We start from the raw sequence: 111,048 nt of genomic DNA on the forward strand, positions 1-111,048 counted from the left end.
TGGCGCTGCTGACGGCAGGCTGGGCCAGCAGGGCTTTTTGCAGGCTGGCGGCGCAGCCACCGCAGGACATGCCGGAGACGGTGAGTTCGATGGTCATGGGATATCTCCTCTGTTGATAGGCAATCAGCGTAAAGCTGCCGCCCGCGGCAAGGTCAAGGGGCGATGAGGGGGTGAGGGCCAGCACGTTTGCTGCTGGCTAGCCCATCAGTCCCAGGTAGTTCATCAGGGCAGCGCCCAGGCTGGTGCTGACCAGAGAACCCAGCGTAGTGGTGGCGATGATGTTGGCTGCCAGCACGCTGTCGCCCCCCATGGCGCGGGTCATCACATAGCTGGCGGCGGCGGTGGGGGTGGAGCTGATGAGAAACAGGATGCCGAGCGCCTGCGGGCTGAAACCCAGCGCCCAGGCCCCCATCACCAGCAACACGGGGATGCAGAACAGCCGGTTGGCGGTGGCCCAGCCGGTCAGCAGGGCGCCCCCGCGCAGTGCCTTGAGGTTGAGGCTGGCGCCGGTGCAGAGCAGGGCCAGCGGCAGGGTCATGTTGGCGAAGTAGCTGCCGGTGGTGATCACCAGCTGGGGCAGCTCGATGCCGAGCAGGCCGAAGGGCAGGGCGGACAGAATGGCGATGATCAGCGGATTCTTGGCGATCCCCTTGAGGATCGGCTTGCTCCCCTTGCTGCCCCCCAGGCTGCGGGTGAGGGTGATCACCGCGAGCACGTTGTAGAGCACGGTGACCGAGCCCACCAGCAGGGCGGCGGCGCCGATCCCCTCGGCACCGTAGGCGTTCTGTACATAGGCCAACCCCATGATCCCCATGTTGCCGCGAAAGCTGCCCTGCACGAAGATGCCGCGCTGGCACCGCTCGGGGATGAAGCGGGCTGCCAGCAGCTCTAGCACCAGAAAGCCGGTGAGGGTGCCGAGCAGGCCGTAGAGGATGAGCCAAGGGCTCGGCATGGTGGAAAAGTCGGTGCGCACCATGCTGAGGAACAGCAGGGCGGGCAGAGTGACCTGGAACACCAGGCGGGAGGCGGACTCGACAAAGCTGTCGGGCAACAGACCCAGCTGCTTGAGCCAGATGCCGAGCAGCAGCACCACGCAGATGGGGCCCGTGATGGAGAGGGAGAAGTGCAGACTGGCTAGCAGAGTCATGATGGATCTCCTGTGCGATAGACGGGGCCCGTGACGGAGGGAGATTGAAGCAGACTGGCGAATAGACCCATGATGCGCGTCCTGTGCGATGGCGAATGGCACGGCGTTCGCCGGGGCCAAAGGGGCATTCTAACGCCATGGGCTTGTATTCACAGGGGTTAATCACAACAATGTGGGCAATTCCACCGCCGAGCCCCTGTGAGCCACTTCATGGACAAAAAACTGACCATCCTCGATATCGCCCGACTCAGTGGTGTCGGCAAGTCGACCGTCTCCCGGGTGCTCAATCAGGATCCCAAGGTGAAGCAGGCGACGCGCGAGCGGGTGGAGCAGATCATCGCCGAACACGGCTTCGTGCCGAGCAAGTCGGCGCGGGCCATGCGCAGCCAGAGCCAGCAGGTGGTGGGGATCATCGTCTCGCGGCTCGACTCCAGCTCGGAAAACCAGGCGGTGCGCGGCATGCTGGAGACTCTCTACCAGCGCGGTTACGACGCCGTGCTGATGGAGAGCAAGTTCTCCCCCGCCAAGGTGCAGGAGCATCTGGCGGTGCTGGAGCGGCGCGGGGTGGATGGCATCATCTTGTTCGCCTTCAACGATCTGGACTATGCCGCCATGGCGCCGCTCAGGGATAAGCTGGTGCTGGTGGCGCGCGAACATCCCGGCTTCTCCTCGGTCTGTTTCGACGATGCCGGTGCGGTGCACGCCATGCTGGACCAGCTTGCCGCCCGCGGCATTCGCGACATCGCCTACCTGGGGGTGGATACCAGCGACCTCACCACCGGCCAGCGCCGGCTCGACGCCTACCTCGGCTACTGTGCCGAGCAGGGGCTGGCGGCGCGCAGCGCCCTCGGCGATCTCAGCCTGCAGAGCGGCTACCGGCTGGCGGGGGAGCTGCTCACCCCGACCACCGGCGCCCTGGTCTGCGCCAGCGACACCCTCGCCATCGGCGCGGCGAAATACCTGCAGGAGCAGGGACGCAGCGAGGTGCTGGTGACCGGCCTTGGCAACAACCCCATGCTCAGCTTTCTCTTCCCCAACGCCCTCAGCCTGGATCTCGGCTACAAGGGGGCGGGCGAGCAGGCGGCTCGTCAGCTGCTCGGCCAGATCGAGCAGGATCTGCCCCCGCTGGCGACCATAGCCCCCAGCCACCCTCTGTGATTGCCATCACCTAGTCCTGCACAAAAACTGTGCTTTTTGTGAGCTCGGCCACGAAATGGGAACGTTCCCATTTTGATCTGGCCAGATTGTCGGCATGCTAAATGGGAACGATACCAAAAACGCTCGGGCCCACTGACTGGCCCAAAAGGGCGACGCAGACCAATATCAATGGAGTCACAGAGGGAAGACTCATGTCCAAGATCAACGCACAACACCTGGCCACGCTCATCGACAAGATCGGTGGCAAGGAGAACATCGCCACCGTCAGCCACTGCCTGACCCGGCTGCGCTTCGTCCTCAACGATCCGGCCAAGGCCGACAGCAAGGCCATCGAAACCATCCCGGCGGTGAAGGGCAGCTTCACCCAGGGCGGCCAGTTCCAGGTGGTCATCGGCAACGAGGTAGAGCAGTGGTACAAGGCGCTGACCGAAGAGATCGGCGTCAGCGGCGGCAGCAAGGAGGCCGCCAAGCAGGCGGCGCGCCAGAACATGAATCCGCTGGAGCGGGGCATCTCCCATCTGGCGGAGATCTTCGTGCCGCTGCTGCCTGCCATCATCACCGGTGGTTTGATCCTGGGCTTTCGCAACGTCATCGGTGACATCAAGATGTTCGACGATGGCACTCACACCCTCACCGAGATCAGCCAGTTCTGGGCTCAGGTGCATGCCTTCCTCTGGCTGCTGGGCGAGGCGATCTTCCACTTCCTGCCGGTCGGTGTTTGCTGGTCTGCGGTCAAGAAGATGGGCGGCTCCGAGATCCTCGGTATCGTGCTCGGTATCACGCTGGTGTCGCCGCAGTTGATGAACGCCTACGGCATCGGCCAGCAGACTCCCGAGGTGTGGGACTTCGGCCTGTTCGTGATCCAGAAGGTGGGTTATCAGGCGCAGGTCATTCCGGCGCTGCTGGCGGGCGTGTTCCTCGCCTGGGTAGAGACCAACCTCAAGCGCATCATTCCGGCCTATCTCTATCTGGTGATTGTGCCGTTCGTTTCGCTGCTGCTGGCGGTGATTGTGGCCCACGCCTTTATCGGCCCGTTCGGCCGCTGGATTGGTGAGGGCGTCGGCTTCGCTGCCAAGGCGGCCATGACAGGTTCGTTTGCCCCCATCGGTGCCGCCTTGTTCGGTTTCCTCTACGCGCCGCTGGTCATCACCGGCATCCACCACACCACCAACGCGGTGGATCTGCAGCTGATGCAGAGCATGGGTGGCACCCCGATCTGGCCGCTGATCGCCCTCTCCAACATCGCTCAGGCTTCTGCAGTCGTCGGCATCATTCTGATTAGCCGCAAGGAGAACGAACGAGAGATCTCGGTGCCTGCCGCCATCTCCGCCTATCTGGGGGTGACCGAGCCGGCGATGTACGGCATCAACCTCAAGTACAAGTTCCCCATGCTGTGCGCTATGGTGGGCTCGAGCCTTGCTGCCCTTATCTGCGGTTTCGCCGGGGTGATGGCCAACGGCATCGGGGTAGGCGGCCTGCCGGGCATCCTCTCCATCCAGCCGCAATACTGGGCCGTTTACTCCCTTGCCATGCTGGTGGCCATCGTGGTGCCTGTGGTGCTGACCCTGCTGGTTTACCAGCGCCAGCAGGCGGCCGGCAAGCTGGCCCAGGCCAGCGCCTGATTCCACGCATCAGGGCGACCTGCAGGGGTCGCCCTCTCCCTTTTTCATTCGAGACAAGAGCAAGACCCATGAGCCAAACACCCTGGTGGCAGAGCGCCGTGATTTACCAGATCTATCCCAAGAGCTTTCAGGATTCCGCTGCCCGTGGCACCGGCGATCTCAAGGGGATCATGGCCCGCCTCGACTATCTCAAGACCCTCGATGTCGATGCCCTCTGGCTGACCCCGGTCTACGTCTCGCCGCAAGTGGACAACGGCTACGACATCGCCGACTACCTTGCCATCGACCCCGCTTACGGCACCATGGCTGATTTCGAGGCGCTGCTGGCCGCCGCCCACGCGCGCGACATCCGCATCGTGATGGATATCGTGGTGAACCACACCTCCACCGAGCACGCCTGGTTCAAGTCGGCGCTGGGGGATAAAAACAGTCCCTACCGCGACTACTACATCTGGAAAGACCCGGTGGAGGGGGGCGTGCCCAACAACTGGCAATCCAAGTTTGGCGGCAGCGCCTGGGAGCTGGATGAGCTCACCGGTCAGTACTACCTGCACCTGTTTGCCCGCGAGCAGGCGGATCTCAACTGGGAAAACCCGGCGGTACGTGCCGAGGTGAAAAACATCATCCACTTCTGGGCCAAGAAGGGGGTGGACGGTTTCCGCCTCGACGTTATCAACCTCATCTCCAAGAATCAGGCGTTCCCGAATGACGAGATAGGCGATGGCCGCCGCTTCTATACCGACGGGCCGCGCATCCACGAATTTTTGCAGGATGTGAGCCGCGACGTGTTTGCTCCGGTGGGAGCCATGACGGTGGGGGAGATGTCCTCTACTTCTCTGGAGCACTGCCAGCGCTATGGCGCCCTCGATGGCTCCGAGCTCTCCATGGTGTTCAACTTCCACCATCTGAAGGTGGATTACCCCAACGGCGACAAGTGGACCAAGGCGCCGTTCGATTTCCTCGAACTTAAGCGCATCTTCAACCACTGGCAGAGCGGCATGCACGGCAAGGGGTGGTCGGCGCTGTTCTGGTGCAACCACGATCAGCCGCGCATCGTCTCCCGCTTCGGCGATGAGGGTGAGCATAGGGTAGTGGCCGCCAAGATGCTGGCCTGCACGCTGCACGGCCTGCAAGGCACCCCCTACATCTATCAGGGGGAGGAGATCGGCATGACCAACCCCGGCTATCAGCGCATCGATGACTATCAGGATGTGGAGAGCCGCAACATCTTCGCCATCAAGCAGGCCGAAGGGATGAGCGAGGCCGAGATCCTCGCCATTCTCGGTGCCAAGTCCCGCGACAACTCGCGCACCCCGATGCAGTGGAGTGCCGCCCCCAACGCCGGTTTCACCAGCGGGACGCCCTGGCTCAAGCCTGCCGCCAACTATTCCGAGATCAACGCCGAGGCGGCGCTGGCCGACCAGCACTCGGTGTTCTGGCACTATCGGGATCTCATCGCCCTTCGCAAGGCGCACCCCATCTTCACCCAGGGGGATTATCAGGAGCTGCTGACCGGGCACCCGCAGATCTGGGCCTATGCCCGCCGCGCCAACGGTCAGACCCTGCTGGTGGTGAGCAACTTCTACGGCGAGCCGGTGGAGTTTGCCTTGCCTGCCGAGCTGCAAAGCGGGAAGGGTCGGCTGCTGCTCGGCAACTACCCGGATAGCCCGGCCCAACCGCAATCGGGTATGCTGCGCCCTTATGAATCCCTGATCTGGCTGATGGAGTAGGTAATGGAGAAGGTGGTGCGCGGTGCCGAGTGGCAGAAGATGGTGGCGGGGGAACCTTATGATGCGGGCGATCCCGAGCTGAAAGCGGCGCGCGAGCGCTGCCGCAGGCTCTATCACACCTTCAACACCAGCTGGCAGGAGAAACCGGCGCGGGATGCTTTGCTGCACGAGCTGCTTGGTAGCCGCGGCCAGGAGTGTGCCATCAATCCGCCATTCTTCTGCGACTATGGCGCCAACATCTTCGTGGGGGAGAACTTCTACGCCAACGTGGGTTGCACCATCCTCGACGTCTGTGAGGTGCACATCGGCGACAACGTGCTGCTGGCGCCCGGGGTGCAGATCTACACCGCCGCTCACCCGGTTGCCGTCGCGCTGCGCATCAGGGGTGTCGAGTTCGGCAAGCCGGTGCGGATCGGTCACAACGTCTGGATTGGTGGCAGCACGGTTATCTGCCCCGGCGTCACCATCGGTGACAACAGTGTCATCGGCGCGGGTTCGGTGGTGACCAAGGATGTGCCAGCGGGCGTGGTGGCGGCCGGCACCCCCTGCAAGATACTGCGACCCATGACGGAGGAAGAGTTGGCTGGTGGCTAGTGGTACCGGCCAGCGCGCACTTTCCAACACCAAGGGCAGGTTATCCTGCCCTTTTTCTCGTCCGTCATTGGCTGAACCCAGGATGTACAGCCACTTCAGATTTTTTGAATATGTAGGCCAGTTTATCTCGCTAACAATGACGGACCTGGATGTTTAATATTCACTCAACGCTTAGGCAGGAACGCCAAGCGGCCAAATAACTGGTCGTTCAAGGCTGTGGCACTCTCAAACAGGGTGCCAGATGTCGGTGAAAGAACAACACACTATTTGAATAACCTCTTGCAAGGATGCATTGATTCGGGCCCGTCGGCCCAGGCAATGACATAAAAACCAAGAGAGTGAATGAACATGAAAAACGTAATCAAGATGCTGGCCGTTGCAGGCCTGATGACCGCAGGTTTCGCCCAGGCTTCCGTTCCGGCTGACTTCAACGCCGCCCCGGGCGTGCTGTTTGTGAACTGGCACGCGACCGCCGCCGTCGAAGGCAAGGCCAACCCCATGCTGGAAGTGCGTGACGAGTCTGGCGACGTGGTTGCCTCCGTCCATGCCAACCTGATGGGCACCCAGCAAGTGCAGATCCCGAGCCGCACTCAGGGCAACCTGACCGTGAGCCTGGGTGATCAGAGCAGCGACTACCGCATTCCGTTCGGTATCGGCAGCGGCAAGCAGCGCTAAGCCGACGACGCCCTGGCGCGATGGCCGCAGACCGCACCGGTACGACCGGTACCGTCCCCGGCCATGATCGCCACAGTGGCGTGCAGATGCAGAGTGCTCAGAGAGAAGGCCCCGCCATGCGGGGCCTTCTGCTTTTCGTCTTCGGCTGGCCGGGTTTCACAGCTTGAGCATGATGTGGCGCGGTACCGTGTAGTCCTCCAGCGCATAGAGGGAGAGATCCTTGCCGTAGCCGGACATCTTCATGCCGCCGTGGGGCATCTCGGAGGTGAGCATGAAGTGGGTGTTGATCCAGGTGCAGCCGTACTGCAGGTGGCTGGCCACCTTGCTGGCAAGGCTCAGATCCTTGGTCCAGACCGAGCTGGCGAGGCCGTAGTCCGAGTCGTTGGCCCACTGCACCACCTGTTCGGCGTCGCTGAAGCGGGTCACCGACACAACCGGGCCGAATACCTCCCGGCGCACAATTTCATCCTCCTGACGGGCATGGGCGATCAGGGTCGGTTCGAAGAAGAAGCCGTTGCCGGGGCGGATCTTGCCTCCCGCCGTCACCTCCACATGACCGCTGCTCTGGGCCCGCTCCACGAAGCTGGCCACCCGGTTGCGCTGCCGGTCCGAGATGAGCGGCCCCATCTCCACTCCCTCCTCGCGCGGACCGCCCACCTTGATGGAGGCGACCGCCTCGGTCATGGCGGCGACGAACTTGTCGTATATCTTGCCCTGGGCATAGATGCGGCAAGCGGCTGTGCAATCCTGGCCGGCGTTGTAGAAGCCGAAGGTGCGAATGCCCGCCACCACGGCCTCCAGATCCGCATCGTCAAAGATGATAACCGGTGCCTTGCCCCCCAGCTCCAGGTGGGTGCGCTTCATGGTGCGGGCGGCGCTCTGCAGGATCTTCTGGCCGGTGGCGATGTCACCGGTGAGCGACACCATGCGCACCAGCGGGTGCTCCACCAGCGGCGCCCCAACGCTCTCGCCCCGGCCGCAGACGATGTTGATGACGCCGCGCGGGAAGAGCTCGCTGGCCAGCTCCGCCAGGCGCAGGGCGGTGAGCGGGGTCTGCTCGGAGGGCTTGAGCACCACCGTATTGCCGGCGGCGAGCACCGGGGCCATCTTCCAAGCCGCCATCATCAGCGGATAGTTCCAGGGGGCGATACTGCCCACCACACCGATGGGGTCGCGGCGGATCATGCTGGTGTGCCCCTCGATGTACTCCCCCGCCAGCGGCCCCTGCAGGCAGCGGGCGGCGCCGGCGAAGAAGCGGAAGCAGTCCACTACCGCCGGCAGCTCGTCATTGAGCACCGCCAGATAGGGCTTGCCGCAGTTGAGGGATTCGAGGGCCGCAAACTCCTCGGCGTGGCGCTCGATGGCATCGGCCAGGCGCAGCAGCAGGGTACTGCGGCTCGCCGGGGTGGTGCGGCTCCACTGGGCGAAGGCGCGCTGGGCGCCGTTCACCGCCCGGTTCACCTGCTCGAACGAGGCTTCTGGCACGGAGGCTATGAGCTCCCCGGTGGCCGGGTTGAGGATGGGCTCGGCCTGGCCGTCACCGGTGACGAACTGACCGTCGATCAAAAGTTGGGTAGAGAGTTTCATGGTTGCATCCTTGCGCACGCGTTGAGTCGTTATTTGCCACTGCCGGCAACGTCCTGGCCGTCGCGGGTGAGATAGTAGGCAAGCAGAATGGGAATGGTGGTGAAGGCCACTATGATGAGCGCCACCACGTTAGTGACCGGCCTGTCCCGTGGCCGGATCAGCTCCTGATACATCCATATCGGCAGCGTGGTCTGCTGGCCAGCGGTGAAGGTGGTGACGATCACCTCGTCAAAGCTCAGGGCAAACGCCAGCATACCCCCCGCCAGCAGTGCCGTGGCCAGATTGGGCAGGATCACGTAGCGCAGGGTCTGGAAGCCGTCGGCACCGAGATCCATCGACGCCTCGATGAGGCTCTGGTTGGTGCGGCGAAAGCGCGCCAGGGCATTGTTGTAGACCACCACCACGCAGAAGGTGGCGTGACCGATGACGATGGTCCAGAAGCTGAAAGGGATCTCCATCACCCCGTAGGCGGAGCGCAGCGCGATGCCGGTGACGATGCCGGGCAGGGCGATGGGCAGCACCAGCAACAGCGATACCACCTCCTGGCCGAAGAAGCGGCTGCGGGCGATGGCCCCCGCCGCCAGAGTGCCAAGCACCATGGCGGCCAGCGTCGCCAGCCCCGCTACCTCCAGCGACAGCTGGATGGCGCGCCACACGTCGGGGCGGTTGAGGGTCACCTCGAACCACTTGAGGGTGAGCCCGGGGGGTGGGAACTGGTAGCTCTTGCTCTCGCTGGTGAAGGCGTAGAGGAAGATGAACAGGATCGGGAAGTGCAGGAACAAGAGGCCGCCGATGGCCGCGTACTTGAGCAGGCCCGAAGGGCGCTCTCCCTGACTGATCACTGAGCTAGCTGACATGACGGCCTCCTTGCTGCCGGTTCAAAGCGATTGATTCAAAGCGCATCAAAGGCCCCCAGGCGTTTTGCTATCGCCAGATAGATGGCGATGATGAGGATCGGCACCAGCGAGAAGGCGGCGGCGAAGGGCAGGTTGCCCGCCGTGCCCTGCTGCATGTAGACCACCTGACCTATGTACATGGTGGAGTTGCCTATGATGCCGGGGATGATGTAGTCCCCCAGCGTCAGGGAGAAGGTGAAGATGGAGCCCGCCACCACGCCGGGCAGAGCCAACGGCAGGATCAGGGTGCGAAAGGTCTGGGCCGGGGTGGCGCCGAGATCGCCGCTCGCTTCCAGCAAGGATCGCGGGATCCGCTCCACCGCTGCCTGGATGGGCAGGATCATGAAGGGCAGCCAGACGTAGACGAACACGATGAAGGTGCCGATGCGCGAGAACGAGAGCGACGGCCCGCCGATCACCGGCAGCGAGAGGATGGCGTCCAGCAGCCAGTCCAGTCCCAGGGTGTCTGCCAGCCAGCTGATGACCCCCTCCTTGGCCAGGATCAGCTTCCAGGCGTAGACCCGCACCAGATAGCTGGACCAGAGCGGCAGCATGATGCCGACGTAGAACAGGGCCCGGGTCTTGCCGCTGGTGTAGCGCGCCATGTAGTAGGCCACCGGAAAACCGAGCAGGGCGCAGGCCAGGGTCACCAGCAGCGACATGCCGACGGTGCGCAGGATCACGTCCAGGTTCTCCGCCCGCAGCAGGGCGACGAAGTTCTGCAGTCCCAGCTCGTGGCGGATCTGGCCGCTGAACTCGTCCAGTCCGAAGAAGGCGTTGGAGAGCAGCATCAGCAGGGAGCCGACATAGATGATGCCGAGCCAGAGCAGCGGTGGCCCCAGCAGGATGGCCAGCAGCAGGCCTGGCCGCCCGTAGAGCAGGGTGGAAAGGCGCCGCAGCGGCCGATAGGAGAGGGGGGCAGTGGGTTGGCTCATGGCAAGGCTCGCACTGTGGGGGGCGCTCATGGTTGAGCTCCCTGAGGGGCGGTGTGCAGGTGATGGATCGCCTGCTCCGGCCAGCTGAGGCTGACCCGGGCGCCACGGGGCAGGCGGGCCTGGCCCTCGTTGGGGTGGTTGACGATAAGCTCGAGCTGCTCGCCGAGATCAACCCGGTAGCGCACGAAGGGGCCGAGGTACTCAACCTCGCGCACTTCCCCGGACCAGCCCGGTGTGCCGGCCTCGGCGAGCCGGATCCGCTCCGGGCGCACCATCATCTGCTGAGCATCGCCGCACAGCCGGCGGGCCTGCTCCCCTTCGAACAGGTTGACGGTGCCGACGAAGCGAGCAACGAAGGGGGTGGCGGGGGCGTCGTAGATGGTATCCGGCGCGGCGATCTGCTCGATCTTGCCCTGATTGAAGATGCAGATCCGGTCGCTCATGGAGAGCGCCTCCTGCTGGTCGTGGGTGACGAAGATGAAGGTGATGCCGAGCTGGCGCTGCAAGGCTTTCAGTTCGAGCTGCATCTGCTCGCGCAGCTTGAGGTCGAGCGCCCCGAGCGGTTCGTCCAGCAGCAGGATGCGCGGCTGGTTGATCAGTGCCCGGGCGATGGCGATGCGTTGGCGCTGGCCGCCGGAGAGCTGGCCCGGCTTGCGGTTGCCGACGCCGGGCAAGCGTACCAGCTCCAGCATCTCGTCCACCTTGCGGTAACGCTCCGCCTTGGCGACGCCCTTGAGCATCAGGCCGTAGCCGATGTTGTCGCGCACATCCATGTTGGGAAACAGGGCGTAGTCCTGAAACACGGTATTGAGGTTACGATCGTAGGGGGGCACGGTGGAGCAGGGCTCGCCGAACAGCCGGATCTCCCCCTCGCTCGGGTATTCGAAGCCCGCAATCATTCGCAGGCAGGTGGTCTTGCCGGAACCGCTCGGCCCCAGCAGGGTGAAAAACTCGCCGGCCGGGATCTGGAAGGAGATGTCATCGACCGCCTTCACCTCGCCATAGTGGCGGCTGACCCGGTCAAATTGTACGGCATTCATGGGGCGTCCTTGTCTGTGTGGGAAGCGGGCCGGACTCCTGTCCGGCCCCATATCGGCATTTACTGAGGCACCTCAGCGACCACCCAGGATTGCGATATAGTCCGAGACCCAGCGGTAGTAAGGCACGCAGGTTCCCTGGCTCTTGCACTGGGTGACGGGGGTACGCCAGAAGCGCACCCGATCGAAGTTGTCGATGCCGTTGGTCTTGCACCCCTCTTTCCCGAGCAGGGCATTGCCCTCACAGGCGGCTGGCACCACAGGCACGGAGCCGAACCAGGAGGCGAGATCCCCCTGCAGCTTGTTGTTGAGGGAGTGCTCCAGCCACTTGTAGGCACAGGTGAGGTTCTTCGCCTCGCTGTGTACCATGCTGGTGTCGGCCCAGCCGGTGACGCCCTCCTTGGGCACCGTCGTGGCGATGGGCTGCTTGTCGGCGATCAGGGTATTGGCCTGGAACGGCCAGGAGCCGGAGGCCACCACCCCCTCGTTCTTGAAGTCGTCGATCTGGACGAAGGCGTCGTGCCAGTAGCGTCCCACCAGCTGACGCTGCTGGCGCAAGAGGTCGAGGGCGGCCTTGTACTGATCCTCGTTCAGCTCGTAAGGATCCTTGATGCCGAGCGCGGGCTGGTGGCTCATCAGATAGAGGGCGGCATCGGCGATGTGGATGGGGCCGTCAAACGCCTGCACCCGGCCCTTGTTGGACTTGCCGTCCGGCAGGGTCTGCTCCTCGAACACCACGCTCTAGGAGTCAGGTGCCTTGGGGAACACCTCGGTGTTGTACATCAAGATGTTGCCGCCCCACTGGTAGGGCACGCCGTAGTGCTTGCCGTCTACCGTGTGCCATGGGGCATTCTGCAGGCGGGGGTCTATCTTGCCGTAGCTCGGAATGAGCGCCAGGTTCAGTGCCTGCACCTTGCCGCCGGCGATGAGGCGCAGGCTGGCGTCGCCGGAGGCGGTCACCAGATCGAAGCCCCCCTCGTTCATCAGCGCCACCATCTCGTCCGAGGTGGCGGCCGTCTTGACGTTGACCTTGCAGCCGGTCTCTTGCTCGAAGCTGGTGACCCAGTCGTAGTTCTTGTCGGTCTCGCCGCGCTCCACGTAGCCGGCCCAGGCCACGATGTTGAGCTGGCCTTCACCCTTGCCGAGGGTGGTGGGGGCAGCCTGGACCTGGCCTGCCAGCAGGGCGGGGATCAGGGCCAGGGTGAGGGGGGTCAGTTTCATCTTGCTCTCCTTGCTGGGGCGGGCACGGTTGTGATGCTACGCTGACAATTAACATCCTGTTAACCAGCCATGAGCGTAGGAGAAGCCGTGAGCAATGAGAATTTCAATTTTTAACGCCAGAGGTATCTGCTAAATCGATATCGAGTGCAGATGAATCTGAATTTCTGCGGCAGATGCCACGACAGTGCCAGGGGCAGGCTCAGCGGGCGAGTGGCTGACGTGCTCGCAGCCGGCTCTGATCCCGCACTATGTCGATGAACTCGCGAGCGGTCCAATCCAGCCGCGAGCCACGCCGCCACACCAACCCTATGTCGATGGCGGGAATGGGCTCCTTGATGGTGCGGGCCTCGACCCGCTCCTGCTCCAGCGACCAGGGGCGGTAGGCAAAGTCCGGCAGCAGGGCGAGCCCGAGCTGGCTCGCCACCAGGCTGCGCACCGCTTCTACCGAGGCGGTACGCAGCACGATGCGTGGCGCTATGCCGTAGCGGCGCAGGCCGCCGCCGATGATCTGGTCCAGCTGGTCGGCGGTCAGCGAGATCATGGGCTCCTCGCCGAGCGCCTTGAGAGAGAGGGTCGACTCGGCGCAGAGCGGGTGGTTGGCGGCGAGCCAGACCCGCAGCGGCGAGCGGGTCAGCAGTTCGGTATCGAACGCCTCCTGGCGGATGGTGCGGTTGGTCATCAGGATCCCCACGTCCACCTCGCCGTTGACGATCTGGTGCTCGAGGTAGGGCTGCTCATCCTCCTTCACCTCGATCTGCACCGCCGGGAAGGCGCGGCGAAAGCGGCCGAGCGCTTCCGACAGATAGTAGCCGGCCACCAGCGTGGTCACGCCTATGGTGAGCCGCCCCTGATCCTGCTGGGCCACCGCCTTGAGGGACTGGCCGGCTTCGGTCATGGCGCCGAGGATGCGACGGGCGTGCAGCAGAAACTGGTGACCCTGGGTGGTGAGGCTGACGCCGCGTGGATTGCGCTCGAACAGGGCGGCGCCGAGCTCGGTCTCCAGCTCGCGGATGGCGCTGGTGACAGCCGACTGGGAGATGTGCAACTCGGCGGCGGCACGGCTCACCGAGAAGCTGTCGGCCACCGCTACGAAATAGCGGATCTGGCGAAAGGTGAAGTTCATCTGGGCGTCCTGCCGCATGTGATCAAAGTGACTGCCAGCTTAACCTCGAATCACGGCCAGACAAAAGGCGCCGTGCTGGCGCCTTTTGTCATGGTTTTTCCGGCGGTTAGCGGGAGCTGGCCGCCTCGATCACCGGGATCCGGTTCACCGCCTTGCCCATGTAGGCGAGGGTGATGGTCACCATGATGCAGGTGAAGCTGAGCCACATGTAGGGCAGGTAGTCGAGGGTCGCCACCCCCAGTACCCCGGCCATGAAGATGCCGTTGTCGCTCCAGGGCACCATGCCGCAGGTGAGGGTGCCGCCAAACTCGGCGTTGCGGGAGAGGTTCTTGCGTGCCAGTCCCAGCCGGTCGTAGTTCTTGGCCATGATCTTGGGGGTCAGGATCAGCGACACATACATGGCCGAGCCGAACACGTTGGCCAGGAAGGCGGTACCTATGGTGTGGGTGGTCAGGCTGCCGGCCCCCTTGATGCGCTTCTCGAAGGCGCTGGCGATCACTTCCAGGATGCCGACCTTCTCCAGCAGGCCACCGAAGCCCAAGCCGAAGATGATGACGGCCACTGAGCCCAGCATGGACTCCATGCCACCGCGGCCCAGGATGTTGTCGATGAAGTCGACGCCGGAGGTGATGGCAAACGGGCTGTAGGCGGAGTGCATCGCCTTGACCGGATCCATGTCCTGGAACAGGATGGCCCAGATCAGGCCCAGCAGGGCGCCGAAGCTGATCACCGGGAAGGCGGGTTTGCGATTGGCCAACAGGCCCAGCACCAGTACCACCGGGACTATGGCCAGCGGGGTGATGTTGAACTGCTTGTCGAGCGCTTCCATCACCAGGTTGACCTGCTCCAGGCTGACGTTGCCGGAGTACTGCATGCCGACCACGGTGAACAGGGCGGCGGTGATGACGTAGGAGAACAGGCTGATGGGTAGCATGCTCTTGATGTGTTCCATCACGTCGACGTTGGACATGGTCGAGGCCAGCACCACGGAGTCGGAAAGCGGGGAGAGCTTGTCACCGAAATAGACGCCGGAGAGCACGGCACCCGCTACCAGCGGCGCGGGCACGCCGAGGCTGTGGCCGATCCCCATCATGGCGATGCCGGCGGTGGCGGCCGAGCCCCAGGAGGTGCCGGTGGCCAGCGAGGTCAGCGAGCAGATAATCAGGGTCGCCAGCAGGAAGATGGACGGGTGAATCACCTTGAGGCCGAAGTAGATGATGCTGGGGACGATGCCGCCGGCAATCCAGGTGCCCACCAGAGCACCGACGGAGACCAGGATCAGGATGGCCCCCATCCCCTTGGCGACGCCGTCGACGGCCGCCTGCTCCAGGGATTTGTAATCATGGCCGAGTTTGATGCCAAGCCCCATGATGACGAACCAGGCGATGAACAGTGCCAACTGGATTGGCAGGTCGAGCACGCTGGTGAAGGAGAAGGCCAGGGCCAGGAAAATGGCCAGGCAGGCAAACACCTGTGACATGCCCGGCAATCGGATGTGGTTTTGTTGGTTTTGCATAGATACTTCCTAAACTCTTGCTCGCCAAGGTCAGTCCCTCTCGTCCTGTGGATACACGTATCCCGAGGGGCCCACCCAAAAAGAGGCCGCAATCTACCACAAACCTGGGGGGACAAATCCCAACTGATTTAGCAAAAATGCAGTTTTGATTGAAAAACTTACAAATTAGTTGATCTCATAACCCGTTTTTGAGTGCTCTGTTTGCCCCGATGGGACATTCGACTCCGATAGAAAAGTCCGATTGCATACTCCTAAAATACAAATGATAATTGTTATCAATTGTTGGAGGGGAGTGTGTCATGAGATGGATAGTGAGAGCCATGCTGCTGATCGGGCTGCTGGCGATCCTGATCTGGGGTCAGGACAAGGCGTATGGTATGTGGAGCCTGGGCTTCTTGCTGGCCGCCTGGGTCATGCTGGAACCCAGGCTGAGGCCTGCGCTGATCCTGCTGCCGGTGGCCGGTATGACGGGAGTCGCGGCCCTGATCTGGCAGCAGCCCTGGTTATGACGAGGTAGCCGGGGCGCTTTGCACCTTCTCTTGCGCCAGCTTGAGCGACTCGATGACGTTTTTCTCCATCTCGGTACGCTTGGCATCGGTCAGGAAGTAGATCATGTCGACGTCGTGACGAATGTAGTGGGAGGGCAGCTGGTTCAGGGTCAGACAGCAGAGATCGGCCATCTGGTTGGCGCTCAGCTTCTGGTTGAGCCCCTGTCTCTCAATCTCCTTGAGCACCAGATGCTCGTAGAAGTTGTGAATGTCGGTATCCAGTATCATATGCGTTCCTTGGCATGACGATGGGCGGTGAGTCGTCAAAAGCATAGTCATAACAAGGGGTAAAAACAAAAGGCCCATCACTTTCGTGATGGGCCTTTTGCATAATGAATGGTGCGAAGAGAGGGACTCGAACCCTCACATCCGTGGGACACTAACACCTGAAGCTAGCGCGTCTACCAATTCCGCCACCTTCGCACACTGATTTTCTCCAGCTGGTTTTTAAATGCGGTTGGAGCGCATTTTCTGCGTTTTACATGCCAGAAGCATGGTGCGAAGAGAGGGACTCGAACCCTCACACCCGGGGGGCACTAACACCTGAAGCTAGCGCGTCTACCAATTCCGCCACCTTCGCACATCGGGTTTCCAGTCTGGTTTTACATGCTGTCTGGATAAAGCATGGTGCGAAGAGAGGGACTCGAACCCTCACATCCGTGGGACACTAACACCTGAAGCTAGCGCGTCTACCAATTCCGCCACCTTCGCACATTGTGTTACCAGTTTTGATTTACATGCTGTCTGGAGAAGCATGGTGCGAAGAGAGGGACTCGAACCCTCACACCCGGGGGGCACTAACACCTGAAGCTAGCGCGTCTACCAATTCCGCCACCTTCGCACATTCGGGTTATCAGTCTGGATTGACATGCTGTCTGATAAAGCATGTTGCAGTATGGTGCGAAGAGAGGGACTCGAACCCTCACATCCGTGGGACACTAACACCTGAAGCTAGCGCGTCTACCAATTCCGCCACCTTCGCATCACTGCGGTGGGGGATTCTATAGAGTTTTGAAGGAGCGTCAACAGCCAAAGGGGACTTTTTTCGCTGTTGACGTTCAAAGCAGCATCAAGGGGACAAAACTTCAGCAATCAGCCTCAGTTGCGGGCCAGTGCGTCCTGATACATCTGCTCGTATTGAGTGACCGAATCCGGCCAGTTGAAGCGGGTGTTCATGGCATTGCGCTGCACCCGGGCAAACTGTTCTGGATCCTGCAGGTAGTAGAGCAGGCTGCGGCGCATGGCATCGAGCAAGATGTTGGCGGTTGGATCGTTGAAGCAGAAGCCGGTTGCGTTCTCCGGGTCGGCATCCCAGTCCACCACCGTATCTTTCAGGCCGCCGACGGCCCGCACCAGCGGCAGGGTGCCATAGGCCAGGCTGTACATCTGGTTGAGTCCACACGGTTCGAACAGGGAGGGCATCAGGAAGAAGTCGGCACCCGCTTCCACCAGATGAGCGAGCCGGTCGTCATAGGTGTTGATGAAGGCGAGCCGGTCCGGGAATTGTTGCGCCAGGGTCTGCAACTGGGCTGCGAGGGAGGGATCGCCCGAGCCGACGATCACCACCTGCACCTTGTGATGCAGAAATTTGTCCAGCACCGGCAGCAGCAGGTGAACGCCCTTCTGCTCGGTCAGCCGGCACACCATGCCATAGATAGGCAGGTCCACCACCGGCAGGCCGGTCTCCTGTTGCAGGCTCTGTTTGCAGATGCGCTTGCCGGCCAGGTTGTCGACGTCATAGGTGGCTGGCAGGAAGTCGTCGAACGCCGGATCCCAGTCCTGATAGTCACAGCCGTTGAGGATGCCGCGCAGATCCGCCGCCCGTTGCTGGAAGATGCTGGCCATGCCGTGGGCGCCCAGGTGGGTCAGCAATTCGCTGGCATAGTTGGGGCTGACTGCATTGATCTTGTCGGCATAGAGCACACCGCACTTGAGCAGGTTGACGTGGCCGTAGTCGTAGCTGATGCGCTGTTCGTAGTCGGCAATCTCGGGCACCGCCCAGAACTGCTGGCGCTCGAATACCCCCTGAAAGGCCGCGTTGTGAATGCTGATCACGCTGCGGGTGTGCTGGAAGAAGGGGTTGTGGGCGTGACGGGTTTTCAGCAGCAGCGGCAGCAGGCCGGTGTGCCAGTCGTTGCAGTGCACTATGTCGGGGGCAAAGGCGAGCTGTTCGCTGGCGTGCAGCGCAGCCGCGGCCAAAAAGGCAAAGCGCTCGCCGTTGTCCGGATAGGCCTGGTTGTTTTCGGCGTAGAGCTGGGGGCGATCGAAGTACTGCGGGCAGTCGAGCAGGTAGACGCAGACTCCCTCCAGATCCATCTGATAGATGCGATAGCCGATATCCGGCAGGCCCGGGTGGGTTGGCAGCCAGCGCGAAACTAGCAGTTTGGCCTCATCCCGTCGCTTTATCGTCTTGTAGAAGGGCAGCATGATCCTGACATCATGCCCCTTCTGGGCCAGGTACAGCGGCAGGGCTCTGGCCACGTCCGCCAGGCCCCCGGTCTTCACAAGCCCCTCAACTTCCGAGGCAACGAACAGGATTTTCAGTGGGTTAATAGCCAACTCTTGCTCCCTTAGGTACCACGACGATACCGCCTTCGGACACGGTAAATCGTTCTCTGTCATGGTCCAGATTTTCACCGATCACGGTGCCGGGCGCAATTTCAACGTTCTTGTCGATGATGGCGCGGCGAATGGAGCAGCCCTCGCCGATCTTCACGTCCCCGAGCAGGACCGACTCGCTGATGTGGCTGCAAGGCCCCACGTTGCAGCGAAAACCCAGGATGGAGCGCTGGATCTGGCTGCCCTGGATGAAGCAGCCGCCGGAGATCAGCGAGTTGGCAATCTTCACCTTGCAGTCGTCGGTGTCGACAAAGGTGGCGGGCGGCAGCGGCGGGTAGTGGGTATGCAGCGGCCACTTGCGGTTGTAGAGAGAGAAGGGGGCATCGTCGGCCACCAGGTCCATGTGCGCCTGCCAGTAGGAGTCCAGCGTCCCCACATCGCGCCAGTAGACGTTGGGTTTCTCGCCCGGAATGACGTTGGTGCTGTAGTCATAGACATAGACCGGAGCGCGCGGGAACAGGCTGGGGATGATGTCCTTGCCGAAGTCGTGGCTGGAGTTCTCCTCGGCGGCATCGCGCTTGAGTTCGCGATAGAGCGCCTCGGTCTCGAAGATGTAGTTGCCCATGGAGACCAGCGCCTGGGTGGGATCGCCGGGGATGTGCTTGGGTCGCTTGGGCTTCTCTTCAAAGCCAATCATCCGGCCCTCCTGATCCACCTCGATTACCCCGAAGGCGCTCGCCTCCTCGATGGGCATGCGCAGGGCGGCGACGGTCAGGGCGGCGGCCTTCTGCTTGTGGAAGGTCACCATCTGGCTCACGTCCATCTTGTAGATATGGTCGGAGCCGAAGATGCAGACGTGCTCGGGGTCGGAGATCTCGATGAAGCGCAGGTTCTGGTAGATGGCATCAGCGGTGCCGTCATACCAGCGTTTGCCCATCCGCATCTGGGCCGGAATCGGGTCGATGAAGCGATCCGTGATGCCGACGATGTTCCACCCCTTCTTCATATGCAGATAGAGGGACTGGGACTTGAATTGGGTCAATACGTAGATGCGCAGGAAGTCGGCGTTGACGAAGTTGTTGAGGACGAAGTCGATCAGTCGGTAGCTGCCGCCGAAGGGAACCGAGGGCTTGCTGCGGGTGGTGGTGAGTGGCTGGAGGCGAGTACCTTCGCCGCCGGCCAGGATCATGGTGAGTATGCCTGCCATCGTATTTCTCTCCCTGAATTCATACTATGAAAAGGTTTTCAATCTGATGCAAAAAAACACCCCTAAAGGGGTGGTTTGAGGTGTGACAATTACCTTATCAGATCCCGTATGGGGCTCTCTACCTGTTTCCGGTGACTGGTTACACTTATTTACACTTTGCTCAGATAGACCTTGAATTTGGCATCGCTGCTGATCACTTCAGTCCGTTTGAAGTGCGTCTCCAGTATAGGCTGATATCGCAGGAAGGCGTTGGCAACTATCGTCAGCGAGCCCTGGGACTGCAGATGATCCGGTGCCTTGGCCAGGAAGGTCTCGGTGGCCGCGTAGAAGGTCTTGAGGCCGGCGTGGAACGGCGGGTTGGAGACGATCCGGTCAAATTTTCCCTGGATGTCGGAATAGACGTCTGATGCCCGCACCTCGCCCTGCAGGCCGTTGATGGCCAGAGTGCGGCGGCTGGACTCCAGCGCCAGCGCGTTGATATCCACCATGGTGACCTTGAGTTCGGGATTGCGCTTGGCCAGCACCGAGCCAATGACACCGGCGCCGCAACCGAAATCGAGCAGCGCTCCCTGCATGGCCGGCAGGCTGGCCAGCAGCATCTGGCTGCCCAGATCCAGTTCGGATGCACTGAACACGCCGGGCAGGGCCAGCACGGTCAGTTCGGTCTCGCCGGCCTTGCATTGATAGCGACCAAACCAGCTATCCAGCTCGAACGGTTCGACCGGTTTGCTCAGCTCGCCGTGATAGAGGGAGCTGCGGCGGGCCGAGTCGCGCTTGACCGGCTTGTCGCCATAGGGGGCCAGCAGCTTGTCGGCCCCATTGATGCCGCCGCGGTTTTCACCGGCGAGGAACAGCTCGGCACCGGCTTCCAGCAGCGGAGTCACCATGGCCAGCAGATACTGGGCCTCGGCCTTGGCCTTGGGCATCAGCAGCAGCAGGGCATCGAAACGGGGGGCGCCGCCGAGCTGATGGTCGAACAGGATGGTATCCCCCAGCGCGGCCTGCTGGCTGCGGTAGTAGCAGTAATCTGTGGTAAAGACGGTAAGGGAGTGGGCCAGGGTAGCCAGCTGGCGGGGATAGTCATCCTCCAGCGCGCCGCACACCAGCAGCCGCTTGCCGACAAAGAGGGCTTGGTTTCGTTCCAGCATCTGGCTGACGGCACTGATCGGGCTGCTCATCGGGTCTCTCCACGCAATTTTGGGCGGCCATTATACATAGCCGCTTTCGCCTTGACATTTATGCCGTGTTCCCGAAATATGCCCAGACACCATTTTTTGAGCAGAGATGACGCAATGCGGTTCAACGGGTTGAAACGAAAGCATAAAAAAAGCCTGACATTCGGGCCTGCCGACGTTCGCGCGTAACCTCTCATCCCTGAGCAGATTCAAACCCCGGTTGCGCACATCGTACCGGGGTTTTTTATTGCCACATTCATGAGTCAACGGAGAAGGAAATTCCATGTTCAAAGGTTCAATCGTCGCCCTTATCACCCCCTTTCAACAGGGCAAGCTGGATGAAGAAGCGCTGGCGCGTCTGGTGGAGTGGCATATCGAGCAGGGTACCCACGGCATAGTGCCGGTGGGCACCACGGGCGAGAGCCCGACCCTGACCCATGACGAGCACTGCCGGGTGGTGGAGCTGGTGGTCAAGCTGGTGGCGGGGCGCATTCCGGTGATCGCCGGGGCCGGCTCCAACAACCCGGTCGAGGCGATCGAGTACACCCGTCACGCCGAGCAGGCGGGGGCCGATGCCACCCTGCATGTGGCCGGTTACTACAACCGCCCCAATCAGGAGGGACTCTACCACCACTTCAAGGCGGTGCACGACGCCACCAGCAAGCCGATCATCGTCTACAACATCCCGCCGCGCGCCATCGTCGACGTGCAGCCGGCCACCCTGGCCCGACTGGCCGAGCTGCCGCGCATTGCCGGGGTGAAAGACGCCACCGGCGATCTGGCCCGCCCCTGGACCGAACGCCAGCTGATCAAGAAGCCGTTTGCCTGGCTGTCCGGTGAAGATGCCACCGCCGTGGCCTACAACATCGGCGGCGGTCAGGGCTGCATCTCGGTGACCGCCAACGTGGCGCCCAAGCTGGTGGCTGAAGTGCAGAACCTCACGCTGGCCGGCCAGTGGCAAGCCGCGCGCGAACTGCAAGACAAGCTGATTCCGCTCCATCAGGCGATGTTTGCCGAGCCGAGCCCCGCCGGTGCCAAGTATGCGGTCTCCCTGCTGGGCTTTTGCAGCGAGGAGTGCCGCCTGCCGGTGATGCCGCTGTCCGAGGCGACGCGCACCCGCATTCGTGACGCGATGCAGGCGTTGAATCTGTTATAAGATGCAGGCGTTGAATCTGTTATAAAAAGTGGGCTCTGGATCGCGCTTTTGACTGGCTAGTCAATTAAAGTGCAAAGTTTGCCGATATACTCGCTTGGGTACAACCAAGGATGGCAGGCATGCAGGAATGGGATCCAGAGCACTTCACCAGTTTTGAACATCTCTGTGAAGTGACGCTGGCGGCAGTCAGGGAAAAAACCGAAGCGGAACAGATCTACTTGTGGCTGCGGGCACCCGAGTCCCAGCTATATAGCTTTCAGCTAGAACAGGGGCTGGTCAGCCTGACTGCCGACGCCCTTGTTACGCTCCAGCTGCCAATCGTTTTCATCGAACATGCCCTCGACAAGGGGCAGCTGGTGGTGGAGCAGCTAGCCCACCCTCACGATATCTGGGAGACGGTTGAGCCGCAGACAACACGGCTGCGCGCCTGTTTCCCGCTCAAGCGTCCCAAGGGGCTGGAGGCGGTGGTCTATTTGGAGACCCGCCGTCGCCTAGATCGCCTCTCCCGTCGCCAGCAACAGAGCATTCAGTTGTTGATGCACTATCTTGCCGCCGAGCTGGAGAGCCGGTTGCTCGCCAGCCAGATCGATCTGGAACGGGATCAACGACTCCATACCCAGGCCGACCTTATTCGCAGCCAGGCGCTGCAAGGCTCCTTCCTCAGCATGCTGCAGGCGTTGCATCAGGTGGGGGTTCAACTCTCCCGCTGCGACAGCGAGCATCAACTGTTGCGCGAGGCTGTGGTGCTGGCCCGCCAGGAGCTGCAGTTTGATCGCATCGCCATCTTCCTGGTCGACGCTGAATTCAAGACCATGCACGGCACCTGGGGTACCAACGAGGCGGGCGAGCTGATCGACGAGCACCACTTCATCAGTCCGATTCCGGATCACCCCACGGTGCAGGAGGCGCTGCGCCGCAAAGACTATGTGCTGGTGCTGGAAGATGCACCGCTCTACTACGAAAAGCAGGAGGTGGGTCGCGGCTGGAACGCCATGGTGTCGCTGTGGGACGGCGCAACCCCGATCGGCTGGATTGCGGCTGACAACCTGCTGTGGCGTCGACCGCTCAAGGCCTATCAGAGCGAGATCTTCAAGCAATATGCGGCCATGCTCTCCCAGTTGTTGATCCGCCAGCGCACCCAGGAAGCGCTTGAACGGTTCAATCGTGAACTGGAGCAGCGGGTCAGTGAGCGTACCATGCAGCTGGCGGAGACCAACCGGGCACTGGAGGAGGCCAACAAGCGCCTGTCGCTGTTGTCGCTGGAGGACCCGCTGACCGGCATTGCCAACCGCCGCCACTGGGATCTCACCATGCAGCGGGAGTGGGAGTGGGCGCGCCGTCATCAAAACCTGCTGGCGGTGCTGATGATCGATGTGGATGAGTTCAAGTCCTACAACGATCACTTTGGTCACGCCAAGGGGGACCAATGTCTGCAACAGGTGGCCCGTCTGCTGCAAGAGGCGGAGCGGCGGCGCACCAACCTGGTGGCACGCTACGGTGGCGAAGAGTTCGTGATCCTGTTGTGTGGTCCGCAACCCGGCGAAGCGGAGCGATTGGCGGAACAGATTCACCAGGGGCTCAGCGAATTAAAGATCCCGCATCCGGCCTCCCGAGTTGCTGATTTCATTACGGTTAGCATAGGCTTTAGCTATCTGGTTCCCTCGCTGGATGGAACATGGCAGAGCCTGACCGAACAGGCTGATCAGGCGCTCTATCATGCCAAATCGCAGGGGAGGGCGTGTACGCTAGCCTATCGGTGAGCCCATGTTGTTACGTCGCTATCCCATCTTCAACCGCCGCCTCGCCCTCGTCGCCTATGGCATCGACTACCAGCTTGCCGACCCGTCTGAATGGACGCTGCTGGCGGCCCAGTGCCGGCTGCTGGCACAGGGGCGGCAATACCTGCTGCCCTTCACCCACCAGCAGCTCGATGAACTGCGCCCCCTGCTGTTCGATCAGGACACCATACCGCTGGTCGAGGCTTCGGCCGATCGGTTGCCCGCCTCCTTCCCCGTGTTGGAGCAGTGGCGCGACTACCGGCGCCGGTTGGCTGTGCACGGTGCCCAGCGCGAGCCGCGCTGGTTCAACGCCTCCCGGCTGCTGGTGTTCTGGATGGGCGAAGAGGGGATCCGCCAGCCGACCGAGCACAAGCGGATGGCGCTCGACATCGAGACCTGGGGAGACTTCCTGCCGCTCAAGGAGGCGGGTGTCGACTTCTTCGCCGGCGGTTTTCTCGCCCGTCCCGAGCTGGTCAACCAGCGCGCCGCCCAGCCGGACATGAAGCTGGTGCAGGAGATACTCCAGCTGATCTGCCGGGAGGAGTTCTCCTTCGCCCGGGTGGCCACCCTGCTGGAGCAGGATGCCTGGCTGCCGGGGCAGCTGCTGAGCTATGTCAACGCTCCCGGTTTCGATCACGTCAGCCCCATCGTCTCGGTCACCCGGGCGCTCTCCTATCTGGGGGAGCAGGAGATCCGCAAGTTCGTGCTCATCTACGGGCTGGCCAGGGTCAGCCAACACATGCCGGAGGCCTGCACCCGCATGGCCATCGCCCGCGGCCGATTCTGCGAGCTGATCGCCCTGAATGCGCTCGGCAAGGCGGCTGCCAGCTGGGCCTTTCTGGTGGGGTTGGTCCTGGATGGTTCGCTGCTCTCCGAGCAGCTCAAGGCCCACCTGCCCAAGGACGTGAGACGGGCGTTGGAGTCTCGCGAGGGGCCGCTCTTTCATCTGTTCCAGCTGGTGAAGAGCTATGAACAGGGGGATTGGCCCTTGCTGGCCCAGCTGGCGCCCACTTATCAGCTGGAGCCCGCCAGACTGACACCCATCTATTTTCAGGCACAAATGTGGGGGCAAGCGTTTCTCGCCACCTAGGTCGTGGCGAGCAAAGATGGCTCTGGCTAGAATGGGGGCCCTTTGTTCAGAGACAGACTCCGCACATGACCCTATCCGGATTTCAAGGCCTGGTATTTGACCTCGACGGCACCCTGGTGGACTCCATGCCGCTGCACCTCGCCGCCTGGGCGCACACGGCCCGCGAATTTGGCTTTCACTTCGATGCCGACTGGTTCTATGAGCTGGGCGGCATGCCGAGCCGCAAAATCGCCCTGCTGGTGGCCGAGCAGCAGCAGATCGCCCTGGATCCGCTCATCGTGACCCGCTGCAAAACCGAACACTACGTGGCCAACCTGCACAAGGCGACCGTCTTCCCGGCCATGCTGGAACTGGTTGAGCGCTATCATGGCCGCATCCCGATGGGGATTGGCACCGGCTCGCCCCGCATCAATGCCGAAGCCGTACTGCGCAACACCGGGCTGGATCGCTACTTCCCCGTGGTGGTGACCGCCGACGATGTGGAGTTGCACAAACCCCATCCCGATACGTTTTTGCTGGTCGCACGTCGACTGGCTGTCGAGCCGGCAGGCTGTCTGGTATTCGAGGATACGGGGATCGGTGTGCAGGCCGGTCAGGCTGCGGGGATGCAGACCTGCATGGTCAGGGATGGCAGACCGGTCGACTTGCAGTATTGAAGGGAAGAGAGAGAAAACAGATGATCCACTCGGAGGAAGAGTGGAGTCCATTCTCATACGGGACAGACATGATACATGAGAATGGACTCGGTCACCCTTTGACGCAGCAATGGCGTAGGGGTGACTCAGGCAAGTGCATTACTGCTCGCTGCTACCGCCGCCCTGGTTGTCGTCATAACGACCGGGCGCGCCGTGGGGGCGCGGCGCCATGGAGACGCGGGGTTTGCGGGCACGCTGGATGCTGACCTGCGGCCGGCCGGAGTGCATGGCGATGGTGGAAATCTTGGCCTTGTAGACCAGCTGCTGGTTGCCGTGGGCATCGGTCAACAGCACGCTGTACTGGTCGAAACCGCTGATGGTCCCCTCCAGCTTGATACCGCTCACCAGGAAGATGGCGACCTGACTGCGATTCTTGCGCAACCAGTTGAGGGCAGAATCTTGCCCGTTCCCGAGGGAGAAGGCTTGCTCAATCGTGGAGTAGCTTGGGGATTCAGTTGTCATAAATTATTGTCCCGCGGAAAAAAAGTGGCGTTTGATTGTGCTAAATGGTCACTAGCTTGTCAAAGTCATTCTCACACCTGACCCGGATGGTGCAACGACAGGGCTGGTCGGCGCGGGCCGCTGCTGTAATAATTGGCGGCTCTGGCCCCGTGGCGGGCCTCATGCTGGGGTTTCATCTTGCATCCGGTTTCACACCAACACCAACCCACCTATACCCATGACGCCACCGCGTGCGAAGAGTGCGACCTGCTGGTGCCGGCCACCACGCTGGCCGTGGGGGAGGCGAGCAGTTGCCCGCGTTGCGGTCACACCCTGAGCCGCCATCTGCCGGAGCAGGAGCGCAGGCCCATCGCCTACGGCTTTGCGGCCATCATCATGTTCGTGCTCTCCAACTCCTTTACCTTCATGTCCTTCTCCGCCAAAGGGGTGGGGCAGGAGATGACCTTTCTGCAGTGCATCACCACCCTGGTGGATCAGGGCTATCTGTTCCTCGGGGCCGTGTTGAGCCTGACCCTGATCGGCTTGCCGCTGGTCTATATCGGTTCCATCATGCTGGTGCTGTGGCGGGTCGACAAGGATCTGCACAGCAACGCCCTGCGCTCCCTCGGCCGGCTGCTGTGCCGGATCAAGCCCTGGCTGATGGTGGATGTGTTCCTCATCGGGGTGCTCATCTCGCTGGTCAAGCTGATGGGAATGGCCGACATCAAGATGGGCCTGTCGTTCTGGGCCTTCGTCGGCTACACGGTACTACTGATCAAGATGATCTCGTCGCTGGACCGGATGTGGCTGTGGAAACGATTGTTCGGGCCGAGCGAGCTGCACGGACTGACGGTGGAGGATGACGAGGCCAGCGCCATGGCCTCCGGGCTGGTGGGCTGCCACATCTGCGGCGCCCTGAGCGAGGTCGGTGCCGACAGTTGCAAACGGTGCGGCGATCATCTGCACAGCCGCAAACCGGGTGGGCTGAACCGGACCTGGGCGCTGCTCTTCACCTCGGTGATCCTCTACATCCCGGCCAACCTCTATCCCATCATGGATACCGTCTTCCTCGGGGATGACAGTCCCTCCACCATTCTGGGCGGGGTGGTGCTGCTGTGGGCCATGGGCTCCTATCCGATTGCCGCGGTGATTTTTTTCGCCAGCGTGGTGGTGCCGCTGGTCAAGATCCTGGCGCTGCTGTGGCTCTGCTACATGGTGCAGCGCGGCCAGGGGACATCGCCCCTTGGCAAGCTCAAGCTTTATCGCATGACTGAATTTGTGGGACGCTGGTCGATGATCGACGTCTTCGTGGTGGCCATCCTGGCGGGCCTGATCCGGCTCGACAACCTGATGACCATCTATCCGGGCCCTGCGGCCGTCGCATTTGCGGGTGTGGTGCTGATCACCATGGTGGCAGCCATGAGCTTCGATTCCCGCCTGATCTGGGATTTACAACAAGGAGAACGCGAACGTGAGTGAGCGTAAGAAAAGGTGGAAACCCGGCTCTGATTTTCTGAGCTCGGCCGCCGCTATCTGGATGGTGCCGCTGCTGGCGCTGTTCATCGGGATCTGGATGCTGTTCCAGCACTGGTATTCACAAGGTCCCAGCTTCACCCTGACGGTGGCGACGGCCGAAGGCATAGTGGCGGGCAAGACAGTGATCCGCTCCCGCGAGGTGGAAGTGGGCCGCATCGAGGCGGTGGAGCTCAGCGAGGACTACAGCCATGCGGTGCTCAAGGCCCGTTTGACCAACGCCGCCGCCGGCATGCTCAAGAAGGACAGCCAGTTCTGGGTGGTCAAGCCCAGAGTCGGTCGGGAGGGGGTCTCCGGCCTCGGTACCCTGCTCTCCGGCGCCTACATCGAACTGGCACCCGGCAAGAAGGGCAAGGCGCGCGACGAGTACGCCATGCTGGACAAGCCGCCACTGGCCTCGCAGGACGCCAAGGGGCTGCGATTATCGCTGAGCAGCCGCGACACCCGGGCGCTCGGGGTCGGCTCGCCCATCAACTACCAGGGCTTCACCATAGGCCAGGTGGAAGAGGCGAAGTTCCTGCCCGAGAAGAGCGAGATGCAGTATCAGATCTTCATCAACGCCCCCTATGACGTGCTGGTGAGCAGCAACTCCCGCTTCTGGATGACCCCGGGTTTCGAAGTCTCCATGAGCAGCGAGGGGATGAAGGTGAAGATGGATTCGCTGGAGAGCCTGCTGGACGGCGGCATCACCATGGGGCTGCCGCCCGGCTGGGCGCCCGGCGAGCCGGTCAAGCAGATGGACGACTTCACCCTGTTTCAGGATCAGGCCAGCGTACTGGCCGGTAGCCTGGATCAGTTCATCGACTACGTGTTCCTGTTCGAGGACAGCGTCGGCGGCCTGCACCCGGGCGCTGCGGTGGAGTATCGTGGCATCCGGGTCGGCACTGTCATCTCGGCCCCCTATCTCATCGATGAGAAAGGGGTACAGATGTTCCAGAGCCGGCAGATCCCGGTACTGGCGCGGATCGAGGTGCAGCGCCTCTCCCACCGCTATGCCAATGCGGAGAAGGAGCAGTGGCGGGCGCTGTTCGGCCGGCAGTTCAAGGAGGGGTTGCGGGCGACGCTCAAGACTTCCAGCCTGCTGACCGGGGGCAAGGTGGTGGATCTCAACTTCTATCCGGATGCGCCCAAGTTCCAGCCCACCAAGCTGGCGGGCTATCAGGTGTTCCCGACCGTGCAGGCTGGGTTGGATCAGATTGAGCGCAAGGTAAACCAGATCCTCGACAAGTTCGTCGATATGGACACCGCCAAGACGCTGAACCAGGTCAACCACACCCTGGTGACCCTGGAGCAGACCCTGAAGAACGTCAGCGCGGTGAGCGCCAACCTGGACAAGTTCACCGGTCAGAGTGCGACCCAGCAGTTGCCGGCGTCCCTCAACGACAGCCTGAAGCAGTTGCAGAGCACACTGCAGGAGTATGACGCCAACTCCCAGACCAATCAGGATCTGCGGCAGTCGGTGCAGTCGCTCAACCAGCTGATGCGCGAGTTGCAGCCGCTGGTGCATTCGCTCAACGAGCAGCCGAGCTCGTTGATTTTCGATCGGGCTCGTCCCCGTGATCCCGAGCCCAAGCGAGGTCAATGATGAAGAAACAGATGATGGCGCTGGCCTTGCTGGGCCTGCTGGCGGGTTGCAGTTCTGCGCCAACGCAACTCCACTACTACTCCCTCGACGCCGAGGTGCAGCAACCGACTGCAGTGGTGGCTCAGCCGCAGCACCAGCTGGTGCTCAAGCCGGTGTCCCTGTCCGGCCAGCTGGATCGGATGAGCCTGGTCTATCAGCTGGAGGGCAAGGAGCTGCACTTCGCCGAGTACCATCGCTGGGCGGGGTCGCTGGATGCCCAGCTCGATCAGCTGACTCTGAACGGCCTCTCCAGCCGCTTGCCGGGCTGGGTGGTGCGGCAGGACGGTGCCCGCAAGGGGCCGGTGCTGACTATTTCGGTGGAGCGCTTCCAGGGCCGCCACGACGGTCGTGCCGTGCTGAGCGGCCGCTGGCGCCTGCTGACCGAAGAGGGCACGGTATTGCGTGACGTTCCCTTCCAGCAGGTGCGGGTGCTGCCGGCCGATGGTTACGGCACTCTGGTGAGCGAGCTGGGGGCTGGCTGGCAGCAACTGCTCGACCAGATTGCGGCAGAGGTGCGCAAGGGCGCCTGACGGTTTACCGATGCTGCGCCCCAAAATGAAACGGGAGGCCTTGGCCTCCCGTTTTTTCATTCGTGGCTGTCAGCCACGCTTGAGGATCACTGCTGAACTTCCGAGATCCCTTCGACCTTGACCTCAACCCGGCGATCCGGTGCCAGGCAGACGATCAGCTCTTTCTTGGACTTGCTGGTGCAGCTGTCGCCGGTGACCGGATTGCCCTTGCCGCGACCTTCCACGTTGACCTTGCCTGCCGGCAGGCCCTTGCCTACCAGATAGTCGGCGACGGTCCGGGCACGCTGCTCGGAGAGCTTCTGGTTGTAGGCATCGGAGCCGATGCGGTCGGTATAGCCGATCACGGTGGCGACGCCATCCTTGGGTCTGGCCTGCTCAATCTGGCTGTAGAGGTTATCCAGCGCCTGGCCGGCGGCCGGTTTGAGGGTAGCCTTGTTGAAGTCGAACAGTACGTCCGAGCTCAGGGTGAACTGTTTGTCGACCACCACCGGCTCGGGCGCCGGGGCCGGCACCGGCGCGGCTACCACGGGGGCTACCTGACCGAAGCGATAGACCACGCCGACCGCCAGCAGGCCGTTGTCGAGTTCGGCTCCGGTCTTGTCGAGCGCCTTGTCGCCGAGCGGGGTGGTGTACTGGTACTCGAGACGGGCAGCCCAGTCGCGGTTGAAGGCGTATTCGGCGCCCAGGGCACCGACGAAGGCGGCGCCGTTGTCATTGTCCAGCTGCTTGCTGTCGGTCCAGGCGTAGGCGCCACCGAGGCGGGTATAGAGATCCAGGCTCTCGCTGACCGGCAGGCCGATCTTCAGGGTGATCTGTGCCAGCTGGGCTTTGAGCTCGTCCCGGCTGATGTCGGTGGGGACCAGCTTGTCGGTCGCCGTGTACTTGTATTTGCCGAGCCAGTCATAACCGAGCTCGACGCCGAGGTTCTGGTTGATTTGATAGCCGAGGAAGGCGCCGGCGCCGACGTCATTCTTGTCCTCTTCGCTGATGGCGTAGTTGTCCTTGATGTCCTGGTTGTGATCGACGCCATAGAAGTTGGACCAACCCAGCTTGGCACCGCCATACCAGGTATTGTCTTGTCCGGCTGCCTGGGCGTTGGCCGCAAGCAAGCCTGAAACCAGCAAGGTAATCAGTGTTTTATTCATGTTGAGCCTCTGCAATTTCATATTGTGGGGGGAGGTGGACAGGGTCGCCTCTCCTTATGGGTCGGGGCTTATAGCACAGCCACAACAGATTAAGGGTAGTCGCTTTAAGCAGGTTCTCAACCAACTGATATAAAACATAATGTGATTATTATTGCTGCAATTTGCCGCAGTGATTTGCGCTCTGGCGAGGGAGCACGATAGTTAACCGAGGCGAGTTTGCTGCGAGGTGGGCATGAACATCAGATGGATATGGCTGTGCTGGGCATTGTGGCTGGCGCCGGGTTGGGCGTCCGAGACTCTGCAGGTGGTGACCGAGGACTATGCACCCTACAACTATCTGGAGGAGGCCGACGTCAAAGGGCTCGGCACCGAGGTGGTGGAAGCCATGCTGGAGCAGGCCGGCTTCGAATACACGCTGGACATCTACCCCTGGGCACGGGCCATCTCGCTGGCGCGCAGCCGCCCCAACGTGCTCATCTACAGCATCAGCCGCTTCCCCGAGCGCGAGGCGCAGTTCCAGTGGATCGGGGTGATAGCGCGCATCAATTTTCACGTCTTCGCCCTGGCCAAGCGGGACGACATCAAGCCGTTCAGCCAGCTGTCGCAGGCGCGGACCTGGTCCATCGGTACGGTGCGCAACGACGCGCTGGAGCAGTACCTGATCGGTCGCAAGTTCTCCAACCTGCAGCGCAACAACAACCACGAGGCCAACATGCTCAAACTGCTGATGGGGCGCATCGATCTCTGGCCGGTATCGCAGGAGACGGCCAACTACTACGCGCGCCAGGCTGGCTATGGGCCGGAGTCTCTCAAGATAGTGCACGACATCGAAGATTTTACCGGGGGCGATCTGTACGTGGCGGCGAGTCTGAAGACGTCGCCCGAGGTGATCAAGCGGCTGCAGGAGGCGCTGGCCACCATCAAGCAGAACGGCATCTACGATGGCATCATAAAGCGCTACCGCTGAGCGGTGGGCCTGCCGGAGCCGCACAACAAAAAGGGCCGACTGTCGTCGGCCCTTTTTCATCAGTGGGGGAGGAACTCGTATTGAGTCTCGATGAAGGAGCCGGCCTGCTCGCTCAGGGCGGCGTGCACGACGGTGGTGGGGTGCACCTGATCCCAGAACATCTTGCCTTCGCAGTCGAGGGTGCTGGCGCTGCGCCGCACCATGGGGCTGGCAACGGCCTGGGCCAGCAGCGGGTTGCCGGCGATGGCGAGCCGCTCCTGCGGGTTGAAGGCAGAGAGGCTGCTGTCACTGGCGACGCTGGCTGCACTGCGGGAGGCAAACGGCTTCCACACATAGCCGCCGCCGTAGCAGGCGTTCTCGGTGTCGCTCAGGCCGAAGTTCTGCGGCTCGCGCAGCATCTCGGCGAACTGCTTGTCGATCTCGAACAGCTTGACGATACCGGTGGGGGCCAGCTGGCGTGCCAGGTTCAGCAGCAGCTGGTTATGGTAGGCGGAGACATGGCTGGCCGCCTCGACCACTTTCTGGCTGCGGGCCGAGGGGTTCTGGCCCAGATCCGGCAGGTTGAACAACAGAATCTGCTTGGCGCCGTTCAATACCATGCGGTTGGCCGCATCGCTGATGGCGTCGCGCACCCGCTTGGCATCCTGCTCGGTGTTCCAGCCATAGGCCAGGTAATCGTTGGCACCGACCCAGAGGATCACCAGATCATCGGGCTTGAAGCTGTCCTTTTGCAGGAACTGGGTCACCTCGTAATCCAGGTTGTTGATGACCTGATACTTGGGATTCCAGGAGATCTTGTTGTAGGCCACCGCAGTGGCACCCCCTTCCGCCTCGTTGGCGATGGTGAGCCCCGGGAACTGCTTGGTCAACTGCTCCAGCCAGACCGGCCCGTTGGAGAAGCGGCCCTGATAGTAGGGAGGGCTGGAGGGGAGGTAACCGCGCATCTTGCTGTACATCTTGCCGGTATCGGAGAGGCTGTCGCCAAACATCACGATCCGGGAGAAGGCGGGGCGACTGTCGGCTGCCTGAACTGTCAGCGCGAAGAGTCCCAATAAACACACAAACCATTTCTTCATCTTGTTGTTCTCATTGGTTGGAAGCAGGTGGTGCCTGCAGGCTGTTCCTCGATAGGCAAAGGTGCTGGGAAGCTGTTTTGCCATATTGCAGGGTATCTAGCCGAATTTAATTTCGCAGTATGCGATATGGATTAAATCGATTACGGTCACACCGCTGTCCCCCAGATGGGGAGGCTTCACGTTTGTTTCACGCACCGGCCGGCACACTGCTCCCGTACCCAATGACAGGAGCATGAAATGAACAAGGCAAGCGTAATCGGTCTGTTGACCCTGATGTCCATCTCTTCTTTCGCCATGGCGGCCTATACCGGCCCGCAGGAGCAGAACAAGGTGTCCGTCGCGCAGTTGAAGGATCTGGCCGATGACAGCTGGGCCACCCTGGAAGGGAAGCTGGTCAAGCACCTGGGCGGCGAGAACTACCTGTTCCGCGACGCCAGTGGCGAGGTGGAAGTGGAGGTGGATCAGGATGTGTGGCGCGGCACCGAGGTGGGCCCGGACGATCTGATCCGCATCCGTGGCGAGGTGGACCACAGCTGGAACAAGACCGAAGTAGAGGTGGAGAGCCTGGAGAAGGTGGGCGCCGCCCCGCAGAGCAAGGGCGGGTTCATCGCCAAGTAAGGCCTGAACCCCTACGCCAGACGTAACAAGGGCGCCTCCATGGAGGCGCCCTTTTGCTGTTGGTCTGCTTAGCCGGTACGGGCCAGCGTACGCTTGAAGCCTTTCTCGGCCTGATTGACCTTGTAGAGATAGCGTCTGGCTTCCGCCTTGGGGTGCTGCTCGGTCAGGATCTGGTACACCGCCTCGGGCGAGAGCTGGTTGATCATGCCGGGAGCCGCCTTGCGGTCGCTGGAGAAGGTGTTGAGCACCCCGCCGGCGCCGCCGTTGTAGGCGGATATGACGGCGTAGCGGCGCGAGCGCGGATCCTGGATATCCACCAGATAGACGGTCTGTAGCAGGTGCAGGTAGGCGGTCCCGACGTCGATGTTGTAGGCCGGGTTGAACAGGTCCTCCCGGGTCGGCTGGCCACTCTTGCCCTTGACCCGCACGTAGACGTCCCGTCCGGCGGTGGCCGGGATAACCTGCATTAGGCCGTAGGCGTTGGCATGGCTGACCGCATAGGGGTTGAAGCTGCTCTCGGTCTTGATCACCGCGTAGATCAGACTCTCGGCCACCCCGTACTTACGGGAGGCTTCCCGGATCAGGCTGGCGTACTTGTAGCCCCGTCGATCCTCGTGGTTGGCCACCATGGGGATGTCGACGAAGAAGATGGTGCGAATGCCGAGGGTGCGCTTCTTCATCGCCGTGTTGAGCAGGTAGTCGGCATAGCGCTCGGCGCGCCAGTCGAAGCGGATCGGCTGGCCCTGGTTGTCCAGCACCTGGCCGTAGAGGAAGGGCTCGCCGCCGGGCAGGATCTCGGCGTCGGAGTAAAGATCCACTTCCGCCGGATCGTCCGGGGTAAGCAGGGTCTCGATGATGGCGCGGCGCAGATGGGAGCGCGGGTCGATGCCGGAGACGGTCTCGACCATGATGTGGCCGCTGGAGAAGTCGATGTGGGCCCGGCTCTTGTACTGATCCGTGTATTTGACGTAGTCAAACTTGCCCGCAAACAGCGCCTCACGCCCCCATATCTCGTTCACGTTGTGGGAGAGCGCGCTGATCATGTGTTCGAAACCGCGGATGTCCTTGCCGTTGACGAGATCATCATCCTCGTTGCCATTGGGCTTGGGGGAGGATGAGCAGGCAGAGAGAAACAGCAGGGTGCACAGCAGCCAGAAAATTCGGCCCATAGAGTCCTCAAACTGGGCGGCGGGCCGCCCGTCACTTCCGTCGTTGCCGTGAGTCGGCGGGGCCGGCCTGTGCCGGCCCCGTTCACGGATTATTTGCTGGGCGGGGTATAACCGTCGATGGCCACTTCACCCGCTTCGAACAGGTAGTTCACCATCTCTTTCTCCAGCAGCTGGCGATGCTCGAGGTTCATCATGTTCAACTTCTTCTCGTTGATCAGCATCACCTGCTTCTTCTGCCACTCGGTCCAGGCTTCCTTGCTGATGTTGTCAAAAATGCGCTTGCCGAGTTCACCGGGGTAGAGCTGGAAATCGAGACCCGGGCCCTCTTTTTTCAGGCGCTGGCAAAATACGGTACGGCTCATGTTGACCTCTATGGTTGTAAGTCCGGATAGGCGAGCAGACGGGCCGTGGCAGCCGCCAGACCCACCTCTGCAGGATGGCGTAAGTTATACCAGAGTCGGTTATCCGCTTCCATGAGCAGGGGGGCCGGCGGCGCGTCGGTTTCGACCAGCATGGGCCGGATATCGAGGTGAAAGTGGCTGAAAGTATGGCGAAAACCGGCCAGTTCACGGGGTTCGCTGCCGGTCAGGCCGAGCCGCTGCAACAGCCCCGCCACTTCGGTGTCCGACTCCACCTGGGGGAAGCAGTAGAGCCCGCCCCAGATCCCTTGCGGCGGCCGCTTCTCCAGCAGCAGCTGATCGCCGTGGCGGATGAGCAGCATGATGCCGGTACGGGCCGGGATGCTCTTTTTGGGCTTGCTGTTGGGGTAGGCTGTGGGGTTGCCCTGCGACAGCCCCTGGCAATCCTCCCGCACCGGGCAGCGCTCGCAAGCGGGCTTGCTGCGGGTGCAGACGGTAGCCCCCATGTCCATCATGGCCTGGTTGTAGTGGGCCACCCCGAGCTTGGGGGTGAGGCGAGTGGCCAGCTCCCACAGATCGTTCTCCACCTGCTTCTGTCCGGGCCAGCCGGGCAGGGCCAGCCAGCGGGTGAGTACCCGCTTCACGTTGCCATCCAGAATGGCGTGGGGCTGGCCAAGGGAGAGGGAGAGCACGGCGCCTGCGGTGGAGCGGCCGATCCCCGGCAGCGCCATCACCTCCTCCAGCCGCTCCGGGAAGAGGCCGCCATGGAGGTCGCGGATCTGCTGGGCCGCCTTGTGCAGGTTGCGGGCGCGGGCGTAATAGCCGAGCCCGGTCCAGTGGTGCAGCACTTCGTCGATGGGGGCGTCGGCCAGCGCCAGCACGTCGGGAAAGCGGGCCATAAAGCGCTGATAGTAGGGAATGACCGTAGCGACCTGGGTCTGCTGCAGCATGATTTCCGAGACCCAGACCCGGTAGGGGGTCTTCTCCTGTTGCCAGGGCAGGGTCTTGCGGCCGTGGAGCTGATACCAGTCCAGGATCCTGGTGGCGAAGGTCACGTTATCTGAGTTGTTCACATTATGCTCATATTATTGATTTAAAACTAAATTGACTAACGTGTAGCGGTCTTGGCGCTGATACCAGTGCAACGCCCGGTTGGCGAAGATGGTGTTGATCGGATTGCTCACGTTGTTCTCATGTTATTGATTAAAAAGGGGAGCTCTCAGGCTCCCTCTTGAAATGGTGGCCAGTCTCGGGCTGGCAGGGGCGCGCTTCAGCCGAGCCAGTCCTGCAGCGCCTTGAGGCTGACGTTCTGGCCGCCCACCTGCAGGATGATGTAATCCTGGGCGATGGTGAGCAGGGTGACGCCGGGGGCGACCTCGCTGCCTTCCCGGTAGGTGCGCCCGTTCAGGGTCACGGCCCGGTTGGCCGGGTTGGAGGAGAAGACGTGGGCACCGTAGGCCAGCGGCGGCACCTGCTGGCGGAGCGCCTGCGGCAGGGCGCTGAGCGGCGTGGCCTGCAGTTCGGCCGGCACCTGCGGTGGCGTGCTCTGCTGCAACGGGGTGTTGTTGAGGGCATTGAGGATGCGCTCGGCCAGCCCCTGGCTGCTGTCGGCGGGTGCCGGTGCGGGTTGGGCATCGGCCTTGGGGATGACCACGGGTTCGGGCGGCGGCGGTGGCAGCGGACGGGTGATCATCGGCCTGGGCTCGACGCGCACGAAGGGCGGCGTCACCACCTCCTTCACCTCCACCGTCTTCTCGATGGGGCGGTTGTTGAGCAGATGCCAGCCGTAGTTGGCGGCGGCCCCCATCACCAGTGCCAGCGGGGCCAGCAGCCACCAGATCCAGCGCCTGGGTTGTTCCTCTTCCTGGCTGACCGGCAGCCCCATCGCCGGGATGTGCGGGGTGAACTGGGGCTGGTCGGCCCGCCGCAGCGCCTTGAGCAGGGTGGACATCAGGAAGCCTCCTCCGACAGTGTGTTGATGGCATCGTCATCCTCTGCCGGATCCAGCTTGGCCGGCTTGCTGGCCCGCTGGGCTGGGTCTTCCAGCTTCGGCATGGGTTCGCCGGCCATCACGTTGAGGCGCAGCAGGGTGTTGCTGCCGGCGATGCCGTCCGGGTTCAGCCCCTGGGCGCGCTGGAACTGCTGCAGCTTGGTCTTGAGCTCGGCATCGAAGCGGCGGACCTTGCGATCCGGCTGCTGCATGGCCCGGCTGAGGGCGTTGTCGAGCCACTGCACCTGGCTGGGGCCAGCGTTGTTGCCGATCAGGGTGACACCCCCCTTGGGCATGCGCCACAGCAGGGTGTAGCTGCCGCCCCAGTAATCGCTCAGCCACTGTCTGTCCACCTGCCAGCTCTGGTTGCCGATGAGCAGGTTGGCCTTGTCGGGCCCGAGGTTGACCAAAGTGGCGTAATAGGTGCCGCCGGTCTCGTCGGTCAGGCTGACGAGGGCGGGATACTGCAGGGCCTGCAGATCGGCCAGAGAAGCCTCGCCCTCCTGGCAGCGTAGGCCGGCGCGCGGCGCGTTGTCGCAGGTCGCCTCTTCCAGCTCGGTCTGGTAGCCCCACACCTTGTAGAGATTCTGCATGGCGCTGTCCGGTTCCAGCGCCTGATTGATGGCGCGGGTCAGCTGCTCCTGCTGCTCCGGGGTGTCGTCCACCTTGACCGGCACCTCCACCGTGACTACCGGGCGGGTCGGGAAGAAACCGAAGAACTGCCAGCCCCACCAGCCGGTGGCAACCAGCAAGGCACCGACCAGCGCCACCATCAAGCCGGACTGCCAGGTGCCCTCGTCGCGGATGCCGCTCACCTCGAAGGCCGCCAGGCTGATGTCGCCGTGCACTATCTTGTGGCTGCCGCGGGCGAAGGCGGCGATCAGGGCGCGGTCGCAGATGAGGTTGATGAGGCGCGGGATACCGCCGGAGAGGCGGTGCAGGGTCTGGATAGCTTTGGGGGTGAAGATGGGTTGCACGCAGCCGGCCACCTGCAGACGAAAGCGGACATAAGCGTCCACGTCCTGGCAGGAGAGCGGCAGCAGGTGGTAGCGAGCGGTGATGCGCTGGGCCAGCTGACGCAGCAGGGGCTGGCGCAGCATCTGCTGCAGCTCGGGCTGGCCGATGAGCACCACCTGCAGCAGCTTCTTCTCGTCGGTCTCCAGGTTGGTGAGCAGGCGCAGCTGCTCCAGCACGCCGGGCAGCAGGTGCTGGGCTTCGTCCACCAGCACCACGCTGCGCTTGCCAGCTGCCAGATTGGCCAGCAGGTGATCGCGAATGAGGTCGAACAGCTGCTTGAGGCCGGCATCCTGGCCATAGGCCAGCTGGAACTCGTCGCAGATGGCCGCCAGCAGATCTCGTTCGGTCAGGGATGGATTGAGGATGTAGGCGATCTCGGTCTCGGCCGGCAACTGCTGCAACAGGCAGCGGGAGACGGTGGTCTTGCCGGTGCCCACTTCCCCGGTCAGCAGCACGAAGCCGCCCCCATCCTGCAACCCGTAGTTGAGGTGGGCGAGGGCTTCCCCGTGGCGTTCACTCATGTAGAGGTATTTGGGATTGGGCGAGATGGAGAACGGGTGCTCCGACAGACCGAAGAACTGTGTGTACATAAGGATCCATTCCGTTGTTATGGGCGGCAGGTTAAAGCCTCCCCAAAGGGATGTCAAAGACCCGGATGCCATAAGGGGGGCCAGCGCGCCCCCTGATTTGCCGGCGGGAGAAAGGGCGCTGCCGGGTTGGCTGGCGAGGGGCGTTTTGCCTCTCACTGGGCCGTCATGGGCTCGTCCCTCCGACGGGGAATGGGGGCCGCCATAGTCTCCACCGGCCAAACCGGTATAATCGGGACAGGTTTATCAAGGGAGACACAGCTTGCAGACTTATCTGGTTGGGGGCGCAGTGCGGGATCGCCTGCTGGGATTGCCGCAGGGCGACAGGGATCACCTGGTGGTCGGGGCGACCGTGGAACAGATGCTGGCGCTGGGCTTTACCCAGGTGGGCCGCGATTTTCCCGTGTTCCTGCACCCCAAGACCCAGCAGGAGTACGCGCTGGCCCGCACCGAGCGCAAGCAGGGGCGCGGTTATACCGGCTTCGTCTGCCACGCCTCGCCGGAGGTGACGCTGGAGCAGGATCTGCTGCGCCGGGATCTCACCGTCAACGCCATCGCCGAGGATGATACGGGGCAACTGCACGATCCCTATGGCGGCATCGAGGATCTGAAACAACGGCTGCTGCGCCACGTCTCCCCCGCCTTTGCCGAAGATCCGCTGCGCATTCTGCGGGTGGCCCGCTTCGCCGCCCGCTTCCACGCCCAGGGCTTCGTGGTGGCTCCCGAGACGCTGGCGCTGATGCGCGAGATGACCGAGGCCGGCGAGCTGGCTCACCTGACCCCGGAGCGAGTCTGGAAGGAGCTGGAGAAGGTATTGCTGGGACCGACCCCACAGGTATTCTTCGAGGTGCTGCGCGAGTGCGGCGCCCTAGCTGCGCTGTTTCCCGAGCTGGATGCCCTGTTCGGGGTGCCTGCCCCCGCCAAGTGGCACCCGGAGATCGATACCGGCATCCACACCATGATGGTACTGGCACAGGCCTGCCGGCTTTCCCCCGAGCTGACGGTGCGCTTCGCGGCGCTGTGCCACGACTTTGGCAAGGGGCTGACCCCCCCGGAGTTCTGGCCGAGCCACCACGGCCACGGCCAGAAGGGCTTGCCGCTCATCCGCGATTTCTGCGAGCGGTTCCGGGTACCGAACGAGTGCCGCGATCTGGCGCTGTTGGTGAGCGACCTGCACACCCATATCCACATCGCCTTCGAGCTCAAGCCCGCAACCCTGCTCAAGGTGTTCGACAAGGCCGATGCCTGGCGCAGGCCGGAGCGCTTTGCCCAGTTGCTGGACGCCTGCCGCGCCGACTTCCACGGCCGCACCGGCTTCGAGGAGCGGGTCTATGCCGAGCCCGACTATGTGGCGCAGGCGCTGGCGGCGGCCCAGGCCGTGCCGGTGCAGGAGATAGTGGCGGCCGGGTTCAAGGGGGAGGCTATTCGCGAGCAGCTGGCCAAGCGGCGGCTCGACGCAATCAGCCGGGTGCGCGACGAGTGGACCTTCCTCGAGGATTGACGAGGCAGGAGACGAAGCATGGACAATAAAGCCCGGGTCAATGACCCGGGCTTTTTCATTGCTGCGCCTGCACTGCGAGCGGCTATTCACCTGGGCCGAAGCGTTCCTGAACGGGGTCGTAGAAGTAGGCCTGATAGTTGAAGTCGATCCCCTTGATGTAGGGGTTTTCCAGCCGGAACAGCCGGCGGGTATGGAGGTGGGCGAAGCTCAGGGAGGGTTTGAAGGTCTTCAGCCAGAGCGCCTGCAGGGAGCCGTCGCGCCAGGCGGCCTTGAGCCCCTGCTGTACCCGGGCGATGGCCTGCCGGTTGCTGTTGTGGGTGAAGAAGACCCTGGGCAGCGGATAGTAGAGCGCCACGTTCTCATCCATCACCAGCCCGGGGACATCCCTATGATTCAGCTTCTCCTGGGGCAACTCGTTGATCCCGCGGCAGAAGAGTGCGAAACGGCCGCGCGCCACCATCTTGAACAGCTGCTCGTAGCCTTCCACCTCCTGCACCTTGAAACCGGCCCGCTGCAGGATCTGCACATCGAGCCAGCCCTTGCCCTGACCGATGTCGAAGCGCTTGAGCCCCTCCAGGCTGGTCACCCCGGCGACGGCGCTCTGCTGCTCGGGGCTGACGAAGCAGATGCGGTAGCTGACGATGCCGAGGTGGATGGGAAAGCGCACGTAGTCGATGCCGTTCATCTCCCGGTCGGAGCGGTAGCTGTCCATGGCGAACAGGTTGGGGTAGTCATTGAAGCGCAGGCTGACCCACATCCGGGCCAGGGTCATGGGGGGCGCGGCCTGCATCCGGTAGTCGCCATGGCTGGCGCGGGTCTTCTCCAGCGCCAGGCGCAGCAGCTCGCGATCATAGGTGCTTCTGGGATCGTGCTCGCTCTCCGGACTCATGTAGGTGAACAGGGTCGGGCTGGCCAGCACGGGCAGTGCCAGCAGCAGGGCGAGCAGCGGGGTCCAGTGCATCGTGAGCTCCTGTGAAAGGGTGAGACTCCTCTGAGTGTAGTGGCTCTCCCGGCTGCGGGCGGGAGCCGCCGGAGTCACTGCTTGCCGCTGGACGGCTCGCCGGGCCCGAAGCGCTGGGTGAGGGGATCGTAAAGATAGGGTTGGTAATCGAAGTCGAGCCCCCGTAGCAAGGGGTTGTCCAGCCTGAACAGCAGCCGCTGGTCCAGCCTGGCAAAATCCAGCGCCGGCTTGAAGGTCTTGAGCCAGAGCGCCTGCAGTGAACCGTCCCGCCAAGCCAGTTGCAGACCGGCCTGGACCCGGCGAAGGGCGTGCTGGTTGTCCTTGTGGCTGTAGAAGAGGTGGATGAAGGGGTAGTAGAGCGCCAGATGCTGGTCGACCGTCAATTTTTCCAGATCCCGGTGCGTATCCAGCTCGGTCAGTAGCTCATTGGCTCCCCGGCAGAACAGATCCACCCGGCCGCGCACCACCAGCTTGAACAGCCGCTCGTATCCCTCCACCTCCTGTACCTTGAAACCGGCCCTGCGCAGTATGTCGGCATCCTGCCAGCCGCGGCCCTGCCCATGGCTGAACTGCTGCAAGTCGCGCAAAGCTCGTACCTGGGCCACGGCTTGCTGCTGCTTGGGGCTGACGAAGCAGATGCGATAGCCGAGGATGCCGAGATCCACCGGAAAGCGGACATAGTCGAGGTCGTGGCTGCCCTCCGGGCGCGGGAAGCTGTCAATCGCCAGCAGGTTGGGGTAGAGGTTGTACTGCAACACCTGACGCAGCCGGGTCCGGCTCATGGGCGGGGCGGGACGCAACTCGTAGTCGCCGAAGCTGTCGCGGGTCTTTTCCAGCGCCAGCTGCAGCAGCTGCTGGCCATAGAGGGTGCGCATGTCCCGCTCACTCTCCGGGCTGACGTGGGTCACTATGTCCAGGGCCGAGAGAAGGGGGGAGAAGAACAGGCTGCCGGCCAGCAGCCCGAGGATCATCACTCTGTGGTTCATCATACCGCTCACTGCTGTCACATTGAGTTGAGTGTAGCGGCTGTGGCGTCAAGGCTGGGGTCCTGGGACCGGGAAACGCGGCTTTTACCGACGCACTGGTTACCAGAACAGTTGGCCGAGCAGGGGGGCCAGCAGCACAGTCACCATGCCGGCGATCATCATTACCATGCTGGAGACCACCCCCTCCTCGTTGCCCATCTGATAAGCCTTGGCAGTGCCGGCGCCGTGGGCCGAGGCACCAAACCCCGCCCCTTTGCCGAGCCGGCTGCGGATGGCCAGCACGGTGAGCACACTCTCGCCGACGGCCATGCCGATGACGCCGGTCAGCACCACGAACAGGGCGGTGAGATCGGTTTGGCCGCCGATGGCGCGGGTCGCTTCCACCGCAAAGGGAGTGGTGATGGAGCGCATCGCCAGACTGCGCTGCAGCATGTCGGAGAGATCGAGCCAGCGGGCCAGCAGCACGGTACTGCCCACGGCCATCACCACCGAGGCGACGACCCCTACCGACAGCGACAGCCAGTGGCGGCGAATGAGCTGGCGGTTCTCGTAGACCGGCACCGCGAAGGCGACGGTGGCCGGACCCAGCAGCCACAGCAGCCAGTGAGATTCGGCCATGTAGTCCTGATAGGGGATGTGGAACAGCATCACCACCGCCACCAGCAGGGTGGGGGCCAGCAGCAGCGGCATCAAGGGCAGGATGCGCTTCTTGCCGTAGAGCCACTTGCTGGCGTAGTAGAACAGCAGGGTGAGGGCGAAGCAGAGCAGGCCGAGCAGGGTATCAGACATGACGACGACTCCGGCGGGCCAGTTTCAACTCAAGGCGATAGACCCGGTCCACCACCAGCGCCGTGGTGCCGAGCACCAGTATGGTGCTGAGCAGCAGTACCACCATGATGCGGCATCCCTCCTGCAGCAGCAGATCCTGATAGTTGACCACTGCCACCACCGCCGGCACGAAGAACAGCAGCATTTCGGCCAGCAACCAGCGGGCGCCGGCGCTGAACCAGTGGGTCTTGACCACGCCGAGCAGGATCAAGGCCAGCAGTGCCAGCATGCCGGTGAGGTTGGCAGGCAGCGGCAGATGGAAGGTACGTACCGCCAGATCCGCCAGCAGCCAGATGGCGGCCAGCAGGGCGATTTGGAAGGGGGTCTGGAACCAGCGAATGCAGAGGGCTTTCATGATCTAGGTCTTTCTGTGAACTTGCTCACAGTATAGAGAGAGGCCAAACCTGCAAAAAATGAATTTAAATTATCAAAATCATGCCAAAGAGGCATGATCAGGTTTTGCCGTCCGCCAGGAGAGAGCCATGGACATCCGCGCCCTGCGTTACTTTGTCGAACTGGTGCGGGAACAAAGCTTCACCCGCGCCTCCGAGAAGCTGTTCGTCACCCAGCCCACCATCAGCAAGATGATCCGCAATATGGAGGAGGAGCTGGGTCAGCCGCTGCTGAGCCGCGCGGGGCGCCGCTTCACCCTGACCGACAGCGGCCGGGTGCTGTTCAACCGGGCCCAGACCATTCTGGCCGAGATGCAGCAGCTGGAGGCGGAACTCGCCGATCTGCAGAGCCTGCAATTCGGCCGGCTGGCGCTCGGCATTCCGCCCATGGTGGGTCACGTCTATGCCGATCTGATCCGCGCCTACCGCAGTCGCTACCCCAAGGTCGAACTCTCCATCGTCGAGTACGGCGGCCGGCGCATCGAGCAGGCGGTGCTGGAAGGGGAGCTGGATCTCGCCATCACCATGCTGCCGACCAAAGAGGGGGGGGCCCTCAGTGCGTTGGAGCTGGACCAGTACCCGATCCAGGTGGTGTTGCCCGACCTGCCGCGCTGGCGGGATTGTTCTGAAATCCGGCTGGAGGCGCTCTGCGACGAGCCCTTCTTGCTCTACACCCAGGCCTTCACCCTGAGCGAGCGGCTGGAGCAGGCGTGCCGAGCGGCCGGCTTCGAGCCCCAGGTGGCGGCGCGCAGCAGCCAGTGGGACTTTCTCACCGCCATGGTGCGCAGCGGCATGGGGGTCGCCTTTCTGCCCGAGCCCATCTGCCGGCGGCTGGCGCCGGACGGCCTGGTGCTGAGGCCGCTGGTGCCCGAGCTGAGCTGGCGGCTCGGGGTGATCTGGCCGAGCGAACGCTACCTCTCCCGCACCGCCGAGGCCTGGCTGGCGCTCTGCCGCGAGCCACGTTGACACCTTTTCCAGGTGTTTCGCTACCGGTTCAGCGCTGGCGATAAAGCAGGTATGGACGGAGCGCGGCGCACGGTTTCGACAGTATTCCAGATGCGCTGGCAGCCAGGTGGGAGAGTCGCTGTTGTCGATGCAAGCCCGGCCGCAGGCTGGCAGCAGTCAGAACAGCAACAGGAGACTCAAGTAGCTCATGGTGGGTCCCTCCAGGGTTGGCATTGTCGACTCGACGATCCTTTAGGGTGCAATGCCGAAGTCATCTCGTGCAGGATCATACAAATAGGGCCGGTAGTCGAACCCCTGTTCCGGCAGCAGTGGGTTCGCCAGCCGGAATATGCGGCGCTGTCCCAGATTGGCAAACAGCAGGGAGTCACGAAAATGATCGCGCCAGAGTCGTTGCAAAGAGCCATCTTGCCAGGCCAGCAGTATGCCTCGTTGAAGTCGCGCGCGCTCCTTTTTATAGCTGGCGTGGCTGTAGAGCACGTGAATGAGGGGGTAGAAGATAGCAACATGGCTGTCGACGCGCAGTGTGGGCTGCAGGAGCTGATGAGCCTGCCATTCGGGCAAGATTTCGTTGGCGCCGCGGCAAAAGAGGTCGCTGCGACCACGGGCTACCATGCGAAAAAGGGATTCGTAGTTATCCACCTCACGCACCTTGAAGCCACCTCGGCGCAGGATGTCGGCATCCTGCCAGCCACTGCCGGTAACCTGGGTGAAGTCTTGCAACTGAGCGAGGGTGGCAACCCTGCCCAGCGTCTCAGCCTTTTGCTCGCTCACAAAGCAGATACGATAGCCAAGAATGCCGAAGTCGATGGGAAAGGGGATGAAGGCGGCCTGTCCATGCTGGGATTGCAGCGGCCAGCTGTCGACGATAAAGAGCGCCTCCTTGCCGCGCTTCTGTACCTCAAGACGCATGCGGGCCTTGTTCATTCTCAATGAGGTGACCAGCTCGTAATCACCATATTCCGGCCGGGTCTTTTCAAGCGCCAGAGTCATCACATCGCGGTAATAACGCATGCGTTCATCACCGTGGCTTTCCGGGCCAATGAGGCTGAAACGGCTGCTGGCGAGCAGCAGGGGAGAGAAGACAAGTGAGAGGAGCAACAACGACAATCGATACATCTTGGCTAGGCCCGACGACATGATGCCTCCCATTATAGTTCGATGGATCTGGCGCGGTAGACTGCGAGCGGGAAACGTGAGCGCAGATCAGATCTGCAGCAACACTCCCAGCTGGCGGCAGAGACGGCGCAAGGCCTGGTTGTCGAGGGAGGCAAAGCCGAGCAGCCACCCCTCCTGCGTCGGCGGGCCCAGGTAGAACTGGCCGAGGGGGCGAAGCCCCAGCCCCTGTGCGTTGGCGGCCTCTGTCCAGCGAGCCTCGCCGCCGGGGGGTAGCAGCACGGCACATTGCAGGCCGGCTCCGCTGTGAATGGGGGTGAGGGCGGGACAGTGGCTGGCCAGCTCGGCCAGCAGCAGGTCGCGGCGGCTCTGGTAGACCAGCCGGCTCTGGCGCAGGTGGGTGGCGAAGTGGCCGGCGCGGATGAAGTCGGCGGTGACCGCCTGCAGCAGCTGGTTGCTGTGGCCGTCGACCGCGGCCCGGGCCCTACAGAAGGACTCCATCAGCGGCCTGGGCAGTACCAGGTAGGCGAGGCGCAGCGAGCCGAACAACACCTTGCTGAAGGTGCCCACATAGAGCACCCGTCCCTGACCATCCAGCCCCTGCAGGGCGGGGAGTGGCCGCTGATCGTACTGGTACTCGCCGTCGTAGTCGTCTTCCAGGATCCAGGCGCCGTGCCGCTCGGCCTCGGCCAGCAGCGCCATCCGCCGCGGCAGGCTCATGGGCACGCCGAGCGGATACTGGTGGGCCGGCGTGGTGTAGATGAGCCGTGGCGCCGGGGGTTCCCCCTGCGGGTTGAGTCCCTCTTCATCCACCGGCACCGGGTGCACCCGGGCGCCGGCACTCTCCATGGCGGTGCGGGCCCCGGGGTAGCCGGGATCCTCCACCCAGACGGTATCGCCGGCATCGATCAGCAGCTGGGTCGCCAGCAGGATCCCCTGTTGGGAGCTGGTGAGGATCAGGATCTGGTCCGGCTCGCACACCACGCCGCGCGATTGCACCAGATAGCTGCTGATGGCGCCGCGCAGCGCCTCCAGCCCCTGCGGCTCCCCGTAATTCATCCAGTTGCCGGCGTGCCGGCGCCACTGCTGTTGCATCAACCGGCCCCACAGGGCCTGGGGGAAGAGGCGGGGATCCGGCTGGCTGGAAGCAAAGGAGCGGCCCACCTCGGGCACGTCGTGACAGGCGCCGCTGTTGGCCATCTCCTGACCTCGGCGTGACAGACCGGCCGCTGACTGGGGCGGGCGCGGAGTCGGGGAGACCGCGGCCAGCGCCACGAAGCTGCCGGCCCCCACCTTGCGCACCAGATAGCCCTCTGCCTCCAGCCGGCCATAGGCCAGCTCCACCGTGCTGCGGGAGACCCCCAGATCGGCGGCCAGCATGCGGCTGGCGGGCAGCCGGCTGTGCTGGGGCAGGTGGCCGGCCAGCATGGCCGAGCGCAGGGTACGGACCAGCTGTTCGTGCAGCGGCAGATCGCTGGCTTGCTGGGTGGCAAACAGGGTGGGCAGGGCAGGCATGGGGATCTCCCGGGCGCTAATTGGTCTGCTCATATTGGCAAAATTGGTCGGCGTGGCAAGGCCATTATGTCGCTACATTGAGGCTCAAGGTTCGGTATTCACAACTATTGGCAATGAAAGGAGTCTGCATGTCGGAGTACAGCGCCACCATCAGCTGGCAGCGCGGGGCCAGCGAGCCCTTCGTCGATCAAGGTTACAGCCGGGCCCACTGGTGGGAGTTCGACGGCGGCGTCAGGGTGCCCGCCTCCTCGTCTCCCCACGTGGTGCCGCTGCCCTGGTCGGTGGCCGAGAACGTCGACCCGGAAGAGGCCTTCGTCGCGGCGATCTCCAGCTGCCACATGCTTACCTTCCTCTGGCTGGCGGCCAGGGCGGGCTATCTGGTGGAGAGCTACCGGGACGAGGCGGTGGGCATCATGGAAGCCAATGCCCGCGGTCGTCAGGCCATCACCCGGGTCACCCTGCAGCCGCTGGCGCAGTTCGGCGGTGAACGTCAGCCGGATCTGGCCGCACTGGAGCAGTTGCACCACCAGGCACACGAGGAGTGTTTCATCGCCAACTCGGTCACCACCGACATTACCACCCGGATTCGGGTTTGAGTACAAGGAGCGTCACTATGAGTCATGTATTGAGCAGCGGGCTGGCCAGTGCCGAACAAGCCCGCCTTTTCTTCGAGGCCCAGCTGGCCTTGCGCACCGATCCGGCGGATCTGGCCGCCGATCTGCTGGCCGGCGAAGAGCGGATCGTCGTCATCGACACCCGCTCTGCCGGTCACTATGCTGAGGGACACATCCCCGGCGCCATCAGCTTCCCCCATGTCACCATGAACCCGGCCACCACGGCTGCGCTGGCGCGGGACAAGGTCTATGTCTGCTATTGCGACGGCATCGGTTGCAACGGCTCGACCCGGGGCGCCTACAAGCTGGCGGCGCTCGGTTTTCAAGTCAAGGAGCTGCTCGGCGGCCTGCACTGGTGGCGGCAGGACGGCTTTGCCGTCGCCACCGGTAGCGAAGCGGGGGGGCTGCAAACGGGAGGGATTGCCTGTGGCTGCTGATATCCATCTGAACGAGTTCGGCCAGCCGGTCGGTGCGCCGCTGCCAGACTGGCGGGGCGCCGAGTTTCCGCCCCGTCGCCCCCTCAACGGCTGGGGTTGCCGGTTGGAGCCGCTGGATCCTGAGCGTCACGGCCCCGGTCTGTGGCAGGCCTTCAACGCCGACAGTGGGGCCATGTGGACCTACCTGACTACAGGCCCTTATGCAACAGAAGCGGACATGCTGGTCTGGCTGCGAGAGTGCGCCGCCAAGAGCGATCCCCAGTTCTACACCATCTTCGACGAGCATGGTGAACAGCCGCTGGGGCTGGCCAGCTACCTGCGCATCGACCCCCTGGCCGGCAGCATCGAGGTGGGCTGGCTGCACTTTTCCCCGGCCTTGCAGCGCTCGCGGCTGGCGACGGCGGCCATGGCGCTGATGATGGCCAATGCTTTTTCCCTCGGTTATCGGCGTTACGAATGGAAGTGCAATGCCTTCAACCAGCCCTCCTGGCAGGCGGCGCTGCGCCTTGGTTTCAGCTATGAGGGGACCTTTCGCCAGAGCCGGGTGGACAAGGGGCGCACGCGCGATACCGCTTGGTTCTCGGTGATCGACAGTGAGTGGCCGGCGCTGCAGGCTTGCTTCGAGCGCTGGTTGGCGCCTGACAACTTCGATGCGCAGGGGCACCAGCACCTGCGCCTCTCGACCCTCACGGCCGCCTTGCGCGGCGCTTGAATAAACCAGGGCGGCCATGGCCGCCCTGTTGTTTTTGCCGTCTTGTCTTCTCGCTGCTGATCTCCCTTCGCTTCTATTTTCTTCACTGCTATTTCGCTGCGTCTTCACTGCTCGAGTGCGGAGAGGATTGTATTAACATTTTTTTAATGTATCTTGTTTTTGAAATTGAATGCAATTTCGAACGAAAGTAACTTGCTGGTTTTCGTCCATTATCCAGGAGGCAAGATGAGCGTCATCCATACCCAGTTGCCCGCCGATCACAAGGCGGCCATCCGTCAGATGAAACAAGCCCTGCGCGCACAACTCGGCGACGTGGAGGCGGTCTTTGCCGAGGTCAGCCGCCGCATCGAGGCGCGGGTGGCCGAGGTGGAAGCGTTGCGAGCCCGTGGTGAGCCGGTGTGGCCAGAACTGGATTACCAGGCGCTGGCGGCGGGCCAGGTCAGCGAGGCCGAGCGTGCAGCCATACGGCGGCGCGGCTGCCTGGTGATCCGCGGGCACTTTGCACGGGAACGGGCGCTGGCCTGGGATCGCGACATGCTCGACTACCTGGATCTCAACCGCTTTGATGAGCTGTATCGCGGCCCCGGCGACAGTTTCTTCGGCTCCCTTGCCGCATCGCGCCCCGAGATTTACCCCATCTACTGGTCACGGGCCCAGATGGAGGCGCGCCAGAGCGACGAGATGGCGACCGTGCAGTCGTTCCTGAACCGCCTGTGGCAGTTCGAGCGGCCGGATGGGACAAACTGGTTCGACCCGGACGTGAGCATCATCTATCCCGATCGCATTCGCCGCCGTCCGCCCGGTACCTGTTCTCGCGGGCTGGGTGCCCATACCGACTCGGGGGCCCTCGAACGCTGGTTGCTGCCGGCCTACCAGCAGGTGTTTGCGTCGATTTTTCGGGGGGACATAGCCGCCTACGATCCCTGGGATGCGGCCCATCGCACCGAGGTCGAGGAGTACAGTGTGGAGAACACCACCAAGTGTTCGGTATTTCGTACCTTCCAGGGGTGGACGGCGCTCTCCGACATGTTGCCGGGGCAGGGATTGTTGCACGTAGTGCCGATCCCCGAGGCGATGGCCTACGTGCTGCTGCGGCCGCTGCAGCCCGACGTGCCGGAGGATGAGTTGTGCGGTGTCGCGCCGGGCAAGGTGCTGCCGGTCTCCGAGACCTGGCATCCGCTGTTGCTGCGGGCGATGACCTCGATCCCGGCGGTGACGGCAGGGGATTCGGTCTGGTGGCACTGCGACCTGATCCACGGCGTGGCAGCGGTGGAGCAGCAGCAGGGGTGGGGCAACGTCATGTATATTCCGGCGGCGCCCCGTTGCGAGAAGAACATGGCCTATGCCCGCCTGGTGCGCCAAGCGCTGGAGCAGGGAACTTCGCCTGGCGACTTTCCTCGCGAAGATTACGAGGCCGACTGGCAGGGGCGCTTCACCCTGGCCGATCTGAACGACCATGGTCGCCGCGCACTGGGCATGCTCCCGTAAACGAGGCTGGCCGGGCGGGCCTGCGCAGTGGCGGGCCCGCTCACGTTTCTATTCCCCGATGGGGGCGGCGATCCACTTCATCAGGCGCAGCATGTCAGCAGGCGCTACCCCTACCGAGAGGCCGCGCTTGCCACCGCTCACCAGGATCTCGTCAAACTGCATGGCCGAGTCGTCGAGCACGGTGGGCAAGAGCTTCTTCTGGGCCAGCGGACTGATGCCGCCGACCTTGTAGCCGGTCAGCTTCTCGGCTTCTGCCGGCTTCATCATCTCCACCTTCTTGAGACCGGTGGCCTTGGCCAGCTGTTTGAGGCTGCACAGGCCGGACGAGGGGACGATGGCCACCACTGCCTGCTTGTCGTGATGGGCGATCAGGGTCTTGAACACCTGGGCTTCCGGCAGGCCGAGCTGGGTCGCGGCATGCTTGCCGAAGTCGTCGTGGGCTTCGCACTCGTAGGGGTAGAGCTTGTGGGGGATCTTGAGCTTCTTCAGCAGGTTGATGGCTGGCGTCATGATGGGTGCCTTGAGTCGAAACAAGGCCAAACAGTCTGCGCCTGTGGGGCGGGTGATGCAAGTTGCTCGCGTTCCCAAGGGGTGGATGAGCGCGCCAAAGTAAAAAAAGCCCGGGTCAATGACCCGGGCTTTTCATTGCAGCGCACCTCAGGAGAAGCAGATCTGCAGCACGTAGAAGATGGCGATGGCCAGGATGGCGCCCGCAGGCAGGGTGATGACCCAGGAGACCACGATGTTGCGCAGCACGCCCAGGTTCAGCGCCGCGATACCGCGCGCCAGACCCACGCCCATGACCGCACCAACCAGGGTCTGGGTGGTGGAGATCGGCAGACCGGTGCCGGAGGCGATCACCACGGTGGCGGCGGTGGCCAGCTGGGCGGCGAAGCCGCGGCTCGGCGTCAGGTGAGTGATGCCGGTACCGACGGTGGCCATCACCTTCTCGCCCATGGTGGCCAGACCGATGACGATGCCGATGCCGCCGAGCGGCAGGATCCACCAGGCGATGTGAGAGCTGCCACCGATCTCGCCGCCGGCCGCCACGATGGAGGCGACAGCGGAGAGCGGGCCGATGGCGTTGGCCACGTCGTTGGAGCCGTGGGCAAAGGCCATGGCACAGGCGGTGATGATCATCAGGATGCCGAACACCTTCTCCACGTTGGCGAAGTGCATCTTGCTGTCATCCTGCGGGTTGTACTGCTGGCCACGAATGTAGAGCCAGCCGGCAAACGCCACTGCGATGGAGATGGCGACGGAGAGCAGGATGCCCTCGCCATCGGTCAGGTGCAGACCGACGTGGGTCAGCCCCTTCTTGATGGTCACCAGGCAGATCACCAGCGCGGTCAGGAACATGTAGAACGGCACGTAGCGTTTGGCGTTGTTCAGCGGATCATCGGTGTTGAAGATAAGCTTCTGCACGCTGATGAACATGAAGTAGGCGATGACGCCGGAGATGGCCGGGGTGATGATCCAGGAGCCGACGATGCCGCCAAACTTGCTCCACTGCACCGCTTCCGGGCCAATGCTCACCACGGCGAAACCGACGATGGCACCGATGATGGAGTGGGTGGTGGAGACGGGCCAGCCGAAGTAGGAGGCCAGGATCAACCAGGCGCCCGCAGCCAGCAGGGAGGCTATCATGCCGAGCACCAGCAGATCCGGCGTATCGGCAAAGGCGTTGCTGTCGATGATGCCGTTGCGGATGGTTGCGGTCACTTCGCCGCCGGCCAGATAGGCACCGGCAAACTCGAAGATCATGGCGATGATGATGGCCTGACGGATGGTCAGGGATTTGGTGCCGACCGACGTGCCCATGGCGTTGGCAACGTCATTCGCGCCGATACCCCAGGCCATCAAAAAGCCGAACAAGGCCGCCACGAGCACCAGGGTGGTGCCGTAATTCGCGATAATGTCCATTCAGTGTTTACCCAGTCAGTCGATTACGAACGAGCCAGCATCAGTTCCAGACGGGCGCCAACGCGCTCGGCCTGATCTGCCAGGTCACCTACCCATTCGAGGATCTTGTAGAGGAACATAACGTCGATCGGATTGTATTTCTGCTCAACGGCTTGCAGCTGTTGGCGCAGCCCGATCTGCATGGTGTCAGTATCGTCCTCGATAAGATCCAGCTGGTGGATCATCTCGGCAACCATTTCAACTTCACGTCCTTTAAAGCCGGTTTCGAGCAGCTCATCGAGTTCTCCGATGGCTTTCTCGGCTTGGGCGGTCGCATCGATACAGCGTTTGAGATAGGCCATGAAATCGGCACGCATCTCGGAGGGGAATTCCATTTTACGACCAAGCATGCGGCCGGAAATATCCTTGGCACGATTGGCAATCTTGTCCTGCTGGGTCAGCAGTTCGAGCAGGTCGGTACGAGCAACCGGCAGGAACAGGCCGCGAGGCAGCTTCAGACGAATTTCACGCTTGAGGATGTCCGCTTCTTTTTCCAGCTGGGCAATCTGCTGCCGGATCTTCTCGGCATCTTCCCAACGGTCTTCGGCAACGGCATCAAAAAAGGGAACCAACTGCTGGGAGCACTGGTGAACCTTGACGATATGCTTCTGCAGCGGCTTGATGGGGGACTTGGCAAAAAGCCCCAAAATAGTATTTACTGGCATGGCCAAACCTGTGTCGGTGAAAAAACACTCGATACGATTTTATGAGGGGCGCATGGTAACCGAACTGCGCCATCAATAAAACCGTGAATTAATCCTGATGTATCGCAGGCATTATATCCTCGCGCTTAGCATCACGCCCCCCAAAGTTGCCTGCCAGCCCGGAATGACTATGCAAACTGAGATCGAGATAAAGTTTTTTGTCTCCCGAGATATTCGACAGCCTTTTTTCAACCTTCTGAATTCACTGGAAATTATATCCAACTCTCAAGCCGAGCTCGGCAATGTCTATTTTGATACGCCAGCGCTGGATTTGCGCCGCCTGGAGATGGGATTGCGGATCCGTCGCAGCGATGATTTCGCCGAGCAGACGATTAAATGTCGGGGCCAGGCGGTGGGCGGATTGCATGCCAGACCTGAATACAATGCTCCGGTCGCTGGCGATATGCCCGCGCTTGACGCTTTTCCTGACGAGATTTGGCCGAGTCTTTCCGCTCGCGATGCAATCCAGGGAGCCCTGGTGGCTCAGTTTCGTACCGACTTCCAGCGTCGCCACTGGTTGATCGCCTTCGAGGGAGCCGAAATTGAGCTGGCCTGGGATCAAGGGGAGATCGTCGGCGTGCTCGGCAAGAGTCGCATCGACGAGCTTGAGCTTGAGCTCAAATCCGGCGAGGCGAGTGCCCTGTTCGGCTTGGCAGAGCAGTTGGCCGGGCTTGGCGGCCTGCGGCTCGGGGCTCAGTCCAAGGCTCAGCGTGGTTATCGGCTGGCTGGGCTCGGCAAGCCGCTGGCGCTGCAAGCCTTGCCTGCGATGACCGACCTGAGTGCGGCCGAGCGTATCACTCTCGGCCTGCAGCACTGGCAGCACCACGAGCAGTATTGGCTGGAACAGACGAGCACCGAGGCGCAGGGGTTGGCGTTGCAGCAGCTGCGCCTGGGCATGGACCTGATTGCCGAGGCGGCCGGCAGGTTGCCGGCAGCGGACTGGCTGGTGGAGCTAACCCGGTTCGGGCCGCGGCTGGCCTCGGTCGCCGGACAGGCCGACTGGCAGCTGGCGTTGCCGGCCCTGTTCCTTCAGGCCGACTATGTGCGCCTGCAACTGGCCATCGCGGCTTGGCTGCACCAGCAAGGGTGATGGGCTGTGTCGCAGCACCTGCAATGTAAAAAGGTGAGCTTGGCTCACCTTTTTCTTTAGCTGTCGATAGAGCCAGCGGGCTGGCAATGGAGGTCTACGCGGCTGATTCAGACCTGGGTGTAGATCAGCCCGGTGCTGCGCACCACGTCTTCCCCCTGGCAGCGCAGTTCCAGTTCGCTGGTGTCGCAGGGCTGGCCGTTGTGCTCGATGCAAAATTCGAAGCGGGTACGGGATTTTACCGGAATGTGCTGCGAGTTGGTGGGGGTGGCCTGCCATTGCCACTGCTGCAATACGGCGATGGCGGCGTCGCTGAACTGCGGGTCGCTGCTGTCCAGTACCCGGATCTGTTCGGCCCGTCCCGCCGGATTGATCACGTACTCTAGCGAGCTGCAACCGGTCTGCCCGGCCAGGATGGCCTCTTTGGGGTAGCGGGATTCCATCCGGGTGAGCTGGCTCCACTGGGCGTTCACTTCCTTGAGATCGCTTAAGGGGAGGGAGGTCAGATGGACGCTGTGGGTCTGCTGGCTGCAGCCGGTCAATGCGCACAGGGCGCCCAGCAAAAGAGTGGTTTTCATGTTCGCTTCCCTTCGTTATTGGTATTGCTGGCGGGCCTGGGCCCGCCGCTCGGCAGGGCCATTAATAAAATATTCAGCCACGAATGAAAACCCTTTACCGGCGACAGACCAGAAAAAACCGCCTTTCGGCGGCTTTTTCGGTTTTTTCCCACTCAGTAATAGCCCGCATCGTCCGGGTTGGGCCTGGTCTTGAAGCGGCGGTGCAGCCACATGTACTGCTCTGGCGCCTTGCGCACGGCCGCCTCAATCTCGCGGTTGGCACAGGCCGCATCGACCAGGTCGTCGCCGCTGGGATAGTCGGCGAGCGGCGCCCCGATATGCAGGGTGTAACCCTCGCTGGTGCGAATGTTGTAGCAGGGCAGGGTGACGGTATTTTTCACCCGCGCCAGGGTAGCGGTGCCGGTGATGGTGGCGGCCTGCTCGACCGCGAAGTAGGGCACGAACACGCTGGCATGGGCACCGTAGTCGTGATCCGGCGCATACCAGAGCGCATCGCCGTTGCGCAGCGCCTTGATCATCCCCTTCACATCCATCCGGTCCACCAGGTATTTGTTGGAGGCGCAGCGACCGTGGTATTGGGCATACTCCAGCACCGGGTTGGTGTTGGGACGATAGACACCGACCCCGGGCCGCACCAGGCCGAAGCAGCGGGCGTTGAGCTCCAGCGTGAGGAAATGGCAGGAGAGCAGCAGCATGCCCTGACCCTTCTCCATGGCGGCGATGACGTGCTCTTCCCCTTCTACCTTCATCAGGTTGCGCATCCGCCAGTCCGGCCAGAACCAGGCCATGCCGACTTCGAAGATGGCGCAGCCCACGCTCTCGAAATTCTGTTTGAGCAGTTTCTCGCGCTCATCCTTGGTCAGCTCTGGCATCGCCAGTTCCAGATTGCGGCGGGCAATCTTGACGCGGGATTTCAACAGCTTACGGGCCAGACTGCCGAGCTGGCGTCCTAGCCACATCTGGCTGCGCCAGGGCAACAGCACCAGCAGCCAGAGCAGGCTGAGGCCGAACCAGCTGGCCCAGTAGCGGGGATGAAACAGGCGGGGTTCGAGGCGGGGAGCATTGTCGTGGGCCATGAAAAGTCTCTTGTTCGCAATCGCCATGCACCGGGCAAGCCCGGTCGAATAAGGGAAGGCGATAAAGGCACGTGGGGATCCTGAACGGATCGTTTTATTCGCAAGCGGGGATTCTAGCCGAAAAGCGGGGTCGGGAGCGAATGGCTATGTGCTGGTCAGAGGGGCTGCTTGCGGCTTCTTCGCGTGGCGCGAAGGGTAACTACAGGTTTCCTTCCGCGTTCTTAATGGAAACTGCAGGTTTGCTTTTTCTCCCTCAAATAAAAGAGTGTGATAAAATCGGCGACTGATTTTTCAGGTTTTGAGAGTCGATACAGATGAAGATCACCCTGCCCGAGTTTGAAAAAGCCCGCGTTCTGGTCGTTGGCGATGTCATGTTGGACCGTTATTGGCATGGCCCCACCGGCCGGATCTCGCCCGAGGCACCGGTGCCCGTGGTCAAGGTTGAACACATTGAGGAGCGCCCGGGTGGCGCCGCCAACGTGGCGCTCAACTCCGCCGCGCTGGGCGCTCACGCTGTGCTGCTGGGTCTGACCGGTCAGGATGAGGCTGCCGATGCCCTGGCTGGCCAGATGGCTGGCGTCAAGGTCGCCTGTGACTTCGTTCGTCTGGCCGACTACCCGACCATCACCAAGCTGCGCGTGCTGTCGCGCAACCAGCAGCTACTACGTCTGGACTTTGAAGAGGCCTTCCACGATGTGGACTCCACCCTGCTGATGGGCAAGGTCGAGCAGGCGCTGCCGCATAGCGACGTGATGATCCTCTCCGACTACGGCAAGGGCGCCCTCAACGACGTACCCGGCATGATCCAGCGCGCTCGCGCTGCCGGCATCCCGGTGCTGGTCGATCCCAAGGGGACCGATTTCGAGAAGTACCGCGGCGCCACCCTGCTGACCCCCAACATGTCCGAGTTCGAGGCCGTGGTGGGCAAGGTGAAGAGTGAAGAAGAACTGGTTGCCAAGGGGCTGGAACTGGTCAAGCGTTTCGAACTGGAGGCCCTGCTGGTCACCCGTTCCGAGAACGGTATGACCCTGATCCGCGAAGGCCAACCCGAGTTGCACCTGCCGGCCCAGGCCCACGAGGTGTATGACGTGACCGGTGCCGGTGATACCGTCATCTCCACCCTGGCCACTTCGCTGGCCGCCGGCAAGAGCCTGGACGAAGCCTGTGCCCTGGCCAACACCGCCGCCGGCATCGTGGTCGGCAAGCTGGGGACCTCCACCGTCAGCCCGGTCGAGCTGGCCAACGCCCTCTACACCGAGCAGGAGACCGGCTTTGGCGTCATGTCCGAAGCCCAGCTCAAGATTGCCGTGCAGGCCGCCCGTCTGCGTGGCGAGAAGGTAGTGATGACCAACGGCTGCTTCGACATCCTGCACGCCGGTCACGTCTCCTACCTGGCCAATGCCGGCAAGCTGGGGGATCGCCTGATCGTGGCGGTCAACACCGATGAGTCGGTGCGCCGCCTCAAGGGGCCGGGTCGTCCGGTCAATCCGACCGAGCGCCGGATGGCCGTGCTGGCCGCGCTGGGGGCCGTGGACTGGGTGGTGCCCTTCTCCGAGGACACCCCGCAGCGGCTGATCGCCGAGGTGCTGCCGGATCTGCTGGTCAAGGGCGGCGACTACAAGCCGGAAGAGATTGCCGGCTACGCCGAGGTGACCGCCAACGGCGGCGAGGTGCGGGTCCTCAACTTCGAGGATGGCTGCTCCACCAGCGACATCATCAAGACCATCCGCGAACGCGGCTAAGCGCAAAACCCGGCCAAGGTCGGGTTTTTTGATGGGGCTGCCGGGCCGGCGACATGATGTTGCCTGGTAGGCCCTGGCCAACGCACTCCTGGCGATGAACAGACATGAAAAAGGCGACCCTCTGGTCGCCTTTTTGTCGTCATGAACCGGATCAGGATTTGTTCTTGGCCTGAGCGGCGGGCATCAGCCCCTGGTTCACGTCTTCCAGATCCTTCTGTTCCAGCGTGCCGGCGGCCTGCTTGAGGGAGAGGATGCTGAGGATGTAGTTGTAGCGGGCCTCGGAGAGCTTCTGCTTGGCCTGGTACAGCTTGCGAGTGGAGTCCAGCACGTCGACGATGGTACGGGTACCCACTTCGTAACCGGCCTCGGTCGCCTTCAGGGCGCTGTCAGCGGAGATGACGGACTGGCCGTAGGCGCGCACCGAGCCGATGCTGGCGTTCACGTTGTTGTAGGAGGAGCGAACCGTGCTCTGCACGTTGCGGAAGCTGCGCTCCAGCTGTTCGCTGGCGGCCACGTAGTTGAACTGGGACTGCTTGACCTGGGAGGTGGTTGCCCCGCCGCTGTAGAGCGGCAGCTTGAAGTTCAGACCGATGTTGGCCTGGTTGGCGTTGCTCTCCGGGTTGCGGATCTCGTCCTTGTAGTCGCTGTAGGTGCTGGAGAGGCCGGCGCCCAGATCCAGGGTCGGCTCATGACCGGTCTTGGCCAGATCGATCTGCTCCTTGGCGATGTCCTTGCCGATGCGAGCACTGTGCAGTTGCAGGTTCTTGTCCAGCGCCAGCTCCAGCCACTTGTCGGAGTTGAACGGAGTCTTCTGCGGACTGAAGCGCTCGGTGTTGAGCACGTCCAGCTGACGGTGGTCGATACCGGTCAGCTCGCGCAGGCTCTCGTAGCTGTTGTCCAGGGTGTTCTCGGCGTTGATCTCGTCCGCCAGCGCCTGATCGCGCTCGGCCTCGGCTTCGTGCACGTCGGTGATGGCGGTCAGGCCCACTTCGAAGCGCTGCTGGGTCTGTTCCAGCTGACGTTCCACTGCGGCCTTGTTGGCGCGCACGAACTCCAGGGTATCCATCGCCTTGAGCACGTCGAAATAGGCCTGGGCGGTACGCAGCATCAGGTTCTGGATTTCGAGGTTGTAGGTCACGTCGGACTGGGTGGCGCTCTTCTCGGTCAGGCTCAGGTTGACCCAGTTGCTGCGGCGGTAAATGGATTGGTCCAGCGACAGGGAACCGGTGGCGTTACTGTTGGTCTGGGTATCACCCTTGTTTTGCAGGTAGTTCAGACCGGCGCCCAGGTTGATCTGCGGCAAGAGGGCGGCGCGGGATTCGTTGATCTTCTCGAAGGCCTGGTCACGCTTGGCTTTGGATTCCAGCAGCTGGGTGTCCTTGATCTGGGCCTGTTGGTAGATATCGAGCAGGTTTTCGGCATGGGCGCCGGCGCTGACGCCCAGCAACACCATGGCTGACAAGAGTGTTCTTTTCATAGATCGTTTTAACCTTATGTATTAACCCAAAGCTGTCGCTGGATGAAGGAGGGGTATTGTCACTGAGCAAGCTTGATTTCAGCTTAATCACTCTACTATAAGCAAAATTTTATGATAACTGTCTCTTTTCCAGCGACAGGAACGTCAAGAACGAGGGTGAGTTTTCTCCCCCTCGTGCCTAGCCAAATGTCCTGTGGCTGCTAAAATCCATCCCTCATCTCCGACGGGAGCGAGTGAATGAATGTTCATTCATGTTCCCGGATTTTATGGTCTAACCGAGCCAAGTCAAGCTGGCGGGAGTCTCGTATGTCGCAGCAAGCCTTGCCCCAAACCCGTCACTACTCTGCCGATGATGTGAAAATTATCGATAAATCAGCAGGATATAACGGGTTCTTCAAAGTAAACGTCTATCATCTGCAGCACAGGTTATTTGCAGGGGGCTGGAACGAGCCCATCGTCCGCGAGCTGTTCGAGCGCGGCCATGCCGCCGCCCTGCTGCCCTACGACCCGGTACGCGACCAGATCGTGCTGGTGGAGCAGTTTCGTATCGGCGCCATCGAGACCAGCGCCACCCCCTGGCTGCTGGAGCTGGTGGCCGGCATCATAGACCCGGGCGAGGTCGCTGAAGAGGTGGTGCGGCGCGAAGCAGTGGAAGAGGCGGGCATCGAGGTCGGCCGCTGCGAGCACGCGATCAGCTATCTGGTGAGCCCGGGCGGCAGCACCGAGCGCATCGAGGTTTACGTGGGCGAGGTGGATGCCAGCAAGGCCGAGGGGATCCACGGTCTGGCGGAAGAGGGGGAAGACATCCGGGTCCACGTGGTGAGCCGCGAGCAGGCCTATGCCTGGCTCAAAGAGGGGCGCATCGACAATGCCGCCTCCGTCATCGCTCTGCAGTGGCTGGCTCTCAATCACGGCGAGCTGCGTGCCCGCTGGCTGGCGGGGCGCTGAGGTGGCGCTCGTTCATACCCAGGCCAAGCGCTATGTGCCTGATTTGATGTCCTTGCAGCGTACCTGTGAGGTCAACTACATGACCCTGATGAAACTGCTGCCGCCGGGCGGCAGTGTCGGCGCCGAACGCCGCTATCAGGTGGGCAACGGGCTGCAGTTTCAGCTCACGGTGAGCGAGGAGAGTCGCTTCACCAGCCAAGTGATCCTGGCCCAGCACAACCCGGAATTGCCGAGTTATTTGCAGGCCCGGATAGAGATTCGTTTGTACCATGACGTGCGGATGGCGGAAGTGTGTGCGGCGCAACAGATTTCAAGGTTGCAACCACGTTATGATTATCCCAATAAAAATATGCACCAGCGGGATGAAAAGGAGCAGGTAAACCTGTTTCTGGCCGATTGGCTAAAATTTTGTCTCAGACATGGTACCAGCCTGATAAACATCCTCTAGTTGAACTCATAAAAAGAAGCGTGATTTTGGAAACAGAGCTACCCCAGGCGCAGGACGGCAGTGTGCGCCTGTTGCAAATTACCGACACCCACCTCTTCGCGAGTGCCGAGGGGCGGCTATTGGCCGTGCGCACTGCCGAGAGCCTGGCTGCCGTGCTGGAACGGGTACAGGCCAATGACCATCCGTTCGATCTGATCCTCGCCACCGGGGATCTCTCTCAGGATCACAGTCCGGAGTCCTACCAGCGCTTCGCCTCCATGATGGCGCCGCTGGCGCGCCCCATCTACTGGCTGCCCGGCAACCACGACGATGGCCCCCTGATGACCGAATACCTGCACGCGGCCGGCATCAGCGAGGCCAAGCAACTGGTGGGCGAGCACTGGCAGGTGATCCTGCTGGACACCCAGGTGCGCGGCAAACCTCACGGGGTGCTGGGGGATCACCAGCTGGCGGCGCTGGATCAGGCGCTGCGCCAGCATCCCGAGCGCCATGCCCTGATCGCCCTGCACCATCAGGCGGTGCCGGTGGGTTGCACCTGGCTCGATCAGCACAATCTCAAGAATGCCGACGACCTGTTCGCCGTGCTGGCCCGTCACCCGCAGCAGAAGACCATCCTGTTTGGCCACGTCCACCAGGAGTTCGACGAGGTGCACCGCGGGGTGCGGCTGATCGCCAGCCCCTCCACCTGCATCCAGTTCAAACCGCTCTCTGATGGCTTCGCGCTGGACGAATCCGGTCCGGGTTGGCGTTACCTCACCCTCTACCCGGATGGCCGCATCGCCAGCCAGGTGTGGCGTCTGCCGGTGGGGCAGTTCGTGCCCGACCCCAATGCCACCGGTTATTGAGGAGCCGTGATGAAGCCCGTTCTCCTCTACCTGCACGGTTTCAACTCCTCGCCCGGTTCTGCCAAGGCGCAGCAGATGGTTGCCTGGGTGGCTGAGCACAGACCCGATATCGAGGTGGTGATCCCGGCCCAGCCCAACACGCCTGCGGCGGCCTGGGCGGCCATCGAGCAGACTATTGCCGATCTGCAGAGCCGTTATGGCAACGAATTCAAACTTGGCGCCGTGGGCAGCTCCCTCGGCGGTTTTATGGCGACCCGGGTCAGCGAGTTCTACGGCTGCCGCGCGGCGCTGATCAACCCGGCGGTGCGCCCGCACGAGCTGCTCTGCGACTACCTCGGCCCCCAGACCAACCCCTACACGGGGGAGCAGTATCAACTGCTGCCTGAACACATGGATGAGCTGCGGGCGCTGGCGGTACCGGTGAGCGCTCCAGAGCGACTCTGGGTGCTGCAACAGCAGGAGGACGAGGTGCTCGACTATCGCAAGGCGCTGGACGAATACCGTTTTGCCCGGCTCTCGCTGGAGTGCGGTGGCGACCACGCCTTCGTGGCGTTCGAGCGCTACCCCGCCCAGATCGTCCGCTTCCTCGGGCTCTAGCCATGCAGCCGCCGTTGGCCACCTTTCTGGAACAGGTGCTGGCCACGGCGCAAGCGGGCCTCACCTACTCCAAAGACCCCTTCGATATCGGCCGTTTCGAGGCGCTGCGAGCGGCCACGGTGGCGCTCATCGCCAGCCAGAGCGAGCTGGCACCGGAAGCCATCAGTGACTGGATCGCTCTCGATCGCGGTTATCCCACCCCCAAGCTCGATGTGCGGGCCTTCATTCAGAACGATGCGGGCCATATCCTGTTGGTGCAGGAGCGCAGCGACGGCTGCTGGACGCTGCCGGGGGGCTGGTGCGATATCGGTGACTCGCCGGCGGGGGCCGTGGTGCGCGAAGTGGTGGAGGAGACCGGCCTTGAGTGCTGTGCGGTGCAACTGCTGGCGCTGTTCGACAAGCTAAAACACCCTCATCCGCCCCAGCTGCCTCACGCGCACAAGGCGTTCTTCCTGTGCGAGGTGACCGGCGGCCAGCTGCTGGGCGAAACCGATGAAACCAAAGGGGCGGGGTACTTCCCCATCGACGACTTGCCCCCGCTCTCCCGCCATCGGGTCGTGGCGTCCCAGCTGCGCACCCTGTACGACCATCTTTTGCAGGAGCGGCAGGATACCCTGTTTGATTGACTAGTACGGAGCATGAACCTGTCTGCAAGGAGGCGGCATGATCAAGCGCATCGGCAATACCCCCATTCAGGAGCGACACAAGGCCAGCTGCCACTGCGGCGCCGTGGTGCTGGAGCTGACCCTGCCGGACGGCGTGGTGGATCCGCGCCGCTGCGACTGCTCGCTATGCCGACGGCGGGGCGCCATCGTCGCCTCGGTGCCGCTGTCCGGCATCCGCATCCTGCAAGGGGAGGAGGTGCTGCGCTGCTACCAGTTCAACACCCGCACCGCCAAACACTACTTCTGCAGCATCTGCGGCATCTATACCCACCATCAGCGCCGCTCCAATCCGGCCCAGTATGGTTACAACCTCGCCTGCCTTGAAGGCGTCAATCCATTCGAGCTGGGCGAGGTGCCGCTGCTCGACGGCATCAACCATCCGGCGGATCGGCTGGTCTGACCGGCAGGGTCTCATCTGCTCCTGTAGCACCCTGCGGGGCTGTGATAGTCTTGCCAGACCCGCCGCACGGCGGGCCTTGAGTCCGCATTATCTCGCTTGCCAACAGGGAGCCCGCTTGTGACAACTTCAGCACTGCCGGATCTGATCCTGGGCGCCTCTCTCTACTTTCCACCGCTGTTCAAGGCGGTGCTGCTCGGCCTGCTAGGCTGGCTGCCGGTGCACCACCTGCTGCGTGACTGGCTCTACGGCGGGGATGTCTGGCATCCCCTGCTGATGGATCTCTCCCTGTTTATCCTCGCCGTCAGCGGCGCCCTATGGATATTGCTACATGGCTAAATCACCCCTCGCGACCCTCAAATACTTCTCTACCCTGCTGGTCTGCGCGCTGGCGCTGGCGGCGGGCTGGTGGCTGTGGAACTACTACATGCAGGGGCCCTGGACCCGGGATGGCAAGGTGCGCGCCGAGCTGGTCAGCATCACCCCCGAGGTGTCGGGCAAGATCATCAAGATAGCGGTGAAAGACAACCAGCTGGTCAAGGCGGGGGAGGAGATCTTTACCCTGGATCCCGAGCCCTACCGGATTGCGCTGGACAACGCCCAGGCTGCGCTGGCCAAGGCCAAATCGGATCTCGACAAGGCGGAGCATGAGGCGAGCCGGCGCAGCGGCCTGTCGCGCAGCGTCATCTCCGCCGAGGCGGTGGATGAGGCCCGCCTCAATGCCCAGGCGATGAAGGCGGCCTACCAGGTGGCCCAGGCCAATCTGGAGCAGGCCAGATGGTCGCTGGCCAAGACCCGGGTGCATGCCGCGAGCGACGGCTACATCACCAACCTGCAGACCCGGGTCGGCAACTATGCCAGCGCCGGCGTGCCGCTGGTGGCGCTGGTGGACATCCACTCCTTCTACGTGCAGGGCTACTTCGAGGAGACCAAGCTCAGGCACATAGCGCCGGGCAAACCGGCCGAGGTGGTGCTCTACAGCGGGGAGCAGCGGCTGCGCGGCGAAGTGGAGAGCATAGGGCGTGCCATCCACGATCAGAGCGTGGAGGGGGCCGACAACCTGCTGCTGGACGTCAAACCCAACGTGCCCTGGGTGCGGCTGGCCCAGCGGGTGCCGGTGCGGATCAAGCTGCTGGAGGTGCCGCCCGAGCTGACGCTGATTGCAGGCACCACTTGCACCATCACCATAGGGGAGTAAGGTGGCCGCCTCGCTCTGGCGCCAGACCCCCTGGGGCAAGGCCAATGGCGGCCAGTGGCGCTACGCCCTGCGCAACAGCCTGGCGATGTGCCTGTCGCTCTGGCTGGCCTTCGTGCTGGAGCTGGACTCCCCCTACTGGGCGATGACGTCAGCTGCCGTGGTGAGTTTTCCCACCGTGGGCGGGGTCATCAGCAAGAGTCTGGGGCGGGTAGTGGGCAGCTTGATTGGCGCCATGGCGGCGGTGGTGATCACCGGCCTTGGCATCAGCGATCCCTGGCTGTTCAGCTTCCTTATCGCGCTCTGGCTGGCGCTCTGCACCTACATCTCCAACCACCATCAGAACAACGTCTCCTACGCCTTTGCGCTGGCGGGCTACACCGCCGCCATCATCGCCTTCTCCTGCGTCAACGTGACCGACCCGCAGCACATCTTCGACATCGCCCAGGCGCGGGTGAGCGAGGTGATCATCGGCATCCTCTGCGGCGGCCTGTTGATGATGATCCTGCCCAGCACCTCGGATGGCGAGACCCTGCTGCAGTCGCTGCACAAGACCCAAGCCCGCCTGCTGGAGCATGCCCAGCTGCTCTGGCTGGGGGAGGCGAGCCCGGAGGTGCGCACCGCCCACGAGGGGCTGATCGGCCAGATCCTCACCATGAACGTGCTGCGCATCCAGGCGGTCTGGAGCCACCATCGGCTGCGCCGCCACAACCGGCTGCTCAACTTCCTGCTGCACCGCCAGCTGCGGCTCATCAGCCTCATCTCCAGCCAGCGCCGCATGCTGCACAACTGGCCGACGCAACCGGAGGGGCTGCAGGCGTTGCTGGAGCGGCTGCTGGCCGAGCTGGGCCAGCCCGGCTGTGACAAGTACCGCATCGCCCGGCTGCTGGCCCCCTTGGTGCCGACGGCGGCCAGCGATTACCGGCTGCACACCTTCTGGCGACGGCTGCGCCACTTCTGCTGGAGCTATCTGGAGTGTCAGCGCTGGCTGGATCGGCTGGCCCGCTACGACGACCAGGAGTGGCCGGCGCCGCCGCGCCACTCTTCGCTTACCAGCCACACCGACACGCTGGAGGCGGCCTACAACGGCGGGCGCACCTTCCTCTGCGTGCTGCTCGGCTGCGCCTTCTGGATCCACAGCCAGTGGGATGCGGGCAGCTCGGCGCTGACCCTGCTCTCCATCTGCTGCGTGCTCTACTCGGCCACCCCGGCGCCTGCCAAGGGGGCCAACACCATGCTCAAGGCGATCCTGCTGCTGAGCCTCATTTGCTTCGCGGTCAAGTTCGGCCTGATGATCCGCCTCGACGACTTCTGGCTCTTCTGCGCTCTGCTGTTCCCCGTGCTCATCACCATGCAGCTGTTCAAGCAGCAACAGCCCAGGCAGGCGGTGCTGTGGGGCCAGCTCATCGTGCTGCTCGGCTCCTTTCTTGCCATCACCAATCCGCCGAGCTACGACTACCTGCAGTACATCAATGGCAGCCTGGGGCAGGCGCTGGGGGTGATGAGCGCCGGACTGGCGTTCCAGCTGCTGCGACCGAGCTCGGATCGGCGCAAGAGCCGCCGCCTCATCCGCTCCCTGCGCCGCCACTTCATGGATCAACTGGAGCCGGCCCCGCGCCAGAGCGAGAGCCAGTTCGAATCGCTCATCTATCACTGCATCAGCCAGCTCAGCCAGAGCCAGGATCAGACCGCCCGCCTCTGGGTACTGCGCTGGGGCGTGGTGCTGCTCAACTGCAGCCACATCGTCTGGCAGCTGCGTCAGTGGCGCGGCGAGGATCAGCCCCTCTATCTGGTGCGCGACAACTGCATCCGCTCTCTGCAGGGGATCCTCACCGAGCAGGGAGTGCAGCACGCCTCCCTGGATCGCACCCTGGGCGAGCTGCAGCGGATCAGCGCGGCCCTGGCCAACCACAGGGAGCCGACGGCGCGGGAGCTGGCCGGCATGGTGTGGCGGCTGCACAGCTCGCTCTCCCAGTTGCAGCAGGCGCTGCCGGTGGCGGCCGAGGCGCGCTGAACGGGCTGGCGGGGTGACTTACCCCGTCCGGATCAAGCTTTGCCGCCGCCGGGTTTGTCCAATACCCTCCCAACGAGTAAGATTCTCCCCAAACGTCAATTCGCAAGGCCCTCCATGTCTACTCAATACAATGCGGATGCCATTGAGGTCCTCAATGGCCTTGAACCGGTGCGTCGCCGCCCCGGCATGTATACCGACACCACCCGGCCCAATCACCTCGGCCAGGAGGTCATCGACAACAGCGTCGACGAGGCGCTGGCGGGTCACGCCCGTACCCTGGAGGTGACCCTGTATGAGGATCAGTCCCTCGAGGTGATCGACGACGGTCGCGGCATGCCGGTCGACATCCACCCGGAGGAAGGGGTGTGCGGGGTGGAGCTGATCCTCTGCAAGCTGCACGCGGGCGGCAAGTTCTCCAACAAGAACTACCAGTTCTCCGGTGGTCTGCACGGGGTGGGTATCTCGGTGGTGAACGCCCTCTCTGAGCGGGTCGAGGTGACGGTGCGCCGCGATGGCCAGGTCTATGACATCGCCTTCGAGAAGGGCGAGAAGGTGCAGGAGCTGACCATCACCGGCACCTGCGGGCGCCGCAACACCGGCACCCGGGTACGCTTCTGGCCGGAAGCCCACTACTTCGATTCGCCCCGTTTCTCGGTCTCCAAGCTGGAGCACCTGCTCAAGGCCAAGGCGGTGCTCTGCCCGGGCCTCACCATCAAGTTCCTCGACAAGAACACCGGCATCAAGCTGGAGTGGTGCTATGAAGACGGCCTCAAGGATTACCTGGTCGATGCGGTCAAGCAGTTCACCTGCCTGCCGGAGCAGCCCTTCGTCGGCGCCTTCAGCACCGAGCAGTCGGCGGTGGACTGGGCCCTGTGCTGGCTGCCGGAAGGGGGTGAATGCCTCGCCGAATCCTATGTGAACCTGATCCCCACCGCCCAGGGCGGTACCCACGTCAACGGTCTGCGCCAGGGCCTGCTCGACGCCATGCGCGAGTTCTGCGAGTTCCGCAACCTGCTGCCGCGCGGGGTCAAGCTGACTCCGGAAGATATCTGGGATCGTTGCGCCTACATCCTCTCCATCAAGATGCAGGATCCGCAGTTTGCCGGTCAGACCAAGGAGCGCCTCTCCTCCCGTCAGAGTTCTGCCTTCGTCTCCGGCGTGGTGAAGGATGCCTTCAGCCTCTATCTGAACAGCAACACCGAGCTGGCCGAACAGCTGGCCGAGCTCTGCATCTCCAGCGCCCAGCGCCGGATGCGCGCCGCCAAGACGGTGGTGCGCAAGAAGATAACCCAGGGCCCGGCGCTGCCCGGCAAGCTCACCGATTGCGGCTGCGCCGACCCCATGCAGGGGGAGCTGTTCCTGGTGGAGGGTGACTCCGCGGGTGGCAGTGCCAAGCAGGCGCGGGATCGCGAGTTTCAGGCCATCATGCCGCTGCGCGGCAAGATCCTGAACACCTGGGAGGTGGAGGCCGGTCAGGTGCTCGCCTCGCAAGAAGTGCACGACATCTCGGTGGCCATCGGGCTCGACCCGGACTCGGACGATCTCTCCGGCCTGCGCTACGGCAAGGTGTGCATCTTGGCGGATGCGGATTCGGACGGTCTGCACATCGCCACCCTGCTCTGCGCCCTGTTCGTGAAGCACTTCCGCGCTCTGGTCAATCAGGGCCACGTCTATGTGGCCATGCCGCCCCTCTACCGGATCGATATCGGTAAAGAGGTCTACTACGCCCTCGACGAGGACGAGAAGAACGGCGTGCTGCAGCGGGTCGAAGCCGAAAAGAAGAAGGGCAAGGTAATGGTGACCCGATTCAAGGGCTTGGGTGAGATGAATCCGAAACAGCTGCGGGAAACCACCATGGATCCCAACACCCGCCGTCTGGTACAGCTCACCATGGGGCCAGAGGCCGAGGGGGACGAGACCCTGCAGCTGATGGACATGCTGCTGGCCAAGAAGCGGGCGAGTGATCGTCGCGAGTGGCTGGAAGAGAAGGGCAACCTCGCCATCATCTAAGCCGTCGGCCGGCCCTGTCGGGGCCGGCAAGCATTTAGCCGGAGTCGCCCTGTGGCGGCTCCCAAACCGAAAGAGATAATCACATGAGTGATGCTATCGAGCTCAGTCTGGACGGGGTAGAGCGCCAGCCAATGCGCACCTTTACCGAGCAGGCTTACTTGAACTACTCCATGTACGTCATCATGGATCGGGCCCTGCCGCATATCGGCGACGGCCTCAAGCCCGTGCAGCGGCGCATCATCTACGCCATGAGCGAGCTGGGTCTGTCGGCCCTTTCCAAGCACAAGAAGTCCGCCCGTACCGTGGGTGATGTGCTAGGTAAGTACCACCCCCACGGCGACAGCGCCTGTTATGAAGCCATGGTGCTGATGGCCCAGCCCTTCTCCTACCGCTACCCGCTGGTGGACGGTCAGGGTAACTGGGGGGCGCCGGACGATCCCAAATCCTTCGCCGCCATGCGTTATACCGAGGCGCGGCTGTCGCGCTTCTCCGAGCTGCTGCTCTCCGAGCTGGGCCAGGGTACGGTGGAGTGGACGCCGAACTTCGACGGCACCATGAAGGAGCCCGTGGTGCTGCCCGCCCGCCTGCCGCACATCCTGCTCAACGGGGTGACCGGTATCGCGGTGGGGATGGCGACCGATATCCCGCCCCACAACGCGCGGGAAGTGGCCCACGCTTGCGTGGAACTGCTGGATAACCCCAATACCGGTCTGGATGCCCTGATGGCCCATGTGCAGGGGCCGGACTACCCGACCAACGCCGAGATCATCACGCCCCGCGACGACATCCGCAAGATTTACGAGACCGGCAAGGGCTCCATCAAGCAGCGGGCGGTGTGGAGCGAGGAGGATGGCGACATCGTCATCACGGCGCTGCCCCATCAGGCCTCGGGCGCCAAGATCATGGAGCAGATTGCCGCCCAGATGGTGGCCAAGAAGCTGCCGATGGTGACCGATCTGCGCGATGAGTCGGACCACGAAAACCCGACCCGTCTGGTCATAGTGCCGCGCTCCAACCGGGTGGACGTGGAGGGGCTGATGGCCCACCTGTTCGCCACCACGGATCTGGAGAAGAACTACCGGGTCAACCTCAACATCCTGGGTCTGGACAACCGGCCCCAGGTGAAAGACCTCAAGACCATTCTCACCGAGTGGCTGAGCTTCCGCCGCGAGACGGTGCGCCGTCGCCTGCAGTATCGCCTCGACAAGGTGCTGGCTCGCCTGCACATCCTCGAAGGCTTGTTGATCGCCTACCTCAACATCGACGAGGTGATCGAGATCATCCGCACCGAGGAGGAGCCGGGCCGGGTGATGATGGAGCGCTTCAACATCAGCGAGACCCAGGCCGAGGCAATCCTCGAGCTCAAACTGCGCCACCTGGCCAAGCTCGAAGAGTTCAAGCTGCGCGCCGAGCAGAATGAACTGGCCGAAGAGCGCGACAAGCTGGAACTGATCCTGGGTTCCGAGCGCCGTCTCAGCACATTGCTGAAGAAAGAGATCCTGGCGGACGCCGAGAAGTACGGCGACGATCGCCGCACCCCGCTGGTGGAGCGCGCCACCGCCGTGGCGCTGACCGAGAAGGAGCTCACCCCGAGCGAGCCGGTGACCGTGATCCTCTCTGACAAGGGCTGGGTGCGCGCCGCCAAGGGCCACGACGTGGATGTGGAGGGCCTCTCCTACAAGGCGGGGGACAACTATCTCGCCCACGCCCATGGCCGCAGCAACCAGCAGGCGGTGTTCCTCTCCACCCTGGGGAGAACTTACTCGCTGGAGGCCCACACCCTGCCCTCCGCCCGCAGTCAGGGCGAGCCGCTCACCGGTCGCTTCGCGCTGGGGGCTGGCGAAGAGGTACGCCATCTGGTGATGGGCAACGAAGGCGAGCCGTACCTGATCTGTTCGGATGCCGGTTACGGCTTCGTCTGCAAGTACGACGACCTGATCGGTAAGAACAAGAACGGCAAGGCGCTGCTGACCGTGCCGGAAGGTGGCCTGGTGATGGCGCCCCAGAAGATAGGCGCACCGGACACCGATCTCTGCATGGCCATCTCCAACGAGGGGCGCATGCTGCTGTTCCCGCTCAATACCCTGCCGGTGCTCGGCAAGGGCAAGGGCAACAAGCTCATCAGCATCCCCTCTGCGCGGGTCAAGGCGCGGGAGGAGTTTGTGGTGATGGCTGCCGTCATCCCCCAGGGCCAGTCGGTGACCCTGTTTGCCGGCAAGCGTAAGCTGACCCTGAAACCTTCCGATCTCGACTACTACCGCGGTGAGCGCGGCCGCCGCGGTGCCAAACTGCCCCGCGGCTTGCAGCGCGTCGATCGCATCGAGATTGAATCCGCCGCCGGCGCCGAGCCGGTAGCCGGGGAAAATCAGGAAGGGTAGTCAAAAGATCTATACAAGATGGGAGCGAATTATTCGCTCCCATTTTTTTGTGAAAAATGACTCCTCATGGGGATAGTGGTAGCGTGTCGTCCCAATGTCGATTGGATCAGAAAGGATATCTGATGAGGCTTTTTTTTCGTTATTTTTTACTCTGTGCAATATGTACGTGCAGTGCCTTGCCATCCTTCGTCGTATCTGCTGAATATACAGGGTTTAAGCGTCTCATAGTGACTGATCCTGTAGGTAGAAAGCCTATGGATGCCGTATATTTTTATCCCGGTGTGGCCGCAGAAAAGACACCAAGTACGATTGGCCCTTATCAAATAGCGGCACAAAAGGCGCTGAATATAGTGCCAGGACGCTATCCAGTCATAGTGATCTCACATGGCAACGCCGGTAGTTTATGGAGTCATCATGACCTTGCCACGACTCTGGCTCGGCAGGGAAATATTGTTATTACCCTCACGCATCCTGGTGATAACTACAAGGATCAGACTGGGGCGGGGGCCATTAGTTCCTGGTATGGTCGTCCATTACAAATATCTGCAGCCATTACTACTGCGATCAATGATGTTGAAATAGCCAAATATATTGATAAAGATAAAATAGCGTTTGTTGGTTTCTCTGCCGGTGGAGCAACAGGATTGTTTTTGAGAGGAGGGGATATTGATGCAGGACGCTATGAAAATTATTGTCGTAAATATGACATGAATGCCATATGTTCAAATAAAGGGGTAATAATAAATGATCATCCTGGTCTATTTGTGCACCCCGATTCTAGGATAAAGGCATGGGTTTTCATGGCTCCGGTGAGTATGCCATTCTCTCCCAGCTCACTCAGAAGAGTAATTGCACCTACCCTTATTTTTACTGGTGATAAGGATGAAGAGCTTGCTTGGGAAGAAAATGCCAGAGTTCTGGCCACCACGTTGGCGGCAGAAAAAGAATTTCAGGTAATACACAATGCCGGTCATTTTGTTTTTCTCTCTCCATGCTCTGCTGAATTAAATGAAATGGCACCAGCTATTTGTAATGATGCACCAGGTATAAATAGAGAGAATATACATGCGGTAATTAACAGTAAAATATCTGAATTTCTCAGCAGAGCGTGGCTTAAAGTGAAAGAGCCGCGGGTCTGATGGCGAGAGTCATCAGCGTTCGAGAACGATGGCCACCGGGTTTTGTTATCTTGCAAAGCCGATGTGACCAACTGAGGCTTTACCGGTATTAGTTACTGATAATTCATGATATTTCGCCGTATAAAGTCAATAAATACGCGCGTTTTAGCCGGTAGATATTGGCGATTTGCATAAACAGCAAACAACTGCAATGGGGCTGCGGGTAATTCAAGTTCAATCTCAACCAAGCTGCCATCATCAATAAACTCCTGGCAAGACACCTTGGCAAGAATGGCAAACCCGACCCCGGCGAGCGCAGCTTTTAGTGCCAGCTCACCACTATTGACCCGGTAATGTTCATTGACCTGAACGGTGGAGAATCCAGTGCTGGGCAGGGTGAACTGCCAAGGCATTCCCTTCAGGGCGCTTACCGTGGTGATACAGGGAAGGTCTTGCAGCTGTGTCGTGTGGCTAGGAAGCCCGCACCGCTGAATAAGAGCAGGAGAGCCAACCACGGTACAGGGAATGGTGGTCAGATGGCTGGCGATATAATCGCTGTCATCCAGCTTTCCTCTGTGAATGATGACGGCTATGTCCAGATCTTCCCTTAATGTCTCAAATCCTGACAGGTTGGTAATACAGCTGATCTTTATTTCGGGATGCTGGCAGGCAAAGTCCGCTATCGCAGTACCAAGCAGTCTGGGGCCGGCTTCATTGGGAATGCACAGGCGCAGTGGTCCTTTCAGCTGAATCTGCTGTGATGTCAATTCAGCCTCGGTTTGCTCCAGTGATTCCAGCAAGGGTTTTACTCGGGTATAGAGCAGCTGGCCAGCCTGAGTGAGTTTCATATGCCGAGTACTGCGTTCAATAAGCTGGAGTGACAGTCTCTCCTCCAGCTGAGCAATACTCCTGCTGATGTTTGAGGTCGGTATTTCAAGGGTTTTGGATGCGCCGACAAAACTGCCTTGTTCAACCACGGCAATGAATATCCTTGATGAAGTAAAGTCCAGACCGGTGCGCATCTATTGTCCCTGATATGATAACAGTCTGTGCCATTCTAAAGGATAAAAATAGATGATGGTAGTGGGTATGCTGTCTGTCTCCAAATATTGAGCATGAACACTATGACATCAGAAAAAAAGTCAGGTAATAAACCTTATTCTAACGGTACAGTGATAGGTATGGGATGCGTCTGGCTGGCAGCCTTTATCCAATTGGTGAGTGCACTGGACTTTATGATGATCATGCCGCTTGGGCCTGATTTATCTCGTGCGCTGGATATCAGTCCAACCTATATAGGTTATTTGGGGGGCGGATATGCACTGGCCGCCGCCTTATCATCTTTATTATGTGCCAGATATATTGATCGATTTGATAGAAAAAAGGTGGCATTGCTCTCATTGCTGGGCGTCACACTATCCACCTGGGCCTGCACCTTGGCGTGGAATATGGAAAGCCTGTTCTTTACCCGTTTTTTGGCCGGTATATTTGCCGGTCCGGCAACGTCGATAGCAATGGCGATCGTCGTGGATGCCACGCCAGTACCACAACGTGGTCGAGCGATGGCGATAGTGATGGGGGCTTTCTCGTTGTCAGCCATTGCCGGTGTGCCCCTGGGATTGGAGCTGGCCATGTTGAAAGGGTGGAGCGCACCTTTTTATGTCGTCGGTGGATTGGGTTTGTGCGTCAGCGTGATGGTATTTATGCGGCTGCCAAATATGACTTCCCACTTGGGGCAACACCAGAAGGTTTTTTCAATCACGGGTATGTTGAATCGCGCTGTGGTGTGGCATGCATTTATGGCAATCGGATTGGCTATTTTCAGTACCTTCCTTATTGTTCCGAACATGGCAGCCTATTTTCAGTTCAATCTCGGTGTGCCTCGCAGCGATATGAGTCAGTACTATGTCATGGGCGGTGTTCTCAGCGTGATCGCGATGCAGTTGGGTGGCTATTTGATGGACCGTGTTGGTGCAATGCGCATCACGTTGTGGGCAGGAGGATTGATTATCGCCATTGTCTGGGATGGTTTCTTGGGTTCCCCCTTGTTGCCGACCATGATCATTTTTACCTTGTTCATGGTGGTGACATCGACACGGACGATCACGGCTGCTGCTGTTAATAGCCAGGTCGCAGAGCCTGGGGAACGAGCAGGGTTTATGTCATTGCAGAATGTGTTCCAGCATATATTCAGCGGTTCGGCCGCTATCGTCTCTTCGATGCTGTTGACGGATGTCGATGGTCATCTGGGCAATATGGTTACCCTGGCCTGGCTGGTGATAGCGCTGACGCTGGTGCAACCCATCTTTCTTTATCGGTTGCTTAAACGGTTATGTGTGGTGACAGCTTAGCGACATGTTTTATTTATAACGAAGTGGCAGGGCAGCAGGTTTGATTGGCGAAGCGTGATCAGATGAGCGTGAAAGCCGGTTGCTGCAATATGTTTGGTGCCCCTCTCTCGTTTGGAGAGGGGCAGCGTGAAGGAACGTAACTGCTGGGTGCCATCAACAGGGGAATGGCACCGCCGCAAATCAGTTGTCGAAATTCCACTGTATGGGCAGCTCAAGATCGAATATCAGCTGATCCCCGTCGAGGCGAAAGGCCACGCTGGTCTGGTGCTGGTCATATTCATCGATAAGCCGGCAACTCTCGGCGAAGTTGGATTCGTAACCGAGGCGGGCACTGCCGCCGGTGTTAGCCCCGTCGAGTTCCACCCCCAGTACCCGCAGCGGGTCTTTCTGACTGAGCTTGACCCGACTGTCACCCACATCCACCAGCCGTTCCAGCAGGGGGAAGAAGTCCTGTTTGTTGGCCTCTATCGCCCGGGCGATGGCCTGCTCCAGCTCGGCGTGGCCGGCAAGGGGGCCATTCAGGGTGTAGCGGGTCTGTATCCTTTCCTGGGTCATAAACTGTTCCTCTTTGGGGGTTGCCGGCGGGCGCTTCTCCCGTGGCTGCGATGGGGCGCTCAGGCGGGGATGCGGCCATTGCGCACCAGGGCTCGGCGGATGTTTTTGCACATCTTGCCGAAGCGGTTGATCTCGTCGAAGGAGGGTGGGATGCCGCGATCGATCTGATATTGCCAGTAGCAGAGATCCGTATCCACCAGCTCCATGAGCTTCTTGGGGCAGCCGATGCAGGTGTTGTCCGGCCCGCATTTGAAGGTATCCGGTTGATAGAGCGGAAATTCCGCCTTCACGGCGTCGATGATCTGCTGCATCGCGGTAATGCGGTCCGGCTTTCTGTTCACGGCTCGTTCCCCGGCTCTGGTATGGGGGAGTCATTATATCCCTGCCAAAAATGGGGCCAATTAGGCTAACGAGGTAGTCCGGCCAGGATGTCCGCCGGCCAGACACCACAACACCCGGCGGGCCGGGCGTTGTGGTGCGACAGGATGGCGGCGAACACGCGCCCTAGAAGTCGTAGTAGAGGGGCCAGCCGAGCAATGTGCTCGAGTACGGCGGGACCCAGAAGTTAGTCATTAGCATTGATAATGGTCATAGGCTTCGCGCGTGTTGATTTTGTTTGGCGATAAACGAGATCACAAACGAAGTGTTTTTATATCTATTTCAATTGGTTGAATCTGAAGGTCCTGTATATGACGCACTCATTTCGGCGCGTCTCCCAAGAGGTGATCTTCGACACTGCTTATGGACAGGGCTTCAATAAGAACCTTCTCCAGGATGACAAAAAAACATTTGATGTGAGCCTGTTTCAATACCTGCGGCCGGGTCACCAGATAGACCTCCATATCTGGAAGCTGGAGTTCCGGGAACAATCCGATCAGACCCTTCGCCAGAATACGGGGCAGCACCGCCACGCCCATACCTCGCCTCACCGATTCGAGTTGAACAGCGAACGAGTTCACGCTGATCGGCGTGTGATCCAGACCTGCGGCCTTTGCCGCACGCATTTGAGGCAACATGTCCAGCGGAGGAAGCAGGCCAATATTGACCGCAGTGGCTGGAGTCAGCCCCGGAAACCGCTTCAGATAAGCTGCATCGGCGAAGACACCATAAGCGAGCCTGTCTATGAAGCGATAAATAAGCGAAGGTTCGCCCAGATGAGTCGTGCGTACAGCAATGTCTGCGGCGCCGCGGACGATCTTGTGAAAATCGGCTGTGACCAGCAACTCCACCGAGCATCGCGGATGCAGAGTGGTGAAGCGACTCGCGGCCTCCAGCACGCAAGACGAGAACCCCTCTCCTGCACTGACCACGATATTGCCAGATAGCTCGGTGTGCGGTTCGGACATGCCCGTCACGGTTTGACGTCTCAAGCCTGCTTCTGCAGCCAGGGCTACGTCCACGAGGGATTGGCCTCGCGGGGTCAATCTGCATCCTTCAACTCCCCGCTCGACGAGTGGCTCGCCCAGTGCGCCTTCAAGCTGAGTCAGCCGTCGCGCCACAGTAGAGGCTGCGATCCCCAGCAATTGGCCAGCCTGAAGAAAGCTGCCACGTCGCGAGACTGCCAACAACAGGCGAAGATCGTCCCAGTTTGCTTGCAAAGCCATGCTCCATATCTTGCCTGATCTGCAAATTTGCAAAGCCATTATGCAGTAGTCGCTGTTTTTAGATAGCGGCGTCAACGGTATATCTACACTCCCTCGAAAAGAATGGAATGGACTGTATGACAACTGGTTCCAATGGCTATGCGGCATGCGCCGCCAGCGCCTTTAATCGCCGAGACCTGGAGGCGATGCTTGCACTGGTTTCCGAAGACGTTATCTACTTCGATGGCATAGGGATACAAACAGGTCGTGAGGCCATGCAGAAGCGAGAGCTGGCGCTACTCGAAGCATTCCCTGATGCCCAAGTGATCTTGAGCCCATTTGTTGTCACTGACGATCGTTTGGCACTGATCGTCTTCCTGACCGGCACCTTCACTGCACCATTAGTGCTGTCGGACCGGGTGATTCCACCTCATGGGCGCCACATTACCTTGTATTACGCCGCACACCTGACCTTCAGAGGCGGCTTGGTCATACGTGAAGAAGTTTTCTTCGACAGTGTGGTATTGATGCCGTTAGCCGACCAGATTGAGGGGTGATGCATGCATAACACATTTGTCACTGGCGCGACCGGCTTGCTGGGCAACAACCTGGTGCGTGAATTGGTCGCTCGTGGTCACGCAGTCAAAGCCCTGGTTCGTTCAAGAGCCAAAGGTGAACAACAGTTCAAGGATTTGCCGGGTGTGGAACTGGTGGTGGGTGACATGGCTGATGTCGATGCGTTCGCTGCGTCGCTACAAGGCTGTGATACGGTGTTCCACACTGCAGCGTACTTTCGCGACAGCTACAAGGGCGGCAGTCACTGGGAGGAGCTCGACAAGATTAATGTGTCAGGTACACGGAACCTGCTTGGCCAGGCCTACAGCGCTGGCATAAGACGGTTTATCCATACGTCTTCCATTGCCGTGCTCGACGGCGCACCCGGCACGTCAATTGATGAAAGCTGTCTGCGGGCCGACGCTGACGCGGATGACTATTACCGCAGCAAGATCCTCGCCGACCGTGTCGTCCTGTCGTTCCTGGAAGCCCATCCCGAGATGCATGCCTGCATGGTCCTGCCTGGCTGGATGTGGGGTCCTGCCGACATTGGCCCGACCTCCTCGGGACAGTTGGTCAACGATGTCGTACGCGGCAAATTGCCCGGACTTATCCCCGGTAGCTTCTCCGTTGTCGATGCTCGCGATGTGGCATTGGCGCTGATCGCTGCAGCCAGGTATGGGCGCCGGGGTGAGCGCTATCTCGCTGCGGGCCGGCATATGACAATGCGTGAGCTGATACCTGTTCTTGGGCGCATCGCTGGCGTCAAGACACCCGTTCGACAACTGCCGCTGCCCTTTTTATACGCCTTGGCGGCGGTGCAGGAGGTCTACGCGCGTATTACTGGCAAGCCCATTCTGCTGAGCATGGCTACGTTGCGCCTGTTGATACGAGAAAAGGACCGCACCTGTTTCAATCACGGCAAAAGTGAGCGAGAGCTTGATCTGCGTTTCCGGGCGTTGGAGCAAACCATCACCGACACAGTGGTGTGGTACCGTGATCACGGTTGGTTTGGAACACATCAGGACAAGGGCGTAAACGGACAGTGAGACAGTGAGCAGAAAATAATCCTGATGCGTCACGGCCAGCCAAAGCTGGCCGGAACCGACAAAATGTCAGCGCTCGAGATGAAAGATTGGATCGAGCAGTACGACAGTTCCGACATTACCAAGTACCCCGTCCCGGATGCCAGCAGGCAACTCGCCGCCACCGCCAAGGTGATAGTCTCGAGCAACTTGCCTCGCGCGCTGACCTCAGTCCAGGCTCTCGGCCTGAAGCCCGCCCTCATCGACGGGCTATTTTGTGAAGCGCAACTGCCTTATGGCCACTGGATACTGCCACGGCTATCGCCGTTTGCCTGGGCGTTTATCCTGCGAATTTTATGGTTGTGGGGTTACTCACACAGAGTCGAATCTGTCGGCACTGCGAAGATGCGCGCCAGCACGGCAGCTCAACGACTTCAATCCCTTGCCAGCGAAGGATCGGTGCTGCTGCTCGGTCATGGCTTTATGAATCGAATGATCGCCAGACAACTGGAGGCAGATGGATGGACTCGCCAAACAGGTAACGGCAGCCAATATTGGAGTGCGACTGTGTATCAAAATGACAGTATTTAAGAGGTGAGCGCTTCTGTTATACAGAGATCGGCGACCCCCTTCGAAATTGACTGGGCCGATACGGGTATGGTTGCAATGACCTGCGAGCGTTCCGAGAGGAGCGCTCGACGCCTTACAATTGGGTTGGTTGTACGTTGGTGCTTATATAGGGGCGTGTTCTATTGGCAGTGCTTGTTCGGCGGCGGCTACTCGCCCGGCGGGCCGGGCGTTGTTATGCGACTGAGAGGGCTGCGAAAACACGCTCTAGAAGTCGTGGTAGAGCGGCCAGCCGAGCAGCGGGTGCTTGAGACCGGCGCGCATCTCCATGTTGTCGAGCTTCTCCGGCGAGGCGTTCTCTTTTTGCAGCAATTGGTACTGGCGCACAAAGCCGAGGGTGTGGAGCAGGTTGGGCACAAAGCCCGGGCTCAGCTCCTGGCGCAGGGCGGCGGCCATGTCGGCAGGCAGCGCGCTCAGCATCAGGGCGAGCTGGGCGGCGAGGTAGTCGGTGTCGTACCAGCGCTCGTCGAGCTCAATCTCTCGCGCAAGTTTGCGCTTGAGATCCTGCTTCACCTTGAGCGGGGAGGCGCCACTGCCCTTGCCGCAGAGGATGCGGTAGAGCAGCGCTTCGGCCAGCTTGTCCTCCATGGTGGGGTGGTCGCTCTCGCAGGCGAAGAAGTGCTGGTCGATGAGCGCCATCAGGTGGCTCTTGTTGTGCTCGGTCAGCGCCTTCTCGTACTCCTGCCACCCTTGCCACTCCTCCACATCGGGCGGGCTCGAGATCTTGTCCAATAGCCGCGCATCCACGTCACCGTAGAGGCTGTTGCCAGCCTGCTTGGGGCTGACGGTGATGAGCATCGACCAGCCCTTCTGGAACGGCTTGATGGGGCCTTCCGGCGCCTGCAGCAGCGCCAGTGCCTTGGCCGGATCACGCGCCGAGAGCTCCTGCAGACCGAGGCTCACCACGCCGATGACGTCGTGGGCGGCCTGCTCCAGCAGGTGCATCTTGTACTTGTTGTAGTACTTGTCGGCGAATTTGAGGCTCATCAGCACCGCCTTGCCCTTGATGGCGGCCAGCTGTTGCTCGGTCAGACGTTCATTGTCGCGGCCAAAGCGCAGCACCTGGGTGAGATAGGGGCCCTGGTTGGCATCGCGAATGACTAACTGCATGAATGGGCTCCTTAATCCAGAAAGCTGAACATGTCGTCGACGTCGCCGTACTCGTCTTCCTCGACCTTGTTCTTCTCTTTGGCCTGCATCACCAGCTCGGCGGCAAACTTGTTGATGATGCCGTCCCAGGTCGAGTGCTCGTTGCGTAGCAGCGCCTTGATGGCTTTCTCCACCTCGGGGGCCAGCTCGCGAATGAGCATCAACAGGCTTCTCGGGTCGTCCAGTGCGTAGTCGTGGACATCCTCGCTCTGCTGGCGCTCGCTGTAGCGCAGGGACTCTTCAAGATCTTCCTCTTCGGCGTGCAGCACGTCGCGATAGCCTTCGTCCTCTTCATAGCGATCACCGCGATAGAACTCGATAAAGGGGATGGCGAGGTAGAAGAGACCGGCTGGATCTTCGGCCACGCACTCGAGGATCTCCCGCTGCTTGGCTTCGCTATCCTGGGTGCGGATCAGGTAGTTGAGGAAGTCGAAGGTATGCTGTTGCAGCTCGTCGGCGTTGTTCTTGATCGCCTCTTCCCAATAGAGCGGCTGCTGGCAGACGATGTCGCGAATCCGCTCCGGGGTCATCAGCTCGGAGATGATGGAGGGGAAGGAGATATCGTGCTGGCCGTTAATCTGGGTCAGGGTAACGATATCAATGTTTTCAATCACTTCTGCCAGCTGGTCGTCAGACATGGTCTTGGCGATCAGCTCGAACTTCTCGCTGGCCTGCTTCGGCTCGATGACGGCCAGCTCTTTGATCTCGATGGCGGTAATTTCTATCAGACTGTTGCTCATGCCTTGCCCCAATTAGAAACGGACTTCGTCGTACATATCCTGATCGCCGTCGTCATCACCATAGCGGTTGCTGCCGCCATGGTAGTCGGCGTCGGCATCTTCCCCGTCTTCCTCTTCTTCGTCGCGCAGATCAACGTCGTCATCGCCGCGGTGGCTGCCGCGCGGCAGCGGGTTGTCGAGCAGGAACAGCACGGCGCAGGCTTCCATCAGCTGATCTTCGCTCTGGGCCCGCACCGCCTTGACCAGCGGCAGGACCGCGTTGTTGAAGCCGACGCTCACCTTGAACTCGTCCCAGCTCGGCTGCTCGCCACTGGCGAGCCACTTGTTCCACTGCTGTTTGGCCTTGGCCGGGAACTGCACCCGGCCATAGAGGGCGAGCGGCAGGTATTCGGGCATGAACTCCAGCATGCTCATGTCGGCCAGCAGCAGGGCCTTCATCTGGTCGGTGAACTGCTCGAGCCCCTTGGGGTCGTCCTGATCCCGGTAGGATTCGATGTTTTCACTGGCATCGCTTTGCAGGGCCTTGAGCCGTGCCTGGTCCCATTTATTTTGCATAGTCGCTCTTCTTGCCTGGTGGCTCAGGGGTAGAACTGGTCCCACATCTCCTGCATGGCAGCAGCGGGATCGGTCACGATGACGTTGTTGAAATCCTTGATAAAGGCGGCCCGCTGTTTCGGATCGGACAGCACTTCATAAGCCTGCTTTACCTGGTGCAGCTTGAGGGCTGCCTGCTCTTTCTCTTCTTCGCTCGCCCCGTGCAGCTTGTCGGGGTGGTACTGGTTCGACAGCCGTCGATAGGCTTTTTTGATGTCGTTTTCACTGGCGTTGGACTTGACGCCCAACACCCGGAAGTAGTTGTTCATGACGGATCCTGCCTCACTGGCATCGTGGAATTGACCCTGCGCTGGCCTGGCGGCGGGACTCTTGGCAAACCAGGCTCGGCAAAAACCCGACATTTTAACGCAAACAGGCCGCCATCGCCATGGATCGGAAGCGAACAGATGGGCGTGCTGGTGGCGTCGTGCGGGCCTCGTCAGGGGAGGTTTGGGGCCGTTTGTGACTATTTTGTCAGTTCCATGGCGACCCATGTGTGACAGGGGTTGAAAAAACGCCCGGACTGGCCGGGCGTCGAGGTCAGGGGTCAGCGCAGGCTGGCCCACAGCAGGCGGGCCTTGAGCCCGAGCCATGAGCTCCAGCCGGTGGTGCTGCTCACCAGCTTCCCATCCTTGATGATGAGGAAGGTGGGGGTGACCCCCACCTGCCAGCGAGCGGCCAGCTCCCCCCGCTCATCATTGTGGGTGGGAAAGGCTAGCCCCTTCTTCGCCATCCCGGTGCGCAACTGGTCATCGCTGCCGGAGCGCAGCGCCACCGTCAGCACGTTTTCACCTTGCTGCCAGAGCTGCTCCACCGTGGGGGTGGTGAAGCGGCAGACGCCACACCAGCTGGCCCAGTAGTAGACCAGCAGCGGCTTGCCGCGGCTCTGCTCGGCCAGGCTGGTGGTGGTGCCATCCTGCAGGGTGAAGGGGGCCTCCATGGCCCCTGCCGGCAGGGTGGGGCTACGCCACAGATCCAGCAGGGTGGAGATGACCAGCGCCATCAGCAGCAGCCAGAGCGCCTCCTTGCCCCAGCGGCGCCAGCGGGGTGGTTTTACGACTGCATTTTCCGCCATGGCTTAGCTCCGCTTGGCCAGCTCGGCCTTCACCAGCGGCTCCAGCTCGTCATAGGGGAGGGCACCCGGCACCAGCTGGTTGCCGATGAGCGTCGCCGGGGTGCCCTGCACGCCCAGGAGGGTGCCGATGCGCAGGCTATTGCGCAGCTCCTCGGTGGCCTTGGCATCGGGCTTGAGGGCCGTGTTGCCGGTGGCCGCCAGCGCTTTGTTGATGTCCGCCTCGGTCAGCATCCCTTGCTTGCTCATCAGCTTGTCGTGCAGGGCGAGGAAGCGGGCCGGCTCCTGCTGCCACAGGGTCAGGCTGTATTGGGCCGCCTTGGCGGAGCTCTGCCCCTTGAACGGCAACAGCTTGATCACCAGCCCCAGATCGTCGGGATAGGCCTTGAGCAGCTTGGTCAGCTGGGGATCGAACTGCTTGCAGTAGGGGCAGTTGTAGTCGGTGAACAGCACCAGGGTCAGCTTGGGGTGCTTGGCGCCGAGGCGCGGGCTGGTGGTGCTGTTGAACAACACATCTTGATTGCCCTTGATGAAGTCGCCGAGCTGGGCCTCCTGGGCGGCGGCGTTCTGCTTCTCCCAGGATTCGGCCGCCTCGTCGAGGATCTTGGGGTTGGCGACCAGGGTCTCGCGAATGAGCTCCTTGATGCGTGCCTCCTGCTCCGGGGTGAAGGGCGCCGCCTGCAGCAAGGGGGCGCAGAGGGTGCCGGCGACCAGGGCGGTGCAGAGGGTCAGGGTACGCAGTTTCAGGGTACGCAGAGTCATGGGATTCTCCTTAAAAATGGGGGGCATCGGCCTGGACGAGGCCGGCCTGATGCAACACGTCGAGCAAGTCGGCCTTGTCCAGCAGGGGCGAGAGGACCTCTCCCTCTGGCAGGCCGGGCCCGTAGATCTGGTTGAAGGGGACGGCGGCCGCACCGCGCTGGCGCAGGAAGGCGGAGATGGCATCGCTCGGCCGGCTCCAGTCGCCACGCAGGGCCACCACGTCCGGGGCCGACAGGGCGCTCTGCACCTCGTCACGCAGCAGCACGTTGTACTTGTTGGCCTTGCAGGTGACGCACCAGTCGGCGGTGACGTCGACGAAGACCCGCTTGCGCTGGGCCAGCGCATCGACGATGGCCTGTTCGGAGAGCTGCTGCCAGGCAATGCGATCGACGCTGCCCGGCCCCTGCGCCGTGAGGGCGCCCCCCAGCAGCAGGGCGCCGCCGATGAGTGCCGAGAGGGAGAGGGCCAGCGTGAAACCGCGCATGCCATAACGCCAGATGATGCCAATCAGCAGCGCCAGCAGCATGGCGGCCATCAGCCAGCCGGTGGCCGTGCTGCCCAGATGGTTGCCAAGCAGGCTCGCCAGCCAGAGGCTGGAGCCAAGCATCATTAACCCGAGCAGGATGCGCAGTCGCCCCATCCAGCGGCCCGGTTTGGGCAGCCAGAGGGCGAGGCGCGGCAGGGCCGCCACCAGCAGCCAGGGCAGGCTCATGCCAAGGCCGAGCGCCGTGAAGATGAGCCAGAGCTGGCCGAGCGGCGCCGCCAGCGCAAAGGCCACCGCGGTGCCGAGGAAGGGGGCCGAGCAGGGGGTGGCCAGCAGGGTGGCGAAACTCCCTTGCAGGAAGTGGCCACCGAGACCCTTGCCGCCGCTGGTGGCGAGGCGAGTACTGAGATTGCTGGGCAGATGGATTTCGAACAGCCCCAGCAGGTTGGCGCAAAACAGCAGGGTCACCGCCACCATGAAGCCGATGAAACCGGCGCTCTGGAACTGGATCCCCCAGCCGACGGCGCCCTGAGTCGCGCGCAGCAGGCTGCTCATGGCCGCCAGCACCCAGAAGGAGGCAATGATCCCGGCACTGGCGGCGAGGAACTGCTTGCGCACCTGTCGCTGTTCGCTCTCCTGCTGCTGCAGCACTGTGCCCAGTTTCAGGGCCAGCACCGGCAGCACGCAGGGCATCAGGTTGAGGATGAGGCCGCCGAGCAGCGCCGCCCCCAGCAGCCAGATGAGAGGCTGGCCTGGGGCCGGCAGAGCGAGAGGCCCGGCGATGGTGGCGCGGGTCTGCCAGGCTTCATCGCCGCTGCCGAGCAGCAGGCTGAGGGATTGACCACGCAAGTCAGGGGCATCCCCCTGCCAGCCATCGCTGACCGGGACCCGGGCAATCAGGGTGTTGCCGCTGACCTCGAGCGCGGGCTTGCCGAACTCGGCCCCCTCCAGCGCATCGATGAAGAGCGCAGGCTCCTGCCACCCCTCTGCCCGCACGGCGCGCAGCTGCAGCTGGTTGTGCTGGTAGCCGAGCTCGACCCGGGTGTCGGCGGGCAGCGTCTGCGGCAGGGTGCTCATGGTCTGGGCCCAGGCGAAGTCGAAACCGGCCGGCGCCTGCCCATCCACCGCCAGGGTGAAGGGGTAGTCGGTCAGGATGCAGACGTTGCTGCAGGTGGAGAGGCGCAACGTGCCCTTGAGCGGCTGCCCGGCCGGGTAGTCGAGGCTCAGGGGGAAGCTCACCTGTTGCTGATAACCCTGGGTGCTGAGCCCGGCCACCTCGAAGGGGCGCGGCGTGGGCCAGTGCCACTGGAAGTCGCCGACCGGCTGATCCCACAGGATCTGGGGCGCTATGCCCCCTTCACCCGGGCTGCGCCAGTAGGTTTTCCAGCCGGATTCGAGGGCCACCTCGAGCAGGATGCGGGTGTGGTCAGGGGCGCTGCGGTCGGCTTGCAGCCGGACCTTGGCGTGATCGTTCTGGGGGCTGGTGAGCCAGCCCGTATCGCTGGCCAATCCGCTGGATTGCCACAGCAGGCAGCCCAGCAGCAGGCTCGCCTTGAAGAGAGTTGACATAAATGTTGTCTCGCAAAAAATGAATGACAGCAGGCTGAAAAAGCGCGGCTGAACTCATTCCCGCCAGACACAGAGGGTGAGGTGAAGTCGTCGTTCGGGGGGCGACACGGCCCGTGGCGGCGGCAGTGGCGGCGTGTAGCGCCAGAGCGGGGCCAGCAGGGCGATGAGCAGGGCCACCGCAAAGAACAGCTGCTCGAGGCAGAGCAGGGTGGTGGCGCTCAGCCACTTGCCGTTGAGCTGGCAGCTGTTGGGCTGCGGGCTGGCGGGCGTGCCCTTGTCGGCCTGGTCGTCGGCCGTGACGAAGGAGGGCAGGGCCTGACAGCTGAGAGCGTGATCGAGCAGGGCCAGCCGGGCCAGCGGCTGGGCAGCGCAATTGAGCACCAGCAGGCAGACCAGCAGCAGGAGTCGTTTCGCCACGCGTTGTTGGTGAATCATGCTCGCCCCGTTCATCAAGATGGCCACATCCTAACGGCCAACGCCGGGTGGGGCAAGCCGCCGTCCGTTTTAAGGCAGAGGGGCGGGCAGCAGGGGTGGTCGGTTCTGTTTGGCGAACGCTTGTTCGCTAAAAGGGGGACCAGTATACTGCGCCGAGTCAAAATCCGAGGTGTTCGATGCTCAAACTTGCCCGTGTGCTGCTGCTTGGTCTGCTGCTCATCTTCTGGTTCCTGTTCGGTCTGCTGCTTTGCCTGGTGCGTCCGCGCCATCCCAACAACGTCTATGTTTTCGCCCGCATGTACCATGCGGTCTGCCCGCTGATCGGCCTCAAGGTCCGGGTGACGGTGGCCGACGAGGTCAAATCGGTGGGGCCGGCGGTCTACGTCTGCAACCACCAGAGCAACTACGACATCTTCACCGTGACCGGCGCGGTGCAGCCCGGCGTGGTGGCGGTGGGCAAGAAGAGCCTGCTGTGGCTGCCCTTCTTCGGCCTCATCTTCTGGCTCTCCGGCAACGTGCTGATCGACCGCTCCAACCGCTCCCGCGCCATCGGCACCATCGGCCAGGTGGTGGAGCGCATCAAGAATCGCGGCACTTCCATCTGGATGTTCCCGGAGGGGACCCGCTCCAAGGGGCGCGGCCTGCTGCCGTTCAAGGCGGGGGCCTTCCACACCGCGGTACAGGCCGAGGTGCCGGTGGTGCCCATCGTCTGCTCCAGCTACTTCGGCCAGATCGATCTCAACCGCTGGGACAACGGCGAGGTGCTGCTGGAAGTGATGGCCCCGGTATGCAGCAAGGAGCACGGCGCCGCCGGCATTCGCGACCTCTCCGACAACTGCCGCGCCCGGATGGAGGCCAAGCTGGCCGAGCTGGACAGCAAGCTCGGTCATCCCCGGGCCGCCTGAGTACAGCGCTGATCGCATGAGGGAGCCGCCGGCTCCCTTTTTTATTGGTGAAAATCACCACTGGATCGGTATTTTTCGCCACTAAGACGATATTGAAAATACCTGATAAAACCCCATCTATATGTAAGTAAAGGAAAAATAATCTTGGCACGGCTCTTGTAATGTTATGGGAAGAGATAGCCATCCCATCAACAAGGAGCCAGACCATGAGCGTATTTAGCCGCCTGACCGACGTGATCAATGCCAACCTGCACAGCCTGCTCGACAAGAGCGAAGAGCCGGAGAAGATGCTGCGGCTGATGATCGAAGAGATGGAGCAGGTCCAGGTCGAGATGAGAACCCAGGCCGCCCGCGTCATTGCCGAACAGAAGCAGCTGGAACGTCATCAGCAGGCGTTGCAGCACCAGATCCTGGAGTGGGCGGCCAAGGCCGAACTCGCCATCCAGAAGGGGCGTGAGGACCTGGCCCGGGCCGCGCTGACCGAGAAGCTGGCCGAGGTCAAAAAATGCGAACAGCTGGAACAGGACAAGGCGAGGGTCGCCGAGGTGCTGGCCCAGCTCACCGCCGACAGCGAGCGGCTGGCCGCCAAGCTGACCGAGGCGCGCGAGAAGCAGAAGCTGCTGACCTTGCGCGAGCAGACCGCCCACAGCCGGCTGCGAGCCCGTGCCCAGGTGGACAACCAGCGCATGCATGAGTTGATGGCCCGTTTTGACGGCTTTCAGGGCCGGGTCGATCAGCTGGAAGCCCAGCTGGAGGCGGCAACCCTGGGGCAGAACCCCTCGCTGGAGGCCCAGTTCCGTGAGCTGGAGCTGAACGACGAGATTGAACGGGAGCTGGCCCGCCTCAAGGGTCAAAAGGTGGAGGCATAATCATGACGCCCTGGCCGAAGGATCTTGCCCATCGCAAGCTGACCGGCGTCTGTGCCGGCATCGCCAACGGGCTGGGGCTCTCCAGGGTGACGGTGCGGGTCGCGGCCCTGATGGCGCTGATCCTGATGCCGCCCCTGGCGCTGGCCGCCTATCTGCTGGCGGTGCTGATCATGCCGCCCCGTCGTGAATTGAAGCGCTGGCTGGATTGACCCCGGGTCACTCAGCCGCATTAACCCAGTGAGGAGCAAAACATGCTGGAATTTATCGTCTTGATGCTGGTACTGGTCGGCATGGCGCTGGCCGGGTTCACCGTGCTGGCCATGTTGCTGGTGAGCGGCGTCTTCGTGCTGTTTGGCGCCCTGGCCGGCATGTTTGCCCTCATCATCAAGCTGGCGCCCTGGTTGCTGGTACTGCTGGTGGTGTGCTGGTTCATCAGCAGCCGGCGTAAGCAGGCTAATACCTACCGTTGACACTCCCTGTTACCGGATCCTTCCTTGGTCGCTGCGTGCAGCAGTCTTTTTTGAGTCTGCTGGTGGAGTGCTGGTTTCAGCAGCCGGCGCAAGCAGGTTAATCAACCTACCGTTGACACTCCCTGTTACCGGATCCTTCCTTGGCCGCAGCGTACCGCGGCTTTTTTGCGTCTGCTGGTGGCGTGCTGGTTTCAGCAGCCGGCGCAAGCAGGCCAATACCTACCGTTGACACTCCCTGTTACCGGATCCTTCCTTGGTCGCTGCGTGCAGCGGCCTTTTTTGCGTCTGCTGGTGGAGTGCTGGTTTCAGCAGCCGGCGCAAGCAGGTTAATCAACACCTACCGTTGACACTCCCTGTTATCGGATCCTTCCTTGGCCGCTGCGTACCGCGGCCTTTTTTGTGTGCGTGTGTCGGCCAGCCATGACTGGCTGCAGGCGAGCCAGCGCTCCGGCTGGGTGATCAGCTGCTCCTTGAAAGCCTTGCTCTGCTGCTTGAGCCGGTATTCGAGGCGCAGCGCCGCCCCTTTCTCGCCGACGGCCTGCTGCCACGCCAGGGTCAGCGGCCCCTTGCCACGCAGGGCGCGGGACCCCTTGCCGCTCTGATGCTGGTGCAGGCGGCGTACGGGGTCCGTGCTGATCCCGGTATAGAGCAGGCCGCTGGTGGTGCGCACCATGTAAATGAACCAGTGGCTGGCGGGCGGATAGGCCGCCGGTTCGGCGCCAGGAGCGGGTTTTCTCATTCGATCTCTCTGTGCCACACTCAAGAGCAGCTCAAGGAGGTGCGATGCGAGCGTGGTGGTGGTTGTGGTGTTTGCTGTCGATATCGGCTCATGGCGAGACGCTGCGTCTCTACGACTATCATCAGCACCCCCCCTTCATGACCGGGGAGCAGACCGGTCTGAGCCGGGATCTGGTCAAGTATCTCAATGAAAAGCTTGGCGGAGAACCCAGGCTGGAACTTTGGCTGGTGAATCGGGCCAGACTGGCGCTGGAGATGTCGGATCCTGGCTTCGACGGCCTGGTGGCCTGGGTCAATCCCGCCTGGGTGGGGGATCCCCAGCGCGAGCTCTACCTCTGGACCTTTCCCATCATGCGCGATACCAACGAGCTCATCTCCAGCGTCGTCAGGCCGGTCATCTATCGCGGGCCCGACTCACTGAAGGGGATGACCTTCGGCGGCATCGAGGGGTATCGCTATCAGGGCATCGACGAGGCGGCGGCCAGGGGCGATCTGGTGCGGGTCGATGCCAAGAAGGTCAAGACCAACTTCAGCCTGCTGGTGCGCGGCCGCATCGACGTGACCCTGGTGCCGGGCTCGGCGCTCACCTTCTTCACCCATGACCCGGCCTTCGAGGGCAAGCTGTTCGTCTCGCCCTTTGCCCAGTCCAGCTATACCCGCCACATCCTGTTGCCAAAATCCCGCAGCGCACTGCACAGCCGGCTGAATGACATCGCCGAGCAGATGGACCGGGATCCCAAGTGGCACGCCATCCTGGAGTCCTACCGCGGCAGACCCTGAGCGCCGGCATTGCGGCGCAGATGGCGCCCGAGCTTGTGCAGCGGCAGCAGGCTCACCAGCAGGCCGGCCCAGACGAAGGCAAACCCCACCGATTTCACCGGATCCGGCGTCTCGCCAAACCAGAAGATGGCGAGCAGGAAGGCGAGGCTGGGCTCTATGTATTGCAGCAGACCCACCGTGCTCATGCGGGTGCGCATCATGCCGTAGCAGAACAGCCCCACCGGCAGCAGGGTGGCGGGGGCACTGCCCATCAGCAGCAGACGCTCGGTCCAGTCACCGGCCACGAACTGGCTGGCGCCGCTCACCGCCAGAGCGCCGATGATCAGCAGGGCGACAGGCAACTGCACCAGCGCCTCAAGGTAGAGGCTGACGCCGGCGTCATAGTGGACCTTCTTCTTGAGCAGACCGTAGAGGGCGAAGTTGGCCCCCATGATGAGGGAGAACCAGGGCAGCTGGCCGTAAGAAAACAGCATGTAGGCCAGCCCCGCCAGCGCCAGCGCCACCGCCAGGTGTTTCTGCGGGGTGAGCCTCTCTTTGAGGAACAACACGGCAAACACGATGTTGAACAGTGGCGTCATGAAGAAGGCGAGGCTGGTGGCCAGCACCTGGCCGGTGGTGAGGCACCAGGTGAACATGCACCAGCTGATGGACATGACGGGGCCGGCCAGCAGGATGAGGCCGAGCTGGCGCGGTTCGCTGCGCAGCCGCGCCCAGGGCACCCGGTAGCCGATGAGGAGGAACAGGACGCCCAGCAGCACCGCCGACCAGAGTACCCGGTGGGAGAGCAGCTCCCACATGTTGACCGCGGGCATGAACTGGTAATAGAGGGGCAGCATGCCCCACAGCACGAATGAGAGGGCCGCGCTGCCGGTGCCCATCCAGTTCTTCATCTCGCTCCGTTTATTAAATTAAACAAATTTGGCTGCATGATAAGTATCTGCTGAATCTTTCACAAGCAGGATCCGGCGGAAAACTCTGCTACTATCGGGCCCATGAACCGACTCGACAGTTTGTTTGAACAGATCCGTACCTGCCGCCTGTGCGAGGCACACTTGCCGCTCGGGCCCAGACCGGTGATCCGTGGCAGCGAGCGCGCCCGTCTGCTGATCATCGGCCAGGCGCCCGGTACCCGGGTGCATGCCAGCGGCATCCCCTGGAACGATCCCTCCGGCGATCGCCTGCGCCAGTGGCTCGGGGTGGACAAGGCCACCTTTTACGATGAATCCCGTATCGCCATCATGCCGATGGGGCTCTGTTACCCCGGCAAGGGCAAGTCGGGGGATCTGCCGCCGCGCCCCGAATGTGCGCCTACCTGGCACGACAAGGTGCTGATGCTGCTGCCCAACATCGAGCTGACCCTGCTGATCGGCCAGTATGCGCAAGCCTACTATCTGCGGGATGCGGCGAAAGGGTCGCTGACCGAGACGGTACGCAGCTGGGCGGACTATGGCCCGGCCTGGTTGCCGCTGCCGCACCCGTCACCGCGCAACACCTTCTGGCTCAAAAAGAACCCCTGGTTCGAGCAGGATGTGATCCCCCATCTGCAACAAAGGGTCGCCCCACTGCTGGGGTGACCCTCGTTGGCTAGAGCGCCGGTTCGACCTGCGGTTTGGGCTTGCTGCGGGCCATGGCGATGAGCGGCAGTATGATGCACAGGCACCCCAGCAGCAGCGGCAGGCCCGGCTGTTCATCGAACAGCCATACCCCGATGGCGACCGCCATCAGCAGGCCGGTGTACTCCGCCGAGGCTATTTTGCTCGCCTCCGCCTTGCGATAGGCCACCACGCACAATCCCGCATAGACCATGATCAGCGCTGAAGAGCCGAAGGCGGGCCACCACATCTGCCACTGCCAGTCGCCCCCTTCCCACCAGGCCAGCGCCATGATGAAAGGCATGCTCAACACGTTGGTAAAGAACAGGGTCTGGGCGATGGGCTGCTGGAGCGGGATCCGCTTGATCAGCAGATTGTTGAGTGCCATCGAGAGCGCCACCCCGAGCGCCGCCAGCGCCGCCCAATTCACCTCGGTGGGGCGCAGCACGATCAGCACCCCGACAAAGCCGATGAAGGCGGTCAGTACCTTCTGGCGCGAGATCGCTTCCCCCGCCAGCCACACCGCCAGCGGCACCATCATCAGCGGCGCCGCATAGAAGAGGGCGTTGGCGGTGGCCAGCGGCAGCCGGGTGAGGGCGATCACCATCAGGCAGACGCCGACGGCCCAGATATGGGCCCGCAGCAGATGCCACTTGAGCGCCACCGGCGGGTTGCGACGCCATGACCAGAGCAGCCAGGGGGCCAGCAGGATGGCGGCGGAGAGCTGGCGGAAGAAGACGAACTGGAACACTGGCTGGTCCGGCTCCAGCACCTTGACCAGCGCGTCGGAAAAGACCGCCACCATATTGCCCAGCACCAGATAAAGGATGCCGATCCCCACTGCATTCATACCACCTCCCATGTTTGATAAGGGAAGGGTAGCCCGCGCTCCGTTATCCAGTAAAATGATAAAAAATCACCATGCATGAGAATTTTGGATAATGAAGCTGCCTCCCTTGCGTGCCGTTCAATACTTCGAAGTGGTTGCCCGCCTGCTCAGCTTTTCTCGTGCCGCGGTTGAGCTCAACGTCAGCCAGAGTGCGGTCAGCCACCAGATCCGTCTGCTGGAGGATTTTCTGGGTGAGCGGTTGCTGCTGCGCCAGGGCCGCCTGCTGTCGCTGACGGCGCAGGGGGAGGTCTATTTCGAGGGGATCTCCGCCGGGCTCGGCCAGATTGCCCAGAGCAGCGAGCAACTGCGCGGCGGCGGCGAAATGCGGATCCGGCTCGCGGTTTACAGCTCGTTTGCGGTGAAGTGGCTGATCCCGCGACTGGCGGGGCTGCGTCAGCTCTATCCCGAGCTGGATCTCAGCCTGGAGATGGTGGCGGAGGACCCCGAGCTCTCCGATCGGGTGGCGGACTGTTTCATCACCGTCTCCCCCAAGGGGCCTGGCTATATGCACGATCTGCTCTATCGGGAGCGGTTGATGCCGGTGTGCAGCCGGCGGCTGTGGCAGCAGGTGGAGGGGGAGTGGCCCGCAGCTCTGTGGCAACTGCCGCTGCTCTCCATCCAGGCGATCTACAAGGAGAAGGGGGAGGATTGGCGGCGCTGGGCCGACGTGGGCGGGCTGACGATCGCCCCCGAGGCGAGGATGCACCATTTCAGCCACATTCTGCTGGCACTGGAGGCGGCCAATTGGGATCAGGGGGTGGCGCTCATCAACGACTATATGCTGCAGCCGGAGGATCCCGGTCTGGTGCGACTGCCGCTGCATGCACTCGAGACCGGGGACAACTTCTATTTCGTCTGCAAGCGTTCGCGTGTCCATGAGCCCGCCATCAGCCGGCTGCGCCAGTGGCTTTGGCAGGAGGCGCAAGCCAGCCTGCGCCCCGGTGAGAATGAACCGCTCAGGCGCGTTTGAATAGGCTCGGCACGAGCAGTTGGTGGCGGAGAGCCAGCGAAGAGACGAGATATGGAGTGGCCTGACGGCAAGGTTCAGGCCACGCTAGGTTCAGGCTTTCTTGAACTGACTCAGGATAAACAGGCTGGTGGCGCAGACCACCACCGAAGGGCCGGCCGGGGTGTCCTGATACCAGGAGAGCAGCAGCCCGCCGAGCACGGCAAGGCAGCCGATGAGGGCGGCAAAGCCGGCCATTTGTTCCGGTGTGCGGCTGAAGCGGCGGGCCGTTGCCGCAGGGATGATCAGCAAGGAGGTGATGATCAGCGCCCCGACGAACTTCATCGCCACCGCGATCACCAAGCCAATCAGCAGCATCAGCACGCCGCGCAGCACATCGACCCTTACCCCTTCCACCCGGGCCAGCTCTTCCGAGATGGTCATGGAGAGCAGGGGATCCCACAGCCGCCACAGGGTGAGCAGCACCAGGGCGCCGCCGCCGTAGATCCAGAGCAGGTCCATCGGTTGTACCGAGAGCAGGTCGCCGAACAGGTAGGCCATCAAATCCACCCGCACGTTGTCCATGAAGCTCAAGGTGACCAGACCGAGCGACAGGGCGCTGTGGGCCAGGATGCCGAGCAGGGTATCGGTGGCCACCTGCTGGTTGCGGCTCATGATCACCAGTAGCATCGCCATGGCGAGGCAGCAGACCACCACCGCCAGGGTGAGATCCACCTGCAGCAGGATGCCGAGCGCGATGCCGAACAGGCAGGCATGGGAGAGGGTGTCGCCAAAATAGGCCATCTTGCGCCACACCACGAAGCTGCCGAGGGGGCCGGCCAGCAGGGCGATGCCGAGACCGGCCGCGAGGGCGTATAACAGAAAGCTGTCCACTTGATGATCCTGTCGGGTACGTTATTGATTGCGGGAGGGCAGGCGAATGACGGGGGCCTGCGGTTCATGATGATGGTGTTCGCCGTCGCAGTGGTGATGGTGGGTGTAGACCGCCAGGACCTCCTGTTCCGGTCGGCCGAACAGACGGGCAAACTCGGGGTGGCGGGCCACGCTTTCCGGCTCGCCGTGACAGCAGACGTGGCGGTTGAGGCAGATCACCTCGTGGGTGCTGGCCATCACCAGGTGCAGGTCGTGGGAAACCATCAGCACGGCACAGTTGAACTCGGCGGCCAGCTGGCTGATGAGGGCGTAGAGCTCGATCTGGCCGTTGATGTCCACCCCTTGCACCGGTTCGTCCAGCACCAGCAGCTCGGGTTTGACCAGCAGGGCGCGGGCCAGCAGCACCCGCTGCATCTCGCCGCCGGAGAGTTTCTGCATCCGGTTGTCCAAGAGATCTTCCGCACCGACCCGGTTCAGCGCCTCCTCGATGGAGAGGCGGCCATTCTTGCCAAGCTGCAGGAAGCGGCGCACCGTCAGCGGCAGGGTGGGATCCAGATAGAGGCGCTGGGGCACATAGCCGACCCGCAGGTCGCGGCTGCGGGTAATTTGGCCCGAATCCGGCGTGAGCAGGCCCAGTACCAGCTTGCTCAGGGTACTCTTGCCAGCCCCGTTGGGACCGACCAGGGTAGTGATTTTGCCTTTGTTCAGGGTAAAGGAGACCTTGTCGAGCACGGATCGTCCATCAAATGAAAGACAGACCTCTTTCAGCTCCACCAGTTGGGTCATGACAGCTCCGGGGTTTACAGCCTGTGAGAGTTATAATATAACAATAATGTTGGTTTGTTATATTATCACACACACACTTCCTGACGAGATCTCTATGCGAATTCTTGCCCTGATCACTGCCCTGCTGGCGGTGAGTCTGCCTGTCCGTGCCCTCGAGGTGCTGACCACCATCAAACCGCTGGGTTTCATCGCGGCAGCCATCACCGACGGCGTAAGCGAGCCCAAGGTACTGCTGCCGACCGGCGCCTCGCCCCATGATTTTTCCCTGCGCCCCTCCGATATTCGCAGCATCAATGAGGCCGATCTGGTGGTCTGGGTCGGCCCCGAGCTGGAAGGCTTCATGGCTAAACCGCTGGCCAAGCATCCCCATGTGTTGACCCTGACCCGGGTCGAAGGGATGCCGCTGTTCGATTACAGCAAGCAGGCCGGTCACGAAGAACACGCCGACGAGGGGCATGAAGGGCATGATCACGACGGTCATGAGGGGCACCATCACGAGGGCGTTGATCCCCACATCTGGCTGGGGCCGACCCAGGCGCTGGTCATTGCCAATGCCCTGAGCGAAACCCTGAGCGCTCAGGATCCGGCCAACGCCGAGCGTTATCGCGCCAACCTGCTGGCGTTCAAGGCCAATGTGGAGGCCAAAGACAAGGTAATTGCCGAGCAGATGAAGGCGGTGAATCAGAAGGGCTACTTCGTATTTCACGAGGCCTATGGCTATTGGGAGCGCCACTATGGGATGAGCTCCAAGGGCCACTTTACCGTGAGCCCGGAGCGACGCCCTGGCGCCAAGACTCTGGTGGAGATCCGCAAGGCGCTGGAAGAGAAAAAGGCGAGCTGCATCTATGCCGAGCCGCAATTCTCGCCGGCGGTGATCGAGTCGGTGGCCCGCAATACCGGTGCCAAGGTGCTGCTGCTGGATGAAGTGGGTGAGCAGGTACCGCTCGGCCCGGATGGCTATCCCCGGTTCATGCAGCAACTGGCCGACGCTTTCGCCGAGTGCCGCTGACAGACCAGCCGAGCCGCCATGCTCATCGATGGGGTGAGCGCAGCCAACTATACTGACTTCCAGCATCTGACAGGGAGTGTCTTGTATGAAATGGCTACTCGTTTCCACCTGCACGTTGGCGCTATGCTGCGCCAGCGTGCAGGCATCCCGCCTCTCCGAATACATCGCCAGTCCCGAGTTACGGGCAAAATTGCAGGAAGTGTACGGTGGTCGTGCCATTCAGCGGGCCGAGGCATTTTCGCGCCTGCTCACGCCCAGAGCCGGTACCACGGATCAGCAGAAGATCGAGCTGGTGAACAACTACTTCAACAACCTGACCTACAGCGATGATCCTAGGTTGTGGGGAGAAGCGGATTACTGGGCCAATCCGCTGGAGTTTATCGGCGCCCGCGGTGGCGACTGCGAGGATTACAGCATCTCCAAGTACTACACCCTGATGGAGCTGGGGGTGGACGAGAAGAAGTTGCGGCTGGCCTACGTCAAGGCGGTGCGTTACAACCAGTTCCACATGGTGACGCTCTACTTTTCGACCCCCAAGTCGGATCCGCTGGTACTCGACAACATCAACAGCCGGATCCTGCCCGGCAGCAAGCGAACCGACCTTATCCCCGTCTACAGCTTTGATGCCAAAAGCATCTGGATCATGAAGTCCCGCCGTGAAGGGACGCTGGCAGGCAGTGCCGACAGGTTGGCGCAGTGGACGTCGATGAAGACCCGGTTCTCCAGCGAGCAACTGCGCTCCCCCCGCCGCGAGCTATAGCTTGCCCGCGGTTTTCAACTCCTCGAAATATTTGGCTGCGCCCGGATGCTGGTCGATGCTCAGCACCGGGCCGGTCTTATTGCGTGCCTGGTGGAACAGGTTGGCGTAGCCGTAGGTCTGTTCATTGAACTTGGTTTGCTGGGCCAGCATGGCTTTGGTCAGTCGGTACACATCGGCTTCCGGCGTGCTGGCGGTGGTCACCAAGGTGGCAGCGATGGCAAAGGTCGGCGTCGCCTTGAGATTGCCCGGGTAGATGCGGGCAGGCACTTGGCTGCGCTGGTAATACTTCACCCCCTTGAGCAACTGATCCCGGGTTGCTCCCTCGATCGGCAGAAAACGCACGGCGCAGCGTTTGGCTGTATCCAGCACGATGCGGTTGGGGTGGCCCATTACCAGGCCATAGGCATCGATCTGCTTGCTGCAGAGCGACTCGGCCAGATTGGCCACGCTCTTGAGATCGAGATCCTGCTCCTTGGCGCCTAGCACGTTGAACAGGGCAAGCGCCGTCTGGCGGGTGCCTGAGCTCTTGAGCCCCATGTCGATGGGGGCCAGCTTGAGCTGCTCCAGGCTGGTGATATCGCCATCGGCCCTTACCACGATAGTGAAAGGCTCGGCGTGGGTGGCGAAGATGGCTCTGAGCTCTGGCTGCGGCTGACTGGCATATGGACCCAGGCCGTTACTGGCCTGATAAAGCCAGTCCGACTGCACCAGCGCATAGCGGGTCTCACCGCTCTTCAGTTGGCGCAGATTCTCGATGGAGCCCGAGGTTGCCTGCAACTTGCACTGCAATCCGGCATCGCTCTTGTTGGCAAGCCGGCAAAACTCTTTGGCGATCTGGTGATAGATCCCCTGCTCACCGCCGGTGGCGATGGTCATAGTGTCGGCCAGCAGCGGCAGTGGGGACAGCAGAGCGAGCAACAATCCGGTCTTGTTCATCATGCCTCCTTGCTGGCGTAGCCATCGATGCCCCAGTTGCGCAGGGTATCGATATCCTGAATGTCGCCAGCCTCCGCCAGCAGGGTGTAGCCCGCGCTGTGCAGGCATTGGGCCACCAGATTCCAGTAGAGCGGGGCTTGGATCGGCTGGCAGCTGATGAAGACAGGGTTGATGGGGTCGAGCTGATTGAAGGTCTCGTTGGTCATCGGGATGGCGCTGAAGGCCATCTCCACACCCTGTTCCTGCAAGGAGGCCAGCCGCTCCTGGGCAAGGGGCGGCACATGTTCCTGATCCCAGCGCCAGTCGAGGGTCTTGCCTCTGCCCTTGGCCAGCAGTGCAGAAAATTGCGTCCAGTCAGCATGGCCAAGCAGGCTGAGCGGCAGTTGCAGCCCCTCGACCGTGTGGTGCAACCAGAGATCGAGCAGGTGCCGGATCTCGTCCGGCGAGCTGTCCAGCGAAGGGGTGACCTCTGGAATGAGGCGGCTGTAGAGGCGAATGCTGCCCTGGGTCGAGAAGAAATGTTGTTGCTGCAGGCCTTCTCCCGCCTCAGTCAGGGTTTGCAGCGGCTGATTTGATATGGCGATCTGTTTGCTGAGCTGGCTTATCTTGAGCCGCTGTTGCAGCAGATCCCGTTTGCGTTCGGACACCAGCTGGTTGACCGAGGCCACCAGCTCCTTGAGATCCTGCAGCCAGGGGGAGGCCAGATTGCCGCTGAACTGGCGCTTGCGGATCTTCACCAACTGCTGGTTGATCTGCTCGAGCGGGCGCAGCAGCCGGTTGCAGACCCAGGAGATCACCAGGGTGAATACCAGCAGACCGGCCAGCAGCGCCGTGCCGGTACGGCTGATGGCATTCCACAGGTGCTGGTAGGCATAACCCGTGTGCCCTTCCAGGGTGAGGGTGCCCAGCATGCGCCAGCCATCGGTCAGCTCTTGCTCAATTTTTACCGGCGGCATGTCGATAACAGAAGGGAGCCAGGTCGGCACGTTTTGCTGCGCCGTGTGGAAGACCTTCTGAAACAGCACCTGGCCATCGGGATCCAGCAGGGTGACTGCGCTGACGAAGCCGCCGTCGAACATGGCGTTGACGATGGTTTCGGCCAGTACCTTGTCATCGTTGAGCAAAGTGCCCTGCAGCACCAGGCCGAGGGCCGTGATGGCGGTTTCCAGATTGGCAGACATCTGATCTAGGATGGACTGGCGTACCGTGGTGACCTCCAGCATGAACAGCAGGATGGCCCCGGCCAGGAACAAGATCAGGATGATTCGATTTAACAGTTTCGCTAACGACATATCCACTCCATGGAAAAGTTATCGCAACATGCTGAAACCTTGGGTCTGATGCGAGCGGACCCGGCTCTTAAAAATAGGAAAAAATGGTTAAAAAAGACGATCATTTCTGCCCATAAAGGAATGTTATGCATAAAATGTGAGGTTCATGCAGATTGCTATGAACTAATTGTGAGTATTTAGGTCAAACAATCAGTTTTATACGGTTTCATAACAAACAAACTGACCACTAACACCCTTAGATCTAATGACAGGATAGCGGATGAAACGTCTCCGTCCCTTGGTAGCGCAGGCTGCCAACTGGGAACCCCCGGTTCCCCGCAAACACTTTTACGCCATGCTATTGCTGACTGCGATGACGCTGTCAGCGGTAGCCATATTGCCAGCGCCGGGTGACATCCTGGAGCGGCCATTGCGTCTGGAGTTGCCGATTGCCACCAACGGCACCGCAACCAACGAAGACAATACGGACTTCAACGACATCCCGGATCACGAGCTGGTGGAAGCCGCGACCCCGGAAGATGACATCCCGACCGATGCCACTCCCCAGTGGCAGGATTATCGGGTACGAAACGGCGAAAACCTGACCACCATCTTCAACAACCTGGGTCTCTCCACCACCACCCTCTACAAGGTGCTGGATGCCGATACCAAGAACAATCTGGCACGTCTCAAGCCCGGTCAAACCATCGAGCTGCTGATCGATCAGGACAACATACTGCAGCAGATGAAGATTCGTCTGAATATCAAGCAGACCCTGATCCTGGAGCGCACCGACGACACCTACAGCGCCAACATGCTCAATGAAGAGGTGGAGTGGCAGAAGAAGGGGTATGACGGGGTCATCAACGGCAGCTTTTACGTCAGTGCCCGCAATGCGGGAATCCCGGCCAACCACATCCAGAAGATTGCCAACCTGTTCCAATGGCGACTCAACTTCGCCAAGGATCTGAAAAAGGGCGACAAGTTCAAGGTGCTGGTGCGCCAGGAGACGGTCGAGGGCAAGAGCACCGGCAATACCCAGTTGCTGGGGGTGGAAGTGTTCAGCCAGGGCCAGAGCGTCTCTGCCTGGTTGTCCGAAGATGGCAACTACTATGATGGCCAGGGCAACAGCCTGGAGCGCGGCTTCCGCCGTTATCCGACCCACAGCCGCTACCGGGTCAGCTCCAGCTTCAACCCGAACCGCCGTCACCCGATCACCGGTCAGGTACGTCCCCACGAGGGCACCGACTTTGCCCTGCCGGTCGGCACTCCCGTGATGGCAACTGGCGACGGCGTCGTGCTGAAGGCGACCAGCCACCCGCTGGCCGGTACCTATGTGGTGATCAAGCACGGTCGTACCCTGATGACCCGTTACCTGCACCTGAGCAAGCTGCTGGTCAAGCCGGGCCAGAAGGTGAAAATGGGTGACAAGATTGCGCTCTCCGGCAACACCGGTCGTTCCACCGGTGCCCACCTGCACTACGAGGTGCGGATCAACAATCGTCCGGTCGATGCCATGAAGGTCAAGCTGCCGATGGCTGAACCGCTTTCCGGCAAGGAGAAGCGCCAGTTCCTCGCTAAGGTGAAGAGCTATCGCAAGGAGATGGAGGCCGGTTGATGCCTCTCTCGCCGAAACAAAAAGGCACCGCCACTCTGGCGGGGCCTTTTTGTTGGCTGATGGCCATCAATAGCCCTTGTCGAAGTCTATCTTGCCGTCCAGCGGCTGGCCGTCAATGAAGCGGATGTAGTTGCGCACGAAGATCTGGGCCACATCCTCGGGGAAGCTGTAGGCGCTGTTGTGCGGCGTGATGATGAGATTGGGCTGGCCCCAGAGCGGGCTGTCGGCGGGCAGCGGCTCCTGTGCGAACACGTCCAGCACTGCCATGCCCAGCTTGCCGGTGCGCAGCGCCGTGAGCAGGTCACCTTCGTGGATGGCGTTGCCGCGCCCCACGTTGAACAGGATGGCGCCCGGTTTGCAGTGTTCGAAACGGGGAGCGGTGAAGAGGTGATGCGTCTCGCGGGTGGCGGGCAGGACGCTGACGATAACGTCTGCCTGCGCCAGCACCTTGTTGAGGGCCGGCAGTTGGTACACCTGATCGAAACCGGCCCGCTCGCGACCGCTGCGGCTGATGCCAAGCACCTTCATGCCGAAGTGCTTGCCGGTGTGGGCTATGTGCTGGCCTATGCTGCCGGTGCCCAAGATGAGCAGGGTGCGTCCCTTGAGGCCGTGATAGGGGTGGCTTTGCCACAGCCGTTGCTTCTGTTGCTCCCGATAGAGCGGCAACTGGCGCATCAGGCTGAGCAGATGGCCGAACACGTATTCGCTCATCAGCGGGCCGAAGATGCCGCGCACGTTGGTGAGCTGATAGTCGCGGCGGCAGCTGGCATCCAGCAGCACGTCGACCCCGGCGTAGGTGGATTGCAGCCAGCTGAGCTTGCCGGCCTTGGCCAGCAGCGGCTTGGCCCGCGCCGGCTCTGCCATCAGGATGTGGGCTTCGCCGATCAATTTTTCGGCCTCGCCCTGGTTGTCGGCCCGCAGAATGCGCAAATGGGGAAGGTGGGCCGCCTTGAGCAGGCGCTCGTAGTGAGCATTATCCTGGCTGAGCAAAAGAAGGGTACGTTGACTCATACTCTTGTTCCTTATCAGATTTGCGGCGCGGGAGAGAGGCCGCTCTGTCCTCATCTTACCCGAGTTGACCGGCCAACATAGCCGACCAGGCCGCTTTTTCGTTTTCGCACGGCCCCTCGTGGGCTACAATCTGCCCCACATTTTGCAAAGGATCCGACTCCAGTGTTTGGTGACAAGTTTTATAAGCGACTGGCCGAGCTACAGCCTTGGCAACAGACCGTCTACACCCTGGCGCTGGCAGAGCGCATGTACCCCAACTATGCGCTGTTTTCCCAGGCCTCCGGTTTCGGGGATGCGAAGGCATTTCGCCACGCCCTGGATCAGATGTGGAATTACCTGACGGTGAAGGGTTCCCGCGTCAATCTGGGGGCGATTCTGGAAGCGTTCGAAGTCTACATTCCGGAACCCAGCAAGTTCGAATCCTACGGCGCCTATCCGGCGCTGGATGCCTGCGTGGCGCTGGGCTGTGCCTACAACTCGGTGATCTGCCGGGTGGGTGAAGAGGCCAACGATGCCAGCCATGCATCGGTCGGTACGGTCGCCGGTTTCATCGAGATGCTGGAAGAGCGCGACCTCACCGACGAGGAGCTCTACGAGCACGAATACATGGAAGCCGAGCTGGAGTTCCAGGTCGAGCTGCTCAAGCGGGTTGCCCATGAGCGCGACAGCGACCGCATTCTGGCTATCCGTACCTTTGCGGCCCAGGATGGCGTCTCCAATATCGGCATCAGCCTGGAAGAGTGATCCCACTCTCCCCGGCCCATAAAAAAAGCTCCCGAATGGGAGCTTTTTTTATGCCCGCTCCTCGGTGAGGGGCCGGACGCTCAGCACTGGGGCCGCGTCTATCTCGTCGGCATTCATCATGGCCGAGATGCGCTGCAGGGAAGAGAGCAACAGAGTCTGCTCCCAGACCTCAAGTGCCTGAAAGCGCTGGATGAAGCGCTCCTGCAGCGGGGTGGGCGCCTGGGCCAGCAGGGCTCGGCCTGCGTCAGTCAGCGTCGCATGCACCTTGCGCTTGTCGGTTTCGCTGCGGATGCGCTGCACCAGCTGGCGGCTCTCGAGGCGGTCCATGATGGTGGTGGCGGTGGCCTGACTCATGTTGGTGTGATCCGCCAGCTGGCGCATGGAGATCTGGCCCAGCTCGTCGATCCCCTTGAGCAGCAAGAGCTGGGGCGAGGTCAGGCCGGCCTCCTTGATCAAGCGCTTGGAGTGCATGTCGATGGCACGAATTATCTGGCGCAGGGCGACCAGCACTTCATCATGTTTTTCCATGGGGAACGAATCGTCGAGGGGCTGTTGAGAGGCGCAAAATTCTCCGCCTAATTCGTCACAAGGTCAATATGGTTTTTACTGTAATGATTTCTGCTCTAATTATTTTTGTGTTAGGTTAGCGGGCATTTTCCGAATTTTGACCCGACATTTGAGGAGCAAGATGATGAGTGACGAACTGGACATCAAGTCGCTGGCGGCCGACCTTCGGGTGGTCAGAGTGCGTTATGAACTGCCTGATACCTCGGCTTTCGTGCGTTACCAGCCTGCCTATGACGAAGACCCCAACAACCTCAAGGTACACCACTACGATGGTGAATTGCCCCTCTCCTGTAGCGAGACTGGTTCTTTCAACCTAAAGGAGTTGGTGAATGAATTACGTTACGCCTATGTGCTGGTGCACCTCTTCCCGGATGAGAGCGCGATGAACTTCTATCTGACCGGCCTTGATACCGGTCTGGCCCAGCTGGAGTTCATCGGTGGCTCATACGACTTCAACCGGCTCTGGATCACCAGCGGCATCTCCAACCTGGGCGTGCCCATGGCCATCTTCCTCGGCAAGCGTCATGCGGTGAATGGCCAGCCTTCGGTCAGCCTGGTGGACCACCGGGTGCAGACGGCCGGCAAGCTGGTCTACCGCGCCATCGGCGGTGCCGGCGATCACGTGGGTGAAGACTTTTTCAACAACGACTAAGGAGGCCAGATGAGAGCAAGCAAAGGGCTATTCAAAGGCCTCAACCCGACCATGGCCATGACGGCACTCACCGTCATCACCCTGTTCCTGTTGTTCGGGGTGTTCGTCCCCGAAACGGCCGCCAGCTGGTTTGTCGGCGCCAAGGATCAGATCATTGCCGGGTTCAAGTGGTACTACATTCTGGTGGTCGCCCTGTTCCTGTTCTTCGCTGTCTACCTGATGTTCAGCCGCTTTGGCAGCATCCGGCTGGGTGACGACGACCAGGTACCGGAGTTCGGCTACTTCGCCTGGTTTGCCATGCTGTTCAGTGCCGGCATGGGCATAGGGCTGGTGTTCTGGAGCATCGCCGAGCCGATGAACCACTTGCAGGGCAACCCCTTCATCACCGAAGGGATGACTCCTGAAGCCGCCCAGATCGCCATGCGCCTCACCTTCTTCCACTGGGGCCTGCATCCCTGGGCCATCTACGTGATCGTTGGCCTGTCGCTCGCCTTCTTCAGCTATCGACGCAAGCTGCCACTGGCCATTCGTTCCGTGCTCTATCCGCTGCTCGGCGATCGCATCTATGGCTTCTGGGGCCACGCTGCGGACGTGCTGGCGGTGTTCGGTACCGTGTTCGGGGTGGCCACCTCCCTTGGGCTGGGGGTCTCCCAGATGAATACCGGTCTCAACCAGATGTTCGGCATGGAAGTATCGCAAGCGAACCAACTCTGGCTCATCGGCGGCATCAGCCTGATCGCCACCCTGTCGGCGGTCTCCGGGGTCGGGCGGGGGGTCAAGCTGCTCTCCGAGCTCAATATCTGGCTGAGCGTGTTCGTGTTGGGTCTCTTCCTGGTGCTGGGGCCGACCACCTACATCCTCAACGCCTATGTGCAGAACATCGGTGATTACCTGCAAAACATCGTCAAGCTGAGCTTCTGGACCAACACCGAGGCCAACGGCACCTCGGCCTGGCAGTCGAGCTGGACCGCCTTCTACTGGGGTTGGTGGATTGCGTGGGCGCCGTTTGTCGGCATGTTCATCGCCCGCATCTCCAAGGGGCGTACCATCCGCGAATTCGTGCTCGGCGTGCTGCTGGTGCCCTCGCTGCTCGGCATGTTCTGGCTCACCGTGTTCGGCGGTACCGCCATGAATCTGGAGCTGTTCGGCGGTGGTGGCGTGGTGGCCGCGGTCAATCAGGACGTGACCCTGGCGCTCTACCAGACGGTGGAATTGCTGCACTGGGAAACCTTCGGCTGGATCGCCAAGGGCGTGCTGACCCTGCTGATCTGTACCTACTTCATCACCTCCAGTGACTCGGGCACCCTGGTGATTACGACCCTGCTCTCCATTGGCGATCAGGATCCTCCCGTGCTGCACCGCGCCATCTGGGGGCTGGGTCAGGGGCTGGTGGCCGCCATCCTGCTGGTCTCCGGCGGGCTGGCCGCCCTGCAGGCCGCCAGCATCATAGCGGCGCTGCCCTTCTCGGTGATCATGCTGGCCATGTGCTACTCGCTGATGCTGGGGCTCAAGCAGGAGAGCCAGCACCAGTTCGAATACCGACAAAAGCTCAAGCGTCACGACGGTTCAACCCACATGAGCCTGCTGGAGCGGATCGGGCCGGCCTGACCTGGCTGCATCCTGTAGAGGCTGCCATCAAGCAGCCAAACAAAAGGGGAACCTCGCGGTTCCCCTTTTCATGGCTGATCAGCTGCCGCTGGTCACAGCATCTGTTTGAGACGATAGAGCAGATCCAGCGCCTGACGGGGGGTGAGCTCGTCCGGGCGCACCGCTTCCAGCTCATCGACTACCGGATGGCTCTGGGGCGCCATGGCCACCGGGGCCGGGCGAGATTCGCCAGCGGCCACCGGGGTAGTGCTTTCCAGCTCGTGCAGTTTGTGACGGGCCTGCTGGATCACCGATTTGGGCACCCCCGCCAGTGCCGCCACTTGCAGACCGTAGGAGCGGCTGGCTGCGCCTTCCTGCACCGCGTGCATAAAGGCGATGGTGTCGCCGTGCTCCACCGCATCGAGGTGGACGTTGGCCAGCCCTTCCATGAGCTCCGGCAGACGGGTCAGCTCGAAGTAGTGGGTAGCGAACAGGGTGTAGGCGCCAATCTTGCTTGCCAGCTGTTCGGCGCAGGCCCATGCTAGCGAGAGACCGTCATAGGTACTGGTGCCGCGACCTATCTCGTCCATCAGCACCAGACTGCGGGCGGTGGCGTTGTTGAGGATGTTGGCGGTCTCGGTCATCTCCACCATAAAGGTGGAGCGGCCGGAGGCGAGATCGTCCGACGCCCCGATGCGGGTGAAGATGCGGTCGATGGGGCCGATGCGGGCGCTGTCGGCCGGCACGAAGGCGCCGATATGGGCCAGCAGCACGATCAGCGCGGTCTGGCGCATGTAGGTCGATTTACCGCCCATGTTGGGGCCGGTGATGATCAGCATCCGCCGCTCCCTCTCAAGCCAGATCGGGTTGGCGATAAAGGGGTCTGTCATCACCTGCTCCACTACCGGATGGCGCCCCGCTTCGATGATGATCTGATCCTCATCGATGAGCGTCGGGCAGCGGTAGTCGAGGGTCTCGGCCCGCTCGGCCAGGTTGGCCAGTACGTCCAGCTCCGCCAGTGCGGCGGCGGACTCCTGCAGATCGCCGAGGTGGGGCAGCAGGGCATCGAGCAGCTCCTCGTAGAGGCGTTTCTCCAGCGCCAGCGCCTGGGCCTGGGCGGTAAGCACCTTGTCCTCGTACTTTTTAAGCTCGTCGATGATGTAGCGTTCGTTGTTCTTGAGGGTCTGACGGCGGATGTAGTGGGCCGGCACCAGGTGGCTGTTGGCGCGGCTCACCTCGATATAGAAGCCGTGCACCTTGTTGTAGCCCACCTTGAGGGTGTTGATGCCGGTCAGCAGTCGCTCGCGCTCCTCTATGCGGGCCAGGCTGGCGGTGGCGCCGTTGGCCAGATCCCGCAGCTCGTCCAGCTCCTGGTTGAAGCCGTCGCGAATGACGCCGCCATCGCGGATCAGCACCGGCGGTACTTCCATCACGGCGCGCTCCAGCAGATCCAGCAGCTCGGGGAAGGTGCTGGCGCGATCGCGCAACTGCTGCACCGCCTCGTGCTCGCTCTCCGCCAGCAGACGCTGCAGCTCAGGCAGTTGGGCGAAAGCCTGACGCAGCCGGGTGAGATCGCGCGGACGGGCCGAGCGCAGGGCCAGACGGGCCAGCACCCGCTCCACGTCGCCGACCTGGCGCAGCAAGCCGCCCAGCTCGTCATAGAGGTTCTGCTCGATGAGCTCCTTGATGGTGCTCTGGCGACCTTTCAGGATCACCCGGTCGCGGATCGGCTGGTGGATCCAGCGCTTGAGCAGGCGGCTGCCCATCGGCGTGGCGGTGCAATCGAGCACGGCGGAGAGGGTGTTGTCATGGCCGCCGGCCAGATTCTGGGTCAGTTCCAGATTGCGGCGGGTGGCGGCATCCATGATGACCGCGTGATCGGGCTGTTCGAGGCGCACGCTGCGAATGTGGGGCAGGGCGGTGCGCTGGGTGTCCTTGACGTACTGCATCAGGCAGCCGGCGGCGCACAGGGCGGTCTCGCTCTGCTCGACGCCAAAGCCCACCAGATCCTGGGTACCGAATTGTTGGCACAAGAGCTTGCGGGCAGTACCGAGCTCAAACTCCCACTCCGGGCGGCGGCGCAGGCCGCGGCGACCCTCGACGTGGTGCAGAAACTCGAACGATTCGGGGTAGAGCAGCTCCGCCGGATTGGTGCGCTGCAGCTCCGCCAGCAGGGTCTCTTCTTTCTCGAACTGGTTGATGAAGAAGCGGCCGGAGCCGATGTCCATGGTGCCATAGCCGAAGCGGCGGCCATCGTGATAGACGGCGGCGATCAGGTTGTCTTGTCGCTCGCTGAGCAGCGCCTCGTCGGAGACGGTGCCTGGGGTGATGATGCGAATGACCTTGCGCTCCACCGGCCCCTTGCTGGTAGCGGGATCCCCCACCTGTTCGCAGATGGCGGCCGACTCGCCGAGCTGCACCAGCTTGGCCAGATAGCCCTCGATGGCATGATAGGGAACGCCTGCCATCGGGATGGGGCTGCCGGCCGATTGGCCGCGCTTGGTCAGGGAGATGTCGAGCAGCTGGGAGGCCTTGCGGGCATCGTCATAGAACAGCTCGTAGAAGTCGCCCATCCGGTAGAACAGCAGGATCTCCGGGTTCTCGGCCTTGAGGGTCAGATACTGCTGCATCATGGGCGTGTGGGCGCTGAGATTGGCGCCGGGCGCGGTGCCGGTAGCTTGGTGTTGTGCGGTCATGTGCGATTCCAGAAGGGGCCTCTGCGGGCCAGTGTCTGCGGTGATGAGCCTTGAACTTGATGGCGCCATTCTACACATAAGCAGGGCGGTGGGGGAGGTCGGGTTCCGGGGTTGTCTCTGGCTGAGCGGGTCTGGGTGCTGCACCTCGATGCCGGTGGGGTTCTGTCCGGCGGCGGTTGCGGGCGGCAGTGACGGGATCGCATAATGTGCCTCTTCAACGAATCAGCAGGAGCCGTGATGAAACTGGATGCAGAGATAGAGCACCTCGCCATCGAGCTGGGTAAGGCCCTCGGTCAGCGCGGTTGGCTGGCGGCAACCGCCGAATCCTGCACCGGTGGCGGGGTGGCGACTGCCATCACCGACATCGCGGGCAGCTCAGGCTGGTTTGATCGCGGTTTTGTCACCTACACCAACGAAGCCAAGCAGCAGATGCTGGGGGTGAGCGGCGAGAGCCTTGAGCAACACGGCGCGGTGAGCGAAGCCGTGGTGCTGGAGATGGCCCGTGGTGCGCTGGCCCACTCCTCTGCCTCCATCAGTGTCGCTATCAGCGGCATCGCCGGCCCTGGCGGCGCGACACCGGGCAAACCGGTCGGCACCATCTGGTTCGCCTGGGCGGACCGCTCCGGCCGTCATCACTCCCTGCTGGCCCGTTTCGACGGGGATCGCCGGCAGGTGCGCCAGCAGGCGGTGAGACAGGCCTTGTCGGGTCTGTTGGCCCTGCTCAGATAAATTGGGCTTGATACTGTATGAATAGACAGTATACTTAGCCCAACTTCATTTTTACTCACGATTTCCAGCGGAGATTGGCATGGATCAGAACAAACAGAAGGCACTGGCGGCTGCGCTGGGTCAGATCGAAAAGCAGTTTGGCAAAGGCTCCATCATGCGTCTGGGCGACAGCAAGACCATGGATATCGAAGCCATCTCCACCGGCTCCCTCTCTCTGGACGTGGCGCTGGGCATCGGTGGCCTGCCGTGCGGTCGTATCGTCGAGATCTATGGCCCGGAATCTTCCGGTAAAACCACGCTGACCCTGCAGGTGATCGCCGAAGCGCAGAAGAAGGGCAAGACCTGTGCCTTCGTCGATGCGGAGCACGCGCTGGATCCTATTTATGCCGCCAAGCTGGGCGTCAACGTCGACGACCTGCTGATCTCCCAGCCGGATACCGGTGAACAGGCGCTGGAAATCTGCGACATGCTGGTGCGCTCCAACGCCGTTGACGTCATCATCGTCGACTCCGTAGCGGCCCTGACCCCGAAAGCGGAAATCGAAGGCGAGATGGGTGATTCCCACGTCGGCCTGCAGGCCCGTCTGATGTCCCAGGCGCTGCGTAAACTGACCGCCAACATCAAGAACGCCAACTGCCTGTGCATCTTCATCAACCAGATCCGGATGAAGATCGGCGTCATGTTTGGCAGCCCGGAGACCACCACGGGTGGTAACGCGCTCAAGTTCTACGCCTCCGTTCGTCTGGATATCCGTCGCATCGGCGCCATCAAGGAAGGTGACGAAGTGGTCGGTAACGAGACCCGCGTCAAAGTGGTCAAGAACAAGGTGGCCCCGCCCTTCAAGCAGGCCGAGTTCCAGATTTTCTATGGCGCCGGCATCTCCAAAGAGGGCGAGCTGGTGGATCTGGGCGTCAAGCACAAGCTGATCGACAAGGCCGGTGCCTGGTACAGCTACAACGGCGAGAAGATCGGTCAGGGCAAGGCCAACGTCATGAAGCTGTTCGCCGAGAACAAGGCGATGGCTGGCGAAGTGGAAGCCCGCCTGCGTGAGCTGCTGCTCTCCGGTGCCGTACCTGTCGATGACAAGGCTGCACCGGTTGAGGCAGAAGAGTTCGATGCCGAAAGCGAACAAGAGTTCGAATAAGGAACAGAAGGAAGGCCGGGTTGATACCCGGCCTTGTTATTTATGGTTGATGAATCTGCTGACAAACCGGTCGAACTCACCTTTGAAGAGCAACTGGCGGCGGCCCGCGCCTTTGCCATGCGCAGTCTTGCTCGCCGCGAAAGCGCCGAGTCCGAGCTGGCCAGACGGCTGCGCCAGCAGGGCTATCAGGAAGAGGTGATCGAGGTGGTGGTCGACTACTGCCGCGGTTACAACTGGGTCAATGACGAGCGCTATGGCGCCATGGCGGTAAGAGCCGGAGCGGCCAAGGGGCACGGTCCCATCAAGATCCGTTTCGAGCTGCGCCGCAAGGGGCTGGATGACAACCAGATTGACGCCGCCTTCGAGCAGCCGGAGCTGGACTGGTTTGAACTGGCCTTGGCACTGTTGGAGCGGCGAGCCAACGTGGCCGACCTTGCCGATTTCAAGCTGCGGATGAAATGGCTCAAATACCTGCTGGGGCGCGGCTTTACCCAGGAGCAGGGACGCTATGCGTTGAGCGCCTTGCAGGAGCGCGAGCTGTAACCACATCGTTTCTGCTCTCCTGCAAGCCGTCGCAGCCTGTTGATAGCCAGCAGGGTTGATGGTGGCGCGCCTGCCATCTAGCCCCAACATCCAGCACCCAAGATTGTCATGGCGCAGTTCTGCATCTCACATGATGCCTTTTGCTCGGGTTGTCCGTATCGTCTTTCCCGTCGTCGCCATGGACATGGTGGCATGCCCTTTGCTGCTGGTATCTGTGGATTCAACAACTTGCATCCTGGTGGCGGAGGCGGTGGAAGGCTCTTCGGCGGCAGGCCGATTTTCCGCTGCCATCGGCCAGAACCATGGCTGAAAACGCCCCGGTTTGTCTCCCTTTTCTCCCAGCCCCCATTTATGCGCGCTTTTTCACCCGTGGCGGCCCTGTCCGTTTTACTTTACCCCGCAGAAAACTTACATTAATGCGGTTAAAAGTCCGTATTCGAATCAAGCAGGATTTTCCATGTATATGTCCACGTCAGAGATTCGCACCGCGTTTCTCGAGTATTTCCGTTCCCAGGGGCACCAGGTTGTCTCCTCCAGCTCGCTGGTACCGCATAACGACCCGACCCTGTTGTTTACCAACGCGGGTATGAACCAGTTCAAGGACGTGTTCCTTGGCGCAGACAAGCGTGCCTACAATCGCGCGACGACTTCCCAGCGTTGCGTGCGTGCCGGTGGTAAGCACAACGATCTGGAAAACGTCGGCTATACCGCTCGTCACCACACCTTCTTCGAAATGCTGGGCAACTTCAGCTTTGGCGATTACTTCAAGCAGGATGCCATCAAGTTTGCATGGGGTTTCCTGACCGAGGTGCTGCAACTACCGAAAGAGCGCCTGCTGGTGACCGTCTACGCGACTGACGATGAAGCTTTCGACATCTGGGAAAAAGAGGTCGGTGTGCCGGCCGATCGCATCGTGCGCATCGGTGACAACAAGGGCGCACCGTACGCTTCCGACAACTTCTGGGCGATGGGCGATACCGGTCCGTGCGGTCCCTGCACCGAGATCTTCTACGACCACGGCGATCACATCTGGGGTGGCCGTCCCGGCTCACCGGAAGAGGATGGCGACCGTTTCATCGAGATCTGGAACGTGGTGTTCATGCAGTTCAACCGTCAGGCTGACGGCACCATGGAGCCGCTGCCGCGTCCGTCCGTGGATACCGGCATGGGTCTGGAGCGTATCTCCGCCATCATGCAGGGTGTGCACTCCAACTATGAAATCGACATCTTCCAGGCGCTGATCAAGAAAGCGGCCGAGATTGTCGGCACCACCGATCTGAGCAACCAGTCCCTGCGCGTCATTGCCGACCACATCCGCTCCTGCGCCTTCCTGGTGGCAGATGGCGTGATGCCGTCCAATGAAGGTCGTGGCTATGTGCTGCGTCGCATCATCCGCCGCGCCGTGCGTCACGGTCGCAAGCTGGGTGCCACCGAAGTGTTCTTCTACAAACTGGCTGCCGAGCTGGCAGTGCAGATGAAGGATGTCGCCGCTGAGCTGATCGCCCAGCTGCCGCTGGTCGAGCGCGTGCTGCGCATCGAAGAGGAGCAGTTCGTCCGCACTCTGGACAGAGGCCTGCTGCTGCTGGAAGACGTGCTGGCCAATCTTGGCGATGCCAAGGTCATTCCGGGCGAAGTGGTATTCAAGCTGTATGACACTTACGGTTTCCCGGCCGACCTGACTGCCGACGTGGTGCGCGAGCGCGAGATCGGCATCGACGAAGAGGGCTTCAAGGCCGAGATGGAGAAGCAGCGTGCTCGCGCCAAAGAGGCCTCCAGCTTCGGCGTGAACTACAACGAGATGCTCAAGCTCGATTTCGAGACTCCCTTCACCGGTTACAAGACCCTGAGCGATCGCACTCGCGTGGTCGGCATCTACAAGGGGGTGGACGAGGTGAGCGGTCTCATCGCCGGTGACGAAGCGGTCATCGTGCTGGAGCAGACCCCCTTCTACGCCGAGTCCGGCGGCCAGATCGGCGACAGCGGTACCCTGAAAGTGGACGACGGCATCTTTGCCGTGACCGATACCGTCAAAGCGGGCAAGGCGATCATCCACAAGGGCTACATGGAGCTGGGCACCCTGGAGAAAGGGGCCGAGGTCGAAGCCGTGGTCGATGGCGAGCGTCGCCAGGCCATCGCTCTGAACCACTCCGTG

General features: G+C 61.8%; 110 protein-coding genes, 5 tRNA genes and 1 pseudogene (2 of these 116 cut by a window edge). 56 read left to right on the plus strand and 60 right to left on the minus strand.

The annotated features are described in order from the left end of the window. Together AACQ43_RS14090 and AACQ43_RS14095 are read right to left on the minus strand one after the other, a co-directional pair. On the minus strand, nt 1-97 hold the start of the coding sequence (locus tag AACQ43_RS14090) for a heavy-metal-associated domain-containing protein (RefSeq protein WP_043160591.1). 98 nt of this gene lie to the left of the window's left edge; 97 of the gene's 195 nt are visible here — the first part of the coding sequence; its start codon is at nt 95-97; its stop codon lies off the left edge, out of view. A 99-nt stretch (nt 98-196) separates the two neighbouring features. Next, nucleotides 197-1,147, minus strand: coding sequence for an AEC family transporter (locus AACQ43_RS14095; RefSeq protein ID WP_168967663.1), 951 nt, complete (start codon nt 1,145-1,147; stop codon nt 197-199). Nucleotides 1,148-1,357: 210 nt separating this feature from the next. Between AACQ43_RS14095 and treR the strand changes: the two genes are divergently transcribed. From treR to AACQ43_RS14120, 5 genes are all read left to right on the plus strand, one after another. Next, nucleotides 1,358-2,305, plus strand: coding sequence for a trehalose operon repressor TreR (gene treR, locus AACQ43_RS14100; RefSeq protein WP_168967664.1), 948 nt, complete (start codon nt 1,358-1,360; stop codon nt 2,303-2,305). Between the two features lie 191 nt (nt 2,306-2,496). Beyond that, nucleotides 2,497-3,927 carry a PTS trehalose transporter subunit IIBC gene (gene treB / locus AACQ43_RS14105; RefSeq protein WP_168967665.1) on the plus strand — a complete coding sequence of 477 codons (1,431 nt, stop codon included), beginning with the start codon at nt 2,497-2,499 and terminating at the stop codon, nt 3,925-3,927. Between the two features lie 68 nt (nt 3,928-3,995). Further along, complete coding sequence (gene treC, locus AACQ43_RS14110) at nt 3,996-5,657, plus strand: alpha,alpha-phosphotrehalase (protein WP_168967666.1); 1,662 nt, start codon at nt 3,996-3,998, stop codon at nt 5,655-5,657. 3 nt (nt 5,658-5,660) lie between these two features. Beyond that, nucleotides 5,661-6,251, plus strand: a complete 591-nt coding sequence (locus tag AACQ43_RS14115; protein WP_168967667.1) for a sugar O-acetyltransferase — start codon at nt 5,661-5,663, stop codon at nt 6,249-6,251. Nucleotides 6,252-6,593: 342 nt separating this feature from the next. After that, nucleotides 6,594-6,926: a hypothetical protein gene (locus tag AACQ43_RS14120; RefSeq protein ID WP_016352131.1), complete on the plus strand. Its 333-nt coding sequence runs from the start codon at nt 6,594-6,596 to the stop codon at nt 6,924-6,926. Between the two features lie 156 nt (nt 6,927-7,082). Here the strand turns inward: AACQ43_RS14120 and AACQ43_RS14125 are convergent, their stop codons facing one another. From AACQ43_RS14125 to nhaC, 7 genes and pseudogenes are all read right to left on the minus strand, one after another. Beyond that, on the minus strand, nt 7,083-8,513 hold the full coding sequence (locus AACQ43_RS14125) for a gamma-aminobutyraldehyde dehydrogenase (RefSeq protein WP_168967668.1): 1,431 nt from the start codon (nt 8,511-8,513) through the stop codon (nt 7,083-7,085). A 29-nt stretch (nt 8,514-8,542) separates the two neighbouring features. After that, the gene (locus AACQ43_RS14130) at nt 8,543-9,370 is read right to left on the minus strand and encodes an ABC transporter permease (RefSeq protein WP_168967669.1); all 828 of its coding nucleotides are present in this window, start codon (nt 9,368-9,370) and stop codon (nt 8,543-8,545) included. A 35-nt stretch (nt 9,371-9,405) separates the two neighbouring features. Continuing rightward, a complete protein-coding gene (locus tag AACQ43_RS14135; protein WP_045788933.1) occupies nt 9,406-10,374 on the minus strand; it encodes an ABC transporter permease in 969 nt (322 codons plus the stop codon). Continuing rightward, nucleotides 10,371-11,384, minus strand: coding sequence for an ABC transporter ATP-binding protein (locus AACQ43_RS14140; protein WP_011707520.1), 1,014 nt, complete (start codon nt 11,382-11,384; stop codon nt 10,371-10,373). Before AACQ43_RS14140 ends, AACQ43_RS14135 begins: the two co-directional genes overlap by 4 nt. Before the next feature lie 72 nt (nt 11,385-11,456). Beyond that, a pseudogene (locus AACQ43_RS14145) lies at nt 11,457-12,602 on the minus strand (ABC transporter substrate-binding protein). Nucleotides 12,603-12,801: 199 nt separating this feature from the next. Further along, on the minus strand, nt 12,802-13,725 hold the full coding sequence (locus AACQ43_RS14150) for a LysR family transcriptional regulator (protein WP_168967670.1): 924 nt from the start codon (nt 13,723-13,725) through the stop codon (nt 12,802-12,804). Between the two features lie 106 nt (nt 13,726-13,831). Continuing rightward, entirely contained in the window at nt 13,832-15,241 is a 1,410-nt protein-coding gene (gene nhaC / locus AACQ43_RS14155) for a Na+/H+ antiporter NhaC (protein WP_168967671.1), read from the minus strand. 299 nt (nt 15,242-15,540) lie between these two features. On the opposite strand from nhaC, the gene AACQ43_RS14160 reads away from it, so the two are divergent. Further along, nucleotides 15,541-15,750 (plus strand): hypothetical protein, encoded by a 210-nt coding sequence (locus AACQ43_RS14160; protein ID WP_011707516.1) that lies wholly within the window; start codon nt 15,541-15,543, stop codon nt 15,748-15,750. Here the strand turns inward: AACQ43_RS14160 and AACQ43_RS14165 are convergent. From AACQ43_RS14165 to rsmC, 9 genes are all read right to left on the minus strand, one after another. Beyond that, complete coding sequence (locus AACQ43_RS14165; RefSeq protein WP_016352123.1) at nt 15,745-16,017, minus strand: late competence development ComFB family protein; 273 nt, start codon at nt 16,015-16,017, stop codon at nt 15,745-15,747. The genes AACQ43_RS14160 and AACQ43_RS14165 overlap by 6 nt on opposite strands. A gap of 109 nt (nt 16,018-16,126) precedes the next feature. Further along, nucleotides 16,127-16,212: transfer RNA gene (locus AACQ43_RS14170), tRNA-Leu, on the minus strand. A gap of 71 nt (nt 16,213-16,283) precedes the next feature. Then, nucleotides 16,284-16,369: transfer RNA gene (locus AACQ43_RS14175), tRNA-Leu, on the minus strand. A 45-nt stretch (nt 16,370-16,414) separates the two neighbouring features. After that, nucleotides 16,415-16,500: transfer RNA gene (locus tag AACQ43_RS14180), tRNA-Leu, on the minus strand. A 44-nt stretch (nt 16,501-16,544) separates the two neighbouring features. Then, nucleotides 16,545-16,630: transfer RNA gene (locus tag AACQ43_RS14185), tRNA-Leu, on the minus strand. A gap of 55 nt (nt 16,631-16,685) precedes the next feature. Beyond that, nucleotides 16,686-16,771: transfer RNA gene (locus AACQ43_RS14190), tRNA-Leu, on the minus strand. A gap of 116 nt (nt 16,772-16,887) precedes the next feature. Continuing rightward, on the minus strand, nt 16,888-18,348 hold the full coding sequence (glgA, locus tag AACQ43_RS14195) for a glycogen synthase GlgA (RefSeq protein ID WP_168967672.1): 1,461 nt from the start codon (nt 18,346-18,348) through the stop codon (nt 16,888-16,890). Continuing rightward, nucleotides 18,338-19,555, minus strand: a complete 1,218-nt coding sequence (glgC, locus tag AACQ43_RS14200; protein ID WP_011707513.1) for a glucose-1-phosphate adenylyltransferase — start codon at nt 19,553-19,555, stop codon at nt 18,338-18,340. Before glgC ends, glgA begins: the two co-directional genes overlap by 11 nt. A 149-nt stretch (nt 19,556-19,704) precedes the next feature. After that, nucleotides 19,705-20,733, minus strand: coding sequence for a 16S rRNA (guanine(1207)-N(2))-methyltransferase RsmC (gene rsmC, locus AACQ43_RS14205; protein WP_168967673.1), 1,029 nt, complete (start codon nt 20,731-20,733; stop codon nt 19,705-19,707). Between the two features lie 280 nt (nt 20,734-21,013). On the opposite strand from rsmC, the gene dapA reads away from it, so the two are divergent. The 4 genes from dapA to AACQ43_RS14225 all read left to right on the plus strand — a co-directional run bounded on the left by dapA (nt 21,014) and on the right by AACQ43_RS14225 (nt 25,410). Continuing rightward, the gene (gene dapA, locus AACQ43_RS14210) at nt 21,014-21,886 is read left to right on the plus strand and encodes a 4-hydroxy-tetrahydrodipicolinate synthase (protein ID WP_168967674.1); all 873 of its coding nucleotides are present in this window, start codon (nt 21,014-21,016) and stop codon (nt 21,884-21,886) included. A 119-nt stretch (nt 21,887-22,005) separates the two neighbouring features. Further along, nucleotides 22,006-23,646 carry a GGDEF domain-containing protein gene (locus AACQ43_RS14215; RefSeq protein WP_076361907.1) on the plus strand — a complete coding sequence of 547 codons (1,641 nt, stop codon included), beginning with the start codon at nt 22,006-22,008 and terminating at the stop codon, nt 23,644-23,646. 4 nt (nt 23,647-23,650) lie between these two features. After that, nucleotides 23,651-24,754, plus strand: coding sequence for an EAL and HDOD domain-containing protein (locus tag AACQ43_RS14220; RefSeq protein ID WP_168967675.1), 1,104 nt, complete (start codon nt 23,651-23,653; stop codon nt 24,752-24,754). 65 nt (nt 24,755-24,819) lie between these two features. Next, a complete protein-coding gene (locus tag AACQ43_RS14225) occupies nt 24,820-25,410 on the plus strand; it encodes an HAD family hydrolase (RefSeq protein ID WP_049046126.1) in 591 nt (196 codons plus the stop codon). Between the two features lie 138 nt (nt 25,411-25,548). On the opposite strand, the gene hfq is transcribed toward AACQ43_RS14225, so the two are convergent. Then, the gene (hfq, locus tag AACQ43_RS14230) at nt 25,549-25,911 is read right to left on the minus strand and encodes an RNA chaperone Hfq (protein ID WP_011707507.1); all 363 of its coding nucleotides are present in this window, start codon (nt 25,909-25,911) and stop codon (nt 25,549-25,551) included. A 177-nt stretch (nt 25,912-26,088) separates the two neighbouring features. On the opposite strand from hfq, the gene AACQ43_RS14235 reads away from it, so the two are divergent. From AACQ43_RS14235 to AACQ43_RS14245, 3 genes are read left to right on the plus strand one after another with little or no spacing between them, the layout of a single operon-like run. Further along, nucleotides 26,089-27,369 carry a paraquat-inducible protein A gene (locus tag AACQ43_RS14235; RefSeq protein WP_168967676.1) on the plus strand — a complete coding sequence of 427 codons (1,281 nt, stop codon included), beginning with the start codon at nt 26,089-26,091 and terminating at the stop codon, nt 27,367-27,369. Then, on the plus strand, nt 27,362-29,008 hold the full coding sequence (gene pqiB, locus AACQ43_RS14240) for an intermembrane transport protein PqiB (RefSeq protein WP_017409490.1): 1,647 nt from the start codon (nt 27,362-27,364) through the stop codon (nt 29,006-29,008). The genes AACQ43_RS14235 and pqiB overlap by 8 nt, the downstream gene beginning before the upstream one ends. Then, entirely contained in the window at nt 29,008-29,577 is a 570-nt protein-coding gene (locus AACQ43_RS14245) for a PqiC family protein (RefSeq protein ID WP_029302114.1), read from the plus strand. Before pqiB ends, AACQ43_RS14245 begins: the two co-directional genes overlap by 1 nt. Before the next feature lie 86 nt (nt 29,578-29,663). Here AACQ43_RS14245 and ompA read toward each other — a convergent pair whose 3' ends face one another. Further along, a complete protein-coding gene (ompA, locus tag AACQ43_RS14250) occupies nt 29,664-30,722 on the minus strand; it encodes a porin OmpA (RefSeq protein WP_168967677.1) in 1,059 nt (352 codons plus the stop codon). 232 nt (nt 30,723-30,954) lie between these two features. Here ompA and AACQ43_RS14255 point away from each other — a divergent pair, with 232 nt between their 5' ends. Beyond that, nucleotides 30,955-31,689, plus strand: a complete 735-nt coding sequence (locus tag AACQ43_RS14255; protein ID WP_168967678.1) for a substrate-binding periplasmic protein — start codon at nt 30,955-30,957, stop codon at nt 31,687-31,689. A 59-nt stretch (nt 31,690-31,748) separates the two neighbouring features. Here AACQ43_RS14255 and AACQ43_RS14260 read toward each other — a convergent pair whose 3' ends face one another. Further along, nucleotides 31,749-32,765 carry an SGNH/GDSL hydrolase family protein gene (locus tag AACQ43_RS14260; RefSeq protein WP_168967679.1) on the minus strand — a complete coding sequence of 339 codons (1,017 nt, stop codon included), beginning with the start codon at nt 32,763-32,765 and terminating at the stop codon, nt 31,749-31,751. A 237-nt stretch (nt 32,766-33,002) separates the two neighbouring features. On the opposite strand from AACQ43_RS14260, the gene AACQ43_RS14265 reads away from it, so the two are divergent. Then, a complete protein-coding gene (locus tag AACQ43_RS14265) occupies nt 33,003-33,383 on the plus strand; it encodes a YgiW/YdeI family stress tolerance OB fold protein (protein ID WP_024944710.1) in 381 nt (126 codons plus the stop codon). 68 nt (nt 33,384-33,451) lie between these two features. Here AACQ43_RS14265 and mltC read toward each other — a convergent pair whose 3' ends face one another. The 5 genes from mltC to exeA form a co-directional block, all read right to left on the minus strand. Further along, nucleotides 33,452-34,552, minus strand: a complete 1,101-nt coding sequence (gene mltC / locus AACQ43_RS14270; protein WP_005305423.1) for a membrane-bound lytic murein transglycosylase MltC — start codon at nt 34,550-34,552, stop codon at nt 33,452-33,454. Between the two features lie 89 nt (nt 34,553-34,641). Beyond that, nucleotides 34,642-34,914, minus strand: coding sequence for an oxidative damage protection protein (locus AACQ43_RS14275; protein ID WP_005305420.1), 273 nt, complete (start codon nt 34,912-34,914; stop codon nt 34,642-34,644). An 8-nt stretch (nt 34,915-34,922) separates the two neighbouring features. Beyond that, nucleotides 34,923-35,984, minus strand: a complete 1,062-nt coding sequence (gene mutY, locus AACQ43_RS14280) for an A/G-specific adenine glycosylase (RefSeq protein ID WP_168967680.1) — start codon at nt 35,982-35,984, stop codon at nt 34,923-34,925. 197 nt (nt 35,985-36,181) lie between these two features. Further along, nucleotides 36,182-36,862, minus strand: a complete 681-nt coding sequence (exeB, locus tag AACQ43_RS14285) for a GspB family T2SS assembly factor variant ExeB (protein ID WP_168967681.1) — start codon at nt 36,860-36,862, stop codon at nt 36,182-36,184. Next, on the minus strand, nt 36,862-38,508 hold the full coding sequence (exeA, locus tag AACQ43_RS14290) for a type II secretion system protein ExeA (protein WP_168967682.1): 1,647 nt from the start codon (nt 38,506-38,508) through the stop codon (nt 36,862-36,864). The genes exeB and exeA overlap by 1 nt, the downstream gene beginning before the upstream one ends. Before the next feature lie 259 nt (nt 38,509-38,767). Between exeA and AACQ43_RS14295 the strand changes: the two genes are divergently transcribed. Next, nucleotides 38,768-40,006, plus strand: a complete 1,239-nt coding sequence (locus AACQ43_RS14295; protein WP_168967683.1) for a multifunctional CCA addition/repair protein — start codon at nt 38,768-38,770, stop codon at nt 40,004-40,006. A gap of 82 nt (nt 40,007-40,088) precedes the next feature. Here AACQ43_RS14295 and AACQ43_RS14300 read toward each other — a convergent pair whose 3' ends face one another. The 4 genes from AACQ43_RS14300 to AACQ43_RS14315 form a co-directional block, all read right to left on the minus strand. Then, a complete protein-coding gene (locus AACQ43_RS14300; RefSeq protein ID WP_168967684.1) occupies nt 40,089-40,967 on the minus strand; it encodes a hypothetical protein in 879 nt (292 codons plus the stop codon). A gap of 74 nt (nt 40,968-41,041) precedes the next feature. Next, nucleotides 41,042-41,956, minus strand: coding sequence for a hypothetical protein (locus tag AACQ43_RS14305; RefSeq protein ID WP_168967685.1), 915 nt, complete (start codon nt 41,954-41,956; stop codon nt 41,042-41,044). A 96-nt stretch (nt 41,957-42,052) separates the two neighbouring features. Continuing rightward, nucleotides 42,053-42,742, minus strand: coding sequence for an LrgB family protein (locus AACQ43_RS14310; protein ID WP_024944703.1), 690 nt, complete (start codon nt 42,740-42,742; stop codon nt 42,053-42,055). Further along, nucleotides 42,735-43,136, minus strand: a complete 402-nt coding sequence (locus tag AACQ43_RS14315; protein ID WP_168967686.1) for a CidA/LrgA family protein — start codon at nt 43,134-43,136, stop codon at nt 42,735-42,737. Before AACQ43_RS14315 ends, AACQ43_RS14310 begins: the two co-directional genes overlap by 8 nt. A 127-nt stretch (nt 43,137-43,263) precedes the next feature. Between AACQ43_RS14315 and AACQ43_RS14320 the strand changes: the two genes are divergently transcribed. Beyond that, the gene (locus AACQ43_RS14320) at nt 43,264-44,139 is read left to right on the plus strand and encodes a LysR family transcriptional regulator (RefSeq protein ID WP_017785025.1); all 876 of its coding nucleotides are present in this window, start codon (nt 43,264-43,266) and stop codon (nt 44,137-44,139) included. Nucleotides 44,140-44,370: 231 nt separating this feature from the next. Here the strand turns inward: AACQ43_RS14320 and AACQ43_RS14325 are convergent, their stop codons facing one another. After that, a complete protein-coding gene (locus AACQ43_RS14325; RefSeq protein ID WP_248281004.1) occupies nt 44,371-45,288 on the minus strand; it encodes a hypothetical protein in 918 nt (305 codons plus the stop codon). A gap of 54 nt (nt 45,289-45,342) precedes the next feature. After that, nucleotides 45,343-46,767: a MocR-like pyridoxine biosynthesis transcription factor PdxR gene (pdxR, locus tag AACQ43_RS14330; protein ID WP_168967687.1), complete on the minus strand. Its 1,425-nt coding sequence runs from the start codon at nt 46,765-46,767 to the stop codon at nt 45,343-45,345. Between the two features lie 128 nt (nt 46,768-46,895). Here pdxR and AACQ43_RS14335 point away from each other — a divergent pair, with 128 nt between their 5' ends. From AACQ43_RS14335 to AACQ43_RS14350, 4 genes are all read left to right on the plus strand, one after another. After that, on the plus strand, nt 46,896-47,363 hold the full coding sequence (locus tag AACQ43_RS14335) for an OsmC family protein (RefSeq protein ID WP_168967688.1): 468 nt from the start codon (nt 46,896-46,898) through the stop codon (nt 47,361-47,363). Nucleotides 47,364-47,380: 17 nt separating this feature from the next. Then, entirely contained in the window at nt 47,381-47,818 is a 438-nt protein-coding gene (locus tag AACQ43_RS14340; protein WP_168967689.1) for a rhodanese-like domain-containing protein, read from the plus strand. After that, complete coding sequence (locus AACQ43_RS14345; protein ID WP_168967690.1) at nt 47,808-48,530, plus strand: GNAT family N-acetyltransferase; 723 nt, start codon at nt 47,808-47,810, stop codon at nt 48,528-48,530. Before AACQ43_RS14340 ends, AACQ43_RS14345 begins: the two co-directional genes overlap by 11 nt. Nucleotides 48,531-48,755: 225 nt before the next feature. Continuing rightward, on the plus strand, nt 48,756-50,018 hold the full coding sequence (locus AACQ43_RS14350; protein WP_168967691.1) for a DUF1479 domain-containing protein: 1,263 nt from the start codon (nt 48,756-48,758) through the stop codon (nt 50,016-50,018). A gap of 48 nt (nt 50,019-50,066) precedes the next feature. On the opposite strand, the gene ybaK is transcribed toward AACQ43_RS14350, so the two are convergent. The 3 genes from ybaK to AACQ43_RS14365 form a co-directional block, all read right to left on the minus strand. Continuing rightward, the gene (ybaK, locus tag AACQ43_RS14355; RefSeq protein WP_029302130.1) at nt 50,067-50,528 is read right to left on the minus strand and encodes a Cys-tRNA(Pro) deacylase; all 462 of its coding nucleotides are present in this window, start codon (nt 50,526-50,528) and stop codon (nt 50,067-50,069) included. Between the two features lie 147 nt (nt 50,529-50,675). Further along, nucleotides 50,676-51,941, minus strand: a complete 1,266-nt coding sequence (locus tag AACQ43_RS14360) for an inorganic phosphate transporter (protein WP_076361878.1) — start codon at nt 51,939-51,941, stop codon at nt 50,676-50,678. 23 nt (nt 51,942-51,964) lie between these two features. Then, nucleotides 51,965-52,645 carry a TIGR00153 family protein gene (locus AACQ43_RS14365; protein ID WP_005305357.1) on the minus strand — a complete coding sequence of 227 codons (681 nt, stop codon included), beginning with the start codon at nt 52,643-52,645 and terminating at the stop codon, nt 51,965-51,967. A 169-nt stretch (nt 52,646-52,814) separates the two neighbouring features. On the opposite strand from AACQ43_RS14365, the gene AACQ43_RS14370 reads away from it, so the two are divergent. Continuing rightward, nucleotides 52,815-53,774, plus strand: a complete 960-nt coding sequence (locus AACQ43_RS14370) for a CYTH domain-containing protein (RefSeq protein WP_168967692.1) — start codon at nt 52,815-52,817, stop codon at nt 53,772-53,774. Between the two features lie 107 nt (nt 53,775-53,881). Here AACQ43_RS14370 and AACQ43_RS14375 read toward each other — a convergent pair whose 3' ends face one another. Together AACQ43_RS14375 and lpxL are read right to left on the minus strand one after the other, a co-directional pair. Next, the gene (locus AACQ43_RS14375) at nt 53,882-54,349 is read right to left on the minus strand and encodes an energy transducer TonB (protein ID WP_168967693.1); all 468 of its coding nucleotides are present in this window, start codon (nt 54,347-54,349) and stop codon (nt 53,882-53,884) included. A 152-nt stretch (nt 54,350-54,501) separates the two neighbouring features. Continuing rightward, nucleotides 54,502-55,425, minus strand: coding sequence for an LpxL/LpxP family Kdo(2)-lipid IV(A) lauroyl/palmitoleoyl acyltransferase (lpxL, locus tag AACQ43_RS14380; protein WP_168967694.1), 924 nt, complete (start codon nt 55,423-55,425; stop codon nt 54,502-54,504). Nucleotides 55,426-55,739: 314 nt separating this feature from the next. Here lpxL and hldE point away from each other — a divergent pair, with 314 nt between their 5' ends. Then, entirely contained in the window at nt 55,740-57,167 is a 1,428-nt protein-coding gene (gene hldE / locus AACQ43_RS14385; RefSeq protein WP_024943164.1) for a bifunctional D-glycero-beta-D-manno-heptose-7-phosphate kinase/D-glycero-beta-D-manno-heptose 1-phosphate adenylyltransferase HldE, read from the plus strand. Nucleotides 57,168-57,318: 151 nt separating this feature from the next. Here hldE and tolC read toward each other — a convergent pair whose 3' ends face one another. Next, entirely contained in the window at nt 57,319-58,644 is a 1,326-nt protein-coding gene (gene tolC / locus AACQ43_RS14390; protein WP_029302135.1) for an outer membrane channel protein TolC, read from the minus strand. Between the two features lie 306 nt (nt 58,645-58,950). On the opposite strand from tolC, the gene nudF reads away from it, so the two are divergent. The 12 genes from nudF to AACQ43_RS14450 all read left to right on the plus strand — a co-directional run bounded on the left by nudF (nt 58,951) and on the right by AACQ43_RS14450 (nt 71,280). Continuing rightward, nucleotides 58,951-59,592: an ADP-ribose diphosphatase gene (gene nudF, locus AACQ43_RS14395; protein WP_168967695.1), complete on the plus strand. Its 642-nt coding sequence runs from the start codon at nt 58,951-58,953 to the stop codon at nt 59,590-59,592. A 46-nt stretch (nt 59,593-59,638) separates the two neighbouring features. Further along, nucleotides 59,639-60,040, plus strand: a complete 402-nt coding sequence (locus AACQ43_RS14400; RefSeq protein WP_198426826.1) for a DUF1249 domain-containing protein — start codon at nt 59,639-59,641, stop codon at nt 60,038-60,040. A 26-nt stretch (nt 60,041-60,066) separates the two neighbouring features. Continuing rightward, the gene (gene cpdA, locus AACQ43_RS14405; protein ID WP_029302137.1) at nt 60,067-60,885 is read left to right on the plus strand and encodes a 3',5'-cyclic-AMP phosphodiesterase; all 819 of its coding nucleotides are present in this window, start codon (nt 60,067-60,069) and stop codon (nt 60,883-60,885) included. Between the two features lie 9 nt (nt 60,886-60,894). Further along, on the plus strand, nt 60,895-61,482 hold the full coding sequence (locus tag AACQ43_RS14410) for a YqiA/YcfP family alpha/beta fold hydrolase (RefSeq protein ID WP_168967696.1): 588 nt from the start codon (nt 60,895-60,897) through the stop codon (nt 61,480-61,482). 2 nt (nt 61,483-61,484) lie between these two features. Further along, nucleotides 61,485-62,108, plus strand: a complete 624-nt coding sequence (locus tag AACQ43_RS14415) for an NUDIX hydrolase (RefSeq protein WP_168967697.1) — start codon at nt 61,485-61,487, stop codon at nt 62,106-62,108. Nucleotides 62,109-62,145: 37 nt separating this feature from the next. Further along, entirely contained in the window at nt 62,146-62,547 is a 402-nt protein-coding gene (locus tag AACQ43_RS14420) for a GFA family protein (protein WP_010636042.1), read from the plus strand. 117 nt (nt 62,548-62,664) lie between these two features. Then, nucleotides 62,665-62,883 carry a DUF1656 domain-containing protein gene (locus AACQ43_RS14425; RefSeq protein WP_005305321.1) on the plus strand — a complete coding sequence of 73 codons (219 nt, stop codon included), beginning with the start codon at nt 62,665-62,667 and terminating at the stop codon, nt 62,881-62,883. Further along, nucleotides 62,876-63,742 (plus strand): efflux RND transporter periplasmic adaptor subunit, encoded by an 867-nt coding sequence (locus AACQ43_RS14430; RefSeq protein WP_041216469.1) that lies wholly within the window; start codon nt 62,876-62,878, stop codon nt 63,740-63,742. The genes AACQ43_RS14425 and AACQ43_RS14430 overlap by 8 nt, the downstream gene beginning before the upstream one ends. A 1-nt stretch (nt 63,743) precedes the next feature. After that, complete coding sequence (locus AACQ43_RS14435; RefSeq protein WP_106551715.1) at nt 63,744-65,753, plus strand: FUSC family protein; 2,010 nt, start codon at nt 63,744-63,746, stop codon at nt 65,751-65,753. 114 nt (nt 65,754-65,867) lie between these two features. Further along, on the plus strand, nt 65,868-67,763 hold the full coding sequence (gene parE, locus AACQ43_RS14440; protein ID WP_005305312.1) for a DNA topoisomerase IV subunit B: 1,896 nt from the start codon (nt 65,868-65,870) through the stop codon (nt 67,761-67,763). Nucleotides 67,764-67,846: 83 nt separating this feature from the next. Further along, nucleotides 67,847-70,141 carry a DNA topoisomerase IV subunit A gene (gene parC, locus AACQ43_RS14445; RefSeq protein WP_168967698.1) on the plus strand — a complete coding sequence of 765 codons (2,295 nt, stop codon included), beginning with the start codon at nt 67,847-67,849 and terminating at the stop codon, nt 70,139-70,141. Between the two features lie 122 nt (nt 70,142-70,263). After that, nucleotides 70,264-71,280 (plus strand): alpha/beta hydrolase family protein, encoded by a 1,017-nt coding sequence (locus AACQ43_RS14450; RefSeq protein WP_248281005.1) that lies wholly within the window; start codon nt 70,264-70,266, stop codon nt 71,278-71,280. A 92-nt stretch (nt 71,281-71,372) separates the two neighbouring features. Here AACQ43_RS14450 and AACQ43_RS14455 read toward each other — a convergent pair whose 3' ends face one another. Next, a complete protein-coding gene (locus AACQ43_RS14455) occupies nt 71,373-72,281 on the minus strand; it encodes a LysR family transcriptional regulator (protein ID WP_168967700.1) in 909 nt (302 codons plus the stop codon). Between the two features lie 87 nt (nt 72,282-72,368). On the opposite strand from AACQ43_RS14455, the gene AACQ43_RS14460 reads away from it, so the two are divergent. After that, on the plus strand, nt 72,369-73,610 hold the full coding sequence (locus AACQ43_RS14460) for an MFS transporter (protein WP_168967701.1): 1,242 nt from the start codon (nt 72,369-72,371) through the stop codon (nt 73,608-73,610). Nucleotides 73,611-73,790: 180 nt separating this feature from the next. Here AACQ43_RS14460 and AACQ43_RS14465 read toward each other — a convergent pair whose 3' ends face one another. The 3 genes from AACQ43_RS14465 to AACQ43_RS14475 form a co-directional block, all read right to left on the minus strand. Next, nucleotides 73,791-74,165, minus strand: coding sequence for a hypothetical protein (locus tag AACQ43_RS14465; RefSeq protein WP_168967702.1), 375 nt, complete (start codon nt 74,163-74,165; stop codon nt 73,791-73,793). A 59-nt stretch (nt 74,166-74,224) separates the two neighbouring features. Continuing rightward, the gene (locus tag AACQ43_RS14470) at nt 74,225-74,476 is read right to left on the minus strand and encodes a hypothetical protein (RefSeq protein WP_045525551.1); all 252 of its coding nucleotides are present in this window, start codon (nt 74,474-74,476) and stop codon (nt 74,225-74,227) included. A gap of 387 nt (nt 74,477-74,863) precedes the next feature. After that, nucleotides 74,864-75,769: a LysR family transcriptional regulator gene (locus AACQ43_RS14475; protein WP_168967703.1), complete on the minus strand. Its 906-nt coding sequence runs from the start codon at nt 75,767-75,769 to the stop codon at nt 74,864-74,866. A gap of 116 nt (nt 75,770-75,885) precedes the next feature. Between AACQ43_RS14475 and AACQ43_RS14480 the strand changes: the two genes are divergently transcribed. The 3 genes from AACQ43_RS14480 to AACQ43_RS14490 all read left to right on the plus strand — a co-directional run bounded on the left by AACQ43_RS14480 (nt 75,886) and on the right by AACQ43_RS14490 (nt 77,919). Beyond that, entirely contained in the window at nt 75,886-76,305 is a 420-nt protein-coding gene (locus AACQ43_RS14480; RefSeq protein WP_168967704.1) for an ester cyclase, read from the plus strand. A 3-nt stretch (nt 76,306-76,308) separates the two neighbouring features. Then, nucleotides 76,309-77,352 carry an SDR family oxidoreductase gene (locus AACQ43_RS14485; protein WP_168967705.1) on the plus strand — a complete coding sequence of 348 codons (1,044 nt, stop codon included), beginning with the start codon at nt 76,309-76,311 and terminating at the stop codon, nt 77,350-77,352. Nucleotides 77,353-77,415: 63 nt separating this feature from the next. Further along, on the plus strand, nt 77,416-77,919 hold the full coding sequence (locus tag AACQ43_RS14490; RefSeq protein WP_248281006.1) for a histidine phosphatase family protein: 504 nt from the start codon (nt 77,416-77,418) through the stop codon (nt 77,917-77,919). 243 nt (nt 77,920-78,162) lie between these two features. Here the strand turns inward: AACQ43_RS14490 and atcC are convergent, their stop codons facing one another. The 8 genes from atcC to AACQ43_RS14530 all read right to left on the minus strand — a co-directional run bounded on the left by atcC (nt 78,163) and on the right by AACQ43_RS14530 (nt 84,760). Beyond that, a complete protein-coding gene (gene atcC / locus AACQ43_RS14495; RefSeq protein WP_029302145.1) occupies nt 78,163-79,065 on the minus strand; it encodes a cold adaptation protein AtcC in 903 nt (300 codons plus the stop codon). A gap of 11 nt (nt 79,066-79,076) precedes the next feature. Further along, the gene (gene atcB / locus AACQ43_RS14500) at nt 79,077-79,844 is read right to left on the minus strand and encodes a cold adaptation protein AtcB (protein WP_005335887.1); all 768 of its coding nucleotides are present in this window, start codon (nt 79,842-79,844) and stop codon (nt 79,077-79,079) included. Between the two features lie 12 nt (nt 79,845-79,856). Then, nucleotides 79,857-80,399 carry a cold adaptation protein AtcA gene (gene atcA / locus AACQ43_RS14505; RefSeq protein ID WP_168967707.1) on the minus strand — a complete coding sequence of 181 codons (543 nt, stop codon included), beginning with the start codon at nt 80,397-80,399 and terminating at the stop codon, nt 79,857-79,859. A gap of 23 nt (nt 80,400-80,422) precedes the next feature. Continuing rightward, nucleotides 80,423-80,707 (minus strand): cold adaptation protein ActJcold adaptation protein ActJ, encoded by a 285-nt coding sequence (atcJ, locus tag AACQ43_RS14510; RefSeq protein WP_005305278.1) that lies wholly within the window; start codon nt 80,705-80,707, stop codon nt 80,423-80,425. A gap of 278 nt (nt 80,708-80,985) precedes the next feature. Further along, the gene (locus tag AACQ43_RS14515; RefSeq protein ID WP_168967708.1) at nt 80,986-81,513 is read right to left on the minus strand and encodes a protein disulfide oxidoreductase; all 528 of its coding nucleotides are present in this window, start codon (nt 81,511-81,513) and stop codon (nt 80,986-80,988) included. A 3-nt stretch (nt 81,514-81,516) separates the two neighbouring features. Then, nucleotides 81,517-82,272 carry a DsbA family protein gene (locus AACQ43_RS14520; RefSeq protein ID WP_168967709.1) on the minus strand — a complete coding sequence of 252 codons (756 nt, stop codon included), beginning with the start codon at nt 82,270-82,272 and terminating at the stop codon, nt 81,517-81,519. A gap of 10 nt (nt 82,273-82,282) precedes the next feature. Next, on the minus strand, nt 82,283-84,325 hold the full coding sequence (locus AACQ43_RS14525) for a protein-disulfide reductase DsbD family protein (RefSeq protein ID WP_168967710.1): 2,043 nt from the start codon (nt 84,323-84,325) through the stop codon (nt 82,283-82,285). A 54-nt stretch (nt 84,326-84,379) separates the two neighbouring features. Further along, nucleotides 84,380-84,760, minus strand: coding sequence for a hypothetical protein (locus tag AACQ43_RS14530; protein WP_044801244.1), 381 nt, complete (start codon nt 84,758-84,760; stop codon nt 84,380-84,382). 176 nt (nt 84,761-84,936) lie between these two features. Between AACQ43_RS14530 and AACQ43_RS14535 the strand changes: the two genes are divergently transcribed. From AACQ43_RS14535 to pspG, 4 genes are all read left to right on the plus strand, one after another. Continuing rightward, nucleotides 84,937-85,665, plus strand: a complete 729-nt coding sequence (locus AACQ43_RS14535) for a 1-acylglycerol-3-phosphate O-acyltransferase (RefSeq protein ID WP_016352068.1) — start codon at nt 84,937-84,939, stop codon at nt 85,663-85,665. Between the two features lie 206 nt (nt 85,666-85,871). Beyond that, nucleotides 85,872-86,534 carry a phage shock protein PspA gene (pspA, locus tag AACQ43_RS14540; protein WP_024945598.1) on the plus strand — a complete coding sequence of 221 codons (663 nt, stop codon included), beginning with the start codon at nt 85,872-85,874 and terminating at the stop codon, nt 86,532-86,534. Nucleotides 86,535-86,536: 2 nt separating this feature from the next. Further along, on the plus strand, nt 86,537-86,743 hold the full coding sequence (locus tag AACQ43_RS14545; protein WP_017411260.1) for a PspC domain-containing protein: 207 nt from the start codon (nt 86,537-86,539) through the stop codon (nt 86,741-86,743). Between the two features lie 42 nt (nt 86,744-86,785). Then, nucleotides 86,786-87,004 carry an envelope stress response protein PspG gene (pspG, locus tag AACQ43_RS14550; protein WP_010636066.1) on the plus strand — a complete coding sequence of 73 codons (219 nt, stop codon included), beginning with the start codon at nt 86,786-86,788 and terminating at the stop codon, nt 87,002-87,004. 337 nt (nt 87,005-87,341) lie between these two features. Here pspG and AACQ43_RS14555 read toward each other — a convergent pair whose 3' ends face one another. Further along, nucleotides 87,342-87,743: a GIY-YIG nuclease family protein gene (locus AACQ43_RS14555; RefSeq protein ID WP_168967711.1), complete on the minus strand. Its 402-nt coding sequence runs from the start codon at nt 87,741-87,743 to the stop codon at nt 87,342-87,344. Nucleotides 87,744-87,787: 44 nt separating this feature from the next. On the opposite strand from AACQ43_RS14555, the gene AACQ43_RS14560 reads away from it, so the two are divergent. Further along, complete coding sequence (locus AACQ43_RS14560; protein ID WP_168967712.1) at nt 87,788-88,522, plus strand: substrate-binding periplasmic protein; 735 nt, start codon at nt 87,788-87,790, stop codon at nt 88,520-88,522. Here AACQ43_RS14560 and rarD read toward each other — a convergent pair. Next, entirely contained in the window at nt 88,504-89,412 is a 909-nt protein-coding gene (gene rarD, locus AACQ43_RS14565; protein ID WP_168967713.1) for an EamA family transporter RarD, read from the minus strand. The genes AACQ43_RS14560 and rarD overlap by 19 nt on opposite strands. A gap of 102 nt (nt 89,413-89,514) precedes the next feature. Between rarD and AACQ43_RS14570 the strand changes: the two genes are divergently transcribed. Further along, nucleotides 89,515-90,096, plus strand: coding sequence for a uracil-DNA glycosylase family protein (locus AACQ43_RS14570; RefSeq protein ID WP_168967714.1), 582 nt, complete (start codon nt 89,515-89,517; stop codon nt 90,094-90,096). 10 nt (nt 90,097-90,106) lie between these two features. On the opposite strand, the gene AACQ43_RS14575 is transcribed toward AACQ43_RS14570, so the two are convergent. Then, nucleotides 90,107-90,964 carry a DMT family transporter gene (locus tag AACQ43_RS14575; RefSeq protein WP_011707447.1) on the minus strand — a complete coding sequence of 286 codons (858 nt, stop codon included), beginning with the start codon at nt 90,962-90,964 and terminating at the stop codon, nt 90,107-90,109. Between the two features lie 91 nt (nt 90,965-91,055). On the opposite strand from AACQ43_RS14575, the gene AACQ43_RS14580 reads away from it, so the two are divergent. Continuing rightward, the gene (locus AACQ43_RS14580) at nt 91,056-91,973 is read left to right on the plus strand and encodes a LysR substrate-binding domain-containing protein (RefSeq protein ID WP_011707446.1); all 918 of its coding nucleotides are present in this window, start codon (nt 91,056-91,058) and stop codon (nt 91,971-91,973) included. Nucleotides 91,974-92,063: 90 nt separating this feature from the next. On the opposite strand, the gene znuB is transcribed toward AACQ43_RS14580, so the two are convergent. Together znuB and znuC are read right to left on the minus strand one after the other, a co-directional pair. Next, entirely contained in the window at nt 92,064-92,843 is a 780-nt protein-coding gene (gene znuB, locus AACQ43_RS14585; protein ID WP_168967715.1) for a zinc ABC transporter permease subunit ZnuB, read from the minus strand. A gap of 21 nt (nt 92,844-92,864) precedes the next feature. Beyond that, nucleotides 92,865-93,629, minus strand: a complete 765-nt coding sequence (znuC, locus tag AACQ43_RS14590) for a zinc ABC transporter ATP-binding protein ZnuC (protein ID WP_017411255.1) — start codon at nt 93,627-93,629, stop codon at nt 92,865-92,867. 94 nt (nt 93,630-93,723) lie between these two features. Here znuC and znuA point away from each other — a divergent pair, with 94 nt between their 5' ends. After that, nucleotides 93,724-94,638 carry a zinc ABC transporter substrate-binding protein ZnuA gene (znuA, locus tag AACQ43_RS14595; RefSeq protein ID WP_139390689.1) on the plus strand — a complete coding sequence of 305 codons (915 nt, stop codon included), beginning with the start codon at nt 93,724-93,726 and terminating at the stop codon, nt 94,636-94,638. An 85-nt stretch (nt 94,639-94,723) separates the two neighbouring features. Further along, on the plus strand, nt 94,724-95,398 hold the full coding sequence (locus AACQ43_RS14600) for a transglutaminase-like cysteine peptidase (protein ID WP_011707442.1): 675 nt from the start codon (nt 94,724-94,726) through the stop codon (nt 95,396-95,398). Here the strand turns inward: AACQ43_RS14600 and AACQ43_RS14605 are convergent. Together AACQ43_RS14605 and AACQ43_RS14610 are read right to left on the minus strand one after the other, a co-directional pair. Beyond that, nucleotides 95,393-96,334: a TAXI family TRAP transporter solute-binding subunit gene (locus AACQ43_RS14605; RefSeq protein WP_168967716.1), complete on the minus strand. Its 942-nt coding sequence runs from the start codon at nt 96,332-96,334 to the stop codon at nt 95,393-95,395. The genes AACQ43_RS14600 and AACQ43_RS14605 overlap by 6 nt on opposite strands. Further along, entirely contained in the window at nt 96,334-97,626 is a 1,293-nt protein-coding gene (locus tag AACQ43_RS14610; protein ID WP_168967717.1) for a LapD/MoxY N-terminal periplasmic domain-containing protein, read from the minus strand. Before AACQ43_RS14610 ends, AACQ43_RS14605 begins: the two co-directional genes overlap by 1 nt. 259 nt (nt 97,627-97,885) lie before the next feature. Between AACQ43_RS14610 and mepM the strand changes: the two genes are divergently transcribed. Continuing rightward, nucleotides 97,886-99,223 carry a murein DD-endopeptidase MepM gene (gene mepM / locus AACQ43_RS14615; RefSeq protein WP_016352056.1) on the plus strand — a complete coding sequence of 446 codons (1,338 nt, stop codon included), beginning with the start codon at nt 97,886-97,888 and terminating at the stop codon, nt 99,221-99,223. A gap of 66 nt (nt 99,224-99,289) precedes the next feature. On the opposite strand, the gene AACQ43_RS14620 is transcribed toward mepM, so the two are convergent. After that, on the minus strand, nt 99,290-100,234 hold the full coding sequence (locus tag AACQ43_RS14620; protein ID WP_017411249.1) for a D-2-hydroxyacid dehydrogenase: 945 nt from the start codon (nt 100,232-100,234) through the stop codon (nt 99,290-99,292). Nucleotides 100,235-100,396: 162 nt separating this feature from the next. On the opposite strand from AACQ43_RS14620, the gene AACQ43_RS14625 reads away from it, so the two are divergent. Continuing rightward, nucleotides 100,397-100,978 carry a YjaG family protein gene (locus AACQ43_RS14625; RefSeq protein WP_076361854.1) on the plus strand — a complete coding sequence of 194 codons (582 nt, stop codon included), beginning with the start codon at nt 100,397-100,399 and terminating at the stop codon, nt 100,976-100,978. 48 nt (nt 100,979-101,026) lie between these two features. Here AACQ43_RS14625 and AACQ43_RS14630 read toward each other — a convergent pair whose 3' ends face one another. Next, nucleotides 101,027-101,506 (minus strand): MarR family winged helix-turn-helix transcriptional regulator, encoded by a 480-nt coding sequence (locus AACQ43_RS14630; RefSeq protein WP_011707436.1) that lies wholly within the window; start codon nt 101,504-101,506, stop codon nt 101,027-101,029. Nucleotides 101,507-101,669: 163 nt separating this feature from the next. Here AACQ43_RS14630 and AACQ43_RS14635 point away from each other — a divergent pair, with 163 nt between their 5' ends. Together AACQ43_RS14635 and AACQ43_RS14640 are read left to right on the plus strand one after the other, a co-directional pair. Next, entirely contained in the window at nt 101,670-102,197 is a 528-nt protein-coding gene (locus AACQ43_RS14635; RefSeq protein WP_011707435.1) for a hypothetical protein, read from the plus strand. 9 nt (nt 102,198-102,206) lie between these two features. Further along, nucleotides 102,207-103,805, plus strand: a complete 1,599-nt coding sequence (locus AACQ43_RS14640) for a BCCT family transporter (protein WP_011707434.1) — start codon at nt 102,207-102,209, stop codon at nt 103,803-103,805. Nucleotides 103,806-103,897: 92 nt separating this feature from the next. Here the strand turns inward: AACQ43_RS14640 and mutS are convergent, their stop codons facing one another. Beyond that, nucleotides 103,898-106,480 (minus strand): DNA mismatch repair protein MutS, encoded by a 2,583-nt coding sequence (gene mutS, locus AACQ43_RS14645; RefSeq protein WP_168967718.1) that lies wholly within the window; start codon nt 106,478-106,480, stop codon nt 103,898-103,900. A gap of 237 nt (nt 106,481-106,717) precedes the next feature. Here mutS and AACQ43_RS14650 point away from each other — a divergent pair, with 237 nt between their 5' ends. The 4 genes from AACQ43_RS14650 to alaS all read left to right on the plus strand — a co-directional run. Further along, nucleotides 106,718-107,209 carry a nicotinamide-nucleotide amidohydrolase family protein gene (locus AACQ43_RS14650; protein ID WP_168967719.1) on the plus strand — a complete coding sequence of 164 codons (492 nt, stop codon included), beginning with the start codon at nt 106,718-106,720 and terminating at the stop codon, nt 107,207-107,209. A gap of 79 nt (nt 107,210-107,288) precedes the next feature. Further along, nucleotides 107,289-108,353 carry a recombinase RecA gene (gene recA, locus AACQ43_RS14655; RefSeq protein ID WP_011707431.1) on the plus strand — a complete coding sequence of 355 codons (1,065 nt, stop codon included), beginning with the start codon at nt 107,289-107,291 and terminating at the stop codon, nt 108,351-108,353. A 42-nt stretch (nt 108,354-108,395) separates the two neighbouring features. Then, entirely contained in the window at nt 108,396-108,896 is a 501-nt protein-coding gene (locus AACQ43_RS14660) for a regulatory protein RecX (RefSeq protein WP_168967720.1), read from the plus strand. 457 nt (nt 108,897-109,353) lie between these two features. Further along, a protein-coding gene (gene alaS, locus AACQ43_RS14665) for an alanine--tRNA ligase (RefSeq protein ID WP_168967721.1) crosses the window boundary here: on the plus strand, nt 109,354-111,048 show its 5' portion. Its footprint extends 930 nt past the window's final position; the window shows 1,695 of its 2,625 coding nt (coding positions 1-1,695); it begins with the start codon at nt 109,354-109,356; the stop codon falls past the right edge of the window.

Origin of the sequence: Aeromonas sp. DNRA1 (assembly GCF_963888745.1) — a bacterium.
GTDB lineage: Bacteria > Pseudomonadota > Gammaproteobacteria > Enterobacterales > Aeromonadaceae > Aeromonas > Aeromonas hydrophila.

Coding starts and splice junctions, on each gene's coding strand:
- AACQ43_RS14095 (WP_168967663.1), bottom strand. CDS start 1,147: ATGACTCTGCTAGCCAGTCTGCACTTCTCCCTCTCCATCACGGGCCCC.
- treR (WP_168967664.1), top strand. CDS start 1,358: ATGGACAAAAAACTGACCATCCTCGATATCGCCCGACTCAGTGGTGTC.
- treB (WP_168967665.1), top strand. CDS start 2,497: ATGTCCAAGATCAACGCACAACACCTGGCCACGCTCATCGACAAGATC.
- treC (WP_168967666.1), top strand. CDS start 3,996: ATGAGCCAAACACCCTGGTGGCAGAGCGCCGTGATTTACCAGATCTAT.
- AACQ43_RS14115 (WP_168967667.1), top strand. CDS start 5,661: ATGGAGAAGGTGGTGCGCGGTGCCGAGTGGCAGAAGATGGTGGCGGGG.
- AACQ43_RS14120 (WP_016352131.1), top strand. CDS start 6,594: ATGAACATGAAAAACGTAATCAAGATGCTGGCCGTTGCAGGCCTGATG.
- AACQ43_RS14125 (WP_168967668.1), bottom strand. CDS start 8,513: ATGAAACTCTCTACCCAACTTTTGATCGACGGTCAGTTCGTCACCGGT.
- AACQ43_RS14130 (WP_168967669.1), bottom strand. CDS start 9,370: ATGTCAGCTAGCTCAGTGATCAGTCAGGGAGAGCGCCCTTCGGGCCTG.
- AACQ43_RS14135 (WP_045788933.1), bottom strand. CDS start 10,374: ATGAGCGCCCCCCACAGTGCGAGCCTTGCCATGAGCCAACCCACTGCC.
- AACQ43_RS14140 (WP_011707520.1), bottom strand. CDS start 11,384: ATGAATGCCGTACAATTTGACCGGGTCAGCCGCCACTATGGCGAGGTG.
- AACQ43_RS14150 (WP_168967670.1), bottom strand. CDS start 13,725: ATGAACTTCACCTTTCGCCAGATCCGCTATTTCGTAGCGGTGGCCGAC.
- nhaC (WP_168967671.1), bottom strand. CDS start 15,241: ATGCAAAACCAACAAAACCACATCCGATTGCCGGGCATGTCACAGGTG.
- AACQ43_RS14160 (WP_011707516.1), top strand. CDS start 15,541: ATGAGATGGATAGTGAGAGCCATGCTGCTGATCGGGCTGCTGGCGATC.
- AACQ43_RS14165 (WP_016352123.1), bottom strand. CDS start 16,017: ATGATACTGGATACCGACATTCACAACTTCTACGAGCATCTGGTGCTC.
- glgC (WP_011707513.1), bottom strand. CDS start 19,555: ATGGCAGGCATACTCACCATGATCCTGGCCGGCGGCGAAGGTACTCGC.
- rsmC (WP_168967673.1), bottom strand. CDS start 20,733: ATGAGCAGCCCGATCAGTGCCGTCAGCCAGATGCTGGAACGAAACCAA.
- dapA (WP_168967674.1), top strand. CDS start 21,014: ATGTTCAAAGGTTCAATCGTCGCCCTTATCACCCCCTTTCAACAGGGC.
- AACQ43_RS14215 (WP_076361907.1), top strand. CDS start 22,006: ATGCAGGAATGGGATCCAGAGCACTTCACCAGTTTTGAACATCTCTGT.
- AACQ43_RS14220 (WP_168967675.1), top strand. CDS start 23,651: ATGTTGTTACGTCGCTATCCCATCTTCAACCGCCGCCTCGCCCTCGTC.
- AACQ43_RS14225 (WP_049046126.1), top strand. CDS start 24,820: ATGACCCTATCCGGATTTCAAGGCCTGGTATTTGACCTCGACGGCACC.
- hfq (WP_011707507.1), bottom strand. CDS start 25,911: ATGACAACTGAATCCCCAAGCTACTCCACGATTGAGCAAGCCTTCTCC.
- AACQ43_RS14245 (WP_029302114.1), top strand. CDS start 29,008: ATGAAGAAACAGATGATGGCGCTGGCCTTGCTGGGCCTGCTGGCGGGT.
- ompA (WP_168967677.1), bottom strand. CDS start 30,722: ATGAATAAAACACTGATTACCTTGCTGGTTTCAGGCTTGCTTGCGGCC.
- AACQ43_RS14255 (WP_168967678.1), top strand. CDS start 30,955: ATGAACATCAGATGGATATGGCTGTGCTGGGCATTGTGGCTGGCGCCG.
- AACQ43_RS14260 (WP_168967679.1), bottom strand. CDS start 32,765: ATGAAGAAATGGTTTGTGTGTTTATTGGGACTCTTCGCGCTGACAGTT.
- AACQ43_RS14265 (WP_024944710.1), top strand. CDS start 33,003: ATGAACAAGGCAAGCGTAATCGGTCTGTTGACCCTGATGTCCATCTCT.
- mltC (WP_005305423.1), bottom strand. CDS start 34,552: ATGGGCCGAATTTTCTGGCTGCTGTGCACCCTGCTGTTTCTCTCTGCC.
- AACQ43_RS14275 (WP_005305420.1), bottom strand. CDS start 34,914: ATGAGCCGTACCGTATTTTGCCAGCGCCTGAAAAAAGAGGGCCCGGGT.
- exeB (WP_168967681.1), bottom strand. CDS start 36,862: ATGTCCACCCTGCTCAAGGCGCTGCGGCGGGCCGACCAGCCCCAGTTC.
- exeA (WP_168967682.1), bottom strand. CDS start 38,508: ATGTACACACAGTTCTTCGGTCTGTCGGAGCACCCGTTCTCCATCTCG.
- AACQ43_RS14300 (WP_168967684.1), bottom strand. CDS start 40,967: ATGCACTGGACCCCGCTGCTCGCCCTGCTGCTGGCACTGCCCGTGCTG.
- AACQ43_RS14305 (WP_168967685.1), bottom strand. CDS start 41,956: ATGATGAACCACAGAGTGATGATCCTCGGGCTGCTGGCCGGCAGCCTG.
- AACQ43_RS14310 (WP_024944703.1), bottom strand. CDS start 42,742: ATGTCTGATACCCTGCTCGGCCTGCTCTGCTTCGCCCTCACCCTGCTG.
- AACQ43_RS14315 (WP_168967686.1), bottom strand. CDS start 43,136: ATGAAAGCCCTCTGCATTCGCTGGTTCCAGACCCCCTTCCAAATCGCC.
- AACQ43_RS14320 (WP_017785025.1), top strand. CDS start 43,264: ATGGACATCCGCGCCCTGCGTTACTTTGTCGAACTGGTGCGGGAACAA.
- AACQ43_RS14325 (WP_248281004.1), bottom strand. CDS start 45,288: ATGGGAGGCATCATGTCGTCGGGCCTAGCCAAGATGTATCGATTGTCG.
- pdxR (WP_168967687.1), bottom strand. CDS start 46,767: ATGCCTGCCCTGCCCACCCTGTTTGCCACCCAGCAAGCCAGCGATCTG.
- AACQ43_RS14335 (WP_168967688.1), top strand. CDS start 46,896: ATGTCGGAGTACAGCGCCACCATCAGCTGGCAGCGCGGGGCCAGCGAG.
- AACQ43_RS14340 (WP_168967689.1), top strand. CDS start 47,381: ATGAGTCATGTATTGAGCAGCGGGCTGGCCAGTGCCGAACAAGCCCGC.
- AACQ43_RS14350 (WP_168967691.1), top strand. CDS start 48,756: ATGAGCGTCATCCATACCCAGTTGCCCGCCGATCACAAGGCGGCCATC.
- ybaK (WP_029302130.1), bottom strand. CDS start 50,528: ATGACGCCAGCCATCAACCTGCTGAAGAAGCTCAAGATCCCCCACAAG.
- AACQ43_RS14360 (WP_076361878.1), bottom strand. CDS start 51,941: ATGGACATTATCGCGAATTACGGCACCACCCTGGTGCTCGTGGCGGCC.
- AACQ43_RS14365 (WP_005305357.1), bottom strand. CDS start 52,645: ATGCCAGTAAATACTATTTTGGGGCTTTTTGCCAAGTCCCCCATCAAG.
- AACQ43_RS14370 (WP_168967692.1), top strand. CDS start 52,815: ATGCAAACTGAGATCGAGATAAAGTTTTTTGTCTCCCGAGATATTCGA.
- AACQ43_RS14375 (WP_168967693.1), bottom strand. CDS start 54,349: ATGAAAACCACTCTTTTGCTGGGCGCCCTGTGCGCATTGACCGGCTGC.
- lpxL (WP_168967694.1), bottom strand. CDS start 55,425: ATGGCCCACGACAATGCTCCCCGCCTCGAACCCCGCCTGTTTCATCCC.
- hldE (WP_024943164.1), top strand. CDS start 55,740: ATGAAGATCACCCTGCCCGAGTTTGAAAAAGCCCGCGTTCTGGTCGTT.
- tolC (WP_029302135.1), bottom strand. CDS start 58,644: ATGAAAAGAACACTCTTGTCAGCCATGGTGTTGCTGGGCGTCAGCGCC.
- nudF (WP_168967695.1), top strand. CDS start 58,951: ATGTCGCAGCAAGCCTTGCCCCAAACCCGTCACTACTCTGCCGATGAT.
- AACQ43_RS14400 (WP_198426826.1), top strand. CDS start 59,639: ATGTCCTTGCAGCGTACCTGTGAGGTCAACTACATGACCCTGATGAAA.
- AACQ43_RS14410 (WP_168967696.1), top strand. CDS start 60,895: ATGAAGCCCGTTCTCCTCTACCTGCACGGTTTCAACTCCTCGCCCGGT.
- AACQ43_RS14415 (WP_168967697.1), top strand. CDS start 61,485: ATGCAGCCGCCGTTGGCCACCTTTCTGGAACAGGTGCTGGCCACGGCG.
- AACQ43_RS14420 (WP_010636042.1), top strand. CDS start 62,146: ATGATCAAGCGCATCGGCAATACCCCCATTCAGGAGCGACACAAGGCC.
- AACQ43_RS14430 (WP_041216469.1), top strand. CDS start 62,876: ATGGCTAAATCACCCCTCGCGACCCTCAAATACTTCTCTACCCTGCTG.
- parE (WP_005305312.1), top strand. CDS start 65,868: ATGTCTACTCAATACAATGCGGATGCCATTGAGGTCCTCAATGGCCTT.
- parC (WP_168967698.1), top strand. CDS start 67,847: ATGAGTGATGCTATCGAGCTCAGTCTGGACGGGGTAGAGCGCCAGCCA.
- AACQ43_RS14450 (WP_248281005.1), top strand. CDS start 70,264: ATGAGGCTTTTTTTTCGTTATTTTTTACTCTGTGCAATATGTACGTGC.
- AACQ43_RS14455 (WP_168967700.1), bottom strand. CDS start 72,281: ATGCGCACCGGTCTGGACTTTACTTCATCAAGGATATTCATTGCCGTG.
- AACQ43_RS14465 (WP_168967702.1), bottom strand. CDS start 74,165: ATGACCCAGGAAAGGATACAGACCCGCTACACCCTGAATGGCCCCCTT.
- AACQ43_RS14470 (WP_045525551.1), bottom strand. CDS start 74,476: ATGCAGCAGATCATCGACGCCGTGAAGGCGGAATTTCCGCTCTATCAA.
- AACQ43_RS14475 (WP_168967703.1), bottom strand. CDS start 75,769: ATGGCTTTGCAAGCAAACTGGGACGATCTTCGCCTGTTGTTGGCAGTC.
- AACQ43_RS14480 (WP_168967704.1), top strand. CDS start 75,886: ATGACAACTGGTTCCAATGGCTATGCGGCATGCGCCGCCAGCGCCTTT.
- AACQ43_RS14485 (WP_168967705.1), top strand. CDS start 76,309: ATGCATAACACATTTGTCACTGGCGCGACCGGCTTGCTGGGCAACAAC.
- AACQ43_RS14490 (WP_248281006.1), top strand. CDS start 77,416: ATGTCAGCGCTCGAGATGAAAGATTGGATCGAGCAGTACGACAGTTCC.
- atcC (WP_029302145.1), bottom strand. CDS start 79,065: ATGCAGTTAGTCATTCGCGATGCCAACCAGGGCCCCTATCTCACCCAG.
- atcB (WP_005335887.1), bottom strand. CDS start 79,844: ATGAGCAACAGTCTGATAGAAATTACCGCCATCGAGATCAAAGAGCTG.
- atcA (WP_168967707.1), bottom strand. CDS start 80,399: ATGCAAAATAAATGGGACCAGGCACGGCTCAAGGCCCTGCAAAGCGAT.
- atcJ (WP_005305278.1), bottom strand. CDS start 80,707: ATGAACAACTACTTCCGGGTGTTGGGCGTCAAGTCCAACGCCAGTGAA.
- AACQ43_RS14515 (WP_168967708.1), bottom strand. CDS start 81,513: ATGGCGGAAAATGCAGTCGTAAAACCACCCCGCTGGCGCCGCTGGGGC.
- AACQ43_RS14520 (WP_168967709.1), bottom strand. CDS start 82,272: ATGACTCTGCGTACCCTGAAACTGCGTACCCTGACCCTCTGCACCGCC.
- AACQ43_RS14525 (WP_168967710.1), bottom strand. CDS start 84,325: ATGTCAACTCTCTTCAAGGCGAGCCTGCTGCTGGGCTGCCTGCTGTGG.
- AACQ43_RS14530 (WP_044801244.1), bottom strand. CDS start 84,760: ATGATTCACCAACAACGCGTGGCGAAACGACTCCTGCTGCTGGTCTGC.
- AACQ43_RS14535 (WP_016352068.1), top strand. CDS start 84,937: ATGCTCAAACTTGCCCGTGTGCTGCTGCTTGGTCTGCTGCTCATCTTC.
- pspA (WP_024945598.1), top strand. CDS start 85,872: ATGAGCGTATTTAGCCGCCTGACCGACGTGATCAATGCCAACCTGCAC.
- AACQ43_RS14545 (WP_017411260.1), top strand. CDS start 86,537: ATGACGCCCTGGCCGAAGGATCTTGCCCATCGCAAGCTGACCGGCGTC.
- pspG (WP_010636066.1), top strand. CDS start 86,786: ATGCTGGAATTTATCGTCTTGATGCTGGTACTGGTCGGCATGGCGCTG.
- AACQ43_RS14555 (WP_168967711.1), bottom strand. CDS start 87,743: ATGAGAAAACCCGCTCCTGGCGCCGAACCGGCGGCCTATCCGCCCGCC.
- AACQ43_RS14560 (WP_168967712.1), top strand. CDS start 87,788: ATGCGAGCGTGGTGGTGGTTGTGGTGTTTGCTGTCGATATCGGCTCAT.
- rarD (WP_168967713.1), bottom strand. CDS start 89,412: ATGAAGAACTGGATGGGCACCGGCAGCGCGGCCCTCTCATTCGTGCTG.
- AACQ43_RS14570 (WP_168967714.1), top strand. CDS start 89,515: ATGAACCGACTCGACAGTTTGTTTGAACAGATCCGTACCTGCCGCCTG.
- AACQ43_RS14575 (WP_011707447.1), bottom strand. CDS start 90,964: ATGAATGCAGTGGGGATCGGCATCCTTTATCTGGTGCTGGGCAATATG.
- AACQ43_RS14580 (WP_011707446.1), top strand. CDS start 91,056: ATGAAGCTGCCTCCCTTGCGTGCCGTTCAATACTTCGAAGTGGTTGCC.
- znuC (WP_017411255.1), bottom strand. CDS start 93,629: ATGACCCAACTGGTGGAGCTGAAAGAGGTCTGTCTTTCATTTGATGGA.
- znuA (WP_139390689.1), top strand. CDS start 93,724: ATGCGAATTCTTGCCCTGATCACTGCCCTGCTGGCGGTGAGTCTGCCT.
- AACQ43_RS14600 (WP_011707442.1), top strand. CDS start 94,724: ATGAAATGGCTACTCGTTTCCACCTGCACGTTGGCGCTATGCTGCGCC.
- AACQ43_RS14605 (WP_168967716.1), bottom strand. CDS start 96,334: ATGAACAAGACCGGATTGTTGCTCGCTCTGCTGTCCCCACTGCCGCTG.
- AACQ43_RS14610 (WP_168967717.1), bottom strand. CDS start 97,626: ATGTCGTTAGCGAAACTGTTAAATCGAATCATCCTGATCTTGTTCCTG.
- mepM (WP_016352056.1), top strand. CDS start 97,886: ATGAAACGTCTCCGTCCCTTGGTAGCGCAGGCTGCCAACTGGGAACCC.
- AACQ43_RS14620 (WP_017411249.1), bottom strand. CDS start 100,234: ATGAGTCAACGTACCCTTCTTTTGCTCAGCCAGGATAATGCTCACTAC.
- AACQ43_RS14630 (WP_011707436.1), bottom strand. CDS start 101,506: ATGGAAAAACATGATGAAGTGCTGGTCGCCCTGCGCCAGATAATTCGT.
- AACQ43_RS14635 (WP_011707435.1), top strand. CDS start 101,670: ATGAGTGACGAACTGGACATCAAGTCGCTGGCGGCCGACCTTCGGGTG.
- AACQ43_RS14640 (WP_011707434.1), top strand. CDS start 102,207: ATGAGAGCAAGCAAAGGGCTATTCAAAGGCCTCAACCCGACCATGGCC.
- mutS (WP_168967718.1), bottom strand. CDS start 106,480: ATGACCGCACAACACCAAGCTACCGGCACCGCGCCCGGCGCCAATCTC.
- AACQ43_RS14650 (WP_168967719.1), top strand. CDS start 106,718: ATGAAACTGGATGCAGAGATAGAGCACCTCGCCATCGAGCTGGGTAAG.
- recA (WP_011707431.1), top strand. CDS start 107,289: ATGGATCAGAACAAACAGAAGGCACTGGCGGCTGCGCTGGGTCAGATC.
- AACQ43_RS14660 (WP_168967720.1), top strand. CDS start 108,396: ATGGTTGATGAATCTGCTGACAAACCGGTCGAACTCACCTTTGAAGAG.